The sequence below is a fragment of the Citrobacter sp. CRE-46 genome (genome assembly GCF_059615875.1).
This window is the reverse complement of sequence record NZ_CM184341.1, coordinates 1033007-1148349: the sequence shown is the minus strand read 5'-3', so window position 1 is coordinate 1148349 and position 115343 is coordinate 1033007. Positions and strand designations below refer to the sequence as shown.

99 protein-coding genes and 1 pseudogene (2 of these 100 running past the window's edge) are annotated in these 115343 nt (G+C 49.7%); 46 read left to right on the top strand and 54 right to left on the bottom strand.

From position 1 onward, the window contains the following. From hycE to hycA, 5 genes are all read right to left on the bottom strand, one after another. Positions 1-891, bottom strand: the 5' portion of a protein-coding gene (hycE, locus tag AC534G_RS05450; RefSeq protein WP_006687169.1) for a formate hydrogenlyase subunit HycE. 819 nt of this gene lie to the left of the window's left edge; only the first 891 of its 1710 coding nucleotides appear in the window; it begins with the start codon at positions 889-891; its stop codon lies beyond the left edge, outside the window. A 17-nt stretch (positions 892-908) separates the two neighbouring features. After that, a complete protein-coding gene (locus tag AC534G_RS05445; protein WP_042310580.1) occupies positions 909-1832 on the bottom strand; it encodes a respiratory chain complex I subunit 1 family protein in 924 nt (307 codons plus the stop codon). Between the two features lie 2 nt (positions 1833-1834). Next, a complete protein-coding gene (hycC, locus tag AC534G_RS05440; RefSeq protein ID WP_110497040.1) occupies positions 1835-3661 on the bottom strand; it encodes a formate hydrogenlyase subunit 3 in 1827 nt (608 codons plus the stop codon). Then, entirely contained in the window at positions 3658-4269 is a 612-nt protein-coding gene (hycB, locus tag AC534G_RS05435; RefSeq protein WP_038633091.1) for a formate hydrogenlyase subunit HycB, read from the bottom strand. The genes hycC and hycB overlap by 4 nt, the downstream gene beginning before the upstream one ends. A 144-nt stretch (positions 4270-4413) precedes the next feature. Next, positions 4414-4872, bottom strand: coding sequence for a formate hydrogenlyase regulator HycA (gene hycA, locus AC534G_RS05430; protein ID WP_038633094.1), 459 nt, complete (start codon positions 4870-4872; stop codon positions 4414-4416). A 198-nt stretch (positions 4873-5070) separates the two neighbouring features. On the opposite strand from hycA, the gene hypA reads away from it, so the two are divergent. The 6 genes from hypA to flhA all read left to right on the top strand — a co-directional run bounded on the left by hypA (position 5071) and on the right by flhA (position 11075). Continuing rightward, the gene (gene hypA / locus AC534G_RS05425) at positions 5071-5427 is read left to right on the top strand and encodes a hydrogenase maturation nickel metallochaperone HypA (protein ID WP_110497038.1); all 357 of its coding nucleotides are present in this window, start codon (positions 5071-5073) and stop codon (positions 5425-5427) included. A gap of 87 nt (positions 5428-5514) precedes the next feature. After that, positions 5515-6387, top strand: a complete 873-nt coding sequence (hypB, locus tag AC534G_RS05420) for a hydrogenase nickel incorporation protein HypB (protein WP_038633101.1) — start codon at positions 5515-5517, stop codon at positions 6385-6387. Next, on the top strand, positions 6378-6650 hold the full coding sequence (gene hypC, locus AC534G_RS05415; RefSeq protein ID WP_038633103.1) for a hydrogenase 3 maturation protein HypC: 273 nt from the start codon (positions 6378-6380) through the stop codon (positions 6648-6650). The genes hypB and hypC overlap by 10 nt, the downstream gene beginning before the upstream one ends. After that, on the top strand, positions 6651-7772 hold the full coding sequence (gene hypD / locus AC534G_RS05410; RefSeq protein ID WP_496594514.1) for a hydrogenase formation protein HypD: 1122 nt from the start codon (positions 6651-6653) through the stop codon (positions 7770-7772). Further along, positions 7769-8779 carry a hydrogenase maturation carbamoyl dehydratase HypE gene (hypE, locus tag AC534G_RS05405; RefSeq protein WP_069324562.1) on the top strand — a complete coding sequence of 337 codons (1011 nt, stop codon included), beginning with the start codon at positions 7769-7771 and terminating at the stop codon, positions 8777-8779. The genes hypD and hypE overlap by 4 nt, the downstream gene beginning before the upstream one ends. Before the next feature lie 217 nt (positions 8780-8996). Next, positions 8997-11075, top strand: coding sequence for a formate hydrogenlyase transcriptional activator FlhA (flhA, locus tag AC534G_RS05400; protein ID WP_038633112.1), 2079 nt, complete (start codon positions 8997-8999; stop codon positions 11073-11075). A 102-nt stretch (positions 11076-11177) separates the two neighbouring features. Here the strand turns inward: flhA and AC534G_RS05395 are convergent, their stop codons facing one another. Beyond that, positions 11178-11522: a nitrous oxide-stimulated promoter family protein gene (locus AC534G_RS05395; protein WP_110497036.1), complete on the bottom strand. Its 345-nt coding sequence runs from the start codon at positions 11520-11522 to the stop codon at positions 11178-11180. Positions 11523-11708: 186 nt separating this feature from the next. On the opposite strand from AC534G_RS05395, the gene AC534G_RS05390 reads away from it, so the two are divergent. From AC534G_RS05390 to AC534G_RS05370, 5 genes are read left to right on the top strand one after another with little or no spacing between them, the layout of a single operon-like run. Beyond that, positions 11709-12626, top strand: coding sequence for a metal ABC transporter substrate-binding protein (locus tag AC534G_RS05390; protein ID WP_038633117.1), 918 nt, complete (start codon positions 11709-11711; stop codon positions 12624-12626). Then, positions 12623-13438: an iron/manganese ABC transporter ATP-binding protein SitB gene (gene sitB, locus AC534G_RS05385; protein ID WP_110497034.1), complete on the top strand. Its 816-nt coding sequence runs from the start codon at positions 12623-12625 to the stop codon at positions 13436-13438. The genes AC534G_RS05390 and sitB overlap by 4 nt, the downstream gene beginning before the upstream one ends. A gap of 2 nt (positions 13439-13440) precedes the next feature. Next, positions 13441-14298, top strand: coding sequence for an iron/manganese ABC transporter permease subunit SitC (gene sitC / locus AC534G_RS05380; RefSeq protein ID WP_085048857.1), 858 nt, complete (start codon positions 13441-13443; stop codon positions 14296-14298). Beyond that, the gene (gene sitD, locus AC534G_RS05375; RefSeq protein ID WP_087856236.1) at positions 14295-15146 is read left to right on the top strand and encodes an iron/manganese ABC transporter permease subunit SitD; all 852 of its coding nucleotides are present in this window, start codon (positions 14295-14297) and stop codon (positions 15144-15146) included. Before sitC ends, sitD begins: the two co-directional genes overlap by 4 nt. A gap of 16 nt (positions 15147-15162) precedes the next feature. Beyond that, positions 15163-15375 carry a DUF302 domain-containing protein gene (locus tag AC534G_RS05370; RefSeq protein ID WP_110497032.1) on the top strand — a complete coding sequence of 71 codons (213 nt, stop codon included), beginning with the start codon at positions 15163-15165 and terminating at the stop codon, positions 15373-15375. Between the two features lie 48 nt (positions 15376-15423). On the opposite strand, the gene AC534G_RS05365 is transcribed toward AC534G_RS05370, so the two are convergent. The 9 genes from AC534G_RS05365 to AC534G_RS05325 are packed head-to-tail and all read right to left on the bottom strand — an operon-like array spanning position 15424 to position 27275. Then, positions 15424-15783: a hypothetical protein gene (locus tag AC534G_RS05365; protein ID WP_085048854.1), complete on the bottom strand. Its 360-nt coding sequence runs from the start codon at positions 15781-15783 to the stop codon at positions 15424-15426. Further along, complete coding sequence (locus AC534G_RS05360) at positions 15767-16291, bottom strand: chemotaxis protein CheW (protein WP_110497030.1); 525 nt, start codon at positions 16289-16291, stop codon at positions 15767-15769. The genes AC534G_RS05365 and AC534G_RS05360 overlap by 17 nt, the downstream gene beginning before the upstream one ends. An 11-nt stretch (positions 16292-16302) precedes the next feature. Next, the gene (locus AC534G_RS05355) at positions 16303-17979 is read right to left on the bottom strand and encodes a diguanylate cyclase (RefSeq protein ID WP_110498793.1); all 1677 of its coding nucleotides are present in this window, start codon (positions 17977-17979) and stop codon (positions 16303-16305) included. A 13-nt stretch (positions 17980-17992) separates the two neighbouring features. After that, positions 17993-18355 (bottom strand): response regulator, encoded by a 363-nt coding sequence (locus tag AC534G_RS05350; protein WP_110497028.1) that lies wholly within the window; start codon positions 18353-18355, stop codon positions 17993-17995. 22 nt (positions 18356-18377) lie between these two features. Then, positions 18378-20510, bottom strand: coding sequence for a hybrid sensor histidine kinase/response regulator (locus AC534G_RS05345; protein ID WP_110497026.1), 2133 nt, complete (start codon positions 20508-20510; stop codon positions 18378-18380). Between the two features lie 8 nt (positions 20511-20518). After that, complete coding sequence (locus AC534G_RS05340; protein ID WP_110497024.1) at positions 20519-21934, bottom strand: CheR family methyltransferase; 1416 nt, start codon at positions 21932-21934, stop codon at positions 20519-20521. Then, positions 21931-22998: a chemotaxis protein CheB gene (locus AC534G_RS05335; protein WP_110497022.1), complete on the bottom strand. Its 1068-nt coding sequence runs from the start codon at positions 22996-22998 to the stop codon at positions 21931-21933. The genes AC534G_RS05340 and AC534G_RS05335 overlap by 4 nt, the downstream gene beginning before the upstream one ends. Further along, entirely contained in the window at positions 22995-25085 is a 2091-nt protein-coding gene (locus AC534G_RS05330) for a methyl-accepting chemotaxis protein (protein WP_110497020.1), read from the bottom strand. Before AC534G_RS05330 ends, AC534G_RS05335 begins: the two co-directional genes overlap by 4 nt. A gap of 60 nt (positions 25086-25145) precedes the next feature. After that, on the bottom strand, positions 25146-27275 hold the full coding sequence (locus AC534G_RS05325) for a sensor domain-containing phosphodiesterase (protein ID WP_233593709.1): 2130 nt from the start codon (positions 27273-27275) through the stop codon (positions 25146-25148). A 672-nt stretch (positions 27276-27947) separates the two neighbouring features. Between AC534G_RS05325 and AC534G_RS05320 the strand changes: the two genes are divergently transcribed. From AC534G_RS05320 to AC534G_RS05300, 5 genes are read left to right on the top strand one after another with little or no spacing between them, the layout of a single operon-like run. Beyond that, positions 27948-30140 carry a putative bifunctional diguanylate cyclase/phosphodiesterase gene (locus tag AC534G_RS05320; protein ID WP_110497016.1) on the top strand — a complete coding sequence of 731 codons (2193 nt, stop codon included), beginning with the start codon at positions 27948-27950 and terminating at the stop codon, positions 30138-30140. Then, entirely contained in the window at positions 30133-31056 is a 924-nt protein-coding gene (locus AC534G_RS05315) for an amino acid ABC transporter substrate-binding protein (protein WP_110497014.1), read from the top strand. The genes AC534G_RS05320 and AC534G_RS05315 overlap by 8 nt, the downstream gene beginning before the upstream one ends. Beyond that, a complete protein-coding gene (locus AC534G_RS05310) occupies positions 31040-31933 on the top strand; it encodes a transporter substrate-binding domain-containing protein (RefSeq protein WP_085048844.1) in 894 nt (297 codons plus the stop codon). The genes AC534G_RS05315 and AC534G_RS05310 overlap by 17 nt, the downstream gene beginning before the upstream one ends. A 5-nt stretch (positions 31934-31938) precedes the next feature. Continuing rightward, complete coding sequence (lapG, locus tag AC534G_RS05305) at positions 31939-32628, top strand: cysteine protease LapG (protein ID WP_369708756.1); 690 nt, start codon at positions 31939-31941, stop codon at positions 32626-32628. 9 nt (positions 32629-32637) lie between these two features. Beyond that, complete coding sequence (locus AC534G_RS05300; protein ID WP_496594513.1) at positions 32638-34572, top strand: EAL domain-containing protein; 1935 nt, start codon at positions 32638-32640, stop codon at positions 34570-34572. Between the two features lie 73 nt (positions 34573-34645). Here the strand turns inward: AC534G_RS05300 and AC534G_RS05295 are convergent, their stop codons facing one another. Both AC534G_RS05295 and AC534G_RS05290 read right to left on the bottom strand, forming a co-directional pair. Then, the gene (locus AC534G_RS05295) at positions 34646-34912 is read right to left on the bottom strand and encodes a hypothetical protein (protein WP_042311152.1); all 267 of its coding nucleotides are present in this window, start codon (positions 34910-34912) and stop codon (positions 34646-34648) included. Positions 34913-34978: 66 nt separating this feature from the next. Beyond that, on the bottom strand, positions 34979-44068 hold the full coding sequence (locus AC534G_RS05290; protein WP_199983120.1) for a retention module-containing protein: 9090 nt from the start codon (positions 44066-44068) through the stop codon (positions 34979-34981). Between the two features lie 332 nt (positions 44069-44400). Here AC534G_RS05290 and AC534G_RS05285 point away from each other — a divergent pair, with 332 nt between their 5' ends. The 3 genes from AC534G_RS05285 to AC534G_RS05275 all read left to right on the top strand — a co-directional run bounded on the left by AC534G_RS05285 (position 44401) and on the right by AC534G_RS05275 (position 49387). Further along, the gene (locus AC534G_RS05285) at positions 44401-45744 is read left to right on the top strand and encodes a TolC family outer membrane protein (RefSeq protein WP_085048840.1); all 1344 of its coding nucleotides are present in this window, start codon (positions 44401-44403) and stop codon (positions 45742-45744) included. Between the two features lie 90 nt (positions 45745-45834). Then, entirely contained in the window at positions 45835-48027 is a 2193-nt protein-coding gene (locus AC534G_RS05280) for a type I secretion system permease/ATPase (RefSeq protein WP_227410275.1), read from the top strand. Then, positions 48014-49387 carry an HlyD family type I secretion periplasmic adaptor subunit gene (locus tag AC534G_RS05275; protein WP_110497008.1) on the top strand — a complete coding sequence of 458 codons (1374 nt, stop codon included), beginning with the start codon at positions 48014-48016 and terminating at the stop codon, positions 49385-49387. Before AC534G_RS05280 ends, AC534G_RS05275 begins: the two co-directional genes overlap by 14 nt. Before the next feature lie 41 nt (positions 49388-49428). On the opposite strand, the gene AC534G_RS05270 is transcribed toward AC534G_RS05275, so the two are convergent. After that, positions 49429-49986, bottom strand: coding sequence for a helix-turn-helix domain-containing protein (locus AC534G_RS05270; protein WP_233638715.1), 558 nt, complete (start codon positions 49984-49986; stop codon positions 49429-49431). 495 nt (positions 49987-50481) lie between these two features. On the opposite strand from AC534G_RS05270, the gene AC534G_RS05265 reads away from it, so the two are divergent. The 4 genes and pseudogenes from AC534G_RS05265 to AC534G_RS05250 form a co-directional block, all read left to right on the top strand. Continuing rightward, entirely contained in the window at positions 50482-51267 is a 786-nt protein-coding gene (locus AC534G_RS05265; protein WP_110497004.1) for a winged helix-turn-helix domain-containing protein, read from the top strand. Continuing rightward, the gene (locus AC534G_RS05260) at positions 51267-51785 is read left to right on the top strand and encodes a YqeJ family protein (protein ID WP_110497003.1); all 519 of its coding nucleotides are present in this window, start codon (positions 51267-51269) and stop codon (positions 51783-51785) included. Before AC534G_RS05265 ends, AC534G_RS05260 begins: the two co-directional genes overlap by 1 nt. Before the next feature lie 527 nt (positions 51786-52312). Further along, positions 52313-55198, top strand: coding sequence for a TrlF family AAA-like ATPase (locus AC534G_RS05255; RefSeq protein ID WP_255085937.1), 2886 nt, complete (start codon positions 52313-52315; stop codon positions 55196-55198). A gap of 119 nt (positions 55199-55317) precedes the next feature. Continuing rightward, a pseudogene (locus AC534G_RS05250) lies at positions 55318-55630 on the top strand (hypothetical protein); the annotation flags it as partial. A gap of 30 nt (positions 55631-55660) precedes the next feature. Here the strand turns inward: AC534G_RS05250 and AC534G_RS05245 are convergent. Further along, a complete protein-coding gene (locus AC534G_RS05245; protein ID WP_032720407.1) occupies positions 55661-56020 on the bottom strand; it encodes a hypothetical protein in 360 nt (119 codons plus the stop codon). Positions 56021-56724: 704 nt separating this feature from the next. On the opposite strand from AC534G_RS05245, the gene AC534G_RS05240 reads away from it, so the two are divergent. Next, positions 56725-57963, top strand: coding sequence for an ankyrin repeat domain-containing protein (locus tag AC534G_RS05240; protein ID WP_032720406.1), 1239 nt, complete (start codon positions 56725-56727; stop codon positions 57961-57963). A 1087-nt stretch (positions 57964-59050) separates the two neighbouring features. Here AC534G_RS05240 and AC534G_RS05235 read toward each other — a convergent pair. The 5 genes from AC534G_RS05235 to AC534G_RS05215 all read right to left on the bottom strand — a co-directional run bounded on the left by AC534G_RS05235 (position 59051) and on the right by AC534G_RS05215 (position 61996). Continuing rightward, positions 59051-59611, bottom strand: a complete 561-nt coding sequence (locus AC534G_RS05235; protein ID WP_032721143.1) for a TetR/AcrR family transcriptional regulator — start codon at positions 59609-59611, stop codon at positions 59051-59053. Positions 59612-59698: 87 nt separating this feature from the next. Next, positions 59699-60238 (bottom strand): OsmC family protein, encoded by a 540-nt coding sequence (locus AC534G_RS05230; protein ID WP_496594512.1) that lies wholly within the window; start codon positions 60236-60238, stop codon positions 59699-59701. Positions 60239-60340: 102 nt separating this feature from the next. Further along, complete coding sequence (locus tag AC534G_RS05225; protein ID WP_003863470.1) at positions 60341-60676, bottom strand: carboxymuconolactone decarboxylase family protein; 336 nt, start codon at positions 60674-60676, stop codon at positions 60341-60343. A 27-nt stretch (positions 60677-60703) separates the two neighbouring features. Then, positions 60704-61498, bottom strand: a complete 795-nt coding sequence (locus AC534G_RS05220; RefSeq protein WP_032445063.1) for an SDR family NAD(P)-dependent oxidoreductase — start codon at positions 61496-61498, stop codon at positions 60704-60706. 156 nt (positions 61499-61654) lie between these two features. Next, complete coding sequence (locus tag AC534G_RS05215) at positions 61655-61996, bottom strand: thioredoxin family protein (protein WP_003863472.1); 342 nt, start codon at positions 61994-61996, stop codon at positions 61655-61657. 214 nt (positions 61997-62210) lie between these two features. Between AC534G_RS05215 and AC534G_RS05210 the strand changes: the two genes are divergently transcribed. Continuing rightward, entirely contained in the window at positions 62211-63320 is a 1110-nt protein-coding gene (locus tag AC534G_RS05210; protein ID WP_003863473.1) for an alkene reductase, read from the top strand. A 68-nt stretch (positions 63321-63388) separates the two neighbouring features. After that, on the top strand, positions 63389-64087 hold the full coding sequence (locus AC534G_RS05205) for a DsbA family oxidoreductase (RefSeq protein ID WP_032721142.1): 699 nt from the start codon (positions 63389-63391) through the stop codon (positions 64085-64087). A 170-nt stretch (positions 64088-64257) separates the two neighbouring features. Here the strand turns inward: AC534G_RS05205 and AC534G_RS05200 are convergent, their stop codons facing one another. After that, entirely contained in the window at positions 64258-65163 is a 906-nt protein-coding gene (locus AC534G_RS05200) for a LysR family transcriptional regulator (protein ID WP_032445060.1), read from the bottom strand. A 163-nt stretch (positions 65164-65326) separates the two neighbouring features. Here AC534G_RS05200 and trxA point away from each other — a divergent pair, with 163 nt between their 5' ends. Both trxA and AC534G_RS05190 read left to right on the top strand, forming a co-directional pair. Next, positions 65327-65659, top strand: a complete 333-nt coding sequence (trxA, locus tag AC534G_RS05195; protein ID WP_003863476.1) for a thioredoxin — start codon at positions 65327-65329, stop codon at positions 65657-65659. Between the two features lie 175 nt (positions 65660-65834). Then, positions 65835-66044, top strand: coding sequence for a YdgH/BhsA/McbA-like domain containing protein (locus AC534G_RS05190; protein ID WP_003863479.1), 210 nt, complete (start codon positions 65835-65837; stop codon positions 66042-66044). Between the two features lie 646 nt (positions 66045-66690). On the opposite strand, the gene AC534G_RS05185 is transcribed toward AC534G_RS05190, so the two are convergent. Then, positions 66691-68010: a 6-phospho-beta-glucosidase gene (locus AC534G_RS05185; RefSeq protein ID WP_003863483.1), complete on the bottom strand. Its 1320-nt coding sequence runs from the start codon at positions 68008-68010 to the stop codon at positions 66691-66693. Between the two features lie 131 nt (positions 68011-68141). Between AC534G_RS05185 and AC534G_RS05180 the strand changes: the two genes are divergently transcribed. Further along, on the top strand, positions 68142-69041 hold the full coding sequence (locus AC534G_RS05180; RefSeq protein ID WP_003863484.1) for a LysR substrate-binding domain-containing protein: 900 nt from the start codon (positions 68142-68144) through the stop codon (positions 69039-69041). A 234-nt stretch (positions 69042-69275) separates the two neighbouring features. On the opposite strand, the gene AC534G_RS05175 is transcribed toward AC534G_RS05180, so the two are convergent. Then, on the bottom strand, positions 69276-70160 hold the full coding sequence (locus AC534G_RS05175) for a LysR substrate-binding domain-containing protein (RefSeq protein WP_003863485.1): 885 nt from the start codon (positions 70158-70160) through the stop codon (positions 69276-69278). Between the two features lie 99 nt (positions 70161-70259). On the opposite strand from AC534G_RS05175, the gene AC534G_RS05170 reads away from it, so the two are divergent. The 11 genes from AC534G_RS05170 (at position 70260) to AC534G_RS05120 (ending at position 81237) form a co-directional block, all read left to right on the top strand. After that, positions 70260-71201, top strand: a complete 942-nt coding sequence (locus tag AC534G_RS05170; RefSeq protein WP_003863487.1) for an AEC family transporter — start codon at positions 70260-70262, stop codon at positions 71199-71201. A gap of 252 nt (positions 71202-71453) precedes the next feature. Continuing rightward, on the top strand, positions 71454-72287 hold the full coding sequence (licT, locus tag AC534G_RS05165; protein WP_003863488.1) for a BglG family transcription antiterminator LicT: 834 nt from the start codon (positions 71454-71456) through the stop codon (positions 72285-72287). Positions 72288-72404: 117 nt separating this feature from the next. Continuing rightward, positions 72405-74306, top strand: a complete 1902-nt coding sequence (locus tag AC534G_RS05160) for a beta-glucoside-specific PTS transporter subunit IIABC (RefSeq protein WP_003863490.1) — start codon at positions 72405-72407, stop codon at positions 74304-74306. Between the two features lie 10 nt (positions 74307-74316). Next, entirely contained in the window at positions 74317-75786 is a 1470-nt protein-coding gene (locus AC534G_RS05155) for a glycoside hydrolase family 1 protein (RefSeq protein WP_032720467.1), read from the top strand. A 966-nt stretch (positions 75787-76752) separates the two neighbouring features. Then, on the top strand, positions 76753-77193 hold the full coding sequence (locus AC534G_RS05150) for a hypothetical protein (protein ID WP_032720469.1): 441 nt from the start codon (positions 76753-76755) through the stop codon (positions 77191-77193). Positions 77194-77207: 14 nt separating this feature from the next. After that, complete coding sequence (locus AC534G_RS05145; RefSeq protein WP_045346837.1) at positions 77208-78158, top strand: ankyrin repeat domain-containing protein; 951 nt, start codon at positions 77208-77210, stop codon at positions 78156-78158. A 201-nt stretch (positions 78159-78359) separates the two neighbouring features. Beyond that, positions 78360-78767, top strand: a complete 408-nt coding sequence (locus AC534G_RS05140) for an ATP-binding protein (RefSeq protein ID WP_077255180.1) — start codon at positions 78360-78362, stop codon at positions 78765-78767. Beyond that, complete coding sequence (locus AC534G_RS05135) at positions 78764-79993, top strand: relaxase/mobilization nuclease domain-containing protein (protein WP_208394924.1); 1230 nt, start codon at positions 78764-78766, stop codon at positions 79991-79993. Before AC534G_RS05140 ends, AC534G_RS05135 begins: the two co-directional genes overlap by 4 nt. A 188-nt stretch (positions 79994-80181) precedes the next feature. Next, positions 80182-80454, top strand: coding sequence for a hypothetical protein (locus AC534G_RS05130; protein ID WP_001594380.1), 273 nt, complete (start codon positions 80182-80184; stop codon positions 80452-80454). Between the two features lie 49 nt (positions 80455-80503). Continuing rightward, a complete protein-coding gene (locus AC534G_RS05125; protein ID WP_032720472.1) occupies positions 80504-80890 on the top strand; it encodes an SEN1984 family lipoprotein in 387 nt (128 codons plus the stop codon). Between the two features lie 26 nt (positions 80891-80916). Then, positions 80917-81237 (top strand): hypothetical protein, encoded by a 321-nt coding sequence (locus AC534G_RS05120; protein WP_032720473.1) that lies wholly within the window; start codon positions 80917-80919, stop codon positions 81235-81237. A 136-nt stretch (positions 81238-81373) separates the two neighbouring features. On the opposite strand, the gene AC534G_RS05115 is transcribed toward AC534G_RS05120, so the two are convergent. Then, on the bottom strand, positions 81374-81799 hold the full coding sequence (locus AC534G_RS05115) for a hypothetical protein (RefSeq protein WP_032720474.1): 426 nt from the start codon (positions 81797-81799) through the stop codon (positions 81374-81376). 1034 nt (positions 81800-82833) lie between these two features. Between AC534G_RS05115 and AC534G_RS05110 the strand changes: the two genes are divergently transcribed. Next, entirely contained in the window at positions 82834-83400 is a 567-nt protein-coding gene (locus tag AC534G_RS05110) for a hypothetical protein (protein ID WP_032720475.1), read from the top strand. Positions 83401-83489: 89 nt separating this feature from the next. Here AC534G_RS05110 and AC534G_RS05105 read toward each other — a convergent pair whose 3' ends face one another. Both AC534G_RS05105 and AC534G_RS05100 read right to left on the bottom strand, forming a co-directional pair. Further along, positions 83490-84065, bottom strand: a complete 576-nt coding sequence (locus AC534G_RS05105) for a hypothetical protein (protein WP_032720477.1) — start codon at positions 84063-84065, stop codon at positions 83490-83492. Continuing rightward, the gene (locus AC534G_RS05100) at positions 84062-85531 is read right to left on the bottom strand and encodes a tyrosine-type recombinase/integrase (protein WP_135692679.1); all 1470 of its coding nucleotides are present in this window, start codon (positions 85529-85531) and stop codon (positions 84062-84064) included. The genes AC534G_RS05105 and AC534G_RS05100 overlap by 4 nt, the downstream gene beginning before the upstream one ends. Before the next feature lie 159 nt (positions 85532-85690). Here AC534G_RS05100 and mutS point away from each other — a divergent pair, with 159 nt between their 5' ends. Beyond that, complete coding sequence (gene mutS, locus AC534G_RS05095) at positions 85691-88258, top strand: DNA mismatch repair protein MutS (protein ID WP_496594510.1); 2568 nt, start codon at positions 85691-85693, stop codon at positions 88256-88258. A 45-nt stretch (positions 88259-88303) separates the two neighbouring features. Here the strand turns inward: mutS and AC534G_RS05090 are convergent, their stop codons facing one another. Genes AC534G_RS05090 through AC534G_RS05080 form a run of 3 tightly spaced genes read right to left on the bottom strand, consistent with a single transcriptional unit; the run spans position 88304 to position 90571 of the window. Next, the gene (locus tag AC534G_RS05090; RefSeq protein ID WP_038633131.1) at positions 88304-88540 is read right to left on the bottom strand and encodes a non-oxidative hydroxyarylic acid decarboxylases subunit D; all 237 of its coding nucleotides are present in this window, start codon (positions 88538-88540) and stop codon (positions 88304-88306) included. Between the two features lie 10 nt (positions 88541-88550). Continuing rightward, the gene (locus tag AC534G_RS05085; RefSeq protein ID WP_038633134.1) at positions 88551-89978 is read right to left on the bottom strand and encodes a non-oxidative hydroxyarylic acid decarboxylases subunit C; all 1428 of its coding nucleotides are present in this window, start codon (positions 89976-89978) and stop codon (positions 88551-88553) included. Beyond that, positions 89978-90571, bottom strand: coding sequence for a non-oxidative hydroxyarylic acid decarboxylases subunit B (locus tag AC534G_RS05080; protein WP_085048826.1), 594 nt, complete (start codon positions 90569-90571; stop codon positions 89978-89980). Before AC534G_RS05080 ends, AC534G_RS05085 begins: the two co-directional genes overlap by 1 nt. Positions 90572-90729: 158 nt before the next feature. On the opposite strand from AC534G_RS05080, the gene AC534G_RS05075 reads away from it, so the two are divergent. Next, on the top strand, positions 90730-91134 hold the full coding sequence (locus AC534G_RS05075) for a MarR family winged helix-turn-helix transcriptional regulator (protein WP_038633140.1): 405 nt from the start codon (positions 90730-90732) through the stop codon (positions 91132-91134). Positions 91135-91278: 144 nt separating this feature from the next. On the opposite strand, the gene rpoS is transcribed toward AC534G_RS05075, so the two are convergent. The 12 genes from rpoS to cysD all read right to left on the bottom strand — a co-directional run bounded on the left by rpoS (position 91279) and on the right by cysD (position 101044). Beyond that, complete coding sequence (rpoS, locus tag AC534G_RS05070) at positions 91279-92271, bottom strand: RNA polymerase sigma factor RpoS (protein ID WP_000081498.1); 993 nt, start codon at positions 92269-92271, stop codon at positions 91279-91281. A 62-nt stretch (positions 92272-92333) separates the two neighbouring features. Next, positions 92334-93416 carry a murein hydrolase activator NlpD gene (gene nlpD, locus AC534G_RS05065; RefSeq protein WP_496594509.1) on the bottom strand — a complete coding sequence of 361 codons (1083 nt, stop codon included), beginning with the start codon at positions 93414-93416 and terminating at the stop codon, positions 92334-92336. Between the two features lie 164 nt (positions 93417-93580). Then, on the bottom strand, positions 93581-94207 hold the full coding sequence (gene pcm, locus AC534G_RS05060) for a protein-L-isoaspartate O-methyltransferase (protein ID WP_038633150.1): 627 nt from the start codon (positions 94205-94207) through the stop codon (positions 93581-93583). Next, positions 94201-94962 (bottom strand): 5'/3'-nucleotidase SurE, encoded by a 762-nt coding sequence (surE, locus tag AC534G_RS05055; RefSeq protein WP_038633152.1) that lies wholly within the window; start codon positions 94960-94962, stop codon positions 94201-94203. Before surE ends, pcm begins: the two co-directional genes overlap by 7 nt. Further along, the gene (gene truD, locus AC534G_RS05050) at positions 94943-95992 is read right to left on the bottom strand and encodes a tRNA pseudouridine(13) synthase TruD (RefSeq protein WP_199981026.1); all 1050 of its coding nucleotides are present in this window, start codon (positions 95990-95992) and stop codon (positions 94943-94945) included. Before truD ends, surE begins: the two co-directional genes overlap by 20 nt. Continuing rightward, positions 95989-96468, bottom strand: coding sequence for a 2-C-methyl-D-erythritol 2,4-cyclodiphosphate synthase (gene ispF / locus AC534G_RS05045; protein WP_003034167.1), 480 nt, complete (start codon positions 96466-96468; stop codon positions 95989-95991). Before ispF ends, truD begins: the two co-directional genes overlap by 4 nt. After that, the gene (gene ispD, locus AC534G_RS05040; protein WP_038633159.1) at positions 96468-97178 is read right to left on the bottom strand and encodes a 2-C-methyl-D-erythritol 4-phosphate cytidylyltransferase; all 711 of its coding nucleotides are present in this window, start codon (positions 97176-97178) and stop codon (positions 96468-96470) included. The genes ispF and ispD overlap by 1 nt, the downstream gene beginning before the upstream one ends. An 18-nt stretch (positions 97179-97196) precedes the next feature. After that, positions 97197-97508 carry a cell division protein FtsB gene (ftsB, locus tag AC534G_RS05035; protein ID WP_003034163.1) on the bottom strand — a complete coding sequence of 104 codons (312 nt, stop codon included), beginning with the start codon at positions 97506-97508 and terminating at the stop codon, positions 97197-97199. Between the two features lie 214 nt (positions 97509-97722). Continuing rightward, entirely contained in the window at positions 97723-98046 is a 324-nt protein-coding gene (locus AC534G_RS05030; protein ID WP_038633162.1) for a DUF3561 family protein, read from the bottom strand. 47 nt (positions 98047-98093) lie between these two features. Beyond that, complete coding sequence (gene cysC, locus AC534G_RS05025) at positions 98094-98699, bottom strand: adenylyl-sulfate kinase (RefSeq protein WP_069324554.1); 606 nt, start codon at positions 98697-98699, stop codon at positions 98094-98096. Beyond that, positions 98699-100126, bottom strand: a complete 1428-nt coding sequence (gene cysN / locus AC534G_RS05020) for a sulfate adenylyltransferase subunit CysN (protein WP_069324553.1) — start codon at positions 100124-100126, stop codon at positions 98699-98701. Before cysN ends, cysC begins: the two co-directional genes overlap by 1 nt. 9 nt (positions 100127-100135) lie before the next feature. Then, entirely contained in the window at positions 100136-101044 is a 909-nt protein-coding gene (cysD, locus tag AC534G_RS05015) for a sulfate adenylyltransferase subunit CysD (protein WP_003034152.1), read from the bottom strand. A gap of 254 nt (positions 101045-101298) precedes the next feature. Here cysD and AC534G_RS05010 point away from each other — a divergent pair, with 254 nt between their 5' ends. After that, entirely contained in the window at positions 101299-102336 is a 1038-nt protein-coding gene (locus AC534G_RS05010) for an aminopeptidase (RefSeq protein ID WP_069324552.1), read from the top strand. Positions 102337-102387: 51 nt separating this feature from the next. Here the strand turns inward: AC534G_RS05010 and cysH are convergent, their stop codons facing one another. The 3 genes from cysH to cysJ form a co-directional block, all read right to left on the bottom strand. Beyond that, positions 102388-103122, bottom strand: a complete 735-nt coding sequence (gene cysH / locus AC534G_RS05005; RefSeq protein WP_110497001.1) for a phosphoadenosine phosphosulfate reductase — start codon at positions 103120-103122, stop codon at positions 102388-102390. Between the two features lie 76 nt (positions 103123-103198). Beyond that, entirely contained in the window at positions 103199-104911 is a 1713-nt protein-coding gene (gene cysI / locus AC534G_RS05000; RefSeq protein WP_110496999.1) for an assimilatory sulfite reductase (NADPH) hemoprotein subunit, read from the bottom strand. Beyond that, positions 104911-106710, bottom strand: coding sequence for an NADPH-dependent assimilatory sulfite reductase flavoprotein subunit (cysJ, locus tag AC534G_RS04995; RefSeq protein WP_110496997.1), 1800 nt, complete (start codon positions 106708-106710; stop codon positions 104911-104913). Before cysJ ends, cysI begins: the two co-directional genes overlap by 1 nt. Positions 106711-107148: 438 nt before the next feature. Here cysJ and queD point away from each other — a divergent pair, with 438 nt between their 5' ends. After that, positions 107149-107511: a 6-carboxytetrahydropterin synthase QueD gene (gene queD, locus AC534G_RS04990; RefSeq protein ID WP_110496995.1), complete on the top strand. Its 363-nt coding sequence runs from the start codon at positions 107149-107151 to the stop codon at positions 107509-107511. Between the two features lie 47 nt (positions 107512-107558). Here queD and queE read toward each other — a convergent pair whose 3' ends face one another. The 3 genes from queE to AC534G_RS04975 form a co-directional block, all read right to left on the bottom strand. Continuing rightward, entirely contained in the window at positions 107559-108230 is a 672-nt protein-coding gene (queE, locus tag AC534G_RS04985) for a 7-carboxy-7-deazaguanine synthase QueE (protein ID WP_110496993.1), read from the bottom strand. 71 nt (positions 108231-108301) lie between these two features. Beyond that, positions 108302-108991, bottom strand: a complete 690-nt coding sequence (locus AC534G_RS04980) for an N-acetylmannosamine-6-phosphate 2-epimerase (RefSeq protein ID WP_110496991.1) — start codon at positions 108989-108991, stop codon at positions 108302-108304. After that, on the bottom strand, positions 108991-110547 hold the full coding sequence (locus AC534G_RS04975; RefSeq protein WP_110498792.1) for a maltose/glucose-specific PTS transporter subunit IIC: 1557 nt from the start codon (positions 110545-110547) through the stop codon (positions 108991-108993). The genes AC534G_RS04980 and AC534G_RS04975 overlap by 1 nt, the downstream gene beginning before the upstream one ends. 166 nt (positions 110548-110713) lie before the next feature. On the opposite strand from AC534G_RS04975, the gene AC534G_RS04970 reads away from it, so the two are divergent. Further along, positions 110714-111538, top strand: coding sequence for a MurR/RpiR family transcriptional regulator (locus AC534G_RS04970; protein ID WP_087856940.1), 825 nt, complete (start codon positions 110714-110716; stop codon positions 111536-111538). Positions 111539-111593: 55 nt separating this feature from the next. Here the strand turns inward: AC534G_RS04970 and eno are convergent, their stop codons facing one another. The 3 genes from eno to mazG all read right to left on the bottom strand — a co-directional run. Then, positions 111594-112892: a phosphopyruvate hydratase gene (gene eno / locus AC534G_RS04965; RefSeq protein ID WP_003034129.1), complete on the bottom strand. Its 1299-nt coding sequence runs from the start codon at positions 112890-112892 to the stop codon at positions 111594-111596. A gap of 86 nt (positions 112893-112978) precedes the next feature. Beyond that, a complete protein-coding gene (pyrG, locus tag AC534G_RS04960; RefSeq protein ID WP_005130912.1) occupies positions 112979-114616 on the bottom strand; it encodes a glutamine hydrolyzing CTP synthase in 1638 nt (545 codons plus the stop codon). 224 nt (positions 114617-114840) lie between these two features. Next, positions 114841-115343: the 3' portion of a nucleoside triphosphate pyrophosphohydrolase gene (gene mazG / locus AC534G_RS04955; protein WP_110498791.1), read on the bottom strand. It continues 289 nt past the right edge of the window; 503 of the gene's 792 nt are visible here — the last part of the coding sequence; its start codon lies beyond the right edge, outside the window — the gene reads right to left on this strand; the stop codon is at positions 114841-114843.

Below are 115343 nucleotides of genomic sequence, written 5' to 3'. Positions count from 1 at the left end.
AAAACCGGTGAAGTGACAGGCCAGGCCGAGGTTCAGCAGGTGCGAGTGCAAGCGCTCCACCTCCAGCAGAATGGCGCGGATCATCTGCGCGCGTTCCGGCACCACGATACCCATCGCATTCTCTACGGAGGTAGTATAGGCGGTGCTGTGGGCAAAACCGCAGATGCCGCACACGCGGTCCGACAGGAACGTCACTTCGTTGTAACCCATACGGGTTTCCGCCAGTTTCTCCATGCCGCGGTGGACATAGAACAGACGATAGTCGGCGTCGATGATGTTCTCGCCGTCAACAAACAGACGGAAGTGACCGGGTTCATCGGAGGTCACGTGCAGCGGGCCAATCGGCACCACGTTATTTTTCTTGTCGCCCAGTTCGTTGATGAACTCGTAGGTTTCAGCATCCGTCGTCGGCGCCGGGCGTTGACGATAATCCATACTGTCTTTACGCAGCGGATACAGCTCGTCCGGCCAATCATCCGGCAGCACCAGACGACGTTCATCCGGCAAACCGACCGGGATCAAACCGTACATGTCGCGCACTTCACGCTCGCCCCAGACGGCTGCCGGAACGCGTGGCGTCACGGATGGGAATTCCAGCTTATTGGCATCCACTTCAACGCGGACGGTAATCCAGCACTTGGTGCCCTGCTCCATCGACATCACGTAATAAACGGCGTAATGGCCGCACAGCTGACGTTCGTCGTTACCAAACAGCACGGACAACCAGCCGCCCTGTTTGTAGTACAGGAACTCAACCACTTCCGGCAGGTAGTTCACCTTGACGGTGATCGTCAGCTGATCTTTGGTCTGCCAGGCTTCATCCAGCACCACGCCCGGAAAGGCCTGGTGCAGAGCGGCGAGATAGTGTTGACCTAATTTTTCTTCAGACATGCTCAAACTCTCTTAAATCACGCCACCAGCAAGGAGACGAACGCTAAAAACGCAAACCCAAAACCGGCCCAGGTCACGCGTGAAGTGGCGCAAAAACGCAGACGCGCCATGCTGTTTTCGAACAAGGCAATGACCAGCACGCCGAGGACCAGCTTGACGACGGCAATCACCAGCGCCAGCAGCAGCCCACCCGCGGTGAAGGTCTCCATCTGTCCCCACGGCAGGAACACGCCGACGAACATTTGCAGAACGACCAGCTGTTTGAGGCTAATGCCCCACTTCAGTACCGCAAAACCGCTGCCGCTGTATTCGGTCAATGGACCTTCCTGCAGTTCCTGCTCTGCTTCCGCCAGATCGAACGGCAGTTTGCCCATTTCGATAAAGGTGGCGAAAGCACAGGCGCACAGGGCCAGAATCAGCGGGATGCTGCGCGCAGCAGGCCAGTGGTAAACGGTATCGGCGATATTGCTGATATGGGTTGAACCCGCAACCTGCGCCGCCACCCACAGTCCCAGCAGCAGGATAGGTTCAACCAGCACGCCGAGCATCGCTTCGCGGCTGGCGCCAATCGCAGTAAACGGGCTACCAGTATCCAGACCCGCGATAGAGAAAAAGAAACGGGCGATGGCGAACAGGTAAATTAAGGTGATCAGATCACCCAATTGCGGCAGCGGTGAACCAACGGTCACTACCGGCAACGCGGTGGCGATAGTCAGCATCACACCTACCATCACAAATGGCGTCAGGCGGAAAACCCAGCTGGAATCCGCAGGCGCAATGCTCTGACGGCCCAGCAGTTTGATAATGTCGCGGTATTCCTGCAAAACGCCTGGACCGCGACGATTATGCAAACGCGCACGCGCCACGCGGGTCACACCGGACAGCAGCGGCGCAACGGCAAACAGCACCAGCGCCTGAATTAACGGATATAAAACACTCATTTTCAGGCTCCTCGTGAAACCACAATCACCACCAGCACCGCCAGCTCAATCAACGCCAGGCGACGAAACAGTACCGGGGCGGCCGCATTCTGCCAGCCCGGAACCAGTGATACCGGGTTCAGCCATTTACGCAGTTTGAGTACCGGGGCAAAGGCTTCTTTCACCGGCATGGCAAAACCGTGGGCGGTAATGACCATTGACTGCTCGTGATCGTAACCACACACCCATGCCGCACCGCGTGAACGCGACGGCAGACGGTTGCCTTTGAAAATTGCCATGATGATGAACGGCAGCAGCGGACACGCGATCAGCAGCAGCGTGATCATTGGCTGAGAAACGGTGGTGTTCGCGGTTTCCAGCGGCAGTGGAACGGCAGAGGAAATCATCGGCAGCAGCCATGGCGCAGCAACGCCGCCAATCACGCAGCAGATAGCCAGCGCAACCACGCTCACGCCCATCAGGATTGGCGCGCAGCAGGCATTTTCAGCTTCCTTCGTGCGCGGCGCGCCAAGGAACGTAACGCCATACACTTTCGCCATACACATCACCGCCAGCGCGCCAGTAATCGCCAGTCCTACCGCCAGCAACGGCCCTAACAGACGACCGACAAACGCGCCGCTGTTGCCAAGCTTAAAGAAGGACTGATAGATGACCCACTCACCGGCAAAACCGTTCAGCGGCGGCAGTGCGGCCATCGCCATCAGGCCAACCAGCATCGCCAGAGAGATAATCGGCATACGTTTACCGATACCGCCCAACTTCTCGATATCACGATGACCGGTACGGAACCAGATGCTGCCAGCACCGAGGAACAGAACGCTTTTGAACAGGCTGTGGTTGACCAGATGATACAGACCACCGGTCAAACCCAACGCAATCAGCGCCGGTTGATTCAGTGAAATCCCGGTTACGCCAGCGCCCAGCCCCAGCAGAATAATGCCGATGTTTTCCAGCGTGTGGTACGCCAGCAAACGCTGGATGTTATGTTCCATTAGCGCATACAGACCGCCGACAAATGCGGTGATCATACCCAGCACCAACAGCGTAATGCCCCACCACAGCGGCGCGTTACCGCCCAGCAGCGACAGGGAGAGAATACCCAGCAGACCGACCTTCATGACCACGGTAGAAAACAGTGCCGCAGCCGGCGCGCTGGCGTTGGCGTGTGCCTGCGGCACCCAACCGTGCAGTGGGATAATCCCGGCCAGCAGGCCAAAACCCGCCACGCCCAGCAGCCAGATGTCAGACCCAAGCGGCAGCTCCTGGGTGCGCAGATCGAGCAGACGCAGTTCCAGCGTACCGTAGCGCTGCCACACCAGGTAGCAGGCAATCGCCAACAGCAGCGTGCCGATGCGCCCCAGCGCAAACCACAGCTTGCCTTCTTTACTGCAACCGGTCAGGAACACCGCGCACAGCGCCATGATTTCCGCCATCACCACCAGCGTACCGAGGTTGCTGGCAACCACCGCACATACCGCTGCGGCCATCAGCAGATTCACCAGCAGGCCGTTGGCTTTCACCTGTGGATGGCGATGCCAGTCAATGTTGTAAAGGCTGACAAACAGACCGCACAGGCCCAGAGTAATCAGCCAGATAGCGTTCAACGGGGTAATTTGCAGGCTGTGACCAATAAACGGCATCACACCGCTTACCGCCAGCGCGTTGGTCAGCACCATAAAACCCGCGCCAGCCGTACACAAACTGCCAACCGCACCGCCAACCCCTGCAATCCAGCCGCTCAGCGGTTTATGAAATGAAAACAGAAATGCCAGAACCGCAGCCGCTGTAAACCAGGCCACGCCGCTGTTAATCAGTGAAATTGCGCTCATTTTGCATCTCCACTTTGAGCCTGCTGAAACAAGGTGAGATCGCCGAAGTCGGTATTGAAAGTCAGCTCACGCTTACGTTTGCTGGCGCGGGCGATATCCATGTTGCTCACCAGATGCAGGGCTTTGGTCGGACACATGCGTACGCAGGCCGGACCTTGCTCGTCAAAACTACACAGATCGCATTTCACCGCGATGGCACGAATGCCCGGAACCCAGTCCAGCAGCGTGCTTACGCGAGCTGGAGCTGGCGGGGCCGGCGGCGCTTTTGATGTATTGGCGTTTGCCGGGATATGCAGCGGACGGCTACCGGAAAACTCAATAGCGCCGAACGGACAGGCGATCCCGCACAGTTTGCAGCTTACGCACAGGCTTTCATTCAACTGTACGGCGCCGTCAACGCGATTAATCGCATTAACCGGACAAACGGTAGCGCAAGGCGCATCTTCACACTGGTGGCAAAGCTGCGGCGCGGATTCTTTTTCATTTAACATCACTTTCAGGCGCGGCATTGACTGCAGGCCATGCTGGCGATGTGTCTCTGAGCAGGCGGCTTCACAGGTGTGGCAGCCAATACAAAGAGTGGAGTCAGCAATTACAAAACGATTCACCAGGCATTCCTCAGGTGATAGTCATTTTTGACGAAAACATGTCAGGCAAATGTCATTTCGACATTTTTCGACATGCCCATTCCCTAAACTGTCGTGACGCAGTATTAAAGCCGCGTCATGACAAACGTGGGCAGCACCCGAGGCTTACGCCGGGCTATGTCCCGCAACCAGCTGGCTTAAATTCACCGGCATATTGTTCTCAACCGCGGTGTACAGGCTGTCGTAGACACTGGCGATTTTTTCGAGATAGTGCTCCAGCACCTGCTCGCGATCGCGGTTGCTGATACGCTCATCAACTTTACCGTCGATGGTCAACTGTGCCTGTGCAATCAGTTGTTTATCATCACCCTCTTTCGTTTCGACGTAATACTCGATGGTGTGACTGTTGAAACCATCCGCCAGCGTGACGTAGATAACGAAGTGTTCAAAAAGGACAAAGCACAGATCTTTGTCCGGCGCGCAGCTCATCGCATGATGCAAACGCGCTTTCGACAGGGTGATCCCCTGAACCAGCGAGTTGCAGTAAATACGCCACTGGTCCTGTAGGCGACGATGCCGTTCAGCGATGTAATCGGCTTTTTCGCTTATTTCCCAAATAGTCATGTCAGGTTACCCGTTTAGCAGAGATGAACAGCCTTAAGCACATTTCATGCCAAAATTAATTTCCTTTATTTTCAAATATATAAAAAATCAAAGACGGGTGACGACGTGTCATTTCGTCATTGTCGTCATTGTCACGAATGAAAAAATTCAACCTGGCATGTTTATTGCTTTTAATACGGCAACTTCATAGGAGGCGGTATGCACGAAATAACCCTCTGCCAAAGAGCACTGGAATTGATTGAACAACAGGCCACGCAACACGGTGCCAAGCGAGTAACTGGGGTCTGGCTCAAAATTGGCGCATTTTCTTGCGTAGAAACCAGCGCTCTCGCCTTTTGTTTTGATCTGGTATGCCGTGGGACCCTTGCAGAAGGTTGTAAACTCCACCTCGAAGAACAAGAAGCAGAATGTTGGTGCAAATCTTGTCAGCAATACGTCACGTTACTGACGCAACGCGTGCGTCGGTGTCCGCAATGCAACAGCGATACGCTGAGAATTGTGGCCGATGATGGTCTACAGATTCGACGAATTGAAATAGGCGACGCCGAAGACTAATTCCGGTGGCACCTGCCAGGCCGGAGAAGACGCTTGCGTCGCCATCCGGCAAAAAGCCTGTAACAAGAAAGAGATCAGGAGTGAGCGATGTGTACGACATGTGGTTGCGCTGAAGGCAACCTTTATATAGAGGGTGATGAGCATAATCCCCACTCGGCGTTTCGCAGCGCGCCATTTGCCCCGGCGGCTCGCCCGGCGCTGAATATTACCGGTGTGAAAACCTCTAATTTCGCACCGAGCCAGACCGCAGAAGGCGACCTGCACTACGGTCATGGCGAGGCGGGTACCCATGCGCCAGGCATGAGCCAGCGCCGTATGCTGGAAGTCGAAATTGACGTGCTGGACAAAAATAACCGTCTGGCCGAACGTAACCGCGCCCGTTTTGCCGCTCGTCAGCATCTGGTATTAAACCTCGTCTCAAGCCCGGGCTCAGGTAAAACGACGCTACTGACCGAAACGCTGATCAAACTGAAAGACAGCGTTCCGTGCGCCGTGATTGAAGGCGACCAACAGACGGTCAACGATGCCGCCCGTATTCGCGCCACCGGCACCCCCGCCATCCAGGTCAACACGGGTAAAGGTTGCCACCTTGACGCGCAAATGATTGCTGACGCCGCGCCGCGTTTGCCGCTTGATGACAACGGCATTCTGTTTATTGAAAACGTCGGTAACCTGGTCTGCCCGGCCAGCTTCGACCTCGGCGAACGTCATAAAGTGGCGGTGCTGTCCGTCACCGAAGGCGAAGATAAGCCGCTGAAATATCCGCATATGTTTGCCGCCGCATCGCTGATGCTGCTCAATAAAGTGGATCTGCTGCCGTACCTCAATTTTGATGTTGAAAAATGCATCGCCAGCGCCCGGGAAGTGAACCCGGACATTGAGATCATCCTGATTTCCGCCACCAGCGGCGAAGGGATGGACCAATGGCTCTCCTGGCTGGAGACACAGCGATGTGCATAGGTGTTCCGGGTCAAATCCGTACCATTGATGGCAACCAGGCCAAAGTCGACGTTTGCGGTATTCAGCGCGACGTCGACCTGACGCTGGTCGGTAGCTGTGATGAAAATGGTCAGCCGCGTCTGGGTCAGTGGGTACTGGTCCACGTCGGCTTTGCGATGAGCATCATTAATGAAGCAGAAGCGCGCGACACGCTCGACGCGCTGCAAAATATGTTTGACGTTGAGCCGGATGTCGGCGCGTTGCTGTACGGCGAGGAAAAATAAATGCGTTTTGTTGACGAATACCGCGCACCAGAACAGGTGATGCAGTTGATAGAGCACCTGCGTGAACGTGCCGCTCTCCTCCCCTATACCGCTGAACGACCGCTACGCATCATGGAAGTTTGTGGTGGTCATACCCACGCTATTTTCAAATTCGGACTCGACCAACTGCTGCCCGAAAACGTGGAGTTCATTCACGGCCCTGGCTGCCCGGTTTGCGTTCTGCCGATGGGCAGAATCGACAGCTGTGTTGAAATCGCCAGCCATCCGGAAGTGATTTTCTGCACCTTTGGCGACGCCATGCGCGTGCCGGGAAAACAAGGCTCACTACTACAGGCCAAAGCGCGCGGCGCGGATATCCGCATCGTCTATTCGCCGATGGATGCGCTGAAGCTGGCGCAGGAAAACCCAACGCGTAAGGTTGTGTTCTTTGGTCTGGGTTTTGAAACCACCATGCCGACCACCGCCATTACCCTGCAGCAGGCCAAACAACGCGATGTGCAGAACTTTTACTTTTTCTGTCAGCACATTACGCTTATCCCCACGCTGCGCAGCCTGCTGGAACAGCCGGACAACGGCATCGATGCCTTTTTAGCACCGGGGCACGTCAGCATGGTGATTGGCACCGACGCCTATAATTTCATTGCCTCAGATTTCCATCGCCCGTTAGTGGTCGCCGGCTTTGAGCCGCTCGACCTGCTGCAAGGCGTGGTGATGCTGATTGAACAGAAAATCGCCGCCCAAAGCCAGGTCGAAAACCAGTACCGCCGCGTGGTACCGGATGCCGGTAACGCCTTAGCGCAACAGGCCATCGCTGAGGTATTTTGCGTCAACGGCGACAGTGAATGGCGCGGTCTGGGCGTGATCGAATCGTCTGGCGTTCACCTGACGCCGGACTATCAACGTTTTGATGCCGAAGCGCATTTTCAGCCAGCGCCACAGCAGGTATATGACGATCCGCGCGCGCGTTGCGGAGAGGTGTTGACCGGCAGATGTAAACCGCATCAGTGCCCGTTATTTGGTAAAACCTGTAACCCGGAGACCGCCTTTGGCGCACTGATGGTCTCCTCAGAAGGCGCATGTGCCGCCTGGTATCAGTATCGTCAGCAGGAGGGTGAAGCATGAACAGCGTACAACTCGCCCACGGTAGCGGCGGTCAGGCTATGCAGCAGTTGATCAACAGTCTGTTTATGGAGGCTTTTGCTAATCCGTGGCTGGCGGAACAGGAAGATCAGGCGCGTCTGGAACTGGCGCAGTTGGTTGCAGAGGGCGATCGTCTGGCGTTCTCTACCGACAGCTATGTTATCGATCCGTTGTTCTTCCCCGGCGGTAATATCGGCAAGCTGGCTATCTGCGGTACGGCTAACGATGTCGCCGTCAGCGGCGCGATTCCACGTTATCTCTCCTGCGGGTTTATCCTTGAAGAAGGTCTGCCGATGGAGACGCTGAAAACCGTCGTCACCAGCATGGCGGCAACCGCACGCGAGGCGGGCATCGCCATCGTGACCGGTGATACCAAAGTCGTGCAGCGTGGCGCCGCAGATAAGTTGTTCATCAACACCGCCGGTATGGGCGCGATCCCCGCCAACATTCACTGGGGCGCGCAAACTCTCGGCCCTGGCGATGTATTGCTGGTTAGCGGTACGCTCGGCGACCATGGTGCAACCATTCTTAATCTGCGCGAGCAATTGGGTCTTGATGGCGAACTGGTTAGCGACTGTGCGGTGCTCACGCCGCTTATCCAGACGATACGTGATATACCCGGCGTGAAGGCGCTGCGTGACGCCACCCGTGGCGGCGTGAATGCGGTGACGCATGAGTTTGCCGCATCATGTGGATTTGGTATTGAGCTGTCTGAAGCGGCCCTGCCCATGAAGCCTGCGGTGCGTGGCGTTTGCGAGCTGCTGGGCCTCGATGCGCTCAACTTTGCCAACGAAGGCAAACTGGTGATTGCCGTTGAGCGTCAGGCTGCTGAAAGCGTGCTTGCCGCGCTACGTGCGCATCCGTTAGGACGCGACGCGGCAATGATTGGCGAAGTAGTTGAACGTAAAGGTGTACGCCTTGCCGGACTGTATGGCGTGAAACGAACCCTCGATTTACCACACGCTGAACCTTTACCTCGTATATGCTAGCAGCCAGTTGGCAGCATGCTGTAAGCCGGATAAGACGCCCTGGCGTCGACATCCGGCATTAACGCTGCATTATCGCCTGATGGCTTTGCTTATCAGGCCTACGGATTGCGTGACCAGTGAGTTTACGGTCAGCCATCCGGCAATAATTTACGACTTATACCTATAATTCATTTACCGTTTTCGCACCGTTTTGCGGTGCTTTCCCTGGAAAAGCAATATGTCGTATACACCGATGAGTGACCTCGGACAGCAAGGCCTGTTCGATATTACTCGTACATTATTACAGCAGCCCGATCTTCAGTCTCTCAGCGAGGCGCTTTCACAGCTGGCCAGGCATTCCGGACTGGCCGACTGCGCGGCTATTGTCTTATGGCAGGCACAAACGCAACGTGCGCGTTATTTTGCGACGCGCGAAAATAGTAAACCTATCGATTATGAAGACGAAACGGTGCTGGCGCATGGGCCGATACGCCGTATCCTGTCGCGCCCCGACGCGCTGCACTGCAACTATCATGAGTTCACGGAAACCTGGCCGCAGCTGGCATCCGGCGGATTGTATTCTGAATTTGGTCACTACTGTCTGCTACCGCTGGCGGCGGATGGGCGCATCTTTGGCGGTTGCGAATTCATCCGCAACGAAGACCGGCCATGGAGCGAAAAAGAGTACAATCGGCTCCAGACCTTCACCCAGATTGTCGGTGTCGTAGCTGAACAAATTCAGAGCAGAGTCAGCAATAACGTCGATTACGATCTGCTGTGCCGTGAGCGTGACAACTTTCGCATCCTGGTCGCCATCACCAATGCGGTGCTTTCCCGACTGGACATAGATGAACTGGTCAGCGAAGTCGCCAAAGAGATCCACCATTATTTCGACATCGATGCTATCAGTATCGTGTTACGCAGCAGTCGCAAAAATAAGCTGAGCATCTACTCCACCCACTATCTGGATGAGCATCATCCGGCGCACGAACAGAGCGAAGTGGACGAAGCAGGCACACTCTCTGAGCGGGTCTTCAAAAGCAAAGAGATGCTGCTGATTAACCTGAGCGAACGCGACGCCCTTGCTCCTTATGAACGGATGCTGTTCGAGACCTGGGGCAACCAATTACAGACGCTGTGCCTGCTGCCGTTGATGTCCGGCAATAACATGCTTGGCGTACTGAAGCTGGCGCAGTGCGAAGAGAAAGTCTTCACCACCGCCAATCTCAAACTGCTACGCCAGATTGCCGAGCGTGTGGCGATTGCCGTGGATAACGCCCTCGCCTACCAGGAAATTCACCGTCTGAAAGAACGTCTGGTCGATGAAAACCTGGCGCTGACAGAACAGCTCAACAACGTTGACAGCGAGTTCGGCGAAATCATTGGCCGCAGCGAAGCGATGTACAGTGTGCTCAAACAGGTCGAGATGGTGGCGCAAAGTGACAGCACCGTATTGATTCTCGGCGAGACCGGGACAGGCAAAGAGCTGATCGCCAGAGCGATTCATAACCTGAGCGGTCGTAACGCCCGCAGGATGGTAAAAATGAACTGTGCGGCAATGCCTGCCGGATTGCTGGAAAGCGATCTGTTTGGTCATGAGCGCGGTGCGTTTACCGGAGCCAGCACGCAACGTATTGGGCGTTTCGAACTGGCGGACAAAAGCTCACTGTTCCTTGATGAAGTGGGCGACATGCCGCTTGAGCTTCAGCCGAAGCTATTGCGCGTTTTGCAGGAACAGGAGTTTGAGCGTCTGGGCAGCAATAAGCTGATCCAGACCGATGTCCGTTTGATCGCCGCCACCAACCGCGATCTGAAAAAGATGGTCGCCGATCGCGAGTTTCGCAACGATCTCTACTATCGGCTGAACGTCTTCCCGATCCATCTGCCGCCGCTGCGCGAACGTCCGGAAGATATTCCGCTATTGGTAAAAGCTTTCACCTTTAAAATTGCCCGCCGAATGGGGCGCAATATCGACAGTATTCCCGCCGAAGCGCTGCGTACGCTGAGCAGTATGGAATGGCCGGGTAACGTGCGTGAACTGGAAAATGTGGTAGAACGCGCGGTGCTGCTCACAAGGGGCAATGTACTGCAACTGTCTCTGCCGGATGTTGTCGCTTTGACGCCTTCCACGCCGCCAGTGGCGACCGAAGTCGCACAAGATGGCGAAGATGAATACCAGCTGATCATGCGCGTGCTGAAAGAGACTAACGGCGTGGTTGCCGGCCCCAAAGGCGCGGCGCAACGACTGGGACTGAAGCGCACGACGTTGCTGTCACGCATGAAGCGCCTGGGTATTGATAAGGATGCGCTGGTTTAACGGTTCGCCCGATGGCGCTTTGCTTATCGGGTCTACCCACTGGTGCGTTTATATTTGTAGGCCGGATAAGGCGCAACCGCCATCCGGCATAGAATTGCTACATTACTTCTTCCGCTGGTACTTTTCGGGCAATTCCGGGACAGGACGTTTGTCATCAATCAGATGACGTACGGTCAGGATCGGATGACGCCAGAGCATTCTTGGCCCAGCCCAGCGCATAATCTGCTTCATCTCTTCACGTTTGGCGGGTTGATAACAGTGTACCGGGCACTGTTTGCAGGCCGGTTTTTCCTCACCAAATACGCACTTATCCAGACGCTTTTTCGCATAGGCAAACAACGCATCGTAATGCCCCGGCTCGTCTGAGGCCTGCGGACACTGGCGCTCGTACAGCGAGATCATTCTCTGGATCGTCATTTTTTCACGTGCAATACGTTTGCCGGACATGGTGCCTCCCAATTAAGTTGCATAAATAATACACCTTAACCATGCACAGGACTATTACCTGAAGGTGATACATCCTTAGCACCCTACGTAAATAAGAATTATTTTCATTTGTTTATACCTTGTGCTATATAACATAGCAAAGGCTATATTCGTTGATAAATTAACCACTTTGTTGTGAGGGATACTATGCCGCAGTTGCCCCATCTGAAGTCATTTCTCCTTGCTGGCGCGTTAACGGCGCTGACGTTGTCGCCTGCCTGGGCGCAAGAAAAGTTCAAAGTGATAACCACTTTTACGGTGATTGCGGATATGGCAAGTAACGTGGCAGGTGACGCCGCGGACGTCAGTTCCATCACCAAACCTGGGGCAGAAATTCATGAATATCAACCCACGCCGGGCGATATCAAGCGGGCGCAAGGCGCACAGCTTATCCTTTCGAACGGGCTCAACCTTGAGCTGTGGTTTGCCCGTTTCTACCAGCATTTATCCGGCGTGCCGGAGGTAATGGTCTCCAACGGTGTGCAGCCAATGGGTATCAGCGAAGGGCCGTACAACGGCAAACCGAATCCGCACGCCTGGATGTCGGCAGAGAACGCGCTTATCTACGTGGATAATATTCGCGATGCGCTGATGAAATACGATCCGCAGAATGCCGCGATCTACCAGAAAAATGCACAGAGCTATAAAGCCAAAATCCAGCAGACCCTGGCGCCACTACATGCAGAACTGGCGAAGCTCCCTGCCGATAAACGCTGGCTGGTCACCAGTGAAGGCGCGTTTTCTTATCTGGCACGCGATAACGGCCTGAAAGAGTTGTATCTGTGGCCGATCAACGCCGATCAGCAGGGCACCCCCAAACAGGTACGCAAAGTGATCGATGCGATCAGAGCGCATCATATCCCAACGGTATTTAGCGAAAGCACTGTCTCCGACAAGCCTGCGCGTCAGGTCGCCCGTGAATCCGGCGCGCATTACGGCGGTGTGCTGTATGTCGATTCGCTCAGCGCTGCTGATGGCCCGGTACCGACCTATCTGGATTTACTGCGCGTCACAACACAAACCATTGTTAACGGCATCAACGAAGGTCTGGAGAGCCAACCATGAGTCACTCTGCGATTACCGTAAATCAGGTTACGGTGACGTATCGCAACGGTCACACCGCATTGCGGGACGCCACTTTTCAGGTTCCGGGCGGTTCGATTGCCGCCCTGGTCGGCGTAAACGGTTCGGGAAAATCAACGCTTTTTAAAGCGCTGATGGGTTTTGTTCGCCTGGCGCAGGGGGAAATATCTATTCTGCAACAGCCGGTTAATCAGGCGCTGAAACAGAATCTGATTGCCTATGTTCCTCAGTCGGAAGAGGTGGACTGGTCGTTTCCGGTACTGGTGGAAGATGTGGTAATGATGGGTCGCTTTGGCCACATGGGCTGGCTGCGTCGGCCAAAACAGATCGACCGCGCCTGTGTTGATGCGGCGCTGGCACGGGTCGATATGCTGGACTATCGCCATCGCCAGATAGGTGAACTGTCCGGCGGGCAGAAAAAACGCGTTTTTCTGGCGAGGGCTATTGCCCAGGATGGACAGGTGATTTTGCTGGATGAACCCTTCACCGGCGTGGATGTGAAAACCGAGGCGCGCATCATCGACCTGCTACGCGAACTGCGCGATGAGGGGCGGACCATGCTGGTCTCAACCCATAATCTGGGGTCCGTTACCGAGTTTTGTGATTACACGGTAATGATTAAAGGTACGGTGCTGGCAAGTGGCCCGACCGAAACCACCTTTACGACTGAGAATCTCGAGCAGGCATTCAGCGGCGTTCTGCGTCATGTGGCGCTGAGCGGCGGTGAGCAACATGTGATTACCGATGATGAACGCCCGTTTATTTCGCGACACGCGGCCAACGAGGGGGAATAATCATGAACTGGCTGACAGAACCGTTTGGTTACCAGTACATGCTCAACGCGATGTGGGTCTCGGCGATGGTCGGCGGCCTGTGTGCGTTTCTCTCCTGCTATCTGATGCTCAAAGGCTGGTCGCTGATTGGCGACGCGCTGTCGCACTCTATCGTTCCGGGCGTTGCTGGCGCTTATATGTTAGGGCTTCCCTTCGCGCTTGGCGCTTTTCTTTCCGGTGGACTGGCAGCGGGCAGCATGCTGTTTCTCAATCAGCGCTCGCGCCTGAAGGAAGATGCGATTATCGGACTGATTTTTTCCTCTTTTTTCGGTATCGGGCTGTTTATGGTGTCGCTCAATCCGATGTCGGTCAACATCCAGACCATTATTCTGGGAAACGTGCTGGCGATTGCACCGGAAGATATTGTGCAACTGGCCATCATCGGCGTCATCTCGCTGACTATTCTGTTGTTGAAGTGGAAAGATCTGATGGTGGTTTTTTTTGATGAAAACCACGCGCGCTCCATCGGTCTGAATCCTGGCTGGCTAAAGCTGTTATTTTTTACGCTGCTCTCCGTTTCCACGGTTGCCGCTCTGCAAACCGTCGGCGCATTTCTGGTGATTTGTCTGGTGGTCACACCCGGCGCCACCGCCTGGCTGCTGACGGATCGTTTTCCACGTCTACTCACTATCGCCGTAGCTATCGGCAGCCTGACCAGCTTTTTTGGCGCCTGGCTGAGCTACTGGCTGGACGGCGCAACCGGCGGAATTATTGTGGTTCTACAAACGCTGCTGTTCCTGCTGGCGTTTGTCTTTGCGCCAAAACACGGTCTGCTGGCGAATCGCCGTCGTGCCCGTCAGGTAAACAAGGAGTCCGTATGAGCTTAACGACGCTGCTGGAACCCTTTCAGTTTAGCTTTATGGTCAATGCGCTGGTCATCTCCACCATTGTCGCCATCCCCTGTGCGCTGTTGTCGGTGTTTTTGGTGCTTAAAGGCTGGGCGCTGATGGGCGATGCCATGAGCCACGCGGTTTTCCCCGGCATTGTGCTGGCGTGGATTGCAGGTATTCCACTGGCGATTGGCGCGTTTATCGCCGGACTGTTTTGCGCGGTGGCGACGGGCTATCTCGACGACAATAGCCGAATTAAGCGTGACACCCTGATGGGGATCGTCTTTTCCGGTATGTTTGGCGCGGGCCTGGTGCTGTACGTTTCGATCCAGTCGGAGGTCCATCTCGATCATATTCTGTTCGGCGATATGCTAGGAGTGTCGTTTAGCGATATTGTGCAAACCTCCGTTATCACGCTGGGGATTGCGCTTATTATCGGGCTAAAGTGGAAAGATCTGCTACTGCACGCATTCGATCCGCATCAGGCAAAGGCCAGCGGTCTTAACACGACGCTGCTGCATTATGGTCTGTTGTGTATGATTGCCCTGACGATCGTCGCCACGCTGAAATCGGTAGGCATTATTTTGTCGATTTCCTTACTAATTGCCCCGGGCGCCATCGCGATATTAATGACACGGAAATTTTTCCATGCCTTGTGGCTGGCAGTGGTTATCTCAGTCGTTACCTCGTTTATGGGCGTGTATCTGTCATTTTTCATCGACAGCGCACCAGCCCCCACCATCGTCGTACTATTTTCTCTGCTGTTTGTGATTACTTTTATTTATTCCGGTCTGCGCGATCGCCGTTTCGAACGGCGACGCCAACAATACGACCGCTAACGGCGTGGGCAGTGATATGTCCACTATCGTTATTAGAATACGTAATGACAATATTCCCAGCGCCCTGAACAAAGTTTGGCAGGATAAGATTGGACGGGTTTGGGTGGGCTATGAAAATCTGGATGATGTGGCAAAAACCTACGATCTTCATGATCAGCAGCCCGTTGATAAAATTGACAACTTTATGACTAAACTGGTCAGCCGGGCTGTAGATGTTTATACCCAGTAACCGGAGAAGACTTCCCGGTCATCACCTGTAGCGGGAGCGTTCACTATTTCAGCGCCAGCTTAACAACGGGCTGAACGCTTCGCTGCCCACCAGCGCACGCAGCGCTGGTAGATGGCAATTACGTGCCAGAAGCGGCGGTACGGCAAAAATGGTATCTCCAGGTAAGATGACATTCTCCAGTTGCCCCCACAGGTACCAGCCGGTCTCAACCCCGCTATCCGGGACAAACAAATGCAAATGCCTGCCCTGTTGCGGCTCATCGGCAATGCCCAGCCACTGGCTAAAACGCGGGATATCCGGCGCAACCCCTGTCACCAGCGAACAGCGCCCAACCTGGTTTGCCGGAATATAAAAATTGAGCGTCCCGAGGGTAATACGCACCGCAGCCAGATTAATGAGAGTCGGCATAACCACTGGTCTCCTGATAACGCGCAAAAACCAGATTCAGATCGAGCAGCGTGAACCAGGTTTCCGCCACGTTAACCACACCCACAGCGATAGTCTGCAGCGCCGGAGGCAGCGAGTCTCCCGGCAAGTGGATCTGGCTTTCGGCGACTTCCAGCACATCAATCAGCTTATCTATCAGGATCCCGCTTTGCATTTTTTCGGCGTAACCAATCAGGATGGTACGTTTACCTGCCGGGTTAACGTCAGGTTTGTCGATCAGGCTGTCCAGCCTCATCACCGACTCCACGCGACCACGGTAGTTGATGACGCCTTCCAGCATCGGTGCACAGCAGGGAACCCAGGATATAGGACGCTCCGCGAGGATCTCTTTTATCTGCGCCCCGTAGAACGCAAAATTCTTACCCACCAGTTGAAATAGCACCAGCGTGCGCTGCGGTTCATCTACGTTTTCACACTCCGGCTTTTCACCGTGATTTAGGGCGAGAATTTGCTCCAGCTGTTGGCTCATGTTTTCTCCTTTTACTCAGCAATGCAGAAGGTGTTACGGCCATTTTGCTTCGCGGCATACAGCGCCTGATCGGCGCGTTCGCGCAGCGTTTCAACACGATCGCCAAACTGCCACTGCGCAATACCCGCGCTGAAGGTACTGTGAAAACTGGCGTCATTGACGGCGAAGGTGACCTGTTCATAGTCCTTGCGCAATCGTTCGACCACCCGAGCCGCCTTTTCGCTACTGGTATTGGGCATAATGATGACAAACTCTTCGCCCCCGTAACGCCCAACAATATCGGTGCTGCGTAAGCGATGGGAAAACAGCTGCGAAATCCCAACAATCACCTGGTCGCCAACCGCATGGCCGTAGGTGTCGTTAATGCTTTTGAAATGATCCAGATCCACCATCACCATGCAGAACGGATTACTACTGTAATTCGACTCGGCAATCGCGCTTTTCAGAAAATGGGTAGTCGTCGAGTGGTTATATAACCCACTCAGACTGTCCTGCGACATACGCGCGCGCAGAGTGCGCATTCTTTCGGCACGGATAGACACGGCACGGATGAGCTCCTCAGGATCGGCTTGTTTGAGAATAAAATCCTCCGCGCCGATGCTCATTGCCCCAAGCTGCGCATGCTTGTTGGTCTCGCTGGAGAGATAGGCGATCGGCAGACCAATATGCTGTGGTATTTGACGAATAAGTTTCGTTAACTCCTCACCGCTAAATTCCGGCATATGGTAGTCCATCAGTACCAGATCAATCGGTTGCGCGTTCAGCACATGCAGTAAATAGTGAGGTTTCTCCAGCACATGTACCTCCATGCCCGCCATGCGCAGCCTTTCAGCGTTGTATTCCGCCACCGCGGGCTCGTCATCGATCAACAGCACCTGATACGGTTTTTTCAGCGAAGGCTGCGTCAGGCGGTGTAGTTCCTGTACCAAATCAGTGATAGAAGCCGGTTTCACGTAGTAGCCATCACAGCCGGATTTAATGGCGTTGATGCGGGCGTTAAAATCGCTGTGGCAGGAGAGAAATAGTACCGGGAAAGGTTTGCCCACTTTCTGCTTCAGATCCACCATCGCCAACGGTCCACCGTAGGCGTTGTCCGGAAAGCTGACATCCATAATCACCACGGCTGGCGGTTGTGCCAGTACGGCTTGCGTAAAATCCTCAGTATTGGCAAATACATGACAGGTAAAGCCGAAACAACGCAACTGGGTAGCAAGCAACTCAACCTGGTCGACGTCATCATCACACAAGTAGATAGGCTTACTGGCCCGCCGGACATATCCCTCTTCCGGACGCTGCGAGGAGACAGGAAAGGTGAACTCCGTGTCGCTAATACGATGCTCAAGATTGAGTTGCTCCTGGGTGAGGGTATACAGCCAGCGAATAATTCTCCGCAGCTCATCATAATGAAGTATGCTTTGCTCTGTTTCCGGTTCTGTTAGTAAACGCTCACCTTCTGCTGAGGCATTCGCCAGCGGGCTAAAACCAAAAGACCCCGCTGAACCGTGAATACTGTGCAGCAGAATGTGCAGTTGTTTACGACAGGTTTCGCTGGGTTCAGCGACTAATTGAACGAGCAGCCTTTCTGCCTGTGCCAGCATATCGGGGATGCGACGCAAAAATCCCTGACGCAGACGCGCTATTTTTTCCTGCGCCGCCGCCATCGCTATGTGCTTATTTTCTGGTTTCATCAAACGCCCAGGCTTATTCAGTAACGGCGGACGGTAGCAGGAGCGCATTTACTGCCGCCCCCAGATTTTCCGCCAGGTTTTCATCTTTTTTTACCCACCGGTCGTACCGGAGATCGCTGGCCGTCACTTCGTTTGCACTGAGTAATATAAAGGGCTTAGACCAGGCCTGAGTGCGTAACAGCGCCAACAAATCCAGACCACTGATCTCAGGCATATGCAGATCGCTAATCACCAGGTCGATGTTTTTATCCGAGTCCAGGCACGCCAGGGCAGAAATAGCGCTTTCCACAATCACCACGTCGTAGCCATCCATCTGCAAAAAAATAGAGGCCAGTTCAGCCGCAAAAAGATCATCATCAACTAATAAAATTCGCATCTTCTCTCTCGATTTTGCGCCATCAGCACAAAAGCATTTTTAATGTTTTTATTAAACTGTCCTGCTCGAAATCGCCTTTGGCGATGTAGGCGTCCGCCCCTACCTGAATGCCCCGTCGTCGGTCTTCTTCCTTCGCGCGGGACGTCACGATGATGATTGGCGTGTGCTGGTAATTTTTCTCTGCGCGCAACGATTTAGTGAAGGTAAAACCATCCATAAACGGCATTTCGACATCCGTCAGTACGGCATCGAATTGGGTCAGTTTCGCTTTTTGCAGCCCTGACAGCCCATCTTCAGCCAACGTGACCTGATAGCCATGCGCCTCCAGCACATTTTTTTCTATCTCGCGGGTATTGAGGGAATCATCAACCACCAGCACGTGCCAGGCATCTTGCGCCACGCTCGTCGCGGGCGCCGGGGCGTTGGTTTGCCGTGACTGTTGCGCCATCGCCATCAGCGCAGGCACTTGCAGGATGCTGACCAGTTGGTTATCCGGCGTCTGTACCATCCCGGAGACCAGCGACTGCTGCTGCATATGCTTTGGTAAGGGTTTGATCATCATCTTGCGTTCATCGAGCAGCTTATCTACCCGCAGCGCCATTTTGCTGTACTGGTTCTGCACGACGATTAAACGTTGTCCCGCCGATGAGAGATTGCCCTGGCGATCGTGAATGCCCAGCAGAGCGCCTGCGCATACCACGGGAATAAACTCGTTATGCAAAATAATGGCCGGTCGCCCGGCGATATCGCTAATCCCCTCCGGGGTACATTCCACCACTTCGACCACATACTGTGCCGCCAGTCCGAACAGGTGTCCCTGCTCTTCAAATTGCATAATTCGCATCATCGTGAGCGAGACAGGCAGGCGCAGGCTAAAGCTGGTTCCGACGCCCGGGCGACTGTATACCTGCAAATCACCTTGCAGGTCGGTCACCACCGTTTTGCGCACCACATCGAGACCCACACCGCGCCCTGAAAGCTCAGAGACTATCTTGCTAGTGGAAAAGCCAGGATGAAAAATCAGCTCATTACACTCCTGCTCGGAGAGTTGTCCGGCCATTGATGCGGGAACCAGGCCTTTACTGACCGCCTTCGCGCTGATGGCCTCATAATTCAGACCGCGACCGTCATCTTCGATGCGCAGTAATATTCCGCTGCCGTCCTGCTGTGTGGTGATGGTAATGGTGCCGCGGGTCGATTTACCCAGTGCCAGGCGTTCGTCGATCTCGCCAATACCGTGATCGACCGCATTACGCAGCAAATGCGTCAGGGATTCCGATAGCCGGTCAATGAGCTGGCGGTCAATTTCCACTTCACCGCCGACGAAGCGGCACACCACCTGTTTGTTCAGCGTGGACGCCAGTTCACTGACCTGGAGTGAGATCGGCTCAAACAGCGTCGATAGCGGAAGCATGCGGATCCGCGCCGCCACATCGTACAGTTCAAACATCTGCAAATGCTGGATCTGAACGCTTTCTTTTAGTTGAGCGCTAAAATCATGGATCTGCTGGCGAAGCTGCTCGGCGCTTAGGCCCGGCAATCGGGGGACCAACTGACTCAGGTTTTGGATCTGCTGTTCAAGGCGATCATGTCCGGCGAGCACTTCCCCGAGGATGTCGATCAGGCCATCCAGCTTGTTCAGCTTTACTCGTACGAAATCGGCCTGCTTGATACCGGAGTCCAGGGAGGGGGCTGCGGCAGAAGCCGAAACACCAGGTTTGTCCGTAGCCGCTGGCGACTCCAGCGCCACAGTAACGGTTTCTCCCCGACTGGCGGAGGCCAGGCGTTCGCACAGCCCGGCATCCGCCGGTGGCAACTGATTATCGCCCTCGCTGACAAAAAGCTGGGTCAACTGGCCCGAAAGATACTCCACGGACTCATGAATCAGATTACCCAGCGCCCTGTCCGGCGTCAGTTTGTTATCACGCAGCTCACTTAATACATCTTCAAGATGATGAGTGACATCAGCGATACTTTGCAATTTCAGCATCCGCGCGCCCCCTTTCAGGGTATGCGCGGCGCGAAACATCTCACCTATCCAGGCTTCAGTATGTTCATCAGCGGAAAGGAGGAACGCCCCTTCGCTGATCGTCTGCAAATGACCTCTCCCTTCATCAATAAAGCGCAGAACGAATTTTTTCAGATCGATAGCCATAATCGCTCTTATTTGCCACTTCGGTGGGCAAATTGCGCCAGTTGATGTTCACAAAGAAAACGAAACGTATTGCCAGGAAACACCATCGGCAAACGCAGACGACAAACCGCAGAAGGGTTGTTCATTTCGTCGTTCAGTAATTGCATCACCACGCGATACGTACGCTGCGCAGGCTGGCGTAACTCGCTTTGACGGTACATTTCGGCCAGATAATAGTGCGCCGGCCAGTAACCCGGCTCCTGATAAACCACCTGTTTAAACCAGGCGATAGCCTGCTGCGTCTGGCGCTGCCACATCATCGCCAGGCCGAGCAGCATTTTGGCCTCTGCCGACCACTCATCCTGGGCGAGGATCTTCTGCGCGTTTCCGGCAGTCTGAGAAAACTGACGCTGTTCGAGGGCAATGACGCCCTGAATCAGCAGCGCATCCGGATTACGGGGATCGTCGCGCAATACGCAGGCGATACACTTTTCGGCCTCAGAAAAACATTTATCATCGAGACAGGCACGCGCCTTTTTTAGCCAGTCATCATTTTTCTGAACCATGGGCATGGAAGGTTCATCCTCCACTACCGTTCTCGGCCGTGGAGCGCGTACCGCGACCCTGGGTACTGGTGCGATTGTTGGCGTTTCACGATGATGGCAAAAATAAAAAATTCCCTGTTCCTGCTCCAGCTTCAGGATGTCGAAATTGTTGGCTAACGTTTCCGCGTTGCCAAAAAATAAGGCCCCCTGAGGCTGTAGCATTTTCGACAAATTACCGTGCAGTTCACGACGCGTTGGCGTGTCGAAATAGATAGAGACGTTGCGCAGCAAAATGATGTCCACTTCCGGCAACAGCTGCTCTTTTATGATGTTGGTGCGGTGAAACGAGACTTTCTCGCGGATCGCATCATGCAGTCGGTAGAGATTTCCTGAGCGGGTAAAGTAGCGCTGCTGAATGTCTGGGTCGACGCCGCGAAACGAGTAGCTTGAATAGCTGGCGTTTCTGGCTTTTGCCAGGATGACCGGGTCAATATCGCAACCGTAAATTTCAATCCGCTGGGCCATTTCGCCCGGGTATTTCTCATGCAGTTTAATCGCCAGCGAATAGGCTTCTTCTCCGGAAGAACATCCGGCGCTGAGAATACGTACCGGGCCGCTGCGCTGTTGCAGCAGACGCGGGACCCACTTATCGCAGATCAGATCCAGCGTCTCGTTTTCGCGGAAAAAATAGGTTTCGTTAATGGTTATCAGCGTAATAAAGCGATCAAACTCGTCCTGCGAAATACGCAGTTGTTCATAATATTCATAGTAATTATTGATGTTTCGTTCGCTCATACGCCGTTTCAGCGCCGATTTCAGCAACGCTTCCATTGCGTTATCAAAGTGCAAACCCACCCGTTCTTTGATCAGGCGGGCGTAATCAGGAAGATTGGGGATCATGGCAATTTACTCTCAAAATGCCCGTGAAAGGCCATCGATAGCAGCACCTTCGCGAGACCGTCCAGCGGGATCGTGCGGTGTATCAGTTGCCTGTCGATCGCGTTCTTATTCATACCGAACACCACCGAGCTCTCTTCATCCTGCGCCAACGTTCGCCCTCCCCGGCGGAAAATAAGCTCAATGCCGCGACAGCCATCGCTCCCCATACCCGTCATAATCAGCCCGACGGCCTTTTCGCGAAATACCTCAGCCACCGACTCCAGCAACAGATTGCAACTGGGATGATAGACATCGCTTTCCTGTCTGGGGATTGCCGCCAGGCGTTGATTGCTCTTGACGATCAGATGCTGCTCCGGCGGTAAAATATAGACGTATCCCGCTTCAACCCGATCGTCTTCCTGCGCCAGCCGCACCTTCAGTTCGGTCACGCTGTCCAGCCAGTGCACCATATTTTTTGCGAAGCCATCGGCAATATGTTGGGCAATGAGCACCGGGCATGGAAACGTACCAGGGAGATCCTGTAATAGCTTGCTCAGTGCCTGCGGCCCCCCCGTCGAACAGGCAATCGCCAGCACAAAAGGCCAGTCCTGCGGTGTCTTTACTGTGTCCGTCGTCGGGCGTGCGGCGGGCATTACTGGTTCGGTTGGATGGCGTAATCCCTTGATATGACGGATCACTTTCACACCGACTAACAATTCCACTTTGCGATGCAGCGCATCGGTCGAGAGCGGGAAATCGCTGCTATGGTGCAGCACCGCCAAAGCACCACGGGAAATATAATCATCATCCCATTGTTTTTCTGGGAAAAACCGCATCACAAGGATGGGAATAGCGCTGGTCGCCATGATCGTTTCCACAACCTCGACGTTATCGGGGCTTGAGGTATCCAGCGTCAGAATCAGCAGATCGGGCATCAGTTGTTGTAATAATCTCATCGCTTGTCTGCGATGGGCGGCTTGCCCCACCACTTTAATGTGCGGATGATCTTCCAGTTGCCTGACCAGTTCATTACGCGATGCGCTGTCCAGGTCAAGGATCAGCACCCGTATATTGCCGCTGTTCATACATCCGTTTCCGTCAAGGTGAATGACGTCGATGCCTCTTTCAGCGCTTTCGACAGTTGCGTCATATCCTGACTGACAACCAAAATGTCTTTGATCGATTGCGAGGTATAGTTACTGGCCACGACGATCTCACGCAGCGCCATGACCACCTGATTGCTCGCCGTTTTCTGCTGCTGGGTCGATAGTGAAATTTGTAGCGCCGCCGTAGAGGTTTGCTCGGCGGTAACGACGATGTCGTTCAGATGTTCAGCACTGACTTTACAGGCCCTGGCTCCCGCTTTAATGCTCTCGCCGCCTTTCTCCGCGTTCAGCACCAGACGATTGATCGCATTTTGGATCTCGCTGATCTTATTCTCGATCTCAACCGTCGATTCCGTTACTGAATCGGCCAGACGACGAATTTCAGCCGCCACCACCGAGAAACGCTTACCGGCTTCTCCAGCGCTGGCGGCCTCCAGCGCTGCGTTAAAGGCGATAAGTTTCGTTTGATCGGCAACGCTATTGATGATCACCATCACGCGACTGATTTCCGTCGACTTATTGCCGAGCATCATAATTTCACGCATGTTTTGCTGATTATCGGTATCAATATCCGTCATCCGCATCAGCAATTGTGACATCGACTCTGAACCTTTATTGCAATCCTCAAGCGTCTGGTTGGCAATATCCACCACCGCCCGCGAGTGCTCAGCAATTTGCGTAGAAGAGGCCGACAGCTCTTCCATCGTGGAAGTAATTTCGGCCACCGAAGATGACGTTTCCACGCTGGTTGACGCCTGACCATCTACCGCCTCGGTGATATGCAGTGACGCCTGATGTACCGAATCCGCGTGAGAAACCATATCGCCGACCAGCGAGTGCAGACGCTGACGCATCATCTCTACCGCACTCAGCAGTTCGCCAATTTCATCGTGATGATCGATCTCCACGTCAACCGTTAAATCTCCTTTTGCGATGGTCTGCGCAATCCCGAGTACGCGGTTTAAACGGCGTGAAATCAGAAAACGACTGGCAACGGCAATCAGCAGTAAAATGACCGGTAACAGGAAAGCCGTGAACAACAACAGGCCATTGCGTACCAGGTTACTGCTTCTGGATACATCATCAACGTAGCTGGTGGTGGCAATGATCCAGTCGATCCCGTCGATATATTCATAGACGGCAACCTTAGTCCTCGGCGGCGTACCGTAGCGACTTACCCAGTTGTAGTAAGTGATGCCATTTTTATGTTCGAGGATATCGGCAAACAGCTTATAGCCATTGGCATCGGTGATATTAATCGCCTGTTGATTGCTCAACGATGGATGGACCAACATACGACCCGGTTCGAATCCGGCATCCAGCACGTAGGCGTAACCCTCTTTACCAATATGCACATTCAACAAACGCTGAATAATCGGTTGCAGACTTTGTTTAACATCGAATCCCACCGCAACCGCGCCAACGACCTGACCATATTTATCGGCTATCGGCTCATAGTGGCTAATAAACTGCTTTCCGAACAGCGTGACCACGCCCGAAAAGGGCTTATTTTTCAAAAGCAGTGGCAATGCCGGGTTATCGTGCCCCAATGCCGTTGCGGTGGCCGTATTGCCAGAGCTTGCCAATAACGTGCTGCTAACGCGCACAAACTGCTCGCCTTGCAGAATAAATGTGCTGGCAAATACGCTGGTTAACTCGGTGAAATGTGCGTTGGTGGTGGGTTTACTCAGCACCGCTTTTAATTCGGTTGCATCCATATAACGCAGCGGTTTATCGGCAACGTTTTGGTAATTATTAATATAAACATTACTGTAATGCTCTGCATCGCGGGTGACGCGCTGGAATTCATTAGAAATACTATTGTGGAAAATACGCGTGTTGGTTTTAATCATCTCCAGGGCATTAGCCTGCAATTCACGGGAAAGGTAAGAAGATAATATAAAAGAGGCACCGATCAGCAGCGTTGCAATACAAAAAACCAGAATCATACCGAGCTTCATCGCCACACCGGGATGGATATTGTGCAGCCATGAGAGCAGCCGGGCGCGCGGTCCCATACCGGCAGCGTCCGCCGTTCGATTCTTCACTTTACTAATGTCACTCATGATTTTTATTCTCTACCTGAGAAGAAATTACTTTTTTGGCCATCAGGCGTTAGCGCCCTGCTATTTCAACGTGAGCAATGGCGTAGGTTTGCCAATGTGATATCCCTGTAACCACCCAACATTCATTTTTTCCAGACATGCCTGAATATTGGCGTTTTCGACAAATTCGGCGACGACCTGCATATTTTTCATTTCAGCGACACGGCAGAATGATTCGACGATGTAGTAGCTGATCTCGCTTTCGGTGATCCGTCGAATAAAAGAACCGTCTATTTTCAGAATGTCTGCTTCGATATTCATCAAGCGCGCATGACTGGCAAATCCGGTACCAAAGTCATCAATCGCCACGCGACATCCCAACTGACGTATTAAGCTCAGGGTTTCCACGGTTTGTTCTTTATCTGATAATGTATCCGCTTCGGTTATCTCAAAAATAATCCGCTGCGGCTCCACAGCGTAATCGTGCAGAAGCTGAGTGATTCTGGACACCATATTTGAACGACACACCGTGACTGGTGCCAGATTAATGGCAAAACAGCGCTGCGGATGGGTGCGCATGAACTTTAGGGTGTTTTCGATAACCCAGAGATCGATATCCGGCGCCAGCCCCGCATCATGGGCAATCGGCAGAAAGCTGTTTGGTGGAATAAATTCCCCCCGTTCGTTGAGCATACGGATCAATATTTCATGATACGGCGCTTCGCCATGGGTACTGACTATCGGCTGGGCCATCAGAACGAAGGCATTATTATCCAGCGCATTTTGCAATGCAGTACGGATTTCAGTTTTATCAACGATGTGGTTGCCAAGGACCCGGCTATGCTGTGCTTCGAGGTTTTCCGGCCTGCCGTTGGTCAGGGATAAGCCGGCTACCATGCCGAGCTTACCCACCAGCTGGTAGATATCATCGCTATGATCGTTAATCAGGCAGTAGCCCAAACCACTGCGAAAACCCAGCCGGTGATTGTTGTAGAAGAGGCGAAAACTATTGGCAGCCTGGTACAGGTCGCATAACCGCTCGCAGGTCCCATTTTCCAGGCGGATAAGCAGATCATAACCCGCGTGATAATAGACCTTCTCGCTTTTGATCAAATGACCCCTGAGATGCTCAGCAAGGATCTTCTGGTAGCGTGCGCGAAAATGAAAACCGTAGCGGCGCGAAAAGAGCTCCAGCTCGGGGATCTGTATCAGGCATACCGTCGCCCTCTCAGTGGTAAACAACTCCGTCTTCAGAGCACGCAGGTTCGCCATGCCCGTCATCGGGTCAGTCAGACCCAACAGCAGGACCTGGTTAAACCGCTGACGGGTAAATTTTGCCAGCGCTCCTATGATCACAATAGTGAGTGAAAAGACAAAAATAAGGGTGGAAACCAGCGCCTGATGCAGCATGAAATTGATGTCGCTGGCAATATAACTGTCGTTATGTTTGCCTAAAATAATCAGTACGACCGTCCACACCAGCATGGTGAACGAGTGACCAATCTTAATCGCCCCCCACAGCATCAATGGAAATAACAGGATCAGGCTATAGAAAGAAAAAAAGATGTTCGGACTGTTCGGTGACGTCAAACAGAACATCAGTGAAATCAGCAAAATACACCAGATGCTGACGCCAAAGGCGGTGATATTCCCTTTACACTGAAAGACAATCGCTCTGATAAAGGTCAACAGGTAAGACGGTCGACGAATGATGCGATAAATTTTGTAGAAAAAGGGGATACCCGTCAGGCAACCGTTGATGATCCCCTGAATACGTACCAGCATCTCCAAGCTCATAACCGGAATATTGTCCACATCCGGGCGATGACCATGGGTGACGAACGCGGCAAAAATCCTGCTGAATAACAGATAGAGCAGGATGTTAAAGCCGCATAGCCAAATCAGGCGGCTCAGGCTGATTTTTATACGGCCAAAACTGGCGCAGCTGCGTCTGCCCGTAACGTTGCGATAAACGACATAGCTAAAGGTTGAGGCCATAACCAGGCACAGCGCATCCACCCGCTCGCTTTGTGGCCCCACTACGAACATCAAGGCGAGAAACAGAATAAATCCCGGCAATACCCGAAAACCAAACAGAACCAATGCGGCGGAAAATACGGCGAGCTTGAGATCGTAAACTGTTAAAATATTATTATTGAGAAGACAATAACCGTTAAGATATTGTGCCAGTGGATATAACAGGCCAGGCAAAGCAAGTGGCAGGCACCATTTTTGAATGCTTTTTGCTGTGTGAGTATTTATTATCGCGTCCAAATCAATTTATCCGCTATGCACTATACCAATAGGACTTTAATCCAGACTCGAATGTCACAAACAAATCCTTTTGGGTCAGTCGCTGAACCATAGCAAAATTGTCAACATTGACCGCGCACTGAGAAAATAAAGTTAGGCTCTATATTGAAGCGAGCATCTTATTCATATCAGATCAGGAAATAAATACTCATTAATAGACAAAAATGGACATCCCGGCGGGATGAAACTACAGCACACTCACTTAATAGCATAGCTAATTCATTGATGCTAAATATAAAAACCACACCTTACTGACAACTTCACCACACCTCCAACCAGTACAAACAAAAAACACGCCTTGTCGTTTTAATGTCAACATTAATATCCTGGATGAGGCATAATGAAAAATGTATTTTTATGAACACTTTTGCCTGTTGACGATAAGCACAGCGTTATCTATATTCGCATACCGTTATTGTTGTCATTACTCATCCTGGTTCAATGTTAGTTATTTGTTACGTCATTACGTTTCACATCTTTCATCTACTTATTTGCAACAATAATATCCCATTAAGAAATAACAGAAATAAATTTAGCATCGCATAATCAATTCAGGAATTAACATAATCCGTGGCAAAGTCTCTGTTTTCCCTTAAAGCAATAAAAGGGTGGCAACATTCCATCACTGGCAAAATAACGCAATTCTTGCTGGTAGGTATCGTTATTGCTTTTAGCGCTGGCGCCTTTACCAACTGGAGCCTGATAGACAGCTTTTCTTATCAACAGTGGGTGCAGCGCGCTGAAGCGAATGCACAGATTATGACCTACATTATCCGCAGCGTGTACACCACCGTTTCGGTTGAAACCAGCGATGCCGGGCAGATCTCCCGCATCGTCTCCGACAGACAACTTGGCGACACCGACTCCATTCTGCAAACTGGTTATAACCCGGTAGACGTCCTGGCGTTGGCATCAGTGCAGACGCACAGCCCCACCTGGTTGTTTCTTTACACACCGGAAAAAGGGTATGTTGGGATTAACAACAAGTCTGAAAATGGCGAAGGAATTATCTCCTTCTCTGGTCGTCTGCCGCGCGATGTGCTGGTCAATTACTATGTTGGCTTCGCCCAGATTAATGGCGAAGAGTGTTTTATCAGCGCCGTCCCGATTTTGACGCCTTCCGGCGCGATCCTCGGAAGCCTGATAAGCAGCATCGGTAAAAAAAGTGAGTTGTACGCCACCTACGATGCGATGCTGAAAAAGAGCAGTATCATTTTTGTCCTGATTTTGCTGGTGACGCTGGCGCTGGTTACGCTGTTTATGCGCCGCTTATTCCGACCGGTTCCGCTGCTGATCAACTCCCTCACCCGTATTGCCCATGAAGAGACCGACTGCATTACCCCTTATCTTGATCAGGACGATGAAATTGGGCATCTCGCAGGAGCGATTGAGAAATTGCGCGTCGCCATGAAAGAGCGCGGTTATCTGCAACGCATGCATGAAATGTCGCAAAAGATGGAGCATATGGCCCATCATGATTCGCTGACCGGCTTACCCAATCGCGTTTCGTTTGGCCAGGCGCTAGATAAACGCGTCAGTGAAATTCATCTGGATGAAAAACCGTTCAACCTGCTATTGATTGACCTCGACAATTTCAAACCGGTCAACGATACCTTCGGCCATAAAGCCGGGGATGAACTGTTAATTAGCGTGGCCCAACGCCTGCAATTGCTGCTCGGCCCTGACGACATCGCGGCGCGTCTGGGCGGTGATGAGTTCGCCATCCTGCAACATGTCAGCGACAACGCCATCAGAGAGGCGAATCGTCTGGCAAAACGCATTATTCGTGCGCTGAGTACCCCATTCACCTGGAGCACGCATACTTTTTCCATCAGCTGTAGCATCGGTATCACCACCGCGCCATATCAGGGCAACAATACCTCGACACTGATGATCAATGCCGATCTTGCTATGTATGCCTCTAAGCATCATGGCCGCGGCTGCTTCCATTTCTTTGAAGACGGCATGGTGATGAAGCAGACTCACAGCCTGTTTATTAATCAGGAAATTATTGATGGTATTGATAACAAGGAGTTCGAACTTCACTACCAGCCAATCATAAACCTGGCAGATGAAAGCGTGTATGGGTATGAATCGCTGATCCGCTGGAATCATCCCAGCAAGGGACTGATTTACCCAGATTATTTTATCAGCATAGCCGAAAGTTCCGGCCTGATTGTACGTTTAGGCGAATGGATTATTCGTCAATCCTGTGAAGCGGCGGCTAAATGGCCGGAGCGCACCAGAATTGCCGTCAATATATCGGCCTACCAGTTGCACAGTCCGGGGCTGGTGGATGTGATCAAAGACGCCTTACGCATCAGCCAACTCGCGGCAGAGCGCCTTGAAATAGAAATCACCGAATCCGAGAAACTGGATAGATCAATCGCCTTACCCGTACTGCAAGAGATCCGCGCTATGGGCATCGAAATCGCCATGGACGATCTGGGAACCGGGTATGCGGCGCTGGATTACCTGCTGATTTATCCTTTCACCCGCATCAAGATCGCCCACACGTTGGTCGATAAGCTGCAGCAGGATAATGCCAGCCAGTATTTGATTGTGATGCTGATTCAGTTTGCCCATAAGTACAATATGTCGGTCACTGCTGAAGGGGTGGAGACCGCGCAGCAGCGTGACATCCTGCGCGACATAAAGTGCCAGAATGTTCAGGGCTATTTCTTTAGCTATCCGCTTCGCGAACATGAGGTGCTTTCCGCGTTTGCCGAAGAGGTTATTGAAGAAGGTCTGAGCAATGCCTGACATCTTTCGCCTGGCAAAACGCCTGCTCATGATGGTTGTACTGCTGGCAGTGACTACGCCATGCATGGCAGATAAGCAACTGCATACGCTGGAACAGATCGCCAGCAAGAAAACCATTACCCTTGGCTATCAGGATGATGCGTTTCCCTTCTCCTGGCAAAATGGAAATACCCCTGCGGGCTACTCCATTGATATCTGCAACAGTATCGTCAGCGCGCTCAAGACCAAACTCCAGCTAAAAAACCTGAAAATAGAGTGGGTAAAAGCCAATTCAGCATCGCAGTTTGTGCTGATTAAAAACCACATGGCAGACATCATGTGCATACCTGCCTTTTATTCACAAAGCCGCCACAGCATGAGCGAGTTCTCCCTGCCGTTTTATTTTTCGAGCACCCGCTTTGTGATGCGTAAAACCGAAAGCAGCGACAACCTGGCTAAGCTTTCTGGACATAGCGTACTGGTAAAAAGCGGTACGATTTACGTTGAGCAACTGCAAAAAGTGAATGCCGCGAATGATCTGGATATTAATATTCAACTCGACACCAATAATATTACGGCCTTCAACGAACTGAAGAACGGTGAGTATTCAGCACTGATCTCCAGCACGGTATTACTCAAAGGGATGATTGCTCAAACCCCAAACCCTGAAGAGTATGCGCTGTCAGATATTGCACTCAGCGCCCCGCTACCAGCGGGCCTGTTGCTCCCGTTACATGATAAAGAATTTAAAGAGTTTGTTGATGGCACGTTGTCTTCTCTGATGACCAGCAACGACTTTACTGCGCTGTACAATAAATGGTTTCAGTCACCGATTCCGCCAAAATCCATCAATTTAAACATTCCCATGTCAGATAACCTGAAAGCACTAACGGCTGCTAAAAAGAAGATCAGTTTTGATTATGAAAAATATAATTAATCGTGAAATGGCAAGGGTGAAACGTACGGTGCAATGGCTGATCCTACTGGCAGGTATCGTCATCTCCCCTGCGCTGATGGCTCAGCAAAACGCCGCGACGCTCGACCATATTCAGAACAGCAGCGTGCTAAACGTGGGCTATCGCCAGTTGCCGCCATTTTCATTTACCGACCACAATGGCAAGGTCACGGGTTATACCATTGCGGTATGTAACATAATTGCCGATAAGTTGCGCCAGTATCTTAAGCTCAATAGCTTAACTATTCATTATATTCCCGTGAGCTTTGGGGAACGCTTTACCGCATTAAACACGCGCAAAATTGATATGGACTGTAGCGTAAATACCAATGCGCCGGAGCGGATATCCAGCGTCTCATTTTCTCTCAACTATTACATCGCAAAAATGCGCATCATTGCGTTACGTAAAAATAATATCCACTCGATTGTCGATCTTAAAGGCCGCACGGTGAGCCTGCCTGGAAGCTCAAAAGATTTGCTGGAGTTTAATAAAGCCAACAGAGAGCAGCATCTTAATATTTCGACAATTACTACCACCACGATAAACGGTGCGTTTGACAAGATGGCGCATAATGAAGCCGCCGCCTTATTCCTTGATGATGTTCTGGCCTGGCCGTTGATTAAGGATAGCGAGCAACCGGAACTGTTCAGCGTGTCGGCACAGAGCATCGGCAATGATATGCACTATGCCATTATGATGAGGAAAAACGATCCGCAGTTCGTGACGTTTGTTAACAGCACGCTGAAAGATTTCTTCGCCTCACCGATCAACGCGCAGTTACGCAAAAAGTGGCTGTCTCCCTGGTCCTGCGAAAAGATGAAAATCCCATCGCCAGGCAGCTGTCAGCATAGTAATTGAACACTATCAGCCGCTCTTTACACCACCGCTTGCTGCGCCTGTGGAAAATCCCCGGGGTGCTGCTGTTGCTATTGACCGTCCATTCGCTGCGCGCCGCCTGGGATTTTGCCAGCATCCAGCAGAAATCCGATGCGCTTTACGGCCCCGCAAGCCCGCAAGCGCAACGGCGGATCAACGCCTGGCAGCAGTTGTTGCTCCAGTTGCGTAATGCAGACGAACAAACACAATTACACGCCGTAAACCAATTTTTTAACGATAAGCTCCGTTATACCGAAGATATTGACGCCTGGCATGACGTCGATTACTGGGCAACCCCCATTGAATCACTGCGCAAAGGTGAGGCGGATTGTGAAGACTACGCGATCGCTAAATATTTCACTCTCCGCCAGTTGGGCATCTCCGAAGACAAACTGCGTATTACCTATGTTAAGGCCCTGCGTTATAACCGGGCGCATATGGTGCTGACCTGGTACCTCACACCTGAAGCGATTCCTCTGGTACTCGACAGCCTGACCAATACCATTTCACCGGCCACCCAGCGTATGGATTTATTACCCGTTTACTCCTTTAACAACACTGGCCTTTGGCTTCCGGGCAATCAGAACAATAAGCGCGTTGGCGACAGCAAGAGACTTTCTCGCTGGCAGCAAGTTTTCATCAAAATGCGGGAAGAGGGCTTCCCGATGGATAAATAGGAATCACCTGTGTCTCTTTTTAAACAGTTACTCCTGACAATCTCTCTCTTTATGATGGTTGTGTTTAGCGGCAATTTTATCGTGACGTTAGAAAGCTCTCGCGATCAGTCCAATAACCAACTCCTTTCACATGCCCAGGATGCAGCAACCGCGCTGGGCGTTTCGCTGACCCCCAACGTCAACGATCCGGCGATGATCGAGCTAATGGTTAGCTCCATTTTCGATAGCGGTTACTACAAAAAAATCCGTATTGTCGATCTGCAAAACGGCAAAACGATGCTTGAGCGTCGCGCGGCGGCGTCGATTCCCAATGTTCCCGGTTGGTTTGTTGATCTGGTGGATGTGACTCCGCAAACGGGCGAGGCGACAATCATGCGCGGCTGGCAGCTGGCCGCTCGTGTGGAAGTGACCAGCGATCCGATCTTTGCCGTACAGCGTCTGTGGGACAATACCCTGGGCAATCTGCTGTGGATGCTCTCCTGTAGTCTCGTCTGTTTAATCGCTGGCATTCTGCTGCTGCGCAAACTGCTGCGCCCGCTCAATTATCTGGCAAAACAGTCAGAAGCCATTGCCCGCCGCGAATTTCTGACGCTACAGGAACTGCCAAAAACGCCGGAATTACGCCGTGTCGTTAACGCCATGAATTTGATGGCAGCGAAGCTCAAGTCATTATTTGAAGAGCAAGCTGTCTATAGCGAACGTCTGCACAATGAAGCTTATCTCGACAGCCAGACCGGAATTGCCAACCGCCGCGCATTCGATATGCAGTTTCAGGCGCGGCTAAGTGATGCCGATACGGCGCCAGGGTATCTGATGCTGGTTCGCGTTCAGGACTTAGGCGGTCTGAATCAGCGTTTTGGCGGCCCGCATACCGATAAGCTGTTGCTCAATATCGCCAACCTGCTGAACGCGCATAAAGAAAAATATGCCTCTCTCGACAGCACCCTCGCCCGCATTCGCGGCGGCGAGTTCGCCCTGCTCTGCCCCGGCGTTACGCACGGTGAAATGCTGGACATGGGCAATTCGCTGTGTCAGAAGCTGACGGCCTTTTATGCCACCGGTATGTCAGACCAACAGCCGGTCGCCTATACCAGCATGGTGCCATTCAGCGCCGGAGATAACGCCCAGTCATTGCTGATCCAGGCCGATCGCCTGCTGGTGGAAGCAGAAACACATACCGACCATCAGGTGGTTCCCACCACCGAGGTGCCAGCGGCTACCGAAGATCAGCATTTGTGGTTTGTTCGCCTTGAGCATGCGCTGGAAAATCAGCAATTCCAGTTGGTTTATCAACCCGTTGTGGATTGCCGCACGCCCGACAAAATCCTGCATTACAAAGTGCTGTCGCGCATTATTGACGAACAGGGCAACACCATTACCGCCGGTCGTTTCCTGCCGTGGATCCACCGCTTTGGCTGGAGTCATCGCCTCGATAAAGTGATGCTGAAACTGACGTTGAACCAACTAAAAACTGCACCGGGGAAATTAGCGCTGAGTATTTCAGGCAGTTCTGTCGCCAGTGCGAACGCCATTGCTGACCTGCTCAATCCGCTGCGCTATTCACCGAAATTAGCCCATCAGTTGATTCTGGAGCTGGATGAAAATCAGCTCCCGGGACCACATCAGATGGCGGCATTTGTCAAAGCTGTAGGACAGCATCGCTGCGCGCTCGGTCTGCAACACTTCGGCAGTCGCTTCAACATGATCGGTCATCTGTCGCAGTGGGGGCTTGCTTATCTGAAAATCGACAGCAGCTATATCCGCAATATTGATGAAGAAAACGATAAACGTTTGTTCATTGAAGTGTTGTGCAGCGCCACGCGCAGTATTGATTTGCCGCTGATTGCCGAACGTGTTGAAACGGAAGGTGAGCTTAAGGTACTGCAGGAATTAGGGATTGATGGCGCAATGGGTCAATTATTAGGTGAACCCGCGCCGTTGTGATAACAGCAGGCAGCCTGTATATCGCCGGATGGCGCTTCGCTTATCCGGCCTACAAGCCGGCTGCCTGCATCAACTAAAAAATACGGTCATCACTCCCAAGCAGTTGTTCTAACCCGCCAAGCTCCTGACGCGCGTTCGCGCGATTCATTAATTTAACCTGCGCCATCGGCGGAAGATCGGTAATGGCAATCACGCCTTTACGGATCAGCAGGTAAATCAGATCGTCGAGCACGCGGACCATCTCCAGGTCGCTTTTTTGCAGCATCTCTAACGTCTGTTGGGTGTCATTTTCAGCGTTTTTGCCAGCGCCTGCTGCCTGCGCGTGTGGTCCAGAATTCATATCAGTGTCTTTCATTTCGTATACCCTGATGCCGCTGCCCTGTTCACACAGGGCAGCAAGCAACGGTTAGTGAGTCGGGTTGTGATCGGGTTTGGCTATCAGGTGATCCAACGAGTAGGTCGCAGAATGCAGATCGCCGCTTGCATGAGTAGACAGCGCAGTATCAATGCCATGCGCGACCTTCGCCGGACTGGCTATTTGATGGTGATCGCCGCCGCTTTGAATGTACTTCGCAATATCCACGCCTTCGTGCAGTTCACGCGCCAGATCGCTGAGATCGACCTTATCGAGCACGGCCTTCGCCTTATCGTCAGCGCTCAACACGGCAGTTGCCTGCCCGTGTCCGGTCGCGGCTGGCGCATAAGACAGAGATAATGCGTTGTCGTCGAACAGGTTGTGCAGCGCGTGCTGCATCGCGGCATGATTTCCTTTATCCGCCGTATGCCCTTTGTGTGGTGCCGGATCATCCATCGTCACATTCAGCGTTTGCGTATACGGCGTAATATTGCCGTGGTCATCATGCGCCTCAACCAATACGCTTACGCGGTTATGGCCTGCCCGGAACGCTGAGGTCTCGGCCTCAATGTCATAGGTCAGCCCATTATTGCCCTGATGAAGAATCGCATCGTACTGATGCCCATTTACCAGCGCTTTAATATGCTCCCCATCATGCACATCACCGCTCACGCTGCCGGTGATATGGGTGATAGCCCCCTGTGCTTCCGCACGTGAAATATGGTTGTCCCCGGTGAGTTTATCCACGATAAGCGTGGCGTCTGCCTGTTGATCCACAGCATAGGTGTGGGACGTTGTCTTTGAATACGGGTTGCCTGGCGCATCATGACCGTTGACCTCAACCGAGAACGCGGTGTTCGCTTTCATCACATCGCTGTCTACATCGACATGATAAACCCGCTCACCATTCCCCAACGTATCTACCGAACCAGTATATTCATGACCACCAATCTTTAATTTGATCGAATCCCATACATCCACATCGCCGCCAAGATGCCCGGTTACCCTCACCGTCGTTCCCTGAAGTTCCTGCTGGTTCAGGACGTTATCCTGGGTGACGCTATCAATATCCATCGTTCCTGCAGCAGTCCTGTCAATAGTGATGGTCTTATCGGTATGGATCTCATCACGGTTACCTGCATCATCATGGGCGGTGACGTGAGCGGTTATTTTTTGATCGTGAATCAGGTCAACCGTACTGGCATCTACGCTAAATACCTTCTGCCCGCCGCTGTTTTTCACATCAGCCACCAGATCTTTACCGTTAACCGTAATGGTCACCCGATCGCCAACATCCACGTCCCCGGTCACATAACCGCTGATAGTGGTTTTCGCATGCTGAGTTTCCTCGTTATTCAGCACATCATCGACTGACACTTTGTCCAGCACGATGCTGGCATCAACCTGCGTATCAATAGTGACCGTTTTGTCGTTCACGGCATGCATTGGGTTCAACGCCGAATCCTGCCCTTCTACGCTGACGTGAATATTCGGATCATTTTGCAGCCCGACCGTACTCACCATCGCTTTGTAGCCCAGTTGCCCGTTCATATGCGGTAGCTCAATGACACGCGTATGTACTGTGACGCCATCGACGAGAATGGCGACTTTATCACCGAGATGCACGTCGCCATCCACCGTACCACTCACTTCAACGCTACCGTCTTTCACTTCATCGGCATTGATAATATCGTCGCCGCCGACGGTGTTGATGGTCACGCTGCCGCTTGCCGATTTATCAATCGCATAGCCCTGCGTGAAGCTGGCGGACTGCACGTTACCGTGATCGTCATATCCTGAGACTGTCGCGACAATCGCGCGATCGGCCAGCAGGTCTTTGGTGTAAATATCGACGCAGTAGTGATGGTTATTATCGACAGTCGCCGCATAAGGGTTTCCGTTAACCGTCAGCGTTACCTTATCGCCCGGGTGCACATCTCCGGATACCGACCCCGTTACGGTCATCTTAGGTTGCAGCGATTCCCGCGCGTTCAGCACATTGTCACCGGCAATGTTATCTATCGTCACGCCAGCATTAGCGCTCAGATCGACCACGACATGGCTGCTGGCAGAGGCGCTCCCCAGGTTGCCGTTATCATCCGTCGCCATGACCGTCGCGATAATATCCGGGTTATTGTGCAGATCGTTGATACTGACCTTCGTCGACCAGGCCAGGTGACCATGTTTATCATCATGCACGACCGCAGTTAGCGTATTGCCATTGACCTGCAGACTCACCACGCTGCCATCGTGGATCCCTTCGCCGCTGACCGTGCCGCTGACGGTCGTTTTTCCGCTTTGCGCCTCAGCCGCATTGATAACATCATCACCGGCGATCTTATCCATCGTTATCTGCAGCGGGTTATCCGTATCGACGGAGATGGTCTTCTGCACCGTATCTGTGGCTGTCCCAGCCGTGATGGAGACATCAAACCTCGGGTGCGCCTGCAGTTCGCTGGTCGGCACATCAATCTCATATGCCAACTGTCCCGGCATCGTCGGGAGGCTCATAACATGCCCTGTGTACTGCACATGATTGATGGTGACAATCACTTCGTCCCCGGACTGCACGTCGCCGCTGACCAGGCCACGGATTGCCGTTGTCGCCTTTTGCGCTTCATCGTGGTTGAGAACATCATCGCCCGCCACCTTATCAACGGTAAGATGCACGGTCGGTTGGTGAGGTTGCGTGGTTCCTGTTCCCGTTGTCGTCGGGGTGTGCATACTAAAAGGCGTATTGGCAGGCGTATAAGTCTGGGTTACCCACGGGAGATCGATAAATTTATGCTCTACCGCTGTCGCCGTGTTGCCGTGATCGTCATGGGTGGTGATGGACACGGTGATATTGCCGTTGTTATTCCAATCCTGAGAAAGAATATCCAGCGTGTAACCCAGTTGCCCATCAGGGAGGGTAATAACATGCGTTTCCAGATGCGTGTTGTTACCCACATCAACGGTAACCAAATCATTAAGCTTCGCGTCCGGGGTAACATGCCCGGTTACCGTCACAAATTCCGGGCGGTTTCCAGCGGGTAGCGCCCAGCCTCGCCAGCTCAACGCAGAATCAATCGTAATCCCGGCATCGGCAACGGTATCAACCACCACAGGCATGTCATCGTGCCCGTGTGCAATATTGCCGGCGTCATCTTTGGCCGTCACTTCGGCATGAATATGCGGATCCATTAGTAGATCCAGAGTCGACACCTTAGTGCTGAAAGCCCGCTGGCCGTTGTGATCTTCCACCTGCGCATAATAGATCTGATGATTGATGGTGAGTTCAACCGTATCACCGATTTTGACATCGCCTCCCACCGTACCCGTAACCGTCGTTTGCGGCTTAAGGGCTTCGTCGTGGTTAATCACCGCATCACCACTGCCAGTGACGATCGGATCGATATGAACAATCGCGTCAATCTGGTCGTCGATAATCACGGTGCTGTGCGCATCTGCCGTGGCGTTATTTCCTGCCGCATCAGTGGTGGTGATGGTTGCGGTGATATGCGGATCGTTTTGCAGCCATTGCGTATCCACGCCAATGGAATACCCCAGGGTTCCCAGATTGGGCAGGTTTGTCACCGTCGCATCAACCATATGGCCGCCGATATTCAGGTGCACCACATCATTAACCCTGGCATCGCCGCCCACCGTACCGCTGACGATCGTCGTGGTTTGCCCCAATTCGCTCTTATTCAATACATCGTCGCCCGTTACCAGATCGATGGTGATTGAGGCCAGCGCTTGCGCGTCCAGCGTAACCGTATGATGCGCTGTAATTTGCGCATGGTTCAGGGCATCGTCCGTGATATCCATGGTGACGCTGATATGCGGATCGGCAACCAGATCGGCCGTCGCAACGGGAACGTGGAATCCCATTTGTTGATTACCGCGATCCTCTACCACACCGGAATAGGTATGGCCGTTGATGGTCATGGAGAACGGATCGCCGGGGTGAACTTCCCCGCTCACCGTCCCGCTCACCATCGTATAGCCATGCATCTGCTCGGCGAGGTTCAGGGTATTATCCGGCGTCACGGCATCAATGGTTATCTGCGCATCGACACGGGTATCGATAATCACCGTGGTTTCTGCATTGGCCGTCGCCGGGTTGCCCGCGCCATCGGTGGTGCTGACCGTCGCGGTCAGATGCGGATCGGAGATCAGATCGGCGGTACTGACCTTAATGCTATAGCCGAGAACCCCACCTCCGGTATCGCTCACTTTTCCCGTCAGGACGTGGCCATTCACGGTGAGATAAACGACGTCATTTACATGAACATCCCCAGCCACTTTCCCGGTTACATACGTGAATGGTTGTTTTGATTCATCACCATTAATCCTATTGTCGCCAGTGACGGGATCAATCGTCAGCATGGCTTTGGCATGTAAATCAACCAGCAGGTCGTGCGTTATCTCCGCTTGCTGGAAATTATGCACATTATCTTCACCGACTACACGAGCAACGATATGCGGGTCTTTGACCAGATCGCGGCTCAGAACGTCCAGCTTATATCCCAGCGCATTGTTATGTTCCGGGAGTGCCTGCGCGGTTGTTTCGTAGGTATGACCGTTGACGATGACCTGAACTTTAGCGCCCGCGTGTACATCGCCGGACACCGTGCCCATCACCTCAGTGAGATGTTTTGCTGCTTCTGCGCCGTTGAGCTTGTCATCGCCCGCTACCGTATCAACGGTGATTCCCGCCCCGGCATGATTATCAATATGCACCACACGGGTTGCGGTGGTTATAACCTCATTTTCCACCGCATCGTGAGAGGTAACCGTGACCTTAACGGACACATTTTTATCCTGGAGCCCCTTATTATCACTGAACGCCGTTGAATCAACGGGGACTTGATAGCCCAGATGTCCGCCACCAAGGTCGATGACCTTGCCGTTAAACGTCTGGTGATTGATCTCAACGATCACCGCATCGCCAGGCTGCGCGTCCCCTCCCACCTTACCGCTGATGAGTTGCATCGGCGTATCCAGCTCCTGGTGGTTAAGGTTGTTGTCGTCAGTAACGTTATCAATAGCCACGGTACTGTGCGCCTGGGTATCCAGCGTGACGGTTCGATGCTCCACCGCAACCGCCTGATTGCCCGCAGCGTCGTGGCTGACCAGCGTGACCATTACGTCGTTGCTGCCTTCCTGCAGCACACCCGTTGGTACAAACACTTCGTAGCGCAGAACGCCGTGATCGTTAACCACTGTGCCACTAAAGTCCTGATTTTGCCCCTGCACGTGAACAGTCACCACGTCACCCGCTTTGGCATCCAGACCTTTCGCGATACCGCTAATCAGCGTCGGCATGCGGTTTTCAATGGCGTTTACCACATCATCGGACGCCACCACTGCGGTCGTCACCACGTTTTTAGCAAAATTATCGATATGCACTTTATGGCTGTCAGTCGCGATGGCAAGGTTACCCGCCGCATCATGCGAGGTGACCGTGACGTGTACGTCGACATCCGTCAGCACATGAACGCTGTTGTTCGCAAACGCTGAGGAGTCCACATCAATACGGTAACCCAGCTTCCCCTGACCAAGGTCAATGACCTGACTCTCGTACTGATGACCATTAACTACCAGTTGGATCGGGTCGCCGACCTTCGCATCTTCCCCCCCGACGATGCCCGTAATGCGCTGTGTCGCCGCGGACAGTTCCTGGTAATTGATGACATTGTCCGTGGCAACGTTATCCAACGAGATAGCGTTATCCGCATGCGTATCGAGGGTGATAATACGGTGCGATTCACTGGTCACCGCGTTGCCCAGCGCGTCATGGCTGAGCAGTGTTGCGACCACCGCATTCTTACCTTCATGCAGAGTTCCATGCGGCAAAACCACTGCGTAGCGTAACTGACCATTATCGTTGATCACCGTGCCGCTAAAGTCCTGTCCTCGTACGCTGATGGTCACCGCATCGCCAACTCTGGCATCGCCCCCCGCCACAATACTCACAATGGTGGGCATGCGATTTTCGTTGGCATTCACCACATTGTCCGTCGCTACCGCATCAATTTTGAGCGTGTTTTCCGCATAGTTATCGATATGAACTTTATGCGTATCGGTGGCGATGGCCAGGTTTCCCGCCGCATCATGAGAGGTGACCATCGCGGTAATATTCACATTCGTCAGAACATGGCCGCTGTTATCGGCAAATGCAGAAGAGTCCACATCGATGCGATAACCCAGCTTACCGCGGCCAAAATCAACCACCTTACCGCTGTACTGATGCCCATTTATCTCCAGTAAGACCGGATCGTTGACCTTCGCATCCTCACCGCCAACAAAACCGGTAATCGTCTGTTTAGCCGCAAGCAGTTCCTGGTAATTCAGCGCATTGTCTGCAGTGAGGTCATGTATGCGGATAGTATTATGCGCCTGCGTGTCTAACGTGATGGTGCGGTGTGCCAGCGCGGTAACTTCATTTCCCACCGAGTCATGACTGACCAACGTCACCACTACGTCGTTTGTACCTTCCTGTAAGGCCGTCTTCGGCAATGCGACTTCGTAGCGCAACTGCCCGTTATCATCAACGATTGTTCCGGCATAGTTTTGCCCATGGACGCTGACGGTGACCGCATCGCCCGCTTTAGCATCACCACCAGCGTCCCCGCTAATTAGCGTTACCATACGGTTTTCAATGGTGTTGACCACATCGTCCGTCGCCACAGCATTGATGCTGACCTGATTGGTGGCGAAGTTATCAATGTGCACGCTGTGGGTGTCGGTGGCGATCGCCAGGTTACCCGCCGCATCATGAGAGGTGACCGTGACCTTCACGTCCACGTTACCGTCGACCGGCACGCTGTTGTCAGCAAAGTCTGCAGTGTTTACCGTGATACGGTAGCCCAGCGCATTGTGGCCTAAATCGATAACCTCCCCGCGGTACTGGTGACCGTTGATCTCCAGTTGTACCGGATCGCCAGGTTTAGCATCTTCATTGCTGCCAATGGTGCCGGAGATGACCTGGTTACGAGTGTACAACTCACTACGATTCAGGGTGTTATCACTATCTACATCATTGATTGTCAGCGAGTTATGCGCCTGAGTGTCGAGCGTGACGGTACGGTGCGCGAGCGCGGTGACTTCGTTACCCGCCGCATCGAGGCTGACCAGCGTTACCACCACATCGTTTTTACCTTCCAGCAACGTTCCTTTCGGTAATGCCACTTCATAGCGCAACTGACCGTTATCATTGACTACCGTTCCGGCATAGTTTTGCCCCTGTACGCTGACGGTGACCGCATCGCCCACTTTGGCATCACCGCCTGCCACACCGCTAATCAGCGTGGTCATGCGGTTTTCAATGGCGTTGACCACATCATCCGTCGCCACCGCGTCAATGTTGACCTGATTGGTCGCAAGATTATCAATGCGCACGCTGTGGGTGTCGGTGACAATCGCCAGGTTGCCCGCCGCATCGTGAGAGGTAACAGTGACCTTCACTTCCACGTTACCATCAACCGGCGTGCTGTTATTGGCAAAGTCGGAAGCGTTAACCGCAATGCGATATCCCAGGCTGCCGTTGCCAAGATCAATCACCTGCCCGCTGTACTGATGATGATTAACCACCAGCTGTACCGGGTCGCCCACTCTGGCGTCTTCTCCGCTGACGGTTCCGGAAATCACCTGGTTGCGCTTATACAGTTCGCTGTGGTTCAGGACGTTATCATCTGTCACGTTATCGATAGTCAGCGCGTTATGTGCCTGGGTATCCAGTACCACGGTACGGTGCGTCACGGCGATGGCCTCATTGCCTGGCGCGTCGTGGCTGACCAGCGTCACCTGCACCTCATTCGCGCCCTCTTTCAGGGTGGCTGAAGGCACCACGATCTCATAGCGTAGCTGCCCATGGTCGTCGAAAATCGTGCCATGAAACTCTTTGCCCTGAAGGGTCAGGATGACCGGGTCGCCCGCTTGCGCATCGCCGCTGGCGACGCCAGAAATGACGGTCGGCATACGAAACTCATTGGCATTGACGACATCATCATTCGCCACCGCGTCAATAGTCACGGCGTTTTGCGCGGATAAGTCGGTATCAACATGATGCTCGGTGGAAACCGTTGTGCGATTGCCGGCATCGTCGAAAGAGGTCAGCGTGGCGTGAATATTCGGGTCGTTCAGCAATCCCTGAGTCTGTACCGGAATGGTATAAATCAGAGCGCCATTACCCGGGTTAGTAACGACGCCGGTATATTCTTTACCATCAACCAATAAGGTAACGATATCACCTGGTTTGGCATCTCCGCCTGCACTCCCATGGATCATCGTCTGCGGCTGGCGTGACTCTGCGTAGTTGATGAGATTATCAGGGGTAACGCTATCGACCGTAATATCAATACGTGGTCCGGTGATATCAATCAACGCATGATCGACACTTTCTGCCGTTCGTCCTGTGACATCGGTCGCTATTGCCACTACGGTTACATTTCCTGGCACTAATCCGCTAAGGTCGGTATTAATATTCCAGTGACCGTTATTCACCGGAACCTCAACGGTGAATGTGTTTTTTTGGCTATCTGTGAAGGTAAGTGTGACGTGACTTTGATTACTGGTGCCGCTTAAATGGGTCTGGTGAAATTCACTGTTGTTAATAAATCCGTCATTACCGGCAAACTCGGTAATTTGCACTTCAGGCGGGAAAACGCTCGCCGAGCCTGCTCCCACTCCTCCAACCGGCAAATTGATCTCCCAGTTCGGGCTACCCAGACCTTTAGTATTAAAACCCGCTGTAGGATCAACCACCTGTCCGGTTAATTCAAGCTGAACCAGGGTGTGACCACCGCCACCGCCCTCAAGCTGTACCGGCGCGTCATTACCCGCCGCGGTGGCTTCCAGCACCTGCGTCGGGTCAGCGCCGTCGGCAATGGCTTTTTGTACGGCGGCAATATCCTGGGCATCATGCTCCGGATTATGGTTGACCTGTAGCCCGTGTTCGCCCCAATGGCTGTTACGGCCAATATCCAGCGTCTTCCCGTCTGGTAAAGAGAGACTCACCGCGCCGCTGGCGCCGGTCACAATTTCCTCACCGCTATATACTCTGTCGCCCTCATGAACAAGTCGTTGTGCGCCATTAGCATCGACAACGTATACCTGCCCAATGATTGCTTTGATCACACCGAGTAATTTGCTCACCGTAACCTCACTTAATTACCATCATTATTTTTATAAAATCGTTAATATATTAACGAACAAATATCACATTCATTTAATGTAAACATTAATATCTCAATGTAGAAAAAAACACATTTTAAAGAATGCAATTACATGAGACTTGACTGGCAAATGAATATAATAAAAAATAACCAAAAATAAAACACGATGTGACAAAACATGTCTGAGAATAGCTGACCATAGGCTTCAATTAAGACAATTTACCTTTGTTAATTAATATAACGTGTTTGTAAAAATGGATGATAGCGACGACAGCAGGATGTCATAACCGTGTCATATAAGGCATTCATGTCATGAAGAAGTTTTTAGTTTTTCTGCTTTCATGCTTTTCAATATCCTCAGTAAATGCAGAAGACTTACAAAATACCGTTAAAAACGCTTTAGCTAATCATCCTGAAGTTAATGCCGCAATAAATAGCCGTTATTCTTCAGAGCAAGAACTGCGGGCCGCTCAAGGTGGCTATTTACCCTCACTCAATTTAAATGCAGAGGCCGGACGCAAAAATGTTGATGATGCAACGACTCGCGCGGCAGGACGCAATAACGGTCTGACCCAGTCACCTAACGAAGCGACGCTGAGTCTTGAGCAAAATGTGTTTAATGGTTTTGCCACCTCCAGCGAAGTTGCACGGCAAAAAGCGACCGTTGACTCGCGCGCCTGGAGCGTGATGAACACCAGCGAAAGTACCGCTTATGCGGTCATTCAGGCCTATTTCGACGTGCTACAACGCGAAGAGTTTGTTCGCCTTGCTGAGGACGATCTGGCGAACCACGAACGCATTTACGACCAGATAAAACTGCGTACCGATCAGGGGGTTGGGCGCTCCGGGGACTTTATGCAAGCCGAAGCGCGTCTGGCGCAGGCGCGTAATAACTTGCTGACCGAGCAGACGAATCTTGAAGACGCGAAAACCACCTTTGTCAGCGTGACGGGCATGGATCCGCAAGGTTTAAGCCTGCCCGAGAGTATTGACTCTCAGTTGCCCACCTCGCTGGAAGACGCCAAAAGTCGGATGGAAAAAAACAGTCCATTACTGAAATCCGCCAATGCGGATATCGACGCCGCGCATCAGCAGTATGAGGCCTCGAAATCAACCTTCTATCCGCGCGTGGACGTTGAGCTTTCCCGCGGGATTAGTAATAACACCGACACCACCCGCGCCCATACTGAAGAGTGGGAAGCAATGGTAAAACTGCATTACAACCTGTACCAGGGCGGTAGCGACAAAGCCAATATGAACTCCCGCGCGTATCTGCATAAACAGGCGCAGGACGTACGCAATAACACGCTACGCCAGCTGAATCAGGAGCTGCGCCTGGCCTGGACGGCGTTACAAAACGCACGCGCTCAGCTTCCTTCAGCGGAAGAATATGCCGACCGTAGCGTTAAAGTGCGCACTGCTTATCAGGATCAATTCAGTCTTGGCGAACGTACGCTGCTGGATTTGCTCGACAGTGAAAATGAAGTTTTTTCTTCTAAACGTCGCCTTGTTGAACTGCGTTATCTGGCGATGACCAGCGGCTACCGTATTAGCGAACGCACGGGTGAATTAATGAATATTCTAAAAATCACACCGCCGCCATCAGGGCAACCGGTCGATTCACAACAAGAAAATAGCTTACCGGATCTGCATTAATAATTATTAATCCAAAATAAATCTCTGACCTGCACGCTGATAATTAGCTTGCTATTATTTTAACGTGCACGGTCAGAAATGGTTGCGAAAATGAGTGCACAAGCTGAATTATTAAATGAAGTATCCGGGAATTATGCTTCTCCTAATTCTCAACATCACGACCCCCGCAGTTATAATGACGATCCGCTATTAGATAGCTTACTCATTCTGTGTGCGTTGCACGGTAAACCGGCGAGCCGTTCAACATTAAGCAGTGGGTTGCCATTAGAAAACGATCGGCTCACGCTGAATATATTTCCACGCGCGGCGGCAAGGGCCGGTTTAAAGGCGCGGATTGTCACGCGCGCGCTCGATAAAATTCCGGCCATGTCTCTGCCTGCAGTCCTGTTACTGCGTTGTGGCGGAACCGGAGTATTACTGGCATGGAACGACGACGGCAGCGCCCGCTTTATGCCCAGCGAAAGCGAAGGTGGGGAGATTTGCGTCGATGTCGCCACGCTTGAACAAAGTTATGCCGGTAAAGTGATTTTTGCTCATCCGCGCCACGAATTCGATTTGCAGGCGGAAGCTTTTCTGCCACGTACCAAATCCTGGTTTAAAGACACCCTGAAGCTGTCACGTTTCCTGTATATGGATGCGGTGCTGGCCAGCCTGCTGATCAACCTGATTGCGCTCGGCACGCCGCTCTTCACCATGAACGTCTATGACCGGGTCGTACCTAACCAGGCAACGGTCACGCTGTGGGTATTGGCGGTCGGTATCTGCCTGGCTTTTATTTTTGATCTGATATTGAAAATGCTGCGCGGTATCTGCCTTGATATTGCGGGCAAAAAAAGCGATCTCATCATCTCCTCAACGCTGTTTGAGCGCATTATCGGCATGGAGATGAAAGAACGTCCGGCGCGGGTGGGCAGTTTTGCGCAGAATATTCACGAGTTTCAGTCGCTGCGTGATTTCCTCTCATCACTTACGCTGACGACGATTATCGATCTGCCCTTCACCCTGCTGCTGCTGATCGTTATCGGGATTATCGGCGGTGCGCTGGCCTGGATCCCGCTCCTGACGCTGCCGATTGCTTTGTTGTGCAGTTGGGCGTTACAAAAACCGGTCAACGCGGCAGTCACTAAAACCATGAGTCTCGCCAGCGAACGCCAGGCATTGCTGATTGAAACCCTGAGCAGCCTGGATGCCATCAAAGTGAACAATGCCCAGAGCGAACGCCAGTTTCAGTGGGAACAAACGCTGGGCAGCCTGAGTCGCCTCGAGCTACGGGTGAAAACCTTGTCCAGCCTGGCGAGCAACCTGACCGGCTGGTTCCAGCAAATCTCCGGGGTGGTGATGATTATCGTCGGGGTGTACATGATTATCGGCGGCAAACTGAGTATGGGGGGACTTATCGCCTGCTACATGCTCAACGGCCGGGCATTAATGCCGCTGGGTCAGTTAACCGGCCTTATCGCCCGTTATCAGCAGGCGAAGCTCACCATCAAAAATACCGAGAAAATGATGTCGCTGGCGCAGGAGCGTCGCGCGGATGAAAATCCGCTCAAACGTGAGCAGCTACAGGGCAGCATAGAATTTCGCGATGTCGATTTCAGCTACCCGGAACAACAGAACCTGTCGCTGCAAAAAATTAATCTGACCATTCAGCCCGGGGAACGAATCGGCATCATCGGACGCAGTGGTTCCGGTAAAAGTTCGCTCAGCAAACTGCTGGTCAATCTGTACCAGCCCAGCGCCGGAAATATTCTGATCGACGGTATCGATTCTCGTCAGTTGGATGTGAACGATCTGCGCCACAGCATCGGCTACGTGCCGCAGGATATCCAGTTGTTCAATGGCACGCTACGCGACAATTTGCTATGCGGGGCGCGTTATATCGATGACGAAACCATGCTGCGGGCAGCAGAACTGGCCGGCGTCAACGATTTTGCGCGCTTGCATCCTGACGGCTATAACCTGCAGGTTGGCGAGCGCGGCTCCCGACTTTCCGGTGGACAGCGGCAGGCGGTAGCGCTGGCACGCGCGCTTTTGCTGGATCCGCCTCTTCTGTTACTGGATGAACCCACCAGCTCGATGGACAACACCAGCGAGGAGAAGATCAAACACGCGCTGGTCCCCTGCATCGCGGGCAAAACGTTATTACTGGTTACGCACCGCGCTTCCATGCTGTCGCTGGTTGACCGCCTGATTATTGTCGATAAAGGACGCATCATCGCGGATGGCCCGAAAGCTGTGGTGATGGATGCGTTGAAAAAGGGGCAGATTAATGCATCTCGCTGATTTCCTGGCTCGTGCCCGCCGCGCTATGCAGCACTATTTTCATGGCCGTGATGAAAATCAAACTGACAGTATCAATGAAGTCAGCCAGGCCATTATTGATGACTCCCCGAGAGTGATTCGACTGACGCTGTGGACGATCCTCGCGCTGGTGGTGTTGTCTTTCGTGTGGGCTGGCTTTGCGAAAATCGATGAAGTCACCCGCGGGGAAGGTAAAGCGATCCCGTCATCCAAACTGCAAAAAATCCAGAACCTGGAAGGTGGGATCGTCACCGAACTGTATGTGCACGAAGGGCAAATTGTTAACCCTGGAACGTCGTTGCTGCATCTGGATGATACGCGCTTTGCCTCTAACGTCGGCGAAACAGAAGCGGATAAACTCGGCCTGCGGGCAAAAGTTGAGCGCCTGACGGCGGAAGTTGAAAACCGGGACTTTGTTATTTCCCCAGAGATTGCCAGCAAAGCGCCGGATGTCGCGCGGGGAGAAACTGAACTGTACAACAGCCGCCGGGAGCAGTTTCACAACGAAATATCCGGACTTGAAGAACAGTTGGTGCAGAAAAAACAGGAGTTGCGCGACTTTGAATCGAAAGAAGAGCAGTTTAAGCACAGCCTCGGGTTAATACGCCAGGAAATCAAAATGTCCGAGCCGCTGCTCGCCTCGGGCGCCATTTCGAAAGTGGAATTACTGCGCCTGCGTCGTACCGAAGTGGAAACCGCCGGGCAGCTCAACTCTATTAGTTTGTCGCTGCCCAAAGCCGCGTCAGAAATTAAAGAGATTGAGAATAAAATCGGCGAGAGTCGAGGCCGCTTCCAGAGCGATGCGCTGGCTCAACTCAACGAGGCCCGTACCAATCTGAGCAAAACCCAGGCCAGCGTAAAAGCGCTGCAAGACCGGGTGAATCGTACCATGGTCACTTCACCGGTGCGCGGTATCGTCCAGCAGGTGATGGTGAATACCATCGGCGGCGTCATCCAGCCTGGCAGCGATCTGGTAGAAATCGTTCCGTTGGATGACAAGCTGTTAATCGAAGCCAAAATACAGCCGCGCGATATTGCCTTTCTCCATCCGGGTCAGCATGCAATGGTGAAATTTACGGCCTACGATTACACCATCTATGGCGGTCTGCAGGGCGAGGTGGTGCAGATAAGTCCGGACACCGTCACCGATAAACAGGGGCGAAGCTTTTACATTGTTCGCCTGCAAACGGACAAAAACTACCTGGGAACGAAAGAGCATCCGATGCTGATAATCCCAGGCATGGTAGCAAGTGTCGATATTCTCACTGGCAGGAAAACGATTCTCAGCTATCTGTTAAAACCGATTATTCGCGCTCGCGCGGAGGCACTCAGAGAACGTTAAGCGTCTGCGCTCCCTTTTATCATGTCAGGGAGCGCATAAATTTATAACGGAGTACAGAAGGAAAGTTTTCCCCGGTTTAACGTGATTTTCCCGTCATTAACCAGTTCCTGTAAAACCTTGTGGATGGCGCTGCGGGAGATATGATTACGGGTCAAAATAAAGGTATACACGGATGTTTTCTCACGCACTTCAGGTTCCATCGACCAAATATATTTTACGTGTTCAATAATCTGCTCACGAATGGTGCGATGCGACTGCAACGCTTCACGCTGGAAATAGCGTTGCAGGTGATGCGTTAAGATATCAAACGCCTGCTTCCATAAGTTTTTAGCGGTAAACAAATGATCGGCGTTCTGCACGCTCATTGCCCACATTTCACAATCGGTATCGCAACGTAAATAGTGTCCGGCGACTTCAGTGCGCATTTGCGGCAAACCGAGTATGGCCGGAGCAGAAATACTCACGGTTACCATATCATTTTCCACACGATAAACAGAGACGGTCCCTTTCTCCAGAAACAAGATATTTCCATCAACCTTCAGATCAATACGCTGACGTTTTTTGCGTAACGACAGCCAGGCATTATCTGACTTCTTCATTTCATCACCCACAAGTACTACAGCATTTTCAATTTCTTTCTGGAACATGGGACTCTCTACCGCAAATTATGGCTTTATCAAAATTCACTTAGCATCAAAAATAAATGTCAGCCCTCAAGAAAGCTGACATTTATCCCTCTTCTACATCTGCCACCGGCATTCCCTGGTGCCGTGGGCGCGTTCAGACACATGCTGTTTTCGCGTGGTGGCGTCAGGCAGTATATTGCGCTGTCCATAAAGAATTAATGGCAATCATCTTTGCCGCCATTATTTCATCTTTCTCTTCTTTGCAAGGTAGCCAAAAAGACACAATCCATTGATTTATATATGGTTTATTTTTATTAAAAAAGTTATCATTGTTGTTATATTATGATACTAATTTGAAACACTTCGCGATTTTCGTTGTAGGATCGGGGCCATGCTGGTAGCTATTATGGGCTAAGTGGTATCATGGCTTACCAGCCACCTGGCGCATTATCAAGAGTAGAGACTACTATGTCTGAGACTGGCAATGTCAGTTATCTGATTGAAAATAAAATAATATTTACGCCAGCCACACAATGTCTGGCGCGAGTAGCTCAACCCAATCAGCAGATAAAACTCAAACACTCAGCGTCATTATGTCTTTTATTACTTATTCAGCATCGCGGCCAGGTGGTTTCACAAAACGAACTGCTGGAGTTTGGCTGGGGTAAAAACCATCGTCAGGTTAGTTTCAATGCCTTTTATCAAAGCATTCTCTCCCTGCGCAAAAGTTTGCTACAGCTGGATCTGGAGCAACCGCTAATCACAACCATCCCTCGCAAGGGGTTGATTATCCAGGAATCGTTTGACATTCAGACGATTGAGACGCCAGAGGGGATCTCTTCTTCAGGTGAAGAGTCCGTGGCCCCGGATACCGTTATAGAAGATCTGTTGCCCGGGACACCGCGTCAATCTTTGTTCACCACCGCAGAAATAATCATAGTGACGCTGACTCTTATAATTTGCGCGCTTATATTATACCCATGGCAGGCCAGCGATGATTATTTTTCCAACTATATCACGGTCAGCAAAACGCCCACTGACTGTCAGTATTACTTTAACAATGATGCCAGTAATTTCTCCCGGCATACGGCGTTTATCAACAACAATCCGGGATTGTGTCAGAGCAATAAATTCATTTATATTACGACCTATCCTGAGTCAAAGAAATTGTCCGTGCTTGTATGTCGCTCACCGATGAAAGCCAGGCAAGACAACGCCTGTCAGTCGGTTTATTACCCCCGGTATGATAGCTAATGAATTTATATCCCCGAACGTCCCGCATCCGGACAGGTGTAATCCTGCTGATCTGTTTTGCTGCGCTCATGGTTACTGCCGTCTATCGGTTCAGTAAAAACACAGGTGAACGTCATAATCTGACCTGTCGTTCAGCCATCGAAATAGTACGTAATACAAGCTCATTTCGTGGGATTATTGATATTAAAATCGGCGGGAGTAAAGGCATTGTGAATGTTGATGGTATCATCAAAGATGCCAGAAATAATGAGCAAACCGTGCAACGCATGGTCCTGTTTACACAATCCAGCTACGGCTCAAGTCCGGTCTGGATTTCACAGAAAATACAAATATCCAATCGCGAAACGGCCCCCGCCAGCCTTATTCAGGAACTGCTCCCCGATTTTTTCCTGACCAATACCAGCGTATCCAACGTCGATTATTTTGCGCTAAATAGCAAGACGTATCTGATTACTAAAGAAGGGATCCCCTACCTGTACTGCCAGAATTATGCGTTGCCGCAAAATGAAAAATTATAAGCTTTCTGGAGGCTCAACCTACGAGGGAATGCCAGAGGATAAATTTATGATTCTCCCCTCTCCAGAATACATTGTCATCGTCTGAGTCGCCCCGGAGCGGAATCTGGATCGAGAAGTCATCCTTCCCCGCTTTCCCTGAAAAGCATATCTCCGTTATCATGTGCATCTTATGTGATAACAACGAAAACAAGAATATCGCAAACCATTGAAAATCAGGGAACTGGACACAACTCCATGAGTACAATCGATAATCTCGACGCCCACACCCCCATGATGCAGCAGTACTTTCCTTCAACATCTTAACTATTGATATGATTGAATAATTCAATATTTAACCAAATTTGGTGTACATATGGGCTACATATCTTAGAAAAAAGCAATAATAGATAGCTTAGGGGAGTATACCAAGTCATCAAAAAATAATGGAACGATACTTCTTGTTCACACAGATTTAAGTTATATTCTGAATAAGTATAGGTCATCATCCTATTAAATAAAAAATAAATTTAATTCAGATGGAGAAAGAAATGATCAGTAGAGGCTCAGAATGGAATAAATGGGATCTTCATGTCCATACTCCTGCATCAGTTTTGAGAAACGAATATAGAGACGACTGGGATAAATATATTATTGATTTATTCACTAAAGCTATCGAAGAAAATGTAAAAGTAATAGGGATTACTGATTATTTTTTCATAGATGGATATAAAAAGATAAAAAATGACTACTTATCTAACCCTGAAAGAATGGAGCAATTATTAGGTGCTGAAAATTATGAGTTAGTTAAAGAAATAAAGGTATTACCAAACATCGAGTTCAGAATTGATAAATTAGTTATCGGAAAGGAATCAGATTTAAAGTGGAATAGAAAAGTAAATTACCACCTCTTATTATGTGATTCTGTTTCTCCAGAAACCATAGAAAAAGAAATTATAAACTGTCTGAAATTTGATTATTATTCAGAACCAGGTGCCAGAACAGACAGAAGAAACTTCACAAAAGAGAATATAATCGAATTTGGCGAAAAACTATGCCAACATCAACATAATTTTGCTGGACAAAATCCTTTATTTGTAGGGATGATAAATTCATGCTTCAATCTTGATGAACTCAAAGACATATTAAACACGAACGGAAAATTCAAAGGAAAATATATATTAGCTTTACCAGCAGATGAAGATCTAAGTAAAGTCAGTTGGAAGAGTCAAGGCCATGCCGTTCGGAAGCATCTCATAATGCAATCACACATGCTCTTCACTTCAAATAGTGGCACTATTGATTTTTGCAAAGGTGAAAAACACGAGACGATAAGAGATTATCTGAAAGAGTTTGGAAACATAAAACCTTGCGTTTGGGGTTCAGATGCACACTCCTCAGATAAAATGTTTAAACCTGACGATAACAGACACACCTGGATAAAATCTAATCTCAGTTTTGATGGGCTAAAACAAATAATATATGAGCCTGAGTCGAGAGTTAAAATCCAAGAATCTCACCCTCAGACAAAAGCTGGATATCAAACGATATTAAGAGCAAGATTTATATGTGAAGATAAAAAATTCCCCAAAAATTGGATATATTTAAATAAAGATTTGAATACAATAATAGGTGGAAAGTCTTCTGGAAAATCACTTTTACTTTACTTCATTGCAGCGGCTATAAATAAAAGTACTGTTTTAGAAAACATAAACTTAGCTGACACCGATAACTATGATACACAAGGTGTTGACTTTGAGGTAGAGTGGGATGATGGAAGTATTAGTTTGCTCTCTGACTTAGAGGATACAAAACCTATAACTTACATACCTCAATTGTATATTAATAAACTTGCGGAAGTTGAAGGAAAAAATCAGCTCAAAAAACTTATCGAGTCAATTCTGAAGCAGAATAGAGATTTTTATGAATTCAGTGAAGTAAAAAACTCTGAAATTAAATTAAAAAATAAAGAGATAAAAGAAAAAATTGAACTTCATCAGACATTTTCAGATAATTACACAACATTATGTGATGAAAGAAATAAGATTGGTGATAAATCCTCTATTGAAAAGGAGATCAGTTCATTAGAAGAACAATGTAAAAAACTAAGAGAAAAATCAGGATTCAACCAGCAAGAAATAATAAAATACAATAAACTCAACACCATTCTAAAAAACTCTGAGAATAGACTAAGAGTAGTTGATAACTATTATTTAAACTCCACAAAGCTAATAACTGGCCTACACGAAAGGTTTCTAGATTACACTAATGCTTTAAAATCTGATTTAGCATCCTCATTAAGTGTTGCGGATACTGCTATTTTTTCCAGAAAATACTATTCTATTATTGAAAAAGGTATGGACAGTATTCGCTTAGAAACTCAAAAGCATTTTGAGTTGAAAACGAATAAAATACCAAAACTCATCGATAAAATCACACAAATAAAAGAAAAATCAGAGTTAGAGATCACTCCTTTATTATTAAAAGTTAAGGAAAAAGAAAGCCTCGACTTATTTACCAAAAAAATAAGTATCGAAAGAGAAAAACTAAGCAAAATAAATGGACTGCAACAAGTAATAGATAAATTATTAGTAGATGCAAAAGACAACCTTTCTAATTTACAAACAAACTATGCAGAATTAATGTCTTTATATCAAGACTATATTATTGAGTTATCATCAGAGCAATATAGTATTTCTGATGATATGAAAATAATCCCTAAACTGAGTTTCAATAAAGATGGATTTGATAAATTCATAGATAATTATGACATGAGAGGCAATCTACAACCTTTAATGGGTGATGCATATGATCCTAAAGAGATTTTTGCTTTTGATGTAGTAAACCATATAGAAAAAATAAATACCATTTTAGCAAATACAAAAAAAGAAACCTGTCCCAAAGTGAAAAAAGGGATTACTAAAAAGGATATCCTTTACACACTCTACGATGACTATTTCTTCATTGATTATGAAATTATCTATAATAATGATGAAATAATAAAAATGTCTCCGGGTAAAAGAGGGTTAGTTCTTTTGAATTTATTGTTGCACCTGAGCAATGCATCGCATCCAATACTCATAGATCAACCAGAAGATAACTTAGATAACAGAACTATTTATGAACAGTTGAACAGGTTTATTAAGCAACGCAAAAAAACGAGACAAATAATATTGGTTACTCATAACGCAAACCTTGTTGTTTCCGCTGATTCAGAATGTGTTATTGTTGCAAACCAAACTGGTCAAATTAAAGATGGTGAGAATGAAGAGTATCAGTTTGAATATATCAGTAATGCACTTGAAAATACTTTTGAAAAAATACAGGATACTTGTCTTCTCAAGAGTATGGGTATAAGGCAACATGTATGTGAAATTCTGGAAGGAGGCCAGGATGCATTTAAAGAAAGAGAAATAAAATATGGCCTAAGATTCTAAATGATATATAGGAATGTTAGCAAGGTATGACTAAGAGAAGCTCCGCTTCTCTTGTCCCTTGCTTTTTTCACCGTTCTGTTGAAAAAATCAAAATCTAAGCACGAAGATTGACCTACACTGAGCTTCTTAATACTAATCGTGGAAACAAAAGCAAGGCGAATGGCTTCGATTAACCTCTTTGATAGGCTTCCTCCTGTCGTTCCTGCTATCAATGTTGAAGCTTGGAAATCATAGTCTAACATATCCCAAAAGCTGAACCGCCTTATAAGCCATCTTGATGCAAAAAGTAGCAATAGTGAGTTAACTAAAACAGAGATCTTCGCAGTCAAGAAACAGATCAAAGAGCTTCGCTCGTGCCAGACAGCCTCTATGAGTAGGTATTCCTATGAAGTGAATGCAACGGCCCCTCCCCCCTCTAAAAAATGGTCATGAGAGCATGATTGTCAGGATTGCAATTAACCATCAAATTCTTTTTATGTTTTTAGCTTTATCTGAATTTTCTAATATGATTGAAGAAATTATTTTTTCTTCTTTTTTTGCAATTAGAGATTGGATATTAATAGTACCATAATCTAAATTATCTCCCCACCAGTACATGAATTCTTTTATTACGGGAGTCATATTGTCTATAACCTCTTGAGATCCTTCGTTATAAATAAAAGATAGTATTTTTAAATTTTCAACATCGATCTCTTGCACAATTATCCGAAACATATCATCAGTTGGATATAAATTCGTTTCATTTAATGATATATTTAATTTTTCAAGCATCTCATTCATAAGCAAGTCAACTTCATTGAAGGCCGTATTATATTCAGTCATTATTTAACCTCTTGTTTTAAATTTATACAACATTACCATTAATCACTTCAAGAAAGAATGTCAAGCGTTTTTGTGAAATAAATAATATTTATTATAAAAATAATTGCTTGAGTAAATAATTTTTTAATTATAAGCACCATACTGTGTCATCTATTCAACCGAAGCGGAAATTTATAGCATCTTCTGTGCTGCAAGAGAAGCTTTAAAACATATGCAAGTTAAGCTGTATATCTTTATATAAAATATCAGGCACTGCGATTTTTTATTATTATAGCGAAATGAAGCAAGGGCTAACCCTGCGAAGCCGCTGCGCTTGCTTCTCCGGATTGCCCTTGCTTTTCTTCCCTTCGGTCAGAAAAGAAAAGAACTACCTGTAATGCTGTTCATTCTACTGATACGTTTCTACTGTGCGCGCTATTTTGTTGGCGATGTGGATTCACCACCAAAGCTTCCCGACATTATTTCGCATATCAAACCACTATCAGAGAATACATGCAAAATCATGATTATTTCGGATACTAACTCGTGATTAATTGAGATACTACCTTGCAGGTATTATTCTATTTTTATTTATACCAGACAGCTAATCCTTATATTAATTTAAATGGCATTACACACTCGCATTAAAAACAATTAAAAATAAATTTGAAAAACAAAAATCCATTGATTATTGTTGTTTTACATTATAACCATGGAGATAAAATATGAACCAACAATCTTTAATCGATAATAACCTGAAACTTTTTAAAATAAAATCACCAGCAGAACTCATAAAATTATTAAAGACAGGAATTGACATAAACACGCTAAATTCATCGAACCAGAATGCGCTGTTCGGTTGCAGATACCCTGAGCTTATGGAAGCAATGATTAATGCCGGAATAAATATTAATCATACTGACATGTTTAACAGGAATGCGCTTTTCTATGCAACTTGTCCAGAAACCCTGTGTGTGTTGACTGAGAACGGGATTGATATCAATCATACGGACACGCTGGGCAGGAATGCACTTTTCTACACCAGTGACGCTGAATCAGTTCAGTTACTGGTAAAAAATGGTATCAGCATAAACCACCCTGAACTTGAAGATAAAAATGCGCTTTTCTTTGCGACCAACGAAAGCTCAGCCAGAGAACTCATCGACAGTGGTATTGATATTAACCACACTGACAGCTATGGAAGAAATGCGCTTTTCTACGTCTGTGAGGCTGACGTTAAGCGTCTGCTGATTAAGAAAGGTATCAATGTTAACCAAAGGGATATATATGGTCATAATTCCATTAACATTTCCGGCATAGATGCTGACTTACTGGATGTTTATTTCGCTGCGGGCCTTGATCCTGACATACAGGATCGAAATGGGAACAGCTTAATTTTTCACCCTTATAAAAAACCAATTACAGACATTTTAATCAACAATGGCTGCGATATAAACCGTGTTAATAATAATGGAGAAACCGTCTTTGAATACATACAGACCATGTTGTTCAGCAACTATCAACTTGACCAGTGTCTCAGCGTGCTTACACCTTACATTAACCTTATTAAAGCAAGACCATTAATTTTCAATCGCCTTACTTATGGCTGCATTGAGCTAATTAAATTTTTGCAAAGCCAGAATATCGATTACAAAATTAATGACCGTTGCGTTGTTAGATACGCCAACAAAGATATTAAAAATTTTATTACTGAAGCTCAGAAAGTTATTGATCTCAGCAATATCACCCTTTGCTCATGGTATGACACCCCGCTGGTCAGCGTAAAAAACAAGGAGATCATTAAATGGTTCATAAGAAACAATGTAAATGTAAATATTAATGACATTGAAGATCAGGACATTCTCACTGAAATTCTTGCCTACCTTGCACTAAGGGAACATAAAACGCTTAAAACCGTAATTAAACCGGATATAAAACACACCGCCTGTAAAAGTAGGCTGTGAGGATTTTATTCTCATATCCAGTTTTGATGCACTCTCGATACTTACAGTAAAAAAATTATGTGTACGTCAATAAATATGGGCGCTGTATAGTGTGATATAGCTATCAGCGTCTCCCTGATTGACTACGTCATAGTAAAGGTTGTATGAATGACGATTCCGGCACTCTGACAGTAATAAATAATACCGCTTTCAACATAGTATAGGAAAACATCCTCACACGCTAAATGAACTTAAATCCTACTTTGATAATTAACTGAGGGGGGATAAATAACCTAAATTTTATTTTCATACACGTAATGATTTGACCCGATGACTTAGCCATTGGGGAAATTATAGTTTCGGAAAATGGGCTATTGCACTGAAGGAAAATCCAGAAAGAATTATCGGTTTTGGAGGACTTAGCGTTATCAGTTATGACCGATACGCAGATAATTAACTTGGGGTATCGTTTCTCTATAAAGTGATGAGGAAAAGGTCTGGCAACAGAGTTAGCTAAATATGCGATCACCTATGGAATTAGTATTTTAAAACTGGCTGAAATTTCTGCGGTAGTAAGACCAAACCATCTGGCATCCCAAAGCTCCTGACTACAGCAGGTCTCCGGTATGCGCGTGATATTCATAATGTGAAAAATGAACCCGCAAGCATGCTTTTCACTCTGACTCTGGATGAGTGGAACAATACTCTAAGTTTGGATACTACCTCATCCATTAACCATTAAAGTTCGTGCGTAACGTCCACTCTTGACACAAAGCAGGCGTTCGTTACCTTAACGTAACTCTTCTTCATTTAACCCAGTCTTTCAGTACCAGACACGCAAACATATAAGTTGTCCAAGGGTTGCGGATTTATACATATTGATCAGGATGACGTCGGTTGATGACGCTTGAATGTTCGGGCAAGAAAAGCTTTGGCCTATATAAAAGTCATTACGTCAAATAGTGGCGACCTGAACTAACCAGGCATTCAGGGTAAGCGGTCAAGGGATAAAATAATATGCAGGTTACTACCGAAGGGAGTGAAGGCTCTTTTGGCGCCCGATTTTACCATGATAATGGTATTGTAAATCGGGCCGCAGGCTTTCAGATTAATGGAAAACAATAGCACCAATAGCAGCCGGCTCCAGATCTGTGCCGTCATTCATTGCCCAGCGGACAAAGCTACTGCCTTCAAGGAGACTTAAAATCTGAAACGCTTTCTGCCGGGGTGTGCCTGTTGCCGCTAATTCACCAGCCGCAGTACCTTCCTCTATGGTTTTCTCAAGCCACTGCAGTTGCAGGGTAAAGTATTTCCGCGTAAGGCTTTGCATGGTCTCCGGCAGGGCTGCCATTTCAGCTGCCAGTGCCCCGCATAGCGGTAACATACCATCAGCCATTGCAGCCCGAAACAATGCAGCGAAAGCACAGAGCCGACCAAAAGCATTTGGAAAGTCATGATCGATTTTTTCGAAATCCACAGCCGAACGATTGATGTAGGTTTCAACAATTTCCACACCAAGATCTTCTTTTTTTGGGAAATAATGGTGAATACTGGCCTTTCTGATACCGACCATTTTTTCCAGATCAGCGTAACTGAAGGCAGCATAACCTCTGGAACGCAGCATAAACTCTGCAGAATTGATTAATGATTGTCGGGTATCCATAGACATAAAATCGACCTGTTTGAAAAATGACGAAGCAAGGGCAGACGCTTGCTCCTGTTTCAAATCAGGGCGTCTGCCATCATGCAACTTAGGTTATTGTGCAATGACGAGTTTCGGCTCCATCTTAATGGAACGCGAGAAATTCGCATAGTTTGGTGACGTCTTCAGTACGGCCTGATGAATTTCTTCAATTTCTGCCGGCTGAGCGTCAGCATCAATAAACGCGGTGTACTGGACTGAATCGTATCCGGGGTTAACATTTTCATCAAGCCCAAGGAAACCACGCAGATCCAGTTCGCCTGACGTTTCGATTTTCAGGGAATTAACCTTAATGCCCTTGCTGGCAGCTACCGCCACATACGCTACGGTCAGACAGGCATTCAGCGCAGCCATGAGCAGTTCCTGTGGGTTAGGTGCAGTATCGCTTCCAAGTATTTCTGATGGTTCATCAGCGGCGACATGGAAGGTACGCTCGATGCTGTCACCAAAGAGTTCATATGACTTCATGGTAGAAACTGAACGGGTCTGTCCTGCCCAGCGGGTCTCTATGTTAAACCTGGCTTTTGCTTTTTCCGGGTTTTGGGTCACTTTTTCGGCGAATTGCTGGAATGCAGCAACATCAATACCGTTCATTTTCTCTGTCATCTTGATATTCCTGTTCATTGAGATTTACCGGGCAGCCGGATTACAGAAGGCGCCCGGATTTGAGTCTGTCGGTAACTAACCGAGCCGGAATTACAGCTCGTCGTAGGCGTCCATTACGCGTGCTGAATAGACAAAAGCAGCACCGGCGTTAAGCGCAATCGCAGTCCCTACTGCAGCACCGATTTCATCTTTCGTTGCACCAGCTTTTTTGGCAGCGGCCACGTGTGCGGAAATACAACCGTCACAACGAGTAGTCACTGCCACAGCAATGGCAATCAGTTCGTGAGTTTTGGCATCCAGAACACTGTTTTCGCGCGTAGCGGTTTCAAGACCATGAAACGCGTTAGCAACAGGTTTATTTGTTTTGGCCAGATTACCGACGCTTTTGATCAGCGCGGAGAGACGATTGCCCCATTCTGCAGACATGATGATTTCCTCAGATTTGTAAAAAAATTAATTGCCGAGTTTCCGGGCTGCCATTACACCGCCATCCACATCCCAGACTGCCCCGGTTACCCACGAAGCTTTATCTGAAAGCAGGAAAACAATAGTTTCCGCAACATCACGCGGTGTACCGTTCCGCCCCAGCGGATGGAAGTTATTGAAACTGGCCAGCGCACCATCCAGTTGTTCACCCGGAATAAAACGTTCGAAAATTCGGGTTTCAACAATACCAGGGCTTACTGCATTGACACGGATACCGTGCTCAGCCAGCTCTGCTGCGGCGTGGCGTGTCAGAGTATCCAGACCCGTTTTGGCCATGGAGTAAGCTGAAGCGGTGATGGTTTCTACTGCCTGGCGTGCAGCGACTGCAGTAACATTCACAATAGATCCAGCTTTCTTCTGATCTACAAGTGATGCAGCAACATGCTGTGTAATAAAGAAGAATGCCCGGTTCAGATCGAGGAAGTTGTTGTAATCCACGACTGAATGCTCAAGGAAACTTTTTGGATAGTAAATGCCGGCGGAATTGACCAGCATATCAATATCGCTGTGATCCTTTTTCAGGGCAGCGATGAGCTTTGCAACACTTTCCATACTGGATAAGTCAGCAGTCAGAGCGAATGCATTCTCCTCACCCGAAATAGCCACGAGTTCCTGGCGTGCGGCTTCTGCTTTTTCAGCACGGCTACCTACAATGACAGCCTTTCCGCCCTGCTCTAAAACCATCTTTGCTGTTTCAAGACCGATCCCACTGGTGCCACCAATGATCAGGACTTTATGATTCGTAAACTGTGTATCTTGCATAATGCCTCCGGTGAGGTAAGTTTCTGTAGCTGCCTATCAACTGGTAGGTAGTCTGGGCGAGAGTATTTTCTTTGTCAAGTTTACGTTTTATTTTTTTACTGACCGATGTTGGGTTCTGACATCTAAAACATCGTCAAAACCCAACGGATGGTATCGTCAGTGTACGTCTGCTTCGTGTTCGGTAATTGATGAAAAAATAGCTGCGTATTGCTCTGCAGTTTTCTGTCCTGTAAGACGTTTCATCAGCTGACCATTTCTGAACACCAGAACAGAAGGAAGCCCAAAAACCTCATACCGAGTTGATAAAACAGGTGATTTATCAACATTCACCACACCAACTTTGACATGTGGCCCCAGTTTTCTTGCGAATTGCAAATATTCCGCTTCACTCTCACGACAGGGTGGACACCACGGTGCAAAGAACCTGATTACGGCCAGTCCCTCACCCCATGCGATATCATGAAAGTTGTCTTCATTGTAGGTGCGTACATTTGTCATCGTTATCTCCGGCGTTGTACGTATCAGTCATTACGGCACGAAAAAACATATTTTCACTTGCCTACCTAGTAGTAGGTTGATATGGTACGCACACTTTCACTCGCTGACAAGATTGACCCGACATCCATGATTAATGCTGCGGGTGATTTTTGACGGAGTGACCAGAATGGTCGTTGTGGCCAGAAATTTCGTGACTCTTAAGATGAGGAATGCAATGAAGACGTTATTTACCCCTTACAACCTCGGTGGCGTTGAGCTGAAAAATCGCGTGGTTATGGCACCTATGACACGTACTCGCACGTTGAATGACATCGCTGATGACGTAGTTGCCTTGTATTACGCGCAGCGTGCTTCAGCCGGATTGCTGATCACTGAAGGGCTGCCTGTTTCCGAAGAAGGTCGCGGGTATCTCTATACGCCTGGTCTCTATAATGATGCGCATGTTGAGGGATGGCGTAAGGTAACGGATGCTGTCCATGCGAAAGGTGGCCGAATTTTCGCGCAGCTGTGGCATGTGGGGCGTATGTCTCATACCTCACTACAACCTGGTCATATTGCCCCCGTCTCTTCAGGCACCATTCCTGCGACTAATACAACAGTATTTGCCTGGGACGAAAGTGGTAAACCCGGCCCGGTTGCCCCAAGCATTCCGCGTGCACTCGAAACGCATGAAGTGAAGCGCGTTACCCGCGATTTTGTGAAGTCAGCACAACTGGCGGTGGAAGCCGGGTTTGATGGCGTTGAAATCATGGCGGCTAACGGTTTCATCTTTGACCAGTTCCTGAGCAGTGAGCTGAATACCCGTACTGATGAGTATGGTGGTTCGGTAGAAAATCGTCAGCGCTTCCTGCTGGAGACCATTGATGCCGTTTCCGATGCAATTGGCGGCAACAAAGTCGCAGTACGACTCTCTCCGTTCGGTCGCATCTATGATCTTGCCCCCTATGCCGGGGAAGAAGAAACCTGGTCAGAAATGGCAAAGGCTCTTAGCCAGCGCTCCCTGGCCTACGTGCACCTCTATTTCCAGCCGACCTACGTCACCGCACCGCAAGCCGCTGAGAAATTTAAAGCTGATTTCCGTGAATCATTTGGTGGGACGATCATTGCAGCAGGTGGATTCAGCCGTGATATTGCAGAAGAACGCCTGAATAACAACGAAGTTGACCTGGTTGCGTTTGGTGTGCCATTTATCGCCAACCCGGATCTGGTTGAAAGAATGAAAAATAACTGGCCTCTGGCGGAAAGCGATCGCACGACCTATTACGGTGTAAGCGGCTCTCCGGAAAAGGGCTATACCGATTACCCGGTATACAGCGAAAAATAATTAAGTCGGCCCGGATAATATAAATCCGGGCATTTTACTTTACCTGTCATATATCTTCAGAGTACAAAATGAAATCATTAATGCCCCGAATCTCAGTAGATGTCTGGTCTGATTATGTCTGTCCGTGGTGCTGGATCGCTAAAAAAAGATTTGAAAAGGGTCTGGAAGAGTTTGAATATTCTAAACAGGTCGATGTACGTCATCACAGCTATCGTATTGCAAATGACCACCCCCCTATTCCATTCAGATCGGCTTTGTATCAGAAGTTTGGTGGTGAGCATGGCGCAGAGTTAATGATGAACCAGATTGAAAGCACGGGGAAATCAGAGGGATTGATCTATAACTTTGACACTATGCTTTTTGGCGATACACGTGAAGCGCATACCCTTGCAGCTGCTGCGCGTGAGGCAGGGCTCGGAACACAGATGTCAGAAAAGTTGTTCTCTGCGGCCACAACTGAAGGGCGTTCTATTTTTGACAGGGATGTATTGATTGCTCTGGCAATTGAAGCCGGTATGACAGAGTCTCAGGCTGAAAGTGCCCTTGAAAACCCTGTATTCAGGGATTCTGTTGATGACGATGAGGCAAAGGCTCGTGCGATAGGTGCAAGTGGCGTACCTCTATTTGTGATCAATAATAAATATGCAATCAGTGGCGCACAGCCAGCCGCGAATTTTTTGAGCGCCTTGAGACAAGTCTGGGAAGAAACCAAAGATGAGTCCATGTTCATGGAGGGGATGGTCTGCGGAATAGATGGTTGTAAATAATGTCTACAGGCATTCGTGGCTAACCTGGCTTCCGTCAGTAATCTTCAGTCTGAAATTGTTCCGGAAGTCAGCTTAAATTCGCCAATTAATTTTTTCACTTTGCCCCTGTTTCCCGGTTATTTTGCGGGCATCTTCAGGCATTCACGATAATTCGATTTCTGAACATAAATTCAATCTATGCTTCCGTTTTCTATGGTTATTTCTGCCAACTCCCTGAATGGCTGTAATAGTACGGAGGGATCACGTGTCCGCCAGACAACTGCAATTTCTAATTCAGGTATCGGTGCTGCTATTTCAACAAATTCTAACCCTTCTGAAGGAATATCCTCTGTTCTGCCAGAGACGAATACTACGCCAAGACCAGCTCGTGCCAGTCCGACACACGTCTGGTTTTCTCCACATGAACGCAGGCGGGGACGAAATCCTGCCTCCTCACAAAGTCGGATAATTTCATCATAAACGGCAGGGAACTGCTCTTTGCAGGGGATAATAAACTCCTCATTTGCAAAAGCAGCCAACGGAAGCGGTTTATTTTTTCCTGCCAGAGCGGCTTGCGGGTGACGGCTGGATACCGCTAATCTGAGTCGCTCTTTATGCAGCGGAATGACTGTCAGCGCCTCATCTTCAACCGGCGTTAATACGAAGCCTACATCAATTTCGGCTGACAGCAGCGCTTCGACCTGAGCATGGGTGGTCATTTCCCTGACGTCCAACTCAATTTCAGGATACTTCTCGCTGAAAAGTCGCAGTAAATCAGGAGTGACCGTCTGCATAGCCAGAGTGGTATATCCCACCGTGAATTTACCGCTTTGTTCAGCCACAACATGACGAACCGTCTGCTGGACAGACTCAACATGTGCGATAAGAGGCCGGACTTCATTAAGCAGAACAGTTCCTGCGGGTGTCAATGAAACGCGGCGGGTGGTTCTGTCAAAAAGCCTGGTGCCAATCTCATGTTCGAGTTGGGCGATAACACGTGTCACTACGGGCTGTGATATGTTGAGCCGTTCAGAGGCGCGATTAAAACTGAGGGTCTCTGCGACTTGCAAAAAATAACGTAATGCTTTGATATCCATCTAACAACCTCAATAATAACATCAAAAAACACCGCCATAGCAGATAAACCATACCATCAATTAATGCAGAAATAGAATTAATATTGATTCGTTATTGCGAATTAACTCTTCCTGTCTTGCAACCTACAATGCAGTCATTCAAGAGCATTGCGAGAGGTATCCTATGTCAGTCAAGAGTGTTAATAAAGAGACGTTTTCACAGGAAGTACTGAACAACAACCTTCCTGTTTTGGTGGATTTCTGGGCGCCATGGTGTCCACCCTGTGTCTCAGTCGCACCAACCATCGAACAACTTTCAGGTGAGCATGAAACCCGGCTGAAAGTTGTGAAGGTCAATATCGATGAAAATGTCGAACTGGCCAGCATCTATGGTATTCGCTCGATACCCTCCTTCAAAGTATTTAATAAAGGGGAGATCGTTCTGGAATTTGGTGGTGCTTTGCCCAAAAAACAGATAGAAGAAAAACTGAATGATTACTTAACTACTGAAAAATAGTTATCGTTAAAAGCAATGAGGAAGATAAAGCAATTGTTTAATTTCATAGACGATAGCGTTATTAAACCATCTCATTAAACTGAAGCACATAAATGAAATTACCATGGGTTATTTTTAACCCGTCACATTTGTATCTTAACTTAGCAAAGTGTTATTAAATAACTGAGGAAATATCATGAAAGCCATTAATAAAGTTTTTATCATCACTGCTCTTTCACTGGTTTCGTTAACCAGCTTTGCACAGTCTGTCACCGCAACAGGCAGTACGCTCGATGAAGCCCATGCAAAGATCGCAGCAAAAGCAAAAGAAGCCGGAGCAGAATATTCCATCACTGAAGCATACAGCGGCAACAGAGTGCATATGACTGCAAAATTAACACACTGAACGGGTTTGTGGCAGGCAGTAGGTTTAAGTACTTAATACAAGGCCCTGCAGCGTACAGTTGAATGGCAAAAAGGGAAGTCCTGTTGGTATTTCCTTAAAGGATCTGTTCCTTAACATAGACTGTATCGCTGTTAAAAGCATGCGAAAACAACCCATACATAATGATCAGGGAAGTACGTATTTCTGAGACGAGCCCAACCCGTTCTGAATTCATCATTATTGATGCCGCTGACGGAACGTGCGTCACGTGATCAGGTAGGTAGCGGCGGTGTTTGATGTGCAGGTAATACAAGAAATCGAAACAGAGCATGGAGAGGATATCTCCTCACTACCGTTGGAACAGTACAGGATCTGTTTTGTGTCATCACATTCTGTGGTCACGATGATCCGTTTACTTGGCCAGTCTCAGGACACTGCAACGCATGATCCCTGGAGATAAACAGTCAAAGTCATGTTTTTTAATGTTTGACTTAAAACCAATGACTTAGTTGGGATAATATTTCTTATATTAAATCTACTGTTAAAGAACAAAGTATTGTTGTCGAGGGTGATTCACATACTTCCTCTCTAAGCCCATACTTGCCTTTATTTAATGCAATAGAAAAAGGCCATCAATAGATAGCCTTTTGAGTCAATTATTTCAATTTTAATTAGATGTGTGGAATGCAGGCATCAACGCGCGGTTATGTACAATAACTTCATCCAATGCTTTTTCAAGGGATGCTCCGCTCTTGATTAACGGATTTATTACTAATCCGCGCCATGCTGTATGTCGGTCTCCGGTCACGGCTGCTTCAATAGTCAACTGCTCAAAAGTTTTCATCAGCTGAATTTGGCACATAATATCGTCCGGGAAAGGTTCGACATTGAGCGGTATTGGACCTGAGCTGGTGATCATCGAACTCACTTCTACCGCACAATTATCAGGAAGACCTGATATAGCGCCATTGTTACGCGTATTAACGTGCATAATGATACGTTTATCATTGTAAATTGCGCTCATTAATTCGCAGGCGGCATCGGAGTAAAATTGCCCGCCGCGGCCCTCAAGAGCTTTGGGTTTTTCAGCAAGTTCTGGATTGCGGTAAATATCAAAAAGCTCTTTTTCGAGTTGCTTCACCACTTCACCACGCGTACCTTCTCCTTTTGCTTCACTGAGTTCCTGGCGATACATATCATCACTCATATAGTAGTAACGATGATAAGGACATGGAAGCATCCTCATGTTTTTGAGCATTCCTGCTGGCCATTTAAACGGAGGGATGTTTTTCGGAATAAGTGGATCATTTCCCTGCTCAATATTGCTGATTATGTCCGGAATAATATCTTTCCCTTTAAACCAGACATGTCGGGCAAAAATAAAGTGGTTCAGCCCCGCAACCTGCATGATAAATTCGTTGATATCCTCTACGCCGAACATACCGGCAATACCTTTCTGCATAATTACCGGCACATTACACAATCCCACTGTTTTCACCGAGGAATGCTTAAGTATCGCTTCCGTAACCATGCCTGAAGGATTTGTAAAGTTCAGCAACCATGCGTCTGGACAAAGTTTTTCCATCTCGGCTGCGATTTCCAGTGCAATTGGAATAGTTCGGCAGGCATTAGCAAAACCGCCCAGTCCGTTAGTTTCCTGACCAATCATGTTATATTTTAATGAAATACGCTCATCGCTTATGCGCGCTTCCAGGCACCCAGCCCTGAATTGCGAACAAACAAAGTTAGCCCCAGCCAGCGCCTTCTGGCGATCCAGCGTTTCATGGACGGTAATATCGAGACCATTTTTTTCCAACATTCTGCGTGTCAGCCCAGCGATGATGGCCATTTTTTCGCGCCCGTCTTCAATATCGACCAGCCAAATTTCACGCACCGGGAACTCATGCTGACGTTTAATAATTCCCTCCATCAGCTCAGGGGTATAACTTGAGCCAGCACCTATAACAACAATCTTCAAACCTTCCATAGGGTCACCTCTTTTAAATGAGTATTAACGGTGCCATTTAAGGCCGTTCATTAGTAATTGACAAACGATCTTTAAGAGGGTATCCATTAGGTGGATTAATGCGTAAAGACGATTAAAGGTACTAAAGGCCTATGTTGGCACAACAAAACATACTGGCACTACTGCATACGTTTGAATGCGCGGCACTTCATATGAGTTTCACCAGGGCGGCTAATATCCTGAACCTTACCCAAGGAGCAGTCAGCCAGCGCATACGTCATCTTGAAGACATGCTAGGATTTCGGTTGTTTATTCGCTTGACGCGTAAATTGCAGTTGACGAACGAAGGTGCTCGGTTGCTGGGCATTTTGTCGTCTTCACTAAAGCGCATTGATGACGAAATCGAAGACATCCGCGTGCAAGGGCTACGCGGAACGTTATCGGTAGGATTACCACCAACATTTTCCTTTATCTGGCTAATGCCCCGTCTGGAAGAATTCGCCCTGCGTTGGCCAAATCTCAATATCAATTTTCGAGTTCGTGCTGGACTGATTAATTTCAACCATGAACGTGTGGATATAGCAATCTACTACGGCATGCAAAAATATCCTGATCTTTATTGCGAGCGGCTTGCTGATGAGTGGCTGGTACCCGTTTGCACCCCTGCTCTAAGTCAACGAATCAGACAGGATAACAATTGGTTTGAAAAAGTACGGTTTATTCATGCTTCTGAATCCGTTGATTCGCAGGATACATTCTCCGAATGGCGAGAATGGTGTTCCGCAACCCAAACTGAGCTACCTCTTGAAAAAAACTTCATGAGCTTCAATAACTGCCATATGTCGATTGAAGCAGCTCTTACAGGGAGCGGTATAGCGATGGGTAGAAAACAACTGGTTAAAAAGTACATTGCTGAGGGAAAACTTACCATTCCGTTTAACAAAGAGGTACAGGCTAAGCGCGGATATGATTTGATAATGCCTCGCGAGAACCGTTCAAGGCCGGGCGTTAAGGCATTAACTGAATGGGTACGAAGTATAATTAATGAATAATAACAGCATAAAAAAATGCAGCGATATTATGTAGATCATCCATTACGAGCGTGCAGAATATCTCATTACGCACCGTTGAGGTGCATTGAGCGATAATTATGGTAAGAATATAGGTTAAAAATATGGCAGATCTACTTAGTTAGTCTATTCACATTGGATCGATCCAGCTCTATGAAACCTCTCTGAATCATTTCCGAAAGATTTAAAAAGAAGTCTCACGTAGAGTTGAGGTAGCTATCTTTCAGCTATCGCTCTGGCCAGACGTGTAAAAGAATTCAGGGCTGGATTACTGTTATCTTGATGCCAGATGATAACCTGTTCTATAGCTGGGCTCTGCTCAAGTTCAAGATATTTTACGCCAGCATAATGTAATTTTTTTACTGATTCTGGAACAATTGCCACACCAATGCCTTCAGCAACCAGGCTGATAATAGTCTGTTGTAACTGCGTTTCTAGTCGGTAATAAGGCTCGATTCCCCCTTGGCGCAAGTAAAGATCGATCATATCTCTTAATACTGGTGCAACCGAGTGTGGAGTAGCGATAATTGGCTCGTTTTTTAATCGATCAACGCCAACCTTTTTTTCATCTGCAAGAGAGTGAGTTTCATTGACTGCCAGGCACAAGTTTTCACGATGCAATGTTAGACATTGTAGTAAACGAACCGGCCCCGGATTGAAAACCAGACCTACATCATATTTTGCTTCCAGCACGGCATCGACCAGGGTAGCCGGTGTGACTTCCTGCAATATAAGATGTAAATCGGGGAATTGCGTAATCACCTGTTTAGTGAGTTCAGGAAGTGTAGAGTACGCAGCGTGCATCATAAAACCTACTGACAGCTTACCCTTTTCGCCAGTAGCCATTTTTCTGACATTTCGGCAGGCAAGTTCATACGCACTGACGACCGCACGGGTATCGGCGTAGAACATCCTGCCGGCTTCAGTCAGTGAGACACCATAGTGATGGCGATTAAATAACTTCACACCGAGTTGATGCTCCAGTGAAGCAATCTGTCTACTTAAAGGTGGCTGCGAAATGTTAAGTACTTTTGCTGCCTTGCCGTAGTTGAGACATTCGGCAAGGGTCAAGAAATAGTTCAACTGTCTAAAATCGGACATCTGTTCATACCTTTTTTGCATGGATAACAATATAAAAAGGCATTGGAATATATAGGTCAATATCTCTAGAGTAGCTTTTTTCTCTTTTGAGTTCCGTACATGTTATCCACTTTAAACGTTGTCCTGCCTGTATTTGCTCTCATCCTGGTTGGCTGGCTAGCTCGTAAGCTAAAAATATTGGGCGAAACAGCCCTGACTGAACTTAACCGCTTTGTTGTATACCTGGCGTTACCTGCTTTGCTTTTCGATATCATTGCCAATGCAATGTGGGCAGATCTGGCTCAGCCTGCGTTTATCAGTGCCTTTTCGATAGGGATGATGGTGGTGTTTTTCCTGACCTTATTTGTTCAGCTGAGACGCACCCGCCACCTTGCAGATGCAGCTATCGATGCACTGAACGCGGGTTATGCTAATACAGGGTTTATCGGTTTCCCTCTTGTCATCGTTTTTTTAGGCCATGAAGCCCTGGCACCCACACTCATCGCCACAATTTTGACCGTCTCTGTGCTGTTTGGTATTGGTATTATCATTATCGAAACCGGGCTGCAGGGTGAAGTGAAACGGCGCATCATTTTTACGCGTGTAGCGAAGTCCTTGATTAAAAATCCGTTACTCGTATCTCCGGCTATCGCCATATGTATTCCGCTGTCGGGATTAACCGTGCCGGACTCAATAAATGTGTTCCTGAAGTTACTTGGTGGAGCCGCGTCGCCTTGCGCACTTATTGCACTGGGGTTATTCCTTGCCGGTCAGTCAGATAAAAAGACGAACAATGATAATTTTACGGTAACGCTATTAGTAGTACTTAAGTTATTGATTCAACCAGCTTTAACATGGTGGTTTGCTACAAAAGTGTTTCACCTGTCACCTCTTCTGGTTCACACCGCAGTGTTACTGGCGGCATTACCAACAGGTACAGGACCATTTATGCTGGCTGAGTTCTATCGTCGCGAGGCATCAACAACATCGAAATGTGTACTGGTTTCAACAGTGCTTTCTATGTTTACACTTTCTGCTTATCTGTACACCATCGGTTTATAATTAACGGCAGCCGGATCCGTTAGGTTAATCGCCCAGTGAGTGCAGACTGGAGCAAGAATCAAACAATGATCACACTTCTGAATGAAAGTGGGCTCATAAATTTACGCTTCCTTGACAGTTCATAAGTTTGAATTATATCTTCTTGAGATTATACAGCTTGTTACCGTTCGGCGGGCAAAACGTAAACGCAGCCACAGGGGTCTTCCCTGGCTGTACTTATGTTTTGCCCGTTTTGCGTTTCTGGAGTTGGCGATGATTATCAAACAGGTACTTAATAACAACGTCGTCAGCGTTTCCGATGCAAGCGGAGCTGAGTTTATCCTGACGGGCCGCGGTCTGGGCTTTAATGCCAGAGTAGGCGATATTGTTGATGAAAAAAACATTGAAAAGACCTTCAGTCTGGCAGAAGGATCAGTCTCGGATCGCTTTAAGGTTTTACTTAATGAAGTGCCGGTAGAAATCATTCAGTTGACGGATGACATCGTTACGCTGGCGAGAAACTCTCTTGGATACCCCCTGAGCGATACCTTGTATGTCTCGCTGGCAGACCATTTGAACTTTGCACTTAAGCGTTATTCTGAGGGCCTTGAAATTCAGAACCCACTGGAGTGGGAGGTCCGCCATTTATACCGTAAAGAATACCTGGTCGGACGGCAGGCTCTGGCGTTGATCGCTTCGCGTACCGGGCAACTGTTACCGGATGCGGAAGCCTGCAGCATCACCCTTCATATCGTGAATGCCTCCATGAATGTCCCGGATGGGCAGGTTATGGAGATGACCCGGCTAATCTTCCAGATCCAGAATATCGTAAAGTACTGGTTTGCGATAAGTATTGACGAACAAAGCCTGAATTATCAGCGATTTGTTACGCATTTAAAATTCTTTGCTCAGAGGGTAATGGCAGGCGAGATTCTTAATAATGATGATGCAGAACTGTTCGCGCAAATGCCCAAACGTTATGAAAAGACGCTGGAATGTGTTCAGGCGATTAGCGAATTTGTGGCGAAAAATTACAACCATTCCATGAGCAGTTCAGAAAAGTTATACCTGACGGTGCATATCGGCAACGTATTAAGCCGTCAGTAAAATTCCATTTAGGCTTGTTACTGTTAAATCAGGCAAACCCCAGAGGAAGCAAGGTGTCCGGTTAATACCGGCGTTTGTGAACGGGCAGCTGTTGCCCTAAATCTGGAGAGTATTTCTGTGGATTATCAACATACCGCGCGCAGGATTATTGCGCTTCTTGGTGGCGATGCAAACATCAATTCTGTTTTTCATTGCATCACGCGCCTGCGATTCAGTCTGAAAGATAATGATAAGCCCGATCGTGAAGCACTGATGCAACTCGATGGCGTTATGGGCGTTAATCTGTCAGGCGATCAGTTCCAGGTCATTATTGGCAATAAAGTGACGCAGGTACTCAGGGCAATTCAGGATGAGATCCCACGCCTTGTGGCGGAGGATAAGATGGATGAAAAGGTTGAGGAAAAGCGCCGCAATCCCGTGTCTCTGGCCTTCGAAGTCATTTCAGGCATTTTTTCTCCTATCATACCTGCGATTGCCGGGGCCGGTATTCTTAAGGGCGTTTTATCTCTTTTCGTCACCTTCGGCTGGGTGACAGCCACTAATCAGACCTATCAGATCATGACGGCCATCAGCGATGGTGTGTTCTACTTTATGCCAATGGTGCTGGCCTTCAGTGCCGGTCTGAAATTTGGTGCGAACCCGTATCTCTCCGTTGCACTGGCAGCCATTCTTTTTCACCCGACACTGACTACGTTACTGAAATCAGGCGATCCTGTTGCCTTTGCCGGGTTAACAGTCTCACCTGTTTCTTATGCTAACTCCGTCATCCCGATTTTGTTTTCAATCTGGCTACTGAGTTACGTTGAACGCTTCTTTAATCGTGTCATTCCCGCTTCCATTCGAATGATGTTTTCTCCACTGCTGAGCCTGATGATTGTCGCTCCGGTGATGCTTATATTCATTGGTCCGGCCGGAATTTTCATCGGCAACTCACTTTCTGGCGGAATCATCTGGCTTGTGGAGAATATGGGCCCGCTTGCCGGGATTGTGGTGGGCGGGACGTTATCCCTGATGATCATTACCGGTATGCATTATGTGCTCGTCCCCATCATGATCAATAACATCACACGCCTGGGCTTCGATCCCATCAAACCCCTCATGTTTGTCGCAAACTTTGGGCAGGCAGGTGCCGCTTTCGGGGTGTTCCTGCGCTCCCGCAACAAGAAGACCCGGACCCTGGCCTTGTCGACCTCTTTCAGTGCCCTGATGGGTGTATCTGAACCCGCAATGTACGGTATCAACATCCGTTTCAAAAAACCGTTCGCCGCAGCACTGATTGGCGGTGCGGCAGGCGGATGCCTGGCAATGACCATGGGCGTGAAGGCATATGCGTACGCCTTAAGTGGCTTGTCAGGTTTACCTGCACTTGCCGGCGAGGGATTCGGATGGGCGCTGGCCAGCATCGCATTAGCCTTCGCCGTTGCCGCTCTGGTGACGGTAGTGCTGGGCTTTGAGGAAGCGGCTGAAGTTCAGCCAGCTACAGCTACTGAAACTGATATCGTAGCAGCCCAGTCTAAAGATTTGCAGGCGGGTATTAGCCGTGTAAACGTTGCGGCAGGCGAACAACTGTATGCACCGGCAGAAGGGAAACTTATTCCGCTTTCGGAAGTGAGCGACCCTGTTTTTGCCGATGAGGTCTTTGGTAAAGGGATTGCTATCGTCCCGGTGAACGGTCAACTGGTCTCGCCGCTAAATGGCCGGGTAGGTTCTGTATTTGCGACCAACCATGCCATTACGCTGGAGAGCGAATCGGGGGCAGAAATTCTGATTCATATCGGCATCGATACCGTCAAGCTGAACGGGAAAGGTTTTACGCGTCATGTTGACGACGAGCAGCTTGTGAGAGTCGGTGAGCCACTTATCAGCTTCGACCTCGATGCATTACAGGCGGATAACATCGATCCGAGCATCATCATTATCGTGACCAATACAGAACGTTATAACGACATCAGCCTGATTTCACAAACTAAAGTGGAACCACGTGAAGCTTTTTTGAAACTGACAGCAGCAGCTGTGTAAGGGGGAACAAGTGACATTTTCTAAATCATTTCCTGATAATTTCCTTTGGGGTGGCGCAACGGCGGCTAATCAGCTGGAAGGCGCGCATGACGTAGATGGCAAAGGCTTATCAGCCTCCGATGTCTTTATCTTTGATATTAATGCGCCGAAAGAGACATGGCTTGATCAGTGGGCCGGAATGACGCATGCGCAGGTGGCGGAGGCTCAGAACCCGGCCAGCAAAAAGTACTACCCTAAGCGCAAAGGCAATGACTTCTATCACCATTATGAAGAGGACATCGCGCTCTTCGCCGAAATGGGATTCAAATGCTTCCGTATGTCGATTGCCTGGACTCGTATCTTCCCGCGTGGTGACGAATCTGAGCCAAATGAAGCCGGTCTGGCTTTCTATGACCGGGTGTTCGATACGTTGCGTAAGCATAACATTGAGCCAGTGGTTTCGCTTTCACATTACGAAATGCCTCTTACTCTGGTTACTGAATATAATGGCTGGCCAAACCGGAAGATCATTGATTTTTATCTGCAGTTTGCCACTACTGTCTTTAAGCGTTACCGCAACAAAGTTAAATACTGGATGACGTTTAATGAAATCAACTGCGTTAAACATCATCCGTACGTCAGCGTCGGTGTCATTGAAGAGAATCACCCGGCTCTTGAACAGGCCAAGTATCAGGGCGCACATCATCAGTTCGTAGCAAGCGCTCTTGCCACTAAGGCCTGCCACGAGATTATTCCTGAGTCTAAAGTGGGCTGCATGATCAGCTATCAGATCCTGTACCCACATACCTGCCATCCTGACGATATTCAGGCCTGCGAGGATGCGCAACGTGTTTCCCTGTTCTTCAGCGATGTACAGGCTCGCGGCGCTTACCCCGCCTGGACAGAGAGAATGTTTGCTGCGAAAGGTGTGGAGTTGCAAAAAGAACGCGGCGACGATGAAATATTGCGTCAGTACCCTGTCGATTTCGTATCCTTCAGTTATTACATGTCAAGCACCGTGAGTGCGCATCCTGAAAAACTGGAAGGTGTCAAAGGGAATCTGATCACCGGAGGGATTCGTAATCCGTATCTGCCTGAAAGTGACTGGGGATGGCAGATTGACCCGAAAGGGCTTCGCCTGGCGCTTAATCAGCTCTATGACCGTTACCAGAAGCCTCTGTTTGTAGCTGAAAATGGACTGGGTGCAGTGGATGTTCCCGACAGCAATGGCGAAGTTCAGGATGACTACCGCATTGATTACCTGCGACTGCACATTGAACAGATGCAGGAAGCCATAGCCGACGGAGTTAACCTTTTTGGTTACACCTGGTGGGGACCGATTGATATGATCAGTGCAAGTACATCACAAATGTCCAAGCGTTATGGCTTTATCCATGTTGATCAGGATGATATGGGTAACGGCACGCTTAAACGTACACGTAAAAAAAGCTTTGGCTGGTATAAGAAAGTAATCGCCTCGAACGGTAATGATTTGAGTTAAAACTTATTTCAGGAACAGTCATCGACTGTTCCTGAATACACATAGTTCGCATTAAAAGTATTGCTTAAAATATTCGCAGGGCCGGAGCATAACGTCCCTTATTGTTATCTACATCAAAGTTTCTTACTAATTAAGTGGTTCAAACGAAGTCACAATGAGGATATACACTGTATCCAGTGCTTTAACGGGTGCTTCCGTACCCGCAAACAGAACGGGCAACTTTGTACATACCAGAATGATGGCCTCAATATCTTCATCCTGATACATTCGCTTCATAACAACATTAAACGTATCACGCGTCTGTGGCCTTATAATACCTCTATTGAGTTCATCTTGGATTTTATTTGCGATACAATCAATCTCATCTACATAGCAATTGAATAGAAAACCCGGATGCAATTACACATCTGAAATAAAAATTCATTTCGTTCAGAAAATTGAGCGGCAGCACCTTATCATCGAAACAAAAAGCAATCCAATTGATCTTGATAATGAAGAAGATGCTAAAATCACTTCTGGCAATGATTATTTTATTGCTCATCTAAAGACCAGGGAGTTAACCCTACGAATATATACACCCTGAAAATATAAAAACGTTTTGAACAGCCTTCAAAATGGGGAAAAGACGAAAGATTCCTTCCCATTAAAACCTTTATTTCAAACCTGACAGCCACCAACCGTTTTTACCATACAAAACAATCATCGATAGCGAATCAAGCCCCCTAATAAATAATGCACTAAATAACCCCCATCACCTTACAATCACAAAACAACAATCGATAATGTATTTAGTTTATAAATAGCACTTTTTGCTAAATGCGTATATTCTTCATCAAAAACATCCAGTTAAATTATTTTTATATTAAGGAAAACGTTTTCTTTTTTTCATCATTAAAAAATAAATTTGATTTGTATTTATTTAATAATATATATTCATTTCACCAAAATAATAAAGGAGAATAAAAAATGAAAAAACAAAATTACCCAACCCTGACAAACTACCTTGCCAAAACTAAAAAGAACGCAGATCTCTATAGATTATATAACCCACAATTTTCTATATTCGGAAAACCAGTAAGTGAGGAGCAGGATTTTTACTTTTGTTACTTCTCCAGACATATGATTACTGAGAGGAATATCTTAACCCTCTTTTCAATTCATACCTTTCTCTCTTACAACGTAAGCAAAAAAGAGACAATTAAATCATTTGTCCATTTTCTCAAAAAAGCAAACCATGACACCTTCAACAATGCATTCCAGTTTCGCGGGTGCAATATCATTTATCAAAATAAGAAGAGAGAATTTATGGAGATCTCATGGTTTTCTTTCTCACGGATCTATGACGATATCGTAAAAATCAAAGAGTATAGTGCTAACAATGAAATTTATAACAAATTCGTAGCTTAAAAAAGGAGAGCGCCATGACCAAACAAATTATAAATATATTAATCCAAAGTGAGACAAGAGAGGAAGTTATGAATTGCATAAATTCAGGAATAAATATTAATGCTTTTGATTATTGTGGTAGAAATGCCCTTTTCTATTGCGACCAATTAGACGCCGCCAAAGCACTGATTGAAGCAGGCATAGAACTAAACCATATAGACAATTATGGCAATAACGCACTGTTTTGTAACACTAATCCAACCGTTCTGGAATTATTAATCCATTCAGGCATTCATATTCAGCACAAGAATAATCAAGGCCAATCTTGCCTCCACCAACAACGCTATAATATAAAATGTGCAGAAATTCTTATTAATGCAGGTGCTGATATCCACAGTATTGATAATGAAGGCCAGACTGTACTCTACAACCTCTATTCCACAGATAGTTTTGACTACTGGATAAAAAAAGGCTGCAATATTAATCATACTGACCATAATGGTAAATCAGTACTCGATTTGTCTATGGACAATGGAAACTGGCATTACCGATCCAACGTCAGTGCTCTTATCCGGCATATAGAAAAAATTGATAGCACACCTGTTTTAATCAGGCATATCAACTATCACTCTTTAGATCTTATTAAATTACTTAAACATAATGGTGTTAATTTCCTGCTTGCAGAGCATTGTACAGTTGAACTATATGTTAAAGACATGAAATCAATCTTTAACAAACTCAAACAACATATCGAAATCAAGCACACTCAGTTTTATAATTGTCGCAATGAGCATATTGGTATCTACACCGGCATAGAGAGAGTGAAATGGTTTATTCGAAATGGTATCAGAATGGACGACGATATACTCAGACAGCGTTCCGACTCCGATAAGATTTTTTCTTATATCGCAGGAAGAGAGAAAAAAGACCTGTTAAAAGAAATGAAGCCAGAACACCCCCGTGCACCTGTGCGAAAAAGACTCTAAAGCGCTGAAGTAAACAACCCTTTTCTTAGTCTGAAAGGTTTTATTTCATGATCATTAATCTGATATATCCTCTTAGGTATACTATTTGTCAAATGGTATACCTTTTTTAACCCAACCAATTGTATTATTTACCACGTAACAGCTTGACTTATTCACGGCATCGGTTATCTGTAGTAATAAACATGCAATAAAAGGATAACTATGAACAGTGACATGAGTAATGATGATGATATAACCAGAGTATCAAAACGCGGTAAATTTCATACTGACAAACTTCCTGAGAATGAAATACGACATCACTGCATCAGTGTCAGATTAAATGCAGAAGAGTTAATTATTCTCGACAGTAAAAGAGGTCAGTTTAAAAAAGGAGAATGGCTCAGGATGGCTTCCCTGAATAAACTCCCGCCGGTTCTGCCAGAAATCAATCGTGAAGCATGGATTAAACTTGGCAGCCTTTCACAGGATTTAAACCACCTACTGAGTCATCTCGACAGCAAAAGCCCTGACAGCGAACTGACCCGTACAGAACTCTTTGCCCTACGTAGACAAATCAAAACTCTCAGAGATCACCTTATTCCTACAACCTTTCTGGAGTCAGGCCGATGAAAGGCATGCAGAAAATAAAAAGGGGTAAACAATTCACAGGTGTGGTTCTCTATAGCCTGAAGTCAGGGTCTCACCACAAAATCACGCCTTATGTTATCGGTGGAAACATGACGAGCAGCACTGCTACTGAGCTTATAAGTGAATTTAAAAGCACCCAGCTGCTGCGCCCCGATGTCGCCAAACCTGTATGGCATAATTCGCTTCGCCTGCCAAAGGGTGAGAGTCTGTCAACCAGACAGTGGGCGGCATTCGCTGACGATTATATGACCCGGATGGGATTCACTGACACACATCTTCGCTGTTATATCCTTCACGACGATGCCGACGGGCAGCATATCCATATCATTGCAAGTCGCATTAACATGGTCGGTGGAAAGCTGTACCTGGGGAAAAATGAAAATCTCGTCAGCACCCGAATTATCAGCGAACTGGAGCGAATACACGGACTCACTGAAACAACACCTGCAACCAGTAGTCGCCCTCAGGCTAAAAGAAAACCCTCACGCAATGAGCTGATGATGGCAGAACGAACAGCAGCTCCCTGCCCTAAGTCACAGTTGCAGGCCCTGATCGACAATGCATTAACCCGCCGCCCCGATTTACTAACATTTGTCCGTTTACTGGGACAGGAAGGCGTGAGCTGCAAACCCAATATCGCCACAACGGGTAAAATGAATGGTTTTTCATTTCAGTACCAGGGCATAGCCTTTAAAGCCTCTCAATTGGGTAAAAAATATGGCTGGTCTTCCCTGCAAGCACTGGTTGATTTTACGCCGGAACATCTGACTTTACTGAAAGAAGCACGGCAGCCAAAAAAACCTACAACTGCGTCAGTGCCAGTGCCAGTGCCAGTGCCAGTGCCAGTGCCATCATGCGAGTCTGAAGAACAGGCGGCAAACCGGGAAACGATTCTGGAGAAAATCCTTCAGCTTGAAGAAAAAATGCGTCAGGAAAGACAACAGGAAATAGTGAGTGTCATTAAACTCAGGAGCAAACTGCATAATACAGCTCGTCAGATACCCCGCCAGCGTCGTCTGTATTCGTGGCTTGTATTGCTCGGCCATATTGTGGCGCTTCTCAGGCGCAGGGGCATGTCTCTGTTACATGCCACTGCACATCCTTTCCACCAAATCCTGCACCTCCATCTTCTAACACACTGTCATTCCACAACAACAAATTCCATTAAAGAACAATTAGTTAAAAACAACCACCATCCTGCACCATAAGTTAACTAGTCCATAACAGAGTGATAGTCAACAAAATATTGATCGTTTATATAGATCGATAAACTAGTTATGATAGCTATAACCTATTAAGAGAAATCCATCGATCGGTACAAGCAATTTTACTAAAGCGGATCATTCATCGAAAATGTTCAAAAATACATCACCTTAAATCAGGCCACGGAGTCATGATGGATAATAAAACGATTAGCTGTCCCTTCTGCTTTACACAAAGCCCGCACGGCGTGCGGATTTGCAAAGGCTGCCATGCAAAAGTGGCCTATGGTGAAAGTCCACTCAGTGTGGCATTCCTTTTTCAATTCGTGGCATTAGCTCTCGCCTGGTTAGTATTTTCATTGACCGGCAGTACTCCTGTCTCAGTCATTACGTTTTTTGCCAGCGTCATTATTCTTATCTGCATTATTAAAAAGAAATATGCAGACAGAGTTGTTTTTATACGGTGATATTAATTTCACACCATCGCAAACATAAAAAATTAATATGAGAGAACTTATGAACAGATTCATGATTTCTGTTTTTTTTATTTCTTCTTTACTTATTTCTGGCTGTTCAACATCAGGCAACCAGCATCTAAAAAAAGAAACATCACAAAGTCTGCAGTCGAAAATCATCAAAAATAAAACAACGAAATCAGAAATCATTACCGCATTCGGTCAGCCCGAAACCAAAACTACACTTGATAGTGGCAATGAAGAATGGACTTATTCGATGGACAACAATCAGTTTGATGCCACCACATTCATTCCCGTTGTTGGGCTGCTGACAGGGGGCTCACAGACGCAGGCCAAAACACTGGAAATCGAATTTAAAGGAGAAACGGTCAGCACGTGGTCGTTCTCTGAAAATAAAAGCAGGATGAATACGGGTCTGATTCAATAACTCACCTTACAGTCAGGGATCTATTTATGAAAACTTATGCCGTTATCACACTCATTACCGCAGCATCGTTGCTGAGTGGCTGTAACAGTGAACCCTCCGAACAGGATATTTACACGGCCATGAATAAGGTCGTGGAACAGACGAATGCTTTCGTGAAATCTATAGCGGGCAAGGATGTTCCAAAAGACGCACTGCGCGAATTAAAATCAGTCAAAAAGCATGACTGCGTAGAAGTATCTGATAAAAGCTATAAATGCAATGTGACGGCTATTGTCGATAACGAAAAGCGTACTGCTGCTATAACCCTTGTCAAAACGGAAGATGGCTGGCAGGTCGTTGATAAGTAAAGCCACTATAAAGCCATCGAGACAGGTGGGCCACCCATTCGGTGTCCCTCCTTTTCTATTGTATCTGGTGTCCTGCCGGATACGCCTGATCCATTTATCTCCAGTATCCCATGTCCTATCCACGCCGCTGTCGCTGTCACAGTCTTTTCCTGACCACTGAGCCTGGTGGAGTATAAGCCAGAGAGCCTGTAATGCGTTTCTTTTCATACTGGGCCAGTAAATCAGCATAAATATGCTCTGCTTCGTCCAGATTTCCTGAAATATAATTCACAAGTGAATTCAGGCAATGCAGCAACGTGTCGCTATTTGCAAGCTTTCTGAGCAGCGTTGTGTTCAGGGTCGAAACGACTCCTGTAAACATCTGCATAATATTATCAACGTGATAACATGAATTGCGGTACTGCGCCCGTGAATAAAAATACTTCAGATGATACCCTGCAAAGAGAACATAAAGTTTTTTACAAAAGGCATTGTTATTGACGCTGCTGTGATTATGGGTTATAAATTTATCAATAACATGTATAAATTTTTCCTCCTGAGATAATACATTAATAGCACTCATAATTCCCTCCATTTTTTGTTTTTATAATTAAGTACTATCATCTTAAAAATTAAAATCAATAGTAAAATAAAAATATTTCATTATTGATATATTTTTTCTTCTTCCATAAATAACCATAGCTTTTACTACGATAATTTTGTGTCTTCCTGATTGTATTGCTATTTCATAATTCAACTATCTGAGTTATTTCCCTATTGCAGATAAGAAACCCACAGGAATATTTTTTGAGAGCGTGCTACGCACTGGCTTACGCCCTACTACCGATAAATGTCAGTTATTTTTACCGAACAATTGAAAAACCGTAATTTTGTTTCCTTGGCAGCGCCGCTGAGTGCCCGCAGCACTCATTCGCTGAAGTAGAAAGGATTTTTCCGAAGGGTCCCGGCGTGAGCCGTAGTCAGCAAACGGGTAAATCATGTATTTGTGTTCGCTTTCCCGATCAACTCAGCCTCTTGTTTTTTTGCGCGAAGCGTATTTGTGCTGACAGCTAAGCCCATTTGTATGAACTTCTGCGCGAAGCGTATTTGTAATGACAGTTAACCTCAGCTCTATGAACTCGTGCGCGAAGCGTATTTATACTTACAGAAAACACTTTAGTAATGTTCTGAAGCCCAATGGCGCAACAAACTGTTGCGCTGGCTTCACTTAAGAAATGATATTATGTAAGAAAGACAAAAATAAAAGTTTAATTATCAGGCACACCAAGGCCTTGAGTATCGTTCTAATGCAAAACTGTGGTTTCTTATTTCTTTATCACTCTTTTATCTTGCAGTTTAGAATCGAAAATTAATCAATAAAATCATATAATTACACAGCCACTACTGTTATTAATATCAGCACTAAAAATTATCAATCACATAACTGGTGATGGTGAAATTTAGCACCCCTTGTTTTAAATTTTACAACCTATTATCTCCACCAAATAACACACGCAAAATTTCAAAGTAAATATAATTGAAATAATATAACCAACCCCGTTGACAAATAAATTAAATATGCCATATCTGTAATCACAACAATAAAAAGGAGCCATCATGTCAATCACAAGCGTTGTATTAACTAAAGAACAAAAGTCCATTATTGCAGAAGCATTAGAGGTTATGCCTGAAGATCTGGAAGAAATAAAGATTAAAGCAAACAGCTATAAAAAAACGTCATTCAGGGACGATTTCTCAATGGTCTTCAAAGGCAATATGGCCACACTCGCCAGGATGGATTTGACGCCCACAGCATTTAGAATTGTTCTTTATTTCTTTTCAACCATTGATTATGGGAATATTATTCCTGACTTTTCACAGTCTCGTACTGCCAGAGAGCTTGGACTGAATAAATCAAATGTTTCACGTGCATTCAAAGAATTATTTGTGCGTAAGATACTGATCCGTGACACCATAGACAATCAGGTATACCTGAATTCAAATTTGTGCGTTAAGGGAATTCCTCGTCGTTTCAATGAAGATCTGATGGACAAATTCAAGAAATCCAGACTGGAGACAGAAGACTTTGCCAATTCGTTTAACTTTTATCGTGCAGGGTGTAAAACAAAACCGGTTAAAAATCCCAAAAGAAGATATCCTGCAGACGGTATTCCATTTGATTAAAATAATAAATAATGCTGTTGAACAATTTATACTTCCGCAAATGACTATTTCCCAATACAAATTCAATTTTATATTGGGAATGAAATTAATCATAAAATATCATTAAGTATATGACGTTCTTGTTCAATTTCACATGATTTAACCATCCCACTTAGTACACTAACAAAAACGTCATTCCATTTCTGACGCTCTCTCGAAGCATGCCAGTTCTCAAACAATACTTTCTCAAGAGAGATCCAAATAACTTCTGCGCGAGAGGTATTTAATAGCTCCTTGAATACTTCGTCAGATATAGTAAGGGCATGAGAATAAATTTTATTATCAATAGTCCAGAAAGGCTCTGGCTTGGTAAAATCAGCCAAAGAAGCAAAAGCCAACCCACGGACCTGTGCTGCTTCCATTGTGCTGTTCACTTTATGATTATCCCGCCAGGTTTTTAAATCACCCAACAGATAATTTACGCGTTGATTTCTTGCTTTGCTATCTTCTGCCTGGTATTGAATATAAGTAGGGCCATTACCAGTCTGGCGATAACGAGCCAATGTTTTGACACTTACACCAAGATAAAGGGCCGAAACTTCAGCACTCAGGGTTGCATCATCTGGCATACTACCAAATAGCCGCCATACTTCGGCGTATTCCCTTAAAGTATCAATAGTACTCATTCCTTGTTCTCCTGATTTTCTGGCAATGGTGGGTACTTCGCCGAAGCCAAAAGTGTATTATACAATTCTGGTGACGTCATCAGCATATGAAGCTCAATCAGTTGAAGAGCCTCAAATACCCGCTCTTTATCAGGCTCAGCATATCTTTCAGTAGGGTCTGTGGTATTACGGTGGTTAAGCAATCTTTTCACTACTGCATACGAAGTAAGCCCTTCTGCAACTCGACCAAAGGTTCTTCGTAGATCGTGCATTCCCAGCTTCATTATTCCAGCATCCTGACAGATATACTCTCGCAAGCTTTTACTATCAGAATAGTGCCCAACCTTGCTTCGTGACGAACGAGCCGGAAAAACCCATTTGCGTTTATCTGTCCGTATTTCGGTGTCGTTGACGATATCTCGCCGGTCTTCCAGAATTCGCTTTGTCGCATCGCAGATTGGAAGCTCATGATCATTACGATTCTTCGTGTCGTAAAAGCGAATCACTCGATATTCGAGATCGACATAGCTGGTCGTTCTAGCCTCTTCTTGAGTCAGAGCCTCTCGCCAGCACAGTGCTGCTGTTTCTTCCTTCCTGGCTCCAGTCAGAATGGTCAGCAACAGATAATCACAACCCAAGCGATTAAAACTTCGCTTATTGTGTAATGCAGTTAAGAACCGTCCCAAAGTATCTTTTGGGGACAATGGATTTCGAACGCCCTTGGCACGATAGCTATCTTCCAGCTCAGATCGTGTTCTGAACTTCTTCTGTACCTTTAAAATTGAAAAAGGATTATAGGACAACGAAGGTTGTCGTTGCTGTGTCTGAGCATTACCAGCCTCAATTTCAATTGCATGTTTAACCGCAACATTAGCCCAACGAAATGTTTGCTCCGCTGCTGTTCTCGCTCTTGAAGCAATTTCGTCAAACTTCCGAAGGATTTCATTACCAGTGAGATCCTTGATTCGAAGGTTTTGCCACTCTTTCAACCGATTCTCAGCTTTGTCTAACACATTGAGAGTGTTTGGTTTAGCAGGTTTGGTTCTGCCAAGTAAGTGACTCCTGTATTGGGCAAAAGCTTCACTCACGGTCAATTCAGCCAGATCGAGTTCCCTTTTAATCTTGTTGGGATTTCTCTTTGTTGCAATCATTGTCTGAACCAACTGCCGAGCTGCCTCACGGGCCTGATCAATACTTGGAAAATCAGACACATTTCCAACCTTTACTTTCAAGACAGAGCTTGGCTTCTTACCCTCACTGACATTACGATCTGACGAAGCTACTCTTCGCTGGATTACATAGGTTTTTTTCGTCAAACTGACCTTCACACCGAAGCCAACAGGCGAATCTCGATGATCGTCAAAAACTATGTAAGGTTTTTGGTCAGGGTTAGCATCGAAAACGACTTTTCCAGAGCTACTGAGCTCAGGCTTAACATTGATACTTAACTTGTTGATAATAAAAGCCTGATTGAGAGTTGTTTTCAAAGTATCACCACCATTTGTAGCCCAGAGAAGGAGTAAAACCAATCTATCACGTCTTGGGCTACAAGTGAGCTACAAATTTATGGGTTTATGTGGGTTTGAAAGGGTTTTACTTGGGGCCACATGAGCACTTGAAAGAATTAAAAAACGAGTAATATCAATATGAATGAGTCTATTGACAAGGATCTATCAGACCACACGCCGATGATGCAGCAGTATCTCAAGCTGAAAGCTCAGCACCCGGAAATACTGCTGTTTTACCGCATGGGCGACTTTTATGAACTGTTTTATGACGATGCGAAACGCGCGTCTCAGCTGCTTGATATCTCCCTGACTAAGCGCGGCGCATCCGCAGGCGAGCCCATCCCAATGGCGGGTATTCCCCACCATGCGGTAGAAAACTACCTTGCCAAGCTGGTCAATCAAGGGGAATCCGTCGCTATTTGCGAACAGATTGGCGATCCGGCCACCAGCAAAGGACCGGTGGAGCGTAAAGTTGTGCGCATCGTTACGCCCGGCACCATCAGTGATGAAGCGCTGTTACAGGAGCGCCAGGACAACCTGCTGGCCGCCGTCTGGCAGGACAGCAAAGGCTACGGCTATGCCACGCTGGACATCAGCTCCGGGCGTTTTCGCGTTAGCGAGCCTGCCGACCGCGAGACCATGGCCGCCGAACTGCAGCGTACTAACCCGGCTGAACTGCTGTATGCCGAAGATTTTGCAGAAACCTCACTGATTGAAGGGCGTCGCGGCCTGCGCCGCCGTCCGCTGTGGGAATTTGAAATTGATACTGCCCGTCAGCAGTTAAATCTGCAGTTTGGCACACGAGACCTGATTGGCTTTGGCGTTGAGAACGCCCCGCGCGGATTATGCGCTGCTGGCTGCCTGCTGCAATATGTGAAAGATACCCAGCGTACCTCACTGCCGCATATTCGTTCCATCACCATGGAGCGTCAGCAGGACAGCATCATTATGGATGCCGCCACCCGCCGCAATCTGGAGATCACCCAGAACCTGGCTGGCGGCGTTGAAAACACATTGGCTTCGGTACTCGACTGCACCGTAACACCGATGGGCAGCCGTATGCTCAAGCGCTGGCTGCATATGCCGGTCCGCGACACCAAAATCCTCACTGAACGCCAACAAACCATCGGCGCGCTACAGGATATCACCAGCGAATTGCAACCCGTGCTGCGTCAGGTGGGCGATCTGGAACGCATTCTGGCGCGTCTCGCTCTGCGTACCGCGCGCCCGCGCGATCTGGCCCGCATGCGCCACGCTTTCCAGCAACTCCCAGAACTACGCGCGCAACTGGAAAACGTAGACAGCGCCCCGGTGCAGATGCTGCGTGAGAAAATGGGGGAGTTTGCGGAGCTGCGTGAACTGCTGGAACGCGCCGTCGTGGAAGCTCCACCGGTGCTGGTACGCGACGGCGGCGTCATCGCGTCTGGCTATAACGAAGAGCTGGACGAGTGGCGAGCGCTGGCCGATGGCGCAACCGACTATCTCGACAGACTGGAGATCCGCGAGCGCGAACGCACGGGTCTTGATACGCTGAAAGTCGGATTCAACGCCGTTCACGGATACTACATTCAGATCAGTCGTGGGCAGAGCCATCTGGCGCCAATTAATTACGTGCGTCGCCAGACGTTGAAAAACGCTGAACGCTACATTATTCCAGAACTGAAAGAGTATGAAGACAAAGTTTTGACCTCCAAAGGTAAGGCGCTGGCACTGGAAAAACAGCTATACGACGAGCTGTTCGATATGCTGCTGCCGCATCTGGCTGATTTACAACAGAGCGCCAGCGCGCTGGCTGAACTGGACGTCCTGGTCAACCTCGCAGAACGTGCTTATACGTTGAATTACACCTGTCCGATCTTCACCGATAAACCCGGCATTCGCATTACCGAGGGCCGTCACCCGGTGGTGGAGCAGGTACTGACAGAGCCGTTTATCGCCAACCCGCTCAACCTTTCCCCACAGCGCCGGATGCTGATCATCACCGGGCCGAACATGGGGGGGAAAAGTACCTATATGCGCCAGACCGCATTGATTGCGCTGCTGGCGTATATCGGCAGCTATGTCCCGGCACAAAAAGTCGAGATAGGGCCTATCGACCGTATATTTACCCGCGTTGGCGCGGCGGATGATCTGGCATCAGGTCGTTCCACCTTCATGGTTGAGATGACCGAAACCGCCAACATTCTGCATAACGCTACCGAAAACAGCCTGGTGCTGATGGATGAGATTGGACGCGGCACTTCAACCTACGACGGCCTGTCGCTGGCATGGGCGTGCGCAGAAAATCTGGCGAATAAAATCAAAGCATTAACATTGTTCGCCACCCACTACTTCGAACTGACTCAGTTACCGGAGAAGATGGAAGGCGTCGCGAATGTACATCTGGACGCGTTAGAGCATGGCGATACCATCGCCTTTATGCACAGCGTACAGGATGGCGCGGCGAGCAAGAGCTATGGCCTGGCGGTAGCAGCCCTGGCAGGTGTGCCGAAAGAGGTCATAAAACGTGCGCGGCAAAAACTGCGCGAACTGGAAAGCATCGCGCCGAATGTTGCCGCAACCCAGGTCGATGGTACACAGATGTCGCTGCTTTCGGTTGCGGAAGAAACATCTCCCGCCGTTGAAGCGCTGGAAAATCTCGACCCGGATTCACTCACGCCTCGCCAGGCACTGGAATGGATCTATCGGTTAAAAAGTCTGGTGTAACGCCGTTGTGCCGGGTACGGTTTCGCCGCACCCGGCATTTTTTGATTAACGCTTATCTTCCGCCAGCAGCGGCGGGATACTTGGCACCATTGGCGCATCGTCGATATCTTTCTGCGTCATGCGAAACGCTTGCGGATAATGCTCGCGGCTGGTACGGCGTAGCGGCTCGGTATTACGCCAGGTGTACAGACAATGCTGGCATTGATATACGGTCCAGACACCTTTTACCGGCGAGTTCGCCATCACTTCAATATGTTCATCGGCACAACGTGGACAAATCATCTGCTACTCCTTATTTACGGTTGGCCAGCATGGCGGTCAGCTTTTCAGCCCAGGCTTTTGTTTCCGGTAAATCACATACCGGTTGGCTGTAATGACCTCGGTTATCCGGTGCAACCGGTGTCGTGGCATCGATGATGAGCTTGTCGGTAATCCCCGCCGGACTGGAACCGGGATCAAGTTCCAGCACCGACATATTCGGCAGTTGCACCAGATCGCCCGCCGGATTGACCTTCGAGGAGAGCGCCCACATCACCTGCGGCAGGTTGAACGGGTCAACGTCTTCATCAACCATAATCACCATCTTCACGTAACCCAGGCCGTGCGGCGTGGTCATAGCACGCAGTCCCACCGCGCGGGCAAAGCCGCCGTAGCGTTTTTTGGTGGAAATAATCGCCAGCAGTCCGTGGGTGTACATGGCGTTCACCGCCTGCACTTCCGGGAATTCGGCTTTCAATTGTTGATAAAGCGGTACGCAGGTCGCCGGGCCCATCAGGTAGTCGATTTCGGTCCACGGCATACCGAGATAGAGTGATTCAAAAATCGGTTTGCTGCGATAAGAGACTTTATCGATACGCACCACGGTCATATTGCGTCCACCGGAATAGTGGCCGGTAAACTCGCCAAACGGACCTTCGATTTCGCGTTTACGGCTTTCAATGACCCCTTCGAGGATCACTTCAGAGCCCCACGGCACGTCAAAACCGGTGAGCGGCGCGGTAGCGATCGGGTACGGGCTTTCACGCAGCGCTCCCGCCATCTCGTATTCAGACTGATCGTATTTCAGCGGCGTGGCGCCCATCAAAGTGATGATGGGATCATTACCCAGCGTGATGGCAATCGGCAAATCTTCACCGCGCTCTTCCGCTTTATGCAGGTGCAGCGCGATATCATGCATTGGCACCGGTTGCAGACCGAGCTTACGTTTGCCCTTCACTTCCATGCGGTAGATGCCGACGTTCTGTTTGCCGAAGTTGTCCCGATCCAGCGGATCGCGCGACACCACGCAGGCTTTATCCAGGTAGAAACCGCCGTCGCCATCGTTCAGGCGAAACAGCGGCAGAATGTCGAAAAGATTAATATCTTCGCCGTCGACGGTATTTTCAGCCCATGCCGGGTTCGCACGACGTTCCGGGGCAACCGGAAATTTATCCCAGCGACGGATAAACTCATCAATTTGTTTTTTCACCGGGGTATTTGGTGGCAGACCTAAAGAGATGGCGTGATTCTGCCATGAACCGATGGTGTTCATCGCCACGCGGGCATCGGTAAAACCGCGAATATTGTCAAACCACAGCGCAGGCGCGCCATCACCAATACGCCCGGTCGCATTGGCCGCCGCCGCCAGATCCGGCTCGGCGTTAACTTCCTCACTGATTTTCAGCAATTGTCCCTGGTCGTCCAGCGCCTGCAAAAAGCTGCGCAAATCATCAAATGCCATTATTCGTTCTCCTGTGCAAAATTCTGCGCCTGTCGTAATCCCTGCCAACGACGGGCGTTAGGGTGTTCAAGCCCAAACTGGTCGAGCACACGCGCGACAATGTGCTGGGTGATGTCATCGACCGTTTGCGGATGGTTGTAAAACGCGGGCATTGGCGGGACCATCGCCACGCCCATGCGGGAAAGCGCGAGCATGTTTTCCAGATGGATGGTGCTGAGCGGCATTTCACGCGGTACCAGCACCAGTTTGCGCCCTTCTTTCAGCACCACGTCTGCGGCGCGCCCCACCAGCCCTTCCGCGTAACCTGCGCGAATACCGGCCAGCGTTTTCATGCTGCAGGGGATAATGATCATGCCGTCAGTACGAAACGATCCGGAGGAGATGGTCGCGGCCTGGTCCGCGGGGTTGTGGCAATAGTCTGCCAGTGTGGATACATCGCGGACGCTGTACGGCGTTTCCAGCTCAATGGTCGTTTTTGCCCATTTCGACAGCACCAGATGGGTTTCCACACCCGGCATTTCCCGCAGCGCCTGCAGTAGCGACACGCCGAGCGGTGCGCCGGTAGCCCCCGTCATTCCTACGATCAGTCTCATTCAATTCCTCAATTTGTTCGTGTACGAACGTTTTGATTAAAATACTCCCACAATTCATTGTGGGCAAGGCCACCGCGCACGGATAGCTAAAACAGCGATGGTTAAAAAAGGAGGCGTAACCCGCTATGATAGAGACTGACCGATATCCCGGAGCTCTCATGCCGTTACGCAATAAAGCATTTCATCTTTTACGTCAGCTTTTTCAGCAGCATACGGCTCGCTGGCAACATGAGTTACCAGAGCTAACCAAACCGCAGTACGCGGTGATGCGCGCCATTGCCGAACAGCCCGGCATTGAACAGGTCGCCCTGATGGAGGCAGCGGTCTGCACCAAAGCCACACTTGCGGAAATGCTGAGCCGGATGGAAAAGCGTGGGCTGGTCAGGCGGGATCACGACCCTGCGGATAAGCGTCGGCGGTTTGTTTATTTGACTGCGCAAGGAGAAGCATTATTGGCCAGCGCAACCCCGGTAGGAGATCGCGTGGATGATGAGTTTCTGGGCAGACTGAGCGAGGAAGAGCGCAAACAGTTTACTCAACTGGTGCGTAAGATGATGGGATAATCGTTCGGATGGCGGTTTTGGGTGATGTCTTTGTAGGCCCGATAAGCAAAGCGCCATCGGACAATATGTGCCGACCAATAAGCGGTAGCGCTAAAGAAAAAGGCCAGTCTCGATGAGACTGGCCTTTCTTGATGGAACTTGTGCTTACTCGCGGAACAGCGCTTCGATATTCAGCCCCTGAGTCTGCAGAATTTCGCGCAGACGACGCAGGCCTTCAACCTGAATCTGACGAACACGTTCACGCGTGAGACCGATTTCGCGGCCCACATCTTCCAGTGTCGCAGCTTCATACCCCAGCAGACCGAAACGACGTGCCAGCACTTCACGCTGTTTGGCGTTCAGTTCGAACAGCCATTTGACGATGCTCTGTTTCATATCATCGTCTTGCGTGGTGTCTTCCGGGCCGTTTTCTTTTTCATCGGCCAGGATGTCCAGCAACGCTTTTTCGGAATCGCCACCCAGCGGGGTGTCTACCGAGGTAATGCGCTCGTTGAGTCGGAGCATACGGCTGACGTCATCAACCGGTTTATCCAGTTGTTCAGCAATCTCTTCTGCGCTCGGTTCATGGTCCAGTTTATGCGACAACTCACGCGCGGTACGCAGATAGACGTTCAGCTCTTTTACAATATGAATCGGCAGTCGGATCGTACGGGTTTGGTTCATAATAGCCCGTTCGATCGTCTGACGGATCCACCACGTTGCGTATGTTGAGAAGCGGAACCCGCGTTCCGGGTCAAACTTCTCGACGGCACGGATAAGCCCCAGATTGCCCTCTTCAATCAGGTCCAGCAATGCCAGACCGCGATTGCCATAACGGCGAGCAATTTTCACCACCAGACGCAGGTTACTTTCAATCATGCGGCGGCGAGAGGCGACATCTCCACGCAGTGCGCGACGCGCAAAATAAACTTCTTCTTCGGCTGTTAACAGTGGTGAATAACCAATCTCACCAAGGTAAAGCTGAGTCGCGTCCAACACACGCTGTGTGGCCCCCTGCGATAACAGCTCTTCTTCAGCCAGGTCGTTATCACTGGGTTCCTCTTCACTCAAGGCTTTCTCATCAAAAGCCTCTACTCCGTTCTCATCAAATTCCGCATCTTCATTTAAATCATGAACTTTCAGCGTATTCTGACTCATAAAGGTGGCTCCTACCCGTGATCCCTAACGGAACTAGCAAGTGAAAGCCTGGTTCCGCCGAATTATCGCTGCGGCAAGTAACGCAGCGGGTTTACGGATTTCCCCTTGTAACGAATTTCAAAATGCAAGCGTGTTGAACTGGTTCCGGTACTACCCATGGTAGCTATTTTCTGCCCCGCCTTGATTTCTTGTTGTTCCCGGACCAGCATTGTATCGTTATGGGCGTAGGCGCTCAGGTAATCATCGTTATGTTTGATGATAATAAGATTACCGTAACCACGCAGCGCGTTACCGGCATAAACGACGCGTCCATCTGCGGTCGCGACAATAGCCTGTCCTTTGCTGCCTGCAATGTCGATCCCTTTATTGCCACCTTCGGTAGCCGCAAAGTTTTCGATCACTTTGCCGTCAGTTGGCCAGCGCCAGGTAGAGATTGGCGCGCTGGTCGACTTTGAGCTTGCAGTTGTTTCGGTTGTGCTAACTGCTGGAGCCGTTACTGGCGCTGTGACAACTGTCCCAGCAGGCTTGTTGTTCGGCAACATTTTGTTAGCACTTTGTTCACCTGAATCCTCAGAATACGTAATTGTTGGTTTCGAAGCAACAGCAACGGTGGAATTTTGTGCAGGGTTGGTCACAACTCCTTGCTGTGCTGCATCCGCCTGGGTGATGGCATTCCCACCGGTAATCGGTGTACCCGAGGCGTTGCCCACTTGCAGAGTTTGCCCGACATTCAGGCTATACGGGGCCGGAACGTTATTGCGCTGTGCGAGGTCACGGAAATCGTTCCCGGTAATCCAGGCAATATAGAAAAGTGTGTCGCCTTTCTTGACAGTATAGGTGCTGCCGCCCGTGTAGCTACCTTTCGGAATATTCCCATACTTACGGTTGTACACGATACGACCGTTTTCCATCTGTACAGGCTGTTCTGCAACAGGTTGAATTTGCGTTGGTTGCGTAGTCGGAGTCTGCACCGGTTGGATCTGTGGCGTCTGTTGTACTGTCGACGTCGAGCCCATTTTTGGCGGAGGCGTAATCAGCATGCCGGAACTGGTGTTCGTGGATGCACCGCCGTCAACCGAGCTGACCGGCGCTGGTGGATTCGAGGTGTTTGAACAACCTGCCAGCCATAATGAAACCAGTGACAATGCCGCAATACGGCGAATGGTAAATTTGTGGCTTCCCGCGCTCATTTATCCCCCAGGAAAATTTGGTTAAAACCCGTAACGTAATCACCGTGCAAAAGCATCGACACGATACGCTGACTAATTCCAGAATATCCAGGAAAACTCCAGGTATTCAGAGCCAGTGTCTACGCAAGCTCCCCTTTTACTAAGGGAACAAAACGTACGGCCTCCACGGTATCAATAATAAATTCGCCTCCCCGACGACGCACCCGCTTCAGGAACTGGTGCTCATCGCCCACGGGTAAGACGAGAATACCGCCTTCATCCAGCTGCATCATCAGCGCAGTTGGGATCTCCGGCGGAGCTGCCGTTACAATGATAGCGTCAAACGGGGCTCGCGCTTGCCAGCCCTGCCATCCATCACCGTGACGGGTAGAAACATTGTGTAAATCCAGCTGTTTCAGGCGACGACGCGCCTGCCATTGCAGGCCTTTAATACGCTCAACGGAGCATACATGCTGCACCAGATGCGCCAGAATCGCCGTCTGGTAGCCGGAGCCAGTGCCAATTTCCAGCACCCGCGATTGCGGTGTTAGCTCAAGCAGCTCAGTCATGCGTGCAACCATATAAGGCTGCGAAATCGTCTGCCCCTGACCAATCGGCAAGGCAATATTGTCCCAGGCCTTATGTTCAAACGCCTCATCAATGAATTTCTCACGCGGCACGGCGGCGAGTGCATCCAGGACATGCTCATCTCGGATGCCCTGCGCACGTAATTGTTCAAGAAGAGTATGTACGCGTCTGCTTACCATTGCGTGTCGACTCCCACGCTGTCCAACCAGCTCGAAACCACCTCATGCGCGCCGTAGGCGGTTAAATCGACATGCAGCGGCGTGATGGAAACATAGCCTTCATCGACGGCGGCAAAATCGGTATCCGGCCCGGCGTCGCATTTTTCCCCCGGCGGCCCAATCCAGTACAACGTATTTCCGCGCGGATCCTGCTGTGGAATAACCTGATCCGCCGGATGGCGGCTGCCGCAGCGGGTGACGCGGATGCCTTTAATCTGATCCAGCGGTAGATCCGGAACGTTGATATTTAAAATACGCCCGGTGCGCAGCGGTTCACGACTCAGCGCCCGTAAGATACGACAGGTTACTGCCGCAGCAGTATCGTAGTGCTTATGGCCATCAAGCGAGACAGCCAGCGCAGGGAACCCAAGGTGACGACCTTCCATTGCCGCCGCAACGGTACCGGAATAGATGACATCATCCCCGAGATTAGGACCTGCGTTAATACCAGAAACGACAATGTCCGGACGCGGACGCATTAACGCGTTCACGCCCAGATAGACGCAGTCGGTGGGCGTACCCATTTGTACGGCGATATCGCCGTTATCATAGGTAAACGTGCGAAGTGAAGATTCCAGCGTCAGCGAGTTAGACGCGCCACTGCGGTTACGATCCGGGGCAACCACCTGTACGTCAGCAAACTCACGCAGGGCTTTCGCCAGCGTTTGTATACCGGGTGCATGGACCCCATCATCGTTACTCAGCAATATACGCATAATCACCCATTGTGTTAATAAGTTCCCTTACTACACTGGTGGCGAAGCTACCTGCCGGTAGCCAGAAGCGTAACTCAACGGTTACGTCATCCCACCAGTTCCAGCTTAATTGTTGTGGATACAGCAACATAGCGCGTCGCGATGCCTCGACTTTCTCGCGCAATAGCAGAGACTGCAGCACGGTTTCATCCGCAACAGCGCTTTCTTCAAACACCAGCGCGTCGCGCTGAGTTCCCCACTCACCGCTACCCGGTAATGCCGCTGTAATCATCAATTCTTTGTCATCGACGCGACGCTGTAATTCAGTCTGTTCTTCCTGCGTGGCGACAAACCAGCTTCCGCGTCCCGACAATTGTAGCGCATCGCCGTCAACAACTTGATTAAAGTCTGTTTTTTTCAAGCGTTCACTGACGATCTGATTAAACAACGCGCTACGGGCCGCCGACAACCAAAAACTGCGTTTATTGCGATCGCGCACCGGCGCATCGCTTTGCGCCCAGCGCAGCGCCCCTTGCAGGTTGCTGCCGCCGATCCCAAAACGCTGAGCGCCAAAATAGTTCGGTACGCCGCGCGCGCTAATCGCCTGTAATCGCGCTTCAACATCATTTCGCTCGCTCACTTCACGCAGCACCAGCGTAAATTCGTTGCCTTTCAGCGCCCCTAAACGCAGCTTACGCTTGTGGCGCGCGTACTCCAGCACTTTACAGCCTTCGAGCTCAAATTTGCTTAAATCAGGCATTACATTGCCCGGCACGCGCGCGCACAGCCACTGTTCCGTGACCGCATGCTTATCTTTTTGCCCGGCAAAGCTCACTTCACGGGCGTGAATTTTCAGGAACTTCGCCAGCGCGTCAGCGACAAAACGGGTATTGCAGCCGTTTTTCAGGATGCGCACCAAAATGTGCTCGCCTTCGCCATCCGGTTCGAAGCCTAGATCTTCGACGACGACAAAGTCTTCCGGATTGGCTTTCAGGACGCCATGGCCCAGTGGTTTACCATGAAGATATGTCAGATTTTCAAACGCAGTCATTTCGTTGCCTTAATGAGTAACGCCACCGCTTCACAGGCAATCCCTTCCCCACGCCCGGTGAAACCGAGTTTTTCCGTGGTGGTCGCTTTCACGTTAACATCATCCATATGGCAGCCAAGATCTTCGGCAATAAATACGCGCATTTGCGGAATGTGCGGCAGCATCTTCGGCGCCTGAGCAATAATCGTCACATCCACATTACCAAGCGTATAGCCTTTCGCCTGAATACGCCGCCAGGCTTCACGCAATAATTCGCGGCTATCTGCACCTTTAAAGGCCGGGTCGGTATCCGGGAAGAGTTTACCGATGTCACCCAGCGCCGCCGCGCCCAGCAAGGCATCGGTTAGCGCATGTAACGCCACATCACCATCAGAATGCGCCAGCAGTCCTTTTTCATACGGGATGCGCACGCCGCCAATGATAATTGGGCCAACGCCGCCAAAAGCGTGTACGTCAAAACCGTGTCCGATTCGCATTATGCATTCTCCAAATGGATTGTTCGGGAGAGATAAAACTCCGCCAGCGCCAGGTCTTCCGGGCGGGTGACTTTGATGTTGTCAGCGCGTCCTTCGACCAGTTGCGGATGAAAGCCGCAATATTCCAGCGCCGAAGCTTCGTCCGTAATGGTTGCGCCTTCGTTGAGCGCACGGGTCAGGCAGTCGTGCAACAGCTCGCGAGGGAAAAACTGCGGCGTTAACGCATGCCATAAATCGGTACGATCGACCGTATGGGCAATGTCTGTACGGCCCGGTTCAGCGCGTTTCATCGTATCGCGTACGGGTGCCGCCAGGATCCCGCCAGTGCGGCTGGTTTCACTGATTGCCAGCAAACGTGCTAAGTCATCCTGATGCAGACACGGACGCGCGGCGTCATGCACCAGCACCCAACGCGCATCTCCTGCGGCTTGCAAACCGGCAAGGACAGAATCGGCACGTTCGTTGCCGCCATCCACTACGGTAATTTGCGGATGCGCGGCAAGTGGAAGTTGGGCAAAGCGGCTGTCGCCTGGGCTGATAGCGATGACGACTCGCGTCACCCGGGGATGGGCCAGTAGCGCATCAACCGAGTGTTCAAGAATGGTTTTATTGCCAATTGAGAGGTACTGCTTAGGACACTCTGTTTGCATTCGGCGGCCAAATCCGGCAGCCGGCACCACGGCGCAAACGTCCAATAAAGTGGCTGCCATGTTAGATCCCTGGACGATTTATCGATTGTTTTGCCCTGCAGTCTGGGCGCGTTTAGACGCGTCAGGCACCAGACGATAAAAAGTTTCGCCCGGCTTAGTCATGCTGAGTTCGTTGCGCGCGCGCTCCTCAATAGCCTCTTGTCCGCCATTGAGATCGTCAATTTCGGCAAAGAGCTGATCGTTACGCGCTTTAAGTTTCGCGTTTGTAGCCTGCTGCGCAGCAACATCATCGTTGACGCGACTATAGTCATGTATGCCGTTCTTACCGAACCACAGCGAATACTGTAGCCAGACTAATAAAGCCAGCAACAGCAGCGTAAGTTTACCCATCCTGCCCCCTGAAAAACGGCATTAACATCCCATAACTTCCGTAGACGACTTTACATCAACGGACGGGAATGCCGCGACAACGCGGGCAAATGTACCACATTTGCCCGTTGTTACGTATACCCCGTGTAAGGAGAACATAATCTCATTGTTGGTTACGGTTTGAATTATGACCAGACAGTGAACGACATCGGCGATCGTTTAAAACGCACTTAGCCTAGCCCAAAAGCCAAAAGAATAGCGCGCTAAACATTCCACCCACCACCAGTAGGGTGCTGGTAATGCTCAGCAGCAGCTTTCCTTTTAATAGCGAGTGCAGGGCAATACCCGCCACAATCGCCACGGGCAGCAACGCGAGGAAGAAAGGCCAGGTATAAAGGAAGAAAAACAGTGTGTTAGGGCCATACATCAGGCATGGGAACCCCAGCGCCAGCAGCCACGCTACAAAACCGACCACGGCCCCTGGTAGGGACCAGGTGGTTTCGTCGTCGGTAGCGAAGGTCTCTGACTCTGTAATAGTAATGTTATGGCTGTTACGCATATCTAATCCTGTGACCGTGACTGACCGGGCATGTAAGCTCGGGTGTCTCAGGATCTGATAATATCTCCCTGCCTCAGCAGGTCTAATAATTGGGGAACCAAATTTGTTACCAATTGTTCACCATCCAGATGAATCTCTGGCGATTCAGGCGCTTCGTATACCGAATCAATTCCGGTGAAATTGCGCAACTCCCCCGACCTGGCTTTTTTATACAGCCCTTTTGGGTCGCGCGCTTCGCACGTTGCTAATGGCGTATCGACAAAAACCTCAATAAAACGCCCTGCGCCAACGCGCTCGCGGACCATTTTTCGCTCGGCGCGATGCGGAGAGATAAAGGCGGTCAGAACTACCAGACCGGCATCCACCATCAGGTTAGCCACCTCGCCAACCCGACGGATATTCTCCTTACGATCGGCATCGCTAAACCCCAGATCGCTGCACAGGCCGTGACGCACGTTATCGCCATCCAGCAGATAAGTGCTGACGCCCAGCTTGTGCAACGCTTCTTCCAGCGCTCCCGCTACCGTAGATTTACCGGAGCCAGACAGTCCGGTAAACCACAGCACAACACCACGGTGACCGTGGCGTTGCTCCCGCTGTTGCGGTGTAACAGGATGGGCATGCCAGACGACGTTTTCGTCATGCAACGCCATTATTTGCCTCCCAGCAGATCGCGCGCACCCCAGTGTGGGAAGTGGCGACGCACCAGCGCATTCAGCTCCAGTTCAAACGCGCTGAACTGAGAAGCGGCGGCCTGCTCCTGGATGATAGGCTCACGCACCAACCCCGCGCCGACGGTGACATTAGTCAGGCGGTCAATAATAATCAACCCACCCGTAACCGGGTTCTGCTGATAGGTATCCAACACCAGCGGTTCATCAAACGTCAGATTAACCAGACCAATGCCGTTCAGCGGTAACGCGTCGACCTCACGCTGGGTCAGGTTGTTAATATCGACCTGGTACTGCACGGTATCCACGCGCGCGCGGGTCTTCTTGCCGGCAACTTTGATGTCGTAGCTCTGCCCCGGCGACAGCGGCTGTTCCGCCATCCACACCACATCAACGGCAGCACTTTGTACCGCTGGCAACGCTTCACCTGCATCCAGCAGCAGGTCGCCCCGGCTGATATCAATCTCATCTTTCAGCACCAGGGTGATCGCTTCACCGGCATGCGCTTGCTGTAAATCACCATCAAAGGTAACGATCCGCGCCACGCTCGACTCAACGCCGGACGGTAACACCTTGACGCGTTGCCCTACCTGCACGCGACCGGAGGCCAGCGTTCCGGCATAACCACGAAAATCCAGATTTGGTCGGTTCACATACTGCACCGGGAAACGCATCGGCTGGGTATCGACAATGCGCTGGATCTCAACGGTTTCCAGCACTTCGAGCAGCGTCGGGCCGCTGTACCATGGCATGCTGACGCTTGGCGAAGCCACGTTATCGCCTTCCAGCGCGGAGAGCGGCACAAAGCGGATATCCAGGTTGCCCGGCAGTTGTTCAGCAAACGTGAGATAGTCTTCGCGGATGCGGTTAAATGTCTCTTCGCTAAAGCTCACCAGATCCATTTTGTTGATCGCTACCACCAGGTGCTTGATCCCAAGCAGCGTGGAGATAAAGCTGTGACGACGGGTCTGATCAAGCACGCCTTTACGCGCATCGATCAACAGGATCGCCAGGTCGCAGGTCGACGCACCGGTCGCCATGTTGCGGGTGTACTGTTCGTGACCGGGGGTATCCGCAATAATAAATTTGCGCTTCTCGGTGGAGAAATAACGATAAGCCACGTCGATGGTGATGCCCTGCTCGCGCTCGGCCTGCAAGCCGTCAACCAATAGCGCCAGATCGAGTTTTTCGCCCTGGGTGCCGTGGCGTTTACTGTCGTTATGCAGCGATGAGAGCTGATCTTCATAGATCTGCCGGGTATCATGCAGCAAGCGACCAATCAGGGTACTTTTCCCGTCATCCACGCTACCGCAGGTTAAAAAACGCAGCAGGCTTTTGTGTTGCTGAGCAACCATCCAGGCTTCAACGCCGCCTTCATTAGCAATTTGTTGTGCAAGTGTCGTATTCATGGCGGCTCCTTAGAAATACCCCTGACGTTTCTTCAGCTCCATGGAGCCCGCCTGGTCGCGGTCAATCACGCGGCCCTGACGTTCACTGGTGGTTGAGACCAGCATCTCTTCAATAATTTCCGGCAGCGTCTGCGCGTTAGACTCCACCGCGCCGGTCAGCGGCCAGCAGCCAAGCGTGCGGAAACGCACCATGCGCTTTTTAATCACTTCGCCGGGTTGCAGATCGATTCTGTCGTCATCAATCATCATCAACATACCATCGCGCTCCAGTACCGGACGCTCAGCCGCCAGGTACAGCGGTACGATGTCGATATTTTCCAACCAGATGTACTGCCAGATATCCTGTTCGGTCCAGTTAGAGAGCGGGAATACGCGAATGCTTTCGCCTTTGTTAATTTGTCCGTTGTAGTTGTGCCACAGTTCCGGACGCTGATTTTTCGGGTCCCAGCGATGGAAGCGATCGCGGAAGGAGTAAATGCGCTCTTTGGCGCGCGATTTCTCCTCATCACGGCGTGCGCCGCCGAACGCGGCGTCAAAACCGTATTTGTTCAGCGCCTGCTTAAGCCCTTCGGTTTTCATAATATCGGTATGCTTGGCGCTGCCGTGGACAAAGGGGTTGATGCCCATCGCCACCCCTTCCGGGTTTTTATGCACCAGCAGTTCGCAGCCGTAGGCTTTCGCCGTACGGTCACGAAATTCATACATCTCGCTAAATTTCCAACCGGTATCAACGTGCAGCAAGGGGAACGGCAGCGTGCCAGGATAAAACGCTTTGCGCGCCAGATGCAGCATTACGCTGGAATCTTTGCCGATGGAATACATCATCACCGGATTAGAAAACTCGGCGGCCACCTCACGAATGATATGGATGCTTTCCGCTTCCAGTTGCCGCAGGTGGGTAAGTCGTTTTTGATCCATAACCGTTCCTATGTAATGCCGTTATTTTGCTAACGATGCTCAGATAACCTGACTATAGGGAGGGCAAGGAGGCGAATGAAATTACGAATTGGAATGAGTAGTTCCTCAAAGGAATAACGATCTGGAAAAGCAAATATCAAAAAGTGCTTAAGCCACCGGATTTCGGGCATTTAGGAGCAAATGAAATTGTTTTACCGCGATCACGGTTTCATACTAGCGGCTAAAAATTTCTGCTTGGTATTTAAGGACTCACTATGTTTTCCGCATTGCGCCACCTGACTACCGCCCTGGCGCTCGGCGCGTGCTTTATCCTTCCCGCACAGGCAACATCTTCGAAGCCCGGAGATATCGCAAATACCCAGGCACGCTACATCGCCACATTCTTCCCAGGCCGTGTGACGGGTTCTCCGGCAGAAATGTTATCTGCTGATTATATACGTCAGCAATTTCAGCAGATGGGCTATAGCAGTGATATTCGGACGTTTAACAGCCGCTATATTTATACCGCCAAAGATAATCGTAAAAACTGGCATAACGTAACGGGCAGTACCGTCATTGCAGCCCATGAAGGCAAAGCGCCACAGCAGATTATTATCATGGCGCACCTCGACACCTACGCTGCGCAAAGCGACGCCGATTCCGATGCCAATCTGGGTGGATTAACCCTACAGGGTATCGACGACAACGCCGCAGGGGTGGGCGTGATGCTGGAGCTGGCTGAACGACTCAAAAATGTGCCGACGCAGTACGGTATTCGCTTTATCGCCACCAGCGGTGAAGAGGAAGGCAAACTCGGCGCAGAGAACATCCTTAAGCGAATGAGCGCCGCCGAGAAGAAAAATACGCTGCTGGTTATCAACCTCGATAACCTGATCGTTGGCGATAAGCTCTATTTCAACAGCGGGAAAAGAACCCCGGAAGCCGTACGAAAACTGACGCGCGACCGGGCGCTGGTCATCGCACGCAGACGCGGTATTGTCGCCAGCACCAACCCCGGACTGAACAAAGACTATCCGAAAGGTACCGGCTGCTGTAACGACGCAGAGGTGTTCGATAACGCGGGAATTGCCGTCCTTTCCGTTGAAGCGACCAACTGGAGCCTGGGCAAGAAAGATGGCTATCAACAACGCGCCAAAAGCCCTTCATTCCCGGATGGCAACAGCTGGCACGATGTGCGTCTGGATAACCAACAGCATATCGATAAAGCGTTACCGGGCCGGATAGAGCACCGCAGCCGCGACGTGGTACGCATCATGCTGCCGCTGGTAAAAGAGCTGGCGAAGGCAGGGTAATCCTGAAAAAAAAAGAGCCCCGGTAATGCATAACGCTTACCGAGGCTCATATTACCCTTCGTGCAGCCCGCATTCGCGCTTCAGCCCGAAGAAGCGCGTCTCTTCTTCCGCCATGCCCGGCTCCCATTTGCGGGTAGTATGCGTATCCCCCACCGACAGATAGCCCTGGTCCCACAGCGGGTGATATTTCAGCCCGTGCTTTTGCAGATACTGGTAAACGGTACGGTTATCCCAGTCGATGATCGGCAGCACTTTAAACACGCCGCGCTGAATTGCCAGTACCGGCAAATGCGCCCGGCTGCCTGACTGCTCGCGGCGCAGGCCCGCAAACCAGGTCTGTGCTTTCAGCTCTTTTAGCGCCCGGTTCATCGGCTCGACTTTGTTGATGTCATTGTATTTCTCAATGCCCTCAACGCCCTGCTCCCACAGTTTGCCATAGCGTGCTTCCTGCCAGGCAGCACTCTCCTTCGCCCGATAGACTTGCAGATTCAGCTTGAGTTTGTCCGTTAACTCGTCAATAAACTGGTAGGTTTCCGGGAACAGATAGCCGGTATCGGTCAGAATTACCGGGATATCCGGGCGGATCTGATTCACCAGATGCAGACTTACTGCGGCCTGAATACCAAAGCTGGAAGAAAGCACATATTCTCCCGGCAAATTCTCCAGTGCCCACGCCACGCGGCCTTCGGCGTCCAGCTTTTCCAGTTGGCTGTTAGTTTCCGCCAGCGCCATAACGCGTTCAACTTTTGACAGGTCGTTCAGAGCATTTAGATCGAGTACTGACATGATTACCTCATCTTATGCCTGATGGCGCTACGCTTATCAGGCCTACAAAACCGTCGCGTCACCAGGCAAAGGGAACTTATTCCCAGAAATCACGCGCTGGATCGAGCACCGGGCGAATGATGCCCGCACGCACCGTAAAATCGCCGAAGCCTTCACCCGCTTCACGCTCTTTCGCCCAGCGCCCAACCAGCTCGTCAATGGAATCGAGAATTTCCGGTTCCGTAATGTTTTCGCGATACATGCGTGGAATACGTGTTCCCATGCGGTTGCCGCCCAGATGCACGTTGTAACGCCCCGGGGCTTTGCCCACCAGACCCAGCTCCGCCAGCATCGCGCGGCCACAGCCGTTCGGGCAGCCGGTCACGCGCATCACGATATGCTCGTCAGGAATGCCGTGTTTTTCCAGAATCGCTTCCACTTTGTCCGTAAACGACGGCAGGAAACGCTCAGCTTCCGCCATCGCCAGCGGACAGGTCGGGAACGACACGCAGGCCATCGAGTTTTCACGCTGCGGTTTCACCGCATTCATCAACCCGTGGTCGCGCGCCAGTTTCTCGATCTTCGCTTTCTGGCTTTCCGGCACGCTGGCAATAATCAGGTTCTGGTTAGCGGTGATGCGGAAATCGCCTTTGTGGATCTTCGCGATCTCCAGTAAACCGGTTTTCAGCGGACGTCCAGGATAATCCAGGATACGACCGTTTTCGATAAACAGCGTCAGGTGCCAGTTGTTGTCGATCCCTTTCACCCAACCGATGCGATCGCCACGACCGGTAAATTCATACGGGCGGATCGGCTCAAACTTGATCCCCGCGCGGCGCTCAACCTCTTCCTTGAAGGTGTCGATACCGACGCGCTCCAGGGTATATTTGGTTTTCGCGTTTTTACGGTCGGTACGGTTACCCCAGTCACGCTGAGTCGTCACCACCGCTTCGGCCACGGCCAGGGTATGCTCCAGCGGCAGGAAGCCGAACTCGCTTGCCGTACGCGCGTAGGTTTTCTTATTACCGTGCTCAATAGACAGACCGCCGCCAACCAGCAGGTTAAAGCCCACCAGCTTGCCGTTTTCGGCAATCGCCACGAAGTTCATGTCGTTGGCGTGCAGATCGATATCGTTCTGCGGCGGGATCACCACCGTGGTTTTAAATTTACGCGGCAGATAGGTTGCGCCGAGGATCGGTTCTTCGTCGGTGGTGGCGACCTTCTCCTGATCGAGCCAGATCTCCGCATAGGCGCGGGTGCGCGGCAGCAGATGTTCAGAGATCTTTTTCGCCCACTCGTAGGCCTCGGCGTGCAGCTCGGACTCATACGGGTTGGAGGTGCACAGCACGTTACGGTTCATGTCGTTGGCGGTCGCCAGCGCGTCCAGCCCGACGGAGTGCAACATCTGATGCACCGGCTTGACGTTCTTCTTCAGAATGCCGTGGAACTGGAAGGTCTGACGGTTGGTCAGACGGATGCTGCCGTAAATCGTGTTGTCAGCGGCGAATTTATCGATGGCCTTCCACTGGGTGGTGGTGATCACCCCGCCCGGCAGACGACAGCGCAGCAACATCGCATGGCGCGGCTCCAGCTTCTGCTCGGCGCGCTCGGCGCGAATGTCGCGATCATCCTGCTGGTACATGCCGTGGAAACGAATCAGCAGGAAATTATCGCCGTGAAAACCGCCGGTCAGACCGTCATTCAGGTCTTCCGCGATGGTGCCGCGCAGGAAATTACTTTCACGCTTCATGCGCTCGGCGTCAGTCAGTTTGCCTTCGACCACTAAAGGCCCTGGGTGTTTTTCGCTCATTAGTAGACATCTCGCTGATAACGGCGCTCAACGCGCAGCTCACTTAAAAATTCATCCGCCGCTTCGATGTCCATTGCACCGAACTCAGCAATCACTTCCAGCAACGCCTGCTCAACGTCTTTCGCCATGCGATTAGCGTCGCCGCAGACATAAATGTGGGCACCGTCATTAATCCAGCGCCACAGCTCTGCGCCCTGTTCGCGCAGTTTGTCTTGTACGTAGATTTTTTCTTTTTGATCGCGTGACCAGGCCAGATCGATACGGTTCAGCACGCCTTCTTTTACGTAGCGCTGCCACTCGACCTGGTAGAGGAAGTCTTCGGTGAAATGCGGGTTACCGAAGAACAGCCAGTTCTTGCCTTCCGCACCGTCGGCGGCGCGCTGCTGCATAAAGGCGCGGAACGGCGCGATACCGGTGCCCGGACCAATCATAATCACCGGGGTCTGCGGGTTAGCCGGCAGGCGGAAGTTGTCGTTGTGCTCAATGAACACGCGCACTTCGCCCTCTTCTTCCACGCGGTCGGCGAGGAAGCTGGAAGCACCACCGGCGCGAGCACGGCCTTCGATGTCGTAGCGCACGACGCCGACGGTCACGTGCACTTCGCTTTCAACTTCCGCCTGTGAAGAGGCGATAGAGTACAGGCGCGGCGTCAGTGGACGCAGCAGGCCGATTAATGCTTCGGCATCAAGCTGTGCCGGGGAGAAACGCACCATATCGACGATTGGCGTGGTAGCCGCATACTGCTGAAGCTGGGCTTTATCGCCCACCAGCGGCAGTAGCGATTCACTGCGCGTCAGCGTGGCGTAGTTTTCCACGATATTCGCGGTGTTGACCGTCAGCTCAAAATGCCACTCCAGCGCTTCGGCCAGCGGCAGGATTTTTCCTTCGACCGTGACCGGTTCATCCCCTTTCAGCCACAGCAGTTCAACCAGCTCTTTCACCAGAGCCGGATCGTTCTGATACCACACGCCCAGCGCGTCGCCCGGCTGATAACGCAGACCGGAATCACCGAGATCGATTTCGATATGGCGGACATCTTTTTCCGAGTTACGACCGGTAATTTTCTGGTTCACCGACAAGGATGCCGTCAGCGGCGCTTCTTTGGTGTATGGGCTGGTATGTACTTCATTTACCGCACCGCTCGCTGCAACTTGTACAGACGGTGCTGCAGGCGCACGCGCTTTCAGTACATCAACCAACCGGGCGCGCCACTGCGCGGCAGCGGCCTGATATTCGACGTCGGCATCTACGCGATCGAGCAGACGTTCACCGCCCAGCTCAGCCAGCTTGCTGTCGAAATCTTTACCGGCCTGACAGAAAAATTCGTAAGAGGTATCGCCGAGAGCAAACACGGCGAAAGCGGTGTTATCGAGTTTCGGCGCTTTTTTCGAGAACAGGAATTTATGTAACGCCACAGCTTCTTCCGCTGGTTCTCCTTCTCCCTGAGTCGATGCCACCACAACCAGCAACTTTTCATTGGCGATTTGTTTGAATTTGTAGTCGCCGGCATTGATCAGAGCGACATTGAGCTTCGCGGCAATCAGATCATCGCGCAGGGCTTCCGCCACACGACGCGCATTGCCGGTTTGCGAGGCGGAGATAAGCGTAATCCCCGGCATTTCGGCAACAGGCGCAGGAGCCGCTGCATTCGCCCCCGGCTGCTGATTCAGCACGCCCCAAAAATAACCAGAAACCCACGCAAGCTGCGCGGGAGTGAAATCGGTCGTGGCCGCCTGAAGGCGAGCCAGTTGCTCCGGGTTTAGCGGTAGCAGAGCGGAAGGTGGGGCCTGTGTCGTCATGCGTTGTCATGTTCCAGTAAGCAAAGCTGTTTTTCGTGCCCAAATGGCACCAAAAAAAGAAATGAAAATACTCTAAATAATTCGAGTTGCATGAAGGCAGCAAGTGAACGAATCCCAGGAGCTTACTGAAGTAAGTGACTGGGATAAGAGAGTGAAGCCAACACACATGCAGCTCGAAGTATGACGAGTATTAGGTTAACGGCGGGCATAGTAACAACTAAAGAAGGGATAGAAATAACAAATAACCAAATGAACTAACCTGTTTTAGTTATAGTTATTAACAGCAAAATCGATTTAATAAGCATTTGATATATAAATAGTTATTGAACATTATCTTTATGAATGGATTGTTCTGATACTCTGCGCCCTTTTAACTAATGATAAAATTTGCTCTTTACGGTACCCTACGGCGGTTTTTCGCATTCTTGAGAGTAAAAAATGTCCACCACCTTGTTTAAAGATTTCACCTTCGAAGCCGCTCACCGCCTGCCGCATGTACCGGAAGGGCATAAGTGTGGTCGCCTGCATGGTCACTCATTTATGGTGCGTCTTGAAATTACCGGTGAAGTCGATCCGCATACCGGTTGGATCATGGATTTCGCAGAGTTAAAGGCGGCGTTTAAGCCGACTTATCACAGACTTGATCACTACTATCTGAACGATATTCCAGGCTTAGAAAACCCAACCAGCGAAGTGCTGGCAAAATGGATTTGGGATCAGGTAAAACCGGTTGTCCCTCTGCTGAGCGCAGTGATGGTAAAAGAGACCTGCACAGCGGGTTGCGTGTATCGCGGCGAGTGATTGTGACTTTGCCGGATGGCGATGCGAAGCCCACCCGGCAAAATTTATCAGGCAATATTCAGGTATTTATGGGTCTGCATCGACAGACGCCAGTTACGCGCGATACAGGTATCAATGCACAGACGCGTCGCGTCTTCTTTCTGGCTGATTGGCTGTAAGGCAATGATTCGCGGCTTATCATCGCTCAACGTTGCCAGCAGTTCATCCAGCGCTTCAATATCGCGAACGCGGCCGACCGGATGTTTGATTTCATTCGCGCGCTCCAGCGCCTGTGACAGCACATCATAACCACCGCGCATATTCACCTTCGGCGATACGGTCACCCAGGTATTCGGCGTACAGCGTACTTCGTGGGTACCGCTGGTTTCAATCTGGCAGCTAAAGCCGTTCTTTTCCAGCAGGTGAGTCAGCGGCATCAGGTCATGAATGCAGGGCTCACCGCCGGTGATCACCACATGACGGGCGGTATAGCTCTGACGCTGAATAACAGCCAGCAAATCTTCGCTGCTCGCCGCGCCCCACTTATCGCTCTCTTTCGTTTTCGCCAGGATGCTGTACAGGGAGACTTCCCGATCCTCAAGCTTATCCCAGGTGTGTTTGGTATCGCACCAGGCACAGCCAACCGGGCATCCCTGTAAACGAATAAAAATGGCGGGGACGCCGGTAAAGTAACCCTCACCTTGCAGGGTCTGGAACATCTCGTTAATCGGGTACTGCATAGCGTTCTCAATATGGGGATAAACGCTAATTATCGCAGATCCCCGCCAAAGTATCATGCCCCATCGATGCTTTACGAGGCGATCGCCGCGACAAAGCGTGCCGTTATCTGCTGCGGACGCGTGATAGCGCCTCCAACCACCACGGTATGTGCGCCTAATGTCAGGCAACGTGCGGCGCGTTCCGGGGTATCGACGTTACCTTCCGCCACGACCGGTATGGTGACCGCCGCCAACACCTCACGTAAAAAACCGCAGTCGTTTTCCGCCAGCACATGCCCGGCAGTGTCGGCGGTATAGCCATAGAGCGTGGTGCCCACGCAGTCAAAACCCAGCCGCTCGGCTGTTATCGCCTCATCGACGGTAGCGATATCCGCCATCAGCAGTACGGACGGGTAACGGGCGCGGATTTGCGTGACCAGTTCTTCCAGCGTTTGCCCACCGGGGCGCGGTCGCGCTGTCGCATCCAGAGCAATAATTTCCGGCTCAACGGTCATCAGTTCATCCACTTCCTGCAGGGTGGCCGTGATAAATACATCGCTGCCCGGATAATCGCGCTTGATAATCCCTATTACCGGCAGGGAGACGCTCTCTTTGATCGCGCGAATATCTACCACGCTGTTCGCACGGATACCTGCCGCACCGCCCTGCGCTGCCGCCAGCGCCATACGCGACATAATAAACGGGCTGTGCAGGGGTTCATTTTCCAGCGCCTGGCAGGAGACAATTAATTTACCTTTCAGGGAATCCAGTACAGTTTTCATCACGATAAGATCTCTTCGACTTCATTTTTAATGATGGTGACATGCGGGCCATAAATCACCTGAACACCGTTGCCGCGAATAATTACGCCGCGCGCTCCGGTCGCTTTCAGCGCAGCTTCATCAACCTTGCTGCTCTCTTTCACCGTCACGCGTAAGCGTGTGGCGCAGCAGTCCACCTCTTCCAGATTCTCTTTGCCTCCCAGCCCGGCGATGACTGCCGCTGCGCGTTCGCTCTGAGGCAGACCGGACTCCACCTGGGTAGCGCTCTCACGCCCCGGCGTCAGCCAGTTAAAGCGGTTAATCAAATAACGGAAGGTGAAGTAGTAAAGAAAGAACCACGGCACCCCAACCAGGGGGACGTACATCCAGTTGGTTTTCGCTTCCCCCTGTAGCACGCCGAAGAGGAGGAAATCGATCAGTCCCCCCGAAAAGGTTTGCCCAATAGTGATATGTAAAATATGCGCCATCATAAACGCCAGACCATCGAAGAAGGCGTGAATGACATATAACACCGGAGCCACAAACAGGAAGGAGAACTCAATAGGCTCAGTGATGCCGGTCAGGAAAGAGGTCAGAGCCGCTGATAGCAACAGTCCGGCGACAAGCTTTCTGTTCTCCGGTTTTGCCGTGTGGTACATCGCCAGGCATGCGCCAAGCAGGCCAAACATCATGGTGATAAAGCGCCCGGACATAAAGCGCGAGGTACCGGCATAAAACTGCTGCGTATTCGGATCGGCAAGTTGGGCAAAGAAAATACGCTGGGTGCCTTCGACCAGTTGACCGTTGACGATTTCGCTCCCGCCCAGCGCTGTTGTCCAGAACGGCAAATAAAAGATATGGTGTAAACCCAGTGGGCCAAGCATACGCAGAATGAAACCGTACAGTAGCGTCCCCAGATAGCCCGTCGCATCCACCAGACCGCCCAGTCCAAAAATTAGCTTTTGGAAATGCGGCCACACCACCGTCATGATCGCCCCCACCACAATCGCGGCAAGCGAGCTGATAATCGGTACAAAACGCGAACCACTGAAAAAGCCAAGAAACTGAGGGAGTGAGACTTTATTGAAACGGCTATGCAGCGCGCAGGTGACCAGACCAATCACGACCCCACCAAAAACGCCCGTTTCCAGCGTCTGAATGCCCAGCGTCATTCCCTGGCCCACAGCACCTGGATTCTCGTGCGCCAACGTTCCGTTGAGCGTTAACAAAGCATTGATGGTGGCATTCATCACCAGAAAAGCCAGCAATGCCGCAAGGCCCGCCGTGCCTTTATCCGTTTTCGCCAGTCCCACGGCAACACCAACCGCAAAAAGCACCGACAGGTTGGCAAACACGATAGAACCCGCGCTGGTCATGATCGTGAAGATTGCCTGCAGCCAGTCGACATTCAAGAATGGGTAGGCCGTCAGCGTATTGGGATTCGACAAAGCCCCACCAATCCCCAACAACAACCCCGCTGCGGGCAATACCGCAATCGGTAGCATGAACGATTTGCCGAACCGCTGCGCTTTTTCAAACCATGCGCCTGACGAAGCGCCGCTAAATATTTGCATCATTTTTTCATCTCCCCGATCATTGATGAAAATTTTTACCATAATTAATTTTAAAAATGAAAATTACCATCAAAAAATCAGGACGCCGATCATACTTTTTTAAAATGACTGGCATCTCTCCCCTGCTTTCCGCCACACTATCGGCAGAGAAACGCATTAAGGATTTTGCATGTCAGAAAATGAAAACCTGCTGCTGAGATTGCGCCAGGGCGTTGATGGATATAGTCGAACTCAACAAAAGCTGGGAGAGTTTGTGCTTAGCGATCCGGCAAGAGTGGTCTATCTGACGATTACCGAACTGGCGCGTGAAAGCGACACCAGCGAGGCGAGCGTCACGCGTCTGTGCCGTACGCTGGGGTGTAAGGGCTATAACGAATTTAAGATGGCGCTGGCACTCGATCTCCGGCAAGGAGAGCCGGTAGAGCACAGCGGTGATGAGATTGACAATGTGGTCAATGAATCCGTGCAAGCGCTGCAGGACACGGCAAAATTACTCGACAGAACATTACTGGAAGCAGCCGCTCTGGCGCTGCATCAGGCTCAGTCGGTACAAATTTATGGCGTAGCGGCCAGCGCTATTCTGGGGGAATATTTACATTACAAACTCCTGCGCCTCGGCAAACCCGCGCAATTGTTCAGCGACATGCACCGTGCTGCTATGAACGCTACAACGCTAAGCAAAGATACGCTGGTAGTGGCGATATCCAGTTCGGGATCCACGCGCGATCTGCTGCATGTCGTAAAGCTGGCGCGTAAGCAAGGCGTACGCGTACTGGCGCTAAGTAATACACCGCGTAGTCCACTGGCATCGCTGAGTGATATTCAACTGGTCGCAGCCAAACCAGAAGGTCCGTTGAGCGCCGGCGCGCTAAACGCCAAGGTGGGTGTCATGCTGTTGGTGGAACTGCTCACCACGTCGCTGATTGGACTGGATGAAAAGTACAGCGATGTGAGCCAGCAAACGGCGAGTGCGACCTTACCACTACTACTTTAAAGGCATAAAAAAACCCGCCGCAGCGGGTTTTTACGTTAAGAGTTAAAGAACAGGATTACGCCTGACCTTTGATCTCTTTACGACCGTTGTACGGAGCTTGTTCGCCCAGCGCTTCTTCGATACGAATCAGCTGGTTGTACTTAGCTACGCGGTCAGAACGGCTCATAGAACCGGTTTTGATCTGGCCTGCAGCGGTACCAACAGCCAGGTCAGCGATGGTAGCGTCTTCAGTTTCGCCAGAACGGTGAGAGATGACAGCGGTGTAGCCAGCGTCTTTCGCCATTTTGATCGCAGCCAGAGTTTCGGTCAGAGAACCGATCTGGTTGAATTTGATCAGGATGGAGTTAACGATGCCTTTTTCGATGCCTTCTTTCAGGATTTTGGTGTTGGTTACGAACAGATCGTCACCAACCAGCTGGATTTTGTCGCCCAGAACTTTAGTCTGGTATGCGAAACCGTCCCAGTCAGACTCGTCCAGACCATCTTCGATGGACACGATCGGGTACTGTTTGGTCAGTTCTTCCAGGAAGTGGGTGAATTCTTCGGAGGTGAACGCTTTGTTGCCTTCGCCAGCCAGAACGTATTTACCGTCTTTGTAGAATTCAGAAGCTGCACAGTCCATCGCCAGAGTGATGTCTTTGCCCAGCTCGTAGCCAGCTGCTTTAACCGCTTCAGCGATTACAGCCAGAGCTTCAGCGTTGGAGCCCAGGTTCGGCGCGTAGCCGCCTTCGTCACCAACTGCAGTGTTCATACCTTTAGCTTTCAGAACTTTAGCCAGGTTGTGGAACACTTCAGAACCCATACGTACGGCTTCTTTCAGAGTCTTAGCGCCAACCGGCTGAATCATGAACTCCTGGATGTCGACGTTGTTGTCAGCGTGCTCACCACCGTTGATGATGTTCATCATCGGAACCGGCATGGAGTATTTGCCCGGAGTACCGTTCAGTTCAGCGATGTGTGCATACAGCGGCAGGCCTTTAGCAGCAGCTGCTGCTTTGGCGTTCGCCAGGGACACAGCCAGGATGGCGTTTGCACCGAAGTTGGATTTGTTTTCAGTACCGTCCAGATCGATCATGATCTTGTCGATGCCAGCCTGATCTTTAGCATCTTTACCCAGCAGAGCCTGAGCAATTGGGCCGTTAACAGCTGCAACAGCTTTCAGTACGCCTTTACCCATGAAACGGGATTTGTCGCCATCGCGCAGTTCCAGTGCTTCGCGGGAACCAGTAGAAGCACCTGACGGAGCTGCTGCCATACCAACGAAACCACCTTCCAGGTGTACTTCGGCTTCAACAGTCGGGTTACCACGGGAGTCGATGATTTCACGACCGATGATTTTAACGATTTTGGACATTAGGTTTTCCTCAGTACAAGTTAAACTAAAACTCCAGACAAACAATGCACCCGAATGGGTGCATTGCCGTTCTAACTTTTTACTTCTTACTTCGCCTGACGCTTCTGATGTTCACTGGCGGCTTTCACAAAGCCGGCAAACAGCGGGTGCCCATCACGTGGCGTGGAAGTAAATTCCGGGTGGAACTGACAGGCCACGAACCACGGATGATTCGGTACCTCGATGATCTCGACCAACTGATCATCACCGGAACGGCCTGCAACACGCAGACCAGCAGCTTCAATCTGTTTCAACAGCATATTGTTGACTTCGTAGCGGTGACGGTGGCGTTCAACGATTGTCGGCGTGCCGTACAGTTGACGGACCAGGCTTTCATCGCTCAGTTGACACTGCTGCGCGCCAAGACGCATGGTGCCACCCAGATCGCTCTTCTCGGTACGGACTTCGACGTTGCCGTCTTCGTCACGCCATTCGGTAATCAGAGCCACCACCGGGTACTTACAGTCTGGCACAAATTCCGTGGAGTTGGCGTTGTCCATACCCACTACGTTACGCGCAAACTCAATCAACGCAACCTGCATACCCAGGCAAATGCCCAGATAAGGAATATTGTTCTCACGCGCAAAGCGCGCCGTCGCGATTTTACCTTCAACACCACGGTAGCCGAAGCCGCCAGGGATCAGGATAGCATCAAGACCTTTCAGGATCTCAACGCCGCGCGTTTCGACATCCTGCGAATCGATCAGCTTGATGTTGACGGTGACACGATTCTTCAGACCACCGTGCTTCAGCGCTTCAATCACTGACTTATAGGCGTCCGGCAGTTCAATATACTTGCCGACCATACCGATAGTCACTTCACCTGCCGGATTCGCTTCTTCGTAGATAACCTGTTCCCATTCTGACAGATTAGCTTCCGGACAGTTCAAGCTGAATCGTTTACAAATATAATCGTCAAGGCCCTGGGATTTCAACAGGCCCGGAATTTTATAGATGGAATCGACATCTTTCAGAGAAATCACCGCTTTTTCCGGAACGTTACAGAACAATGCAATTTTCGCACGTTCATTCGCCGGAACTGCGCGATCGGAGCGGCAGATCAGGATATCTGGCTGAATACCGATAGAAAGCAGCTCTTTTACAGAGTGCTGAGTCGGTTTCGTTTTGACTTCACCTGCCGCCGCCATGTACGGAACCAGCGTCAGATGCATAAACAGCGTGTGCTCACGGCCAATTTCTACGGCCATTTGGCGAATCGCTTCAAGGAACGGCAGAGATTCGATATCCCCAACGGTTCCGCCGATTTCGACCAGAACAACATCATGACCTTCGCCGCCTTCCAGAACGCGCTCTTTAATTGCGTTGGTGATATGCGGGATAACCTGAACAGTAGCGCCCAGATAGTCGCCACGGCGTTCTTTACGCAGAACGTCAGAGTAGATACGCCCCGTGGTGAAGTTGTTGCGGCGGCTCATTTTCGTACGGATGAAACGCTCATAGTGACCCAGGTCCAGGTCGGTTTCAGCGCCGTCTTCGGTAACGAACACTTCCCCGTGTTGGATTGGGCTCATAGTACCCGGATCGACGTTGATGTACGGATCCAGTTTCATCATGGTCACGTTGAGGCCACGGGCTTCAAGAATGGCTGCGAGGGAGGCTGCGGCAATGCCTTTTCCCAGAGAGGATACGACCCCGCCGGTCACAAAAATATAGTTCGTTGTCATGCTGGACCTGAGAAGTTAGGGTGAAACGATGGAATTACCAAGACGGGAAAGTAGTATACCCGAACATGACGAGCGCCACAAACTTTCATTATCCCTCCTCTTCACCAGGCTCACATTAACATCGGGAGTGAGAAAATAGCCCCTTTGAGGTAAATGTTTTTGACGTAAATCAAGCGCTTGTTATTTAAAAAATCACACAAAACGCCCTTGACCGACGAAATCCCTTAGAGATCAATTTCCTGCCGTTTTACCTGTTGCCAGACTTCTTCCATCGTTTCCAGATCAACACCCGTCATTTCCAGACCACGAGCAGCGACAATTCGCTCAACTTCACGAAAACGTCGTTCAAATTTCTCGTTCGCTTTTTGTAACGCAGTCTCGGCTTTTGTCCCCAGATGACGAGCCATGTTGACTGTGGCAAACAGCAGATCGCCCATTTCCTCCTCCAGTTTAGCCTGGTCGACAACAGCCTGCTTTGCCTCAAACATGACTTCGTCGATCTCTTCATAAACCTTGTCGACAACCGGTCCTAATGTTTTCCAATCGAAGCCAACATTAGAGCAGCGTTTCTGGATTTTCTGGGCGCGCATTAACGCCGGTAAACTGCGGGGAATATCGTCGAGTGCGGAATGCTGTGCTTTCCCGGCGCGTTCTTCGCTTTTAATTTGCTCCCAGCGGGTTAGCACTTCAGTACTGTTGCTGGCAGAAACATCAGCGAATACATGCG

What these genes read in the sequence shown, in the direction of transcription:
- AC534G_RS05445 (WP_042310580.1), bottom strand. Translation starts at nt 1,832, where the DNA reads ATGAGTGTTTTATATCCGTTAATTCAGGCGCTGGTGCTGTTTGCCGTT.
- hycC (WP_110497040.1), bottom strand. Translation starts at nt 3,661, where the DNA reads ATGAGCGCAATTTCACTGATTAACAGCGGCGTGGCCTGGTTTACAGCG.
- hycA (WP_038633094.1), bottom strand. Translation starts at nt 4,872, where the DNA reads ATGACTATTTGGGAAATAAGCGAAAAAGCCGATTACATCGCTGAACGG.
- hypA (WP_110497038.1), top strand. Translation starts at nt 5,071, where the DNA reads ATGCACGAAATAACCCTCTGCCAAAGAGCACTGGAATTGATTGAACAA.
- hypB (WP_038633101.1), top strand. Translation starts at nt 5,515, where the DNA reads ATGTGTACGACATGTGGTTGCGCTGAAGGCAACCTTTATATAGAGGGT.
- hypC (WP_038633103.1), top strand. Translation starts at nt 6,378, where the DNA reads ATGTGCATAGGTGTTCCGGGTCAAATCCGTACCATTGATGGCAACCAG.
- hypD (WP_496594514.1), top strand. Translation starts at nt 6,651, where the DNA reads ATGCGTTTTGTTGACGAATACCGCGCACCAGAACAGGTGATGCAGTTG.
- hypE (WP_069324562.1), top strand. Translation starts at nt 7,769, where the DNA reads ATGAACAGCGTACAACTCGCCCACGGTAGCGGCGGTCAGGCTATGCAG.
- flhA (WP_038633112.1), top strand. Translation starts at nt 8,997, where the DNA reads ATGTCGTATACACCGATGAGTGACCTCGGACAGCAAGGCCTGTTCGAT.
- AC534G_RS05395 (WP_110497036.1), bottom strand. Translation starts at nt 11,522, where the DNA reads ATGTCCGGCAAACGTATTGCACGTGAAAAAATGACGATCCAGAGAATG.
- AC534G_RS05390 (WP_038633117.1), top strand. Translation starts at nt 11,709, where the DNA reads ATGCCGCAGTTGCCCCATCTGAAGTCATTTCTCCTTGCTGGCGCGTTA.
- sitB (WP_110497034.1), top strand. Translation starts at nt 12,623, where the DNA reads ATGAGTCACTCTGCGATTACCGTAAATCAGGTTACGGTGACGTATCGC.
- sitC (WP_085048857.1), top strand. Translation starts at nt 13,441, where the DNA reads ATGAACTGGCTGACAGAACCGTTTGGTTACCAGTACATGCTCAACGCG.
- sitD (WP_087856236.1), top strand. Translation starts at nt 14,295, where the DNA reads ATGAGCTTAACGACGCTGCTGGAACCCTTTCAGTTTAGCTTTATGGTC.
- AC534G_RS05370 (WP_110497032.1), top strand. Translation starts at nt 15,163, where the DNA reads ATGTCCACTATCGTTATTAGAATACGTAATGACAATATTCCCAGCGCC.
- AC534G_RS05365 (WP_085048854.1), bottom strand. Translation starts at nt 15,783, where the DNA reads ATGCCGACTCTCATTAATCTGGCTGCGGTGCGTATTACCCTCGGGACG.
- AC534G_RS05360 (WP_110497030.1), bottom strand. Translation starts at nt 16,291, where the DNA reads ATGAGCCAACAGCTGGAGCAAATTCTCGCCCTAAATCACGGTGAAAAG.
- AC534G_RS05355 (WP_110498793.1), bottom strand. Translation starts at nt 17,979, where the DNA reads ATGAAACCAGAAAATAAGCACATAGCGATGGCGGCGGCGCAGGAAAAA.
- AC534G_RS05350 (WP_110497028.1), bottom strand. Translation starts at nt 18,355, where the DNA reads ATGCGAATTTTATTAGTTGATGATGATCTTTTTGCGGCTGAACTGGCC.
- AC534G_RS05345 (WP_110497026.1), bottom strand. Translation starts at nt 20,510, where the DNA reads ATGGCTATCGATCTGAAAAAATTCGTTCTGCGCTTTATTGATGAAGGG.
- AC534G_RS05340 (WP_110497024.1), bottom strand. Translation starts at nt 21,934, where the DNA reads ATGATCCCCAATCTTCCTGATTACGCCCGCCTGATCAAAGAACGGGTG.
- AC534G_RS05335 (WP_110497022.1), bottom strand. Translation starts at nt 22,998, where the DNA reads ATGAACAGCGGCAATATACGGGTGCTGATCCTTGACCTGGACAGCGCA.
- AC534G_RS05330 (WP_110497020.1), bottom strand. Translation starts at nt 25,085, where the DNA reads ATGAGTGACATTAGTAAAGTGAAGAATCGAACGGCGGACGCTGCCGGT.
- AC534G_RS05315 (WP_110497014.1), top strand. Translation starts at nt 30,133, where the DNA reads ATGCCTGACATCTTTCGCCTGGCAAAACGCCTGCTCATGATGGTTGTA.
- AC534G_RS05310 (WP_085048844.1), top strand. Translation starts at nt 31,040, where the DNA reads ATGAAAAATATAATTAATCGTGAAATGGCAAGGGTGAAACGTACGGTG.
- AC534G_RS05295 (WP_042311152.1), bottom strand. Translation starts at nt 34,912, where the DNA reads ATGAATTCTGGACCACACGCGCAGGCAGCAGGCGCTGGCAAAAACGCT.
- AC534G_RS05285 (WP_085048840.1), top strand. Translation starts at nt 44,401, where the DNA reads ATGAAGAAGTTTTTAGTTTTTCTGCTTTCATGCTTTTCAATATCCTCA.
- AC534G_RS05280 (WP_227410275.1), top strand. Translation starts at nt 45,835, where the DNA reads ATGAGTGCACAAGCTGAATTATTAAATGAAGTATCCGGGAATTATGCT.
- AC534G_RS05275 (WP_110497008.1), top strand. Translation starts at nt 48,014, where the DNA reads ATGCATCTCGCTGATTTCCTGGCTCGTGCCCGCCGCGCTATGCAGCAC.
- AC534G_RS05270 (WP_233638715.1), bottom strand. Translation starts at nt 49,986, where the DNA reads ATGAAGAAGTCAGATAATGCCTGGCTGTCGTTACGCAAAAAACGTCAG.
- AC534G_RS05265 (WP_110497004.1), top strand. Translation starts at nt 50,482, where the DNA reads ATGTCTGAGACTGGCAATGTCAGTTATCTGATTGAAAATAAAATAATA.
- AC534G_RS05260 (WP_110497003.1), top strand. Translation starts at nt 51,267, where the DNA reads ATGAATTTATATCCCCGAACGTCCCGCATCCGGACAGGTGTAATCCTG.
- AC534G_RS05255 (WP_255085937.1), top strand. Translation starts at nt 52,313, where the DNA reads ATGATCAGTAGAGGCTCAGAATGGAATAAATGGGATCTTCATGTCCAT.
- AC534G_RS05245 (WP_032720407.1), bottom strand. Translation starts at nt 56,020, where the DNA reads ATGACTGAATATAATACGGCCTTCAATGAAGTTGACTTGCTTATGAAT.
- AC534G_RS05240 (WP_032720406.1), top strand. Translation starts at nt 56,725, where the DNA reads ATGAACCAACAATCTTTAATCGATAATAACCTGAAACTTTTTAAAATA.
- AC534G_RS05235 (WP_032721143.1), bottom strand. Translation starts at nt 59,611, where the DNA reads ATGTCTATGGATACCCGACAATCATTAATCAATTCTGCAGAGTTTATG.
- AC534G_RS05230 (WP_496594512.1), bottom strand. Translation starts at nt 60,238, where the DNA reads ATGAACGGTATTGATGTTGCTGCATTCCAGCAATTCGCCGAAAAAGTG.
- AC534G_RS05225 (WP_003863470.1), bottom strand. Translation starts at nt 60,676, where the DNA reads ATGTCTGCAGAATGGGGCAATCGTCTCTCCGCGCTGATCAAAAGCGTC.
- AC534G_RS05220 (WP_032445063.1), bottom strand. Translation starts at nt 61,498, where the DNA reads ATGCAAGATACACAGTTTACGAATCATAAAGTCCTGATCATTGGTGGC.
- AC534G_RS05215 (WP_003863472.1), bottom strand. Translation starts at nt 61,996, where the DNA reads ATGACAAATGTACGCACCTACAATGAAGACAACTTTCATGATATCGCA.
- AC534G_RS05210 (WP_003863473.1), top strand. Translation starts at nt 62,211, where the DNA reads ATGAAGACGTTATTTACCCCTTACAACCTCGGTGGCGTTGAGCTGAAA.
- AC534G_RS05205 (WP_032721142.1), top strand. Translation starts at nt 63,389, where the DNA reads ATGAAATCATTAATGCCCCGAATCTCAGTAGATGTCTGGTCTGATTAT.
- AC534G_RS05200 (WP_032445060.1), bottom strand. Translation starts at nt 65,163, where the DNA reads ATGGATATCAAAGCATTACGTTATTTTTTGCAAGTCGCAGAGACCCTC.
- trxA (WP_003863476.1), top strand. Translation starts at nt 65,327, where the DNA reads ATGTCAGTCAAGAGTGTTAATAAAGAGACGTTTTCACAGGAAGTACTG.
- AC534G_RS05190 (WP_003863479.1), top strand. Translation starts at nt 65,835, where the DNA reads ATGAAAGCCATTAATAAAGTTTTTATCATCACTGCTCTTTCACTGGTT.
- AC534G_RS05185 (WP_003863483.1), bottom strand. Translation starts at nt 68,010, where the DNA reads ATGGAAGGTTTGAAGATTGTTGTTATAGGTGCTGGCTCAAGTTATACC.
- AC534G_RS05180 (WP_003863484.1), top strand. Translation starts at nt 68,142, where the DNA reads ATGTTGGCACAACAAAACATACTGGCACTACTGCATACGTTTGAATGC.
- AC534G_RS05175 (WP_003863485.1), bottom strand. Translation starts at nt 70,160, where the DNA reads ATGTCCGATTTTAGACAGTTGAACTATTTCTTGACCCTTGCCGAATGT.
- AC534G_RS05170 (WP_003863487.1), top strand. Translation starts at nt 70,260, where the DNA reads ATGTTATCCACTTTAAACGTTGTCCTGCCTGTATTTGCTCTCATCCTG.
- licT (WP_003863488.1), top strand. Translation starts at nt 71,454, where the DNA reads ATGATTATCAAACAGGTACTTAATAACAACGTCGTCAGCGTTTCCGAT.
- AC534G_RS05150 (WP_032720469.1), top strand. Translation starts at nt 76,753, where the DNA reads ATGAAAAAACAAAATTACCCAACCCTGACAAACTACCTTGCCAAAACT.
- AC534G_RS05145 (WP_045346837.1), top strand. Translation starts at nt 77,208, where the DNA reads ATGACCAAACAAATTATAAATATATTAATCCAAAGTGAGACAAGAGAG.
- AC534G_RS05140 (WP_077255180.1), top strand. Translation starts at nt 78,360, where the DNA reads ATGAACAGTGACATGAGTAATGATGATGATATAACCAGAGTATCAAAA.
- AC534G_RS05135 (WP_208394924.1), top strand. Translation starts at nt 78,764, where the DNA reads ATGAAAGGCATGCAGAAAATAAAAAGGGGTAAACAATTCACAGGTGTG.
- AC534G_RS05130 (WP_001594380.1), top strand. Translation starts at nt 80,182, where the DNA reads ATGGATAATAAAACGATTAGCTGTCCCTTCTGCTTTACACAAAGCCCG.
- AC534G_RS05125 (WP_032720472.1), top strand. Translation starts at nt 80,504, where the DNA reads ATGAACAGATTCATGATTTCTGTTTTTTTTATTTCTTCTTTACTTATT.
- AC534G_RS05120 (WP_032720473.1), top strand. Translation starts at nt 80,917, where the DNA reads ATGAAAACTTATGCCGTTATCACACTCATTACCGCAGCATCGTTGCTG.
- AC534G_RS05115 (WP_032720474.1), bottom strand. Translation starts at nt 81,799, where the DNA reads ATGAGTGCTATTAATGTATTATCTCAGGAGGAAAAATTTATACATGTT.
- AC534G_RS05110 (WP_032720475.1), top strand. Translation starts at nt 82,834, where the DNA reads ATGTCAATCACAAGCGTTGTATTAACTAAAGAACAAAAGTCCATTATT.
- AC534G_RS05105 (WP_032720477.1), bottom strand. Translation starts at nt 84,065, where the DNA reads ATGAGTACTATTGATACTTTAAGGGAATACGCCGAAGTATGGCGGCTA.
- mutS (WP_496594510.1), top strand. Translation starts at nt 85,691, where the DNA reads ATGAATGAGTCTATTGACAAGGATCTATCAGACCACACGCCGATGATG.
- AC534G_RS05090 (WP_038633131.1), bottom strand. Translation starts at nt 88,540, where the DNA reads ATGATTTGTCCACGTTGTGCCGATGAACATATTGAAGTGATGGCGAAC.
- AC534G_RS05085 (WP_038633134.1), bottom strand. Translation starts at nt 89,978, where the DNA reads ATGGCATTTGATGATTTGCGCAGCTTTTTGCAGGCGCTGGACGACCAG.
- AC534G_RS05080 (WP_085048826.1), bottom strand. Translation starts at nt 90,571, where the DNA reads ATGAGACTGATCGTAGGAATGACGGGGGCTACCGGCGCACCGCTCGGC.
- AC534G_RS05075 (WP_038633140.1), top strand. Translation starts at nt 90,730, where the DNA reads ATGCCGTTACGCAATAAAGCATTTCATCTTTTACGTCAGCTTTTTCAG.
- rpoS (WP_000081498.1), bottom strand. Translation starts at nt 92,271, where the DNA reads ATGAGTCAGAATACGCTGAAAGTTCATGATTTAAATGAAGATGCGGAA.
- pcm (WP_038633150.1), bottom strand. Translation starts at nt 94,207, where the DNA reads ATGGTAAGCAGACGCGTACATACTCTTCTTGAACAATTACGTGCGCAG.
- surE (WP_038633152.1), bottom strand. Translation starts at nt 94,962, where the DNA reads ATGCGTATATTGCTGAGTAACGATGATGGGGTCCATGCACCCGGTATA.
- truD (WP_199981026.1), bottom strand. Translation starts at nt 95,992, where the DNA reads ATGACTGCGTTTGAAAATCTGACATATCTTCATGGTAAACCACTGGGC.
- ispF (WP_003034167.1), bottom strand. Translation starts at nt 96,468, where the DNA reads ATGCGAATCGGACACGGTTTTGACGTACACGCTTTTGGCGGCGTTGGC.
- ispD (WP_038633159.1), bottom strand. Translation starts at nt 97,178, where the DNA reads ATGGCAGCCACTTTATTGGACGTTTGCGCCGTGGTGCCGGCTGCCGGA.
- ftsB (WP_003034163.1), bottom strand. Translation starts at nt 97,508, where the DNA reads ATGGGTAAACTTACGCTGCTGTTGCTGGCTTTATTAGTCTGGCTACAG.
- AC534G_RS05030 (WP_038633162.1), bottom strand. Translation starts at nt 98,046, where the DNA reads ATGCGTAACAGCCATAACATTACTATTACAGAGTCAGAGACCTTCGCT.
- cysC (WP_069324554.1), bottom strand. Translation starts at nt 98,699, where the DNA reads ATGGCGTTGCATGACGAAAACGTCGTCTGGCATGCCCATCCTGTTACA.
- cysN (WP_069324553.1), bottom strand. Translation starts at nt 100,126, where the DNA reads ATGAATACGACACTTGCACAACAAATTGCTAATGAAGGCGGCGTTGAA.
- cysD (WP_003034152.1), bottom strand. Translation starts at nt 101,044, where the DNA reads ATGGATCAAAAACGACTTACCCACCTGCGGCAACTGGAAGCGGAAAGC.
- AC534G_RS05010 (WP_069324552.1), top strand. Translation starts at nt 101,299, where the DNA reads ATGTTTTCCGCATTGCGCCACCTGACTACCGCCCTGGCGCTCGGCGCG.
- cysH (WP_110497001.1), bottom strand. Translation starts at nt 103,122, where the DNA reads ATGTCAGTACTCGATCTAAATGCTCTGAACGACCTGTCAAAAGTTGAA.
- cysI (WP_110496999.1), bottom strand. Translation starts at nt 104,911, where the DNA reads ATGAGCGAAAAACACCCAGGGCCTTTAGTGGTCGAAGGCAAACTGACT.
- cysJ (WP_110496997.1), bottom strand. Translation starts at nt 106,710, where the DNA reads ATGACGACACAGGCCCCACCTTCCGCTCTGCTACCGCTAAACCCGGAG.
- queD (WP_110496995.1), top strand. Translation starts at nt 107,149, where the DNA reads ATGTCCACCACCTTGTTTAAAGATTTCACCTTCGAAGCCGCTCACCGC.
- queE (WP_110496993.1), bottom strand. Translation starts at nt 108,230, where the DNA reads ATGCAGTACCCGATTAACGAGATGTTCCAGACCCTGCAAGGTGAGGGT.
- AC534G_RS04980 (WP_110496991.1), bottom strand. Translation starts at nt 108,991, where the DNA reads ATGAAAACTGTACTGGATTCCCTGAAAGGTAAATTAATTGTCTCCTGC.
- AC534G_RS04975 (WP_110498792.1), bottom strand. Translation starts at nt 110,547, where the DNA reads ATGATGCAAATATTTAGCGGCGCTTCGTCAGGCGCATGGTTTGAAAAA.
- AC534G_RS04970 (WP_087856940.1), top strand. Translation starts at nt 110,714, where the DNA reads ATGTCAGAAAATGAAAACCTGCTGCTGAGATTGCGCCAGGGCGTTGAT.
- eno (WP_003034129.1), bottom strand. Translation starts at nt 112,892, where the DNA reads ATGTCCAAAATCGTTAAAATCATCGGTCGTGAAATCATCGACTCCCGT.
- pyrG (WP_005130912.1), bottom strand. Translation starts at nt 114,616, where the DNA reads ATGACAACGAACTATATTTTTGTGACCGGCGGGGTCGTATCCTCTCTG.